A 115,343-nucleotide genomic window follows, 5' to 3' on the forward strand; every position below is an offset into this window, starting at 1 on the left:
ACGTTCCACAATGCGCTGGACATGGATCTGTACCTGCGGATCGCCCCCGAGTTGTATCTGAAGCGCCTCGTGGTCGGCGGTTTCGAGCGGGTCTACGAGATCAACCGCAACTTCCGCAACGAGGGGTTGTCGACTCGCCACAACCCCGAATTCACCATGATCGAGTTCTATCAGGCCTACGCCGATTACATCGATCTGATGGACATGACCGAAGACCTGCTGCGTCATCTGGCCGAGAAGGTGTGCGGTTCGACGACCATCACCTATCAGGGCACGGAGTTCGACTTCGCACAGCCGTTCGCCCGCCTGACGGTGGTGGATGCGATTCTGGCGCATAACCCGGATCTCACCCGCGACGACGTCACCGATATCGACCGCGCGCGGGCCGTCGCGCAGAAGCTCGGTATCCACGTCAAGGACAGCTACGGCCTCGGCAAGATCCAGATCGAGATTTTCGAGGAAACCGCCGAACACAAGCTGATCCAGCCGACCTTCATCACCGAGTACCCAGCCGAGGTGTCGCCGCTGGCGCGCCGTAACGACGACAACCCGTTCGTGACCGACCGTTTCGAGTTCTTCGTGGGCGGTCGCGAGATCGCCAACGGCTTCTCGGAGCTGAACGACGCCGAAGATCAGGCCGAACGCTTCCGCAAGCAGGTTGAGGAGAAGGATGCGGGCGACGAGGAAGCCATGCACTTCGATGCGGACTATATCCGCGCCCTCGAACACGGCATGCCGCCGACGGCAGGCGAGGGGATCGGCATCGACCGGCTGGTGATGCTACTGACGGATTCGCCGTCCATCCGCGACGTGCTGTTGTTCCCGCACATGCGGCCGGAGTGACGTCCGCCACCTGCTATGCTATCCGTTCGGATGGCGTGGTAAGGGTCTGTTCATGCACAAGCAACTGTCACTGCAGGAAAAGGCCCGACGGTTCTCGGCCTCGAACCGCCGGCGCATCGCTGGCAGCTTCCTCCTGGAAGGTATCGTACTGGAGGGGGACGCGGGGCCGGCCATTGGGCGCGAACCCGATGCCTCCCCCATCATCGCGCACAGAATCCAGACCCTGATCGCCCGCTATGGGCTGCGCTACGGCCTGGGCGACGATCCTTACTGCTATGCCGGGACTCGTGTCCTGAAAAATCGCCTGCATATTGCGGATGCCCAGCTGCTGGGTAAAGTCGAGGGGGAGGTCGCCGCCCTTCGTGCACTGACGCTCACCCCCCAGTTCGAACGCTTCGATGCCGCCCGGTTTCGTCAGATCCACGCGCATCTGTTCCAGGACGTGTATGCCTGGGCGGGCGAGTATCGGACGGTGGATATCCGCAAGGGGGACAATCTGTTCTGTACGGTTGGACGGATCGACGCTGAGTTGAATCGGATTTTTCAGCGGATGAGCAACGAAGCCGGTTTGCCGGGGCGTCCCTTGCCGGATTTTGTTCGCTGTATTGCTGACTATTACTGTGAAATCAACGTCATTCACCCATTCCGGGAGGGGAACGGACGGGCGCAACGCCTGCTGTTCGACGAACTGATCGTGCATGCCGGCTTCGATGTGGATTGGGCCTTGATCGAGGCCGAAGAGTGGATCGCGGCGAATATCGCGGGGCACGCTGGGGACCTTGAGCCCTTGATCGAGTTGTTCCGTCGTGTGGTTTCCGAGCCCCCGCCCTCTGGCGGGGCGGTCTCTGGGAGCGCAGCCTGCGGAACCTAGGGGTAGGGGATCCAGCCCCGCATGCCGGAAGCCCGGACCCGGTCTAGGTGGGGTCCCGATCGATCCCATCGCCCCGTTTCCGCACAAAGGGCTCCGGTCATCCACGGTGCGCCAGGCCCGACATGTCGCCAAGCGTTTGAAAATGGGTCAATCCCGATTCATCAACTCTTGCGTCGTGTCGGTTTTCTTCGCCGTGCGCCCCGTGCTGCGGTAGTCTTACCCTAATTTGTTTGCACCCCCGCAGGATGGTCGGCGGCCGGCCTGCGGGTCGATCATCCGGATCAGTGGGGAGGTTGAGACATGGGCTTGTTTGGCAATAAGGCGGATCCGACGAAATCGGCAGCCTTGAAAGCGGCGATCGGCGCGCTGGTGGATCCGCACAGTGGGGAATCCCTGGCGACCGCGCAGGCGGTCGAGCGGGCGGAAGTCCGCGGCGATCAGGCCGAGGTCGACATCGTGCTCGACTACCCCGCGGCGGGTTGGGAAGACGAACTCGTCGGCCTGGTCCAGCAGGTCGCGCGCACGGTGGAGGGCGTCCGGGACACGAAGGTGACCGTCGCCTTCGTCAGCCCGCTGGGCAGCCAGTTGCAGGGCAAGGCAATGCCCGGCGTGCGCAACATCATCGCCGTCGCCTCGGGCAAGGGGGGTGTCGGCAAGTCCACCACCAGCGTCAATCTCGCCCTGGCGCTGGCGGCCGAAGGCGCGCGCGTCGGGCTGCTCGATGCCGACATCTACGGACCCAGCCAGCCCAAGATGCTGGGGGTGCGTCAGGAACCCGAGATTCAGGACGACCGTTCGATGAAGCCGGTGATGGCGCATGGTCTGCAGACCATGTCCATCGGCTATCTGGTCGAGGACGACACGGCCATGATCTGGCGCGGCCCGATGGTGACTTCGGCCCTGATGCAGCTCCTGAACGACACCCGCTGGGATCAGCTCGATTATCTGATCATCGACATGCCGCCGGGGACCGGCGATATCCAGATCACGCTCGCGCAGAAGGTGCCGGTCGCCGGTAGCGTGATCGTCACGACCCCCCAGGACATCGCTCTGCTGGATGCGCGCAAGGCCATCAGCATGTTCGAGAAGGTCAACGTGCCGGTGCTGGGCATCGTCGAGAACATGGCCCTGCACGTCTGCTCGAACTGCGGCCATATCGAACATATCTTTGGCGCCGGTGGTGGGGCGCGGCTGGCGGCGGACAATCAGGTCGAGCTGCTGGGCAGTCTGCCGCTGGACCTGAACATCCGCACCGACGTCGACGAGGGGCTACCAACCGTGGTGCGCGCCCCGGACTCGCCGATCGCCCGTGCCTATCGCGAAACCGCGCGCCGACTGGCGGCCGCCTTGGGCCGTTCCCAGCGGACGGGCGTCCAGGATCACGGACCGCTGATCACCATCGAGGAATAAGTGCGGATGCTGTCCATTCCGATTCCCGGCGGTCCTCAATTCGCGCTGGCGCATCTCGTTCTGGACTACAACGGCACGCTGGCCGAGGACGGCCTGTTGCTGGCCGGGGCGGCTGAGCGCATCGCGGTCCTGGCCGAACAATTGACCGTGCACGTGGTGACGGCGGATACCTTCGGCAGTGCTGCGCAGCAGCTCGACGGTTTGCCCGTTCAATTGCAGGTTTTGCCGGGCAGCGGACAGGATGTGGCCAAGCGCGCGCTCGTCCAGTCGCTGGGTGCCGCGCAGTGCGTCGCCGTCGGCAATGGGCGTAACGATGCCCTGATGCTCGCCGAGGCAGGCCTGGGCATCGCCGTGATTCAGGCGGAGGGTGCGGCCCGTGCCGCCATCGATTCGGCCGACATCCTGTGTCGTTCCCTGTGCGATGCGCTGGATCTGCTGTTGCGGCCCAAGCGGCTGAGCGCAACCTTGCGCAACGCCTAGTCTTTCCGCGCCCAAGGCGCATCGCTGATCACCGGTTCCCCCGGACGGTTGGCGTTTTCCGGGTATCTGTTCCGGAGTAAGCTATCCGCACAGGAGCGCACAACCAGGGGAGGTGGGCGATGTCACAGGGAGATTTCCAGACGGCCTTGCAGCAGCTGAAGCAGGCGCTGTACAGCCACGAGCAATGGCATCGAGACATTATCCGGTCGATCGTGTGCCGGATGCCCTACGATCTTCGGGATACGCAACCGGACGCCCATCGGCAATGTCGCTTCGGGCAGTGGTACTACAGCGAGACTTCATCGGTGCTGCGCGTTCAGGCCGGATTCGCCGCGATCGAGACGGAGCACAAGCGCATGCACGCGTTTGCGGCGCATATGCTGATCACCCTGGCGCAGACGGATCTCATCAAGCCCGAGGATTACGACAACTTCACCAATTCGGTCGAGCGGCTGCGTCTGGAGATGCAGTCGCTGATCAGTGAGCTGGAATATTCCCTCTACAAGCTTGATCCGCTGACTGGGGCTGAAAACCGTGTCGAGATGCTGCCGGTGCTTCGACAGGAGTTGGCGCTGGTCCAGCGTAACGCACACGCCAGTTCGATCATGATCATGGATCTGGATCACTTCAAGCGCATCAACGACACCCATGGGCATGTGGTGGGGGACAGCGTGCTGGCGACCGCCGTGCGCTACGCCAAGACGATTCTTCGCCCCTACGACCGGATATTCCGTTACGGCGGGGAGGAGTTCCTGGTGCTTCTGCCCCAGACCAGTCTGGATGAAGCGCAAGCCGTGGCCGAACGCATTCGCGAGGCGCTGCATGATCAAGTGCTGGCACATGACCACGAGGTTGCCGTCTCCATCACGACCTCCGCCGGGGTCGGCCTGCTCGAGCCCAATCTGACCGTGGAAGAATCGATCACGCGCGCCGACACCGCTCTGTACGCCGCCAAGCAGGGAGGCCGAAACCAGGTACGGGTGAGCGCGCCGGCATCCCCGTTCACTGCGGGGACCGCTTGAGGCGCCCTCAATCCTGAATGAGCCCCGGGAAAGGGACCAGGAAATCGGATGAGGGAATGGGCTCAGGCAGTAGGCTGGCGTATGGCAACGGGGGTATGGCCCTGGGATATGGTCCAGGGGTATGGGTCTGGTCTATCGACGACACTGCCGCGCCGGCTGCGGTACACTCGACGGGGTTCGTGGTTGAAAGGACGAGGATGACGCATGTTGCGATTAGGCGTGGATCTGGGCGGCACCAAGATCGAGGTGGCGGTTCTTGACGATCAGGGCACGACGCTGTGGCGTCAGCGGTTGCCGACCCCTCAGGGCGATTACATCGGCACCATCGAGGCCATGGCCACCCTGATCGCCCGGGCGGAAGACGATCTCGGCCGGGTGGATTCGATCGGCGTCGGTACGCCGGGTACGGTCTCACCGCGCACGGGCCTGATGAAGAACGCCAACTCAGTCGTGCTGAACGATCGTCCGTTGAAAGGAGATCTGGAGCAGCGCCTCGGGCGGCGCGTCGCCATGGCCAACGATGCCAACTGCCTGGCCCTGTCCGAGGCGCGCGATGGGGCCGCGGCCGGGGCCAAATCCGTGTTCGGCGTCATTCTCGGTACCGGGGTGGGCGGGGGACTCGTGATTGATGGTGTCCTGCATGCCGGCCACAACGCGATCGCCGGTGAGTGGGGGCACAATCCCCTGCCGTGGCCTGAGGCGGGCGAGTTTCCCGGCCCGACCTGCTGGTGCGGCATGAAGGGCTGCATCGAGCGCTGGCTGGCCGGGCCTGGGCTGGCGCGGGATTTTCATGCCGTCACGGGCCGCGACGGGACGGGGCACGACGTGGCCGTCTGGGCCGGCGAAGGCGATCCCGGCGCGGTGGCGGCGCTGGAGCGGTATACTCACCGCCTGGCCCGGGCCCTGGCCCATCTGATCAATATCGTCGATCCGGAGGTCATCGTGCTGGGCGGCGGCATGTCGAACGTCGCCAGCCTCTATACGGACGTGCCGAAGCTCTGGGATCGGTTCGTCTTTTCGGACCCGATCACGACACGGCTGGTCGCCCCGCAGCATGGCGATTCCAGCGGGGTACGCGGCGCGGCGATGCTGCCGCCGGCGGAATGAGTCGGTCGGTGCGGCTTGGGCGGCAGCGCCCAAACAGGTAGCATACCCAACCTTCCGTTCCGGTTTTCCTTTCCTGACGATAGTTCACGCCACACGGCTCGCCGCATATGTTGCCTGCAATACTGATTTTCCTGCTTACCCTGACGCTCGTGATCTGGCAGCCTCGCGGCCTTGGCATCGGTTGGGGGGCGTCGATCGGTGCCATCCTGGCGCTGCTGGTGGGCGTCGTGCAGATTTCGGACATCGGGCTTGTCTGGGGCATCGTGTGGAACGCCACTCTGAGTTTCGTGGCGATGATCATCATCAGTCTGCTGCTCGACGAGGCCGGCTTCTTCGAGTGGGCGGCCCTGCACGTGGCGCGGTGGGGTCGGGGCAGCGGCCGCCGGCTGTTCGTGCTGCTGGTGTTGCTGGGTGCGGCGGTGGCGGCCCTGTTCGCGAACGACGGGGCGGCGCTGATCCTGACGCCGATCGTCATTGGCGTGTTGCTGGCCCTGCGGTTTTCGGCGGCCACGACCCTGGCCTTCGTGATGGCGGCGGGATTCATCGCCGATACGGCCAGCCTGCCGCTGGTGGTATCCAACCTCGTGAACATCGTCTCGGTGGATTATTTCCATATTGAGTTTACCCGGTACGCCTCCGTGATGTGGCCGGTGAACCTCGTGTCCGTTGCCGCATCCCTGGGCGTGCTGCTCCTGTTCTACCGTCGCGACATTCCCCCCGAATATGACGCAGCACTCCTGAAGGATCCCCGCTCGGCGATCGTCGATCACGCCACCTTCCGCATGGGCTGGTGGGTGCTCGGCTGGCTGCTGATCGGCTTCTTCGGCCTGGATCGCTTCGGCGTGCCGATCAGTCTTGTGGCCGGCATCGGTGCCCTCGCGCTGTACGTCATCGCCTTTCGCGGGCATCACATCGACACGCACCGGGTATTGCGTCATGCACCGTGGCAGATCGTGGTGTTCTCCCTGGGGATGTACCTCGTGGTGTTCGGACTGCGCAATGCCGGGCTCACCGATATCGTCGGGCAGTGGTTGGCCGCGTTCGGCCAGCATGGGGTCTGGGGGGCGGCCTTCGGTACCGGTCTGCTGGTCGCCGGGCTGTCGGCGGTGATGAACAACATGCCGACCGTGCTGATCGGCGCTCTGTCCATCGATGCGAGCCATGCCGAAGGGGCGACGCGTCTCGCCATGATCTACGCCAACGTGATCGGCAGCGATCTCGGCCCGAAGCTGACGCCCATCGGCAGTCTGGCGACGCTGTTGTGGTTGCACGTGCTGGCGCGCAAGAACGTGCGCATCGGCTGGGGCTATTACATGCGGGTCGGTGTGGTGCTGACCCTGCCGGTGCTGCTGGCGACCCTGGCCGCGCTGGCCATCCGGCTGTCGTTCTAGGCCGGTGCCTGAATCGGTTCTTGACACGATGATCGCCCTCATCCGTCCTCCGAATCACCTCATCTCATGAGTACCTCGATTCTCTCCGTCTATTCCCTCAACCAGCTGGCCAAGCAGACGTTGGAGGCGCAGTTGAGCGGCGTGCAGGTGGCCGGGGAAATCCGCTCGCTCACCCGCGCGGCATCGGGGCATATGTATTTCACGCTCAAAGACGATCAGGCCGAGGTGCGTTGCGCCCTGTTCCGGGGGCAGGCCCAGCGGATCCGGACGGTGTTCGCGAACGGCGATGCCGTCGTCGTGCTGGGTTCGGTCTCGCTGTATGCCCCGCGCGGGGACTATCAGCTCATCGTGCAGGGCGTGGAATTGGCCGGGGATGGTCGCCTGGCTGCCCTATTCGAGGCATTGAAGAAGAAGCTCCTGACCGAGGGCCTGTTCGATGCGGCCCGCAAGCGCCCGTTACCGATCACGCCCCATCGGATCGCGGTGATTTCCTCCCCGGTGGGGGCTGCGATCCACGACGTGCTGTCGGTACTGGCGCGGCGCTGGCCCCTGGCCGAGGTCACGCTGTATCCCGTGGCGGTGCAGGGCGAAGCGGCGGCGGGCGAACTGACGGCGGCCGTCTCGTCCATTCGGGACGCGATGGCGTGGGACGTGGTGCTGATCGTGCGGGGCGGGGGGTCCATGAGCGATCTCTGGGCCTTCAACGACGAGGCGCTCGCGCGGGCTATTGCCGCCTGCCCCGTGCCCGTGATTTCCGGCGTGGGCCACGAGGTCGATTTCACCATCTGCGATTTCGTGGCCGACGTGCGCGCCGCGACGCCGACGGCCGCAGCCGAGCTGGCAACGCCCCAGACACTGGCGGAATGGGCACAGCGCAGCCATTTGCTGCATCAGCGCCTGAATCAGATCCTGAGCCGTCGACTGAACGAGGCGGGGCAGCACCTCGACCGGCTGACCGGTCGCCTGCGTGCGGCGGCGCAACGCTTTGCGTCCGAGCATCATCGCCGAGTGGCGCTGGAACTGCGCTTGCAGCATGCCCTGCGTCAGGATGGCCAGCGGCGGCATCAGGCGTTGCGCGACCTGGCTGCACGCCTGGCGCGACACAGTCCGGTGCGCTGGCTGCGCGAGAATCGGGGCCGGACGGATCGTACCGTCTGGCGATTGCAACGCGTGTCGGCAACGATGACGGTGGCGCGCGCGCAGCGCCTGCACCTGTTGCAGTACCGATTGCATCAGGCGGGGCGCCGTCCGTGGCAAAGGGCGCATGATCGTTGGCAGCAGACGGGCGACCTGCTCGCGGCCCTGAGTCCGCAGCGGATTCTCGAGCGCGGCTATGTGCTGGTAGAACACGAATCGGCGTTGCTGATGCGCGCGGCGCGGCTGGATGCCCTGATGGCCGAATCCGATCGGACCACCTTGTTGACCCTGCGCTTCGCGGATGGCGCCAAGCGGATTCTCGCCCGCCCCGACGGATCGGAAGAGGCGGGTGAATCCTGAGGGATAGACCGTGGATGAAGCACGCTGGCCGTCGCACCTGAACGGCGGGATCTAATCCGCTTCGTCTTCGCTGGTACGGTGCTGCCGTGCTGCGCGCAGTACTTCTTCATGTTTTCCGCTGACGTAAAGGGCGTAGCTCAATACCTCCGCGACGGCGCGGAACAGCGGTTCGGGAATGCTGTCGCCGAGGTCTAGCTGGCCGAGGGCCTGGGCCAGTGTCGGATCTTCCACCAGGGGAATGTCCTGTTCCCGGGCCCGTTCGACGATTTCACCGGCGACGAGCCCCTGGCCGGTGGCCACGACCTGCGGCAGGTCGTGGCCGTCGTATTTCAGGGCGATGGCCCGGGACGGCTTGGACGCGCCCTTTTTCGGCGGTGTGGGACGGGACGGGCTCATACGCGCCAGCTGTGCCGGGTCGTGTCGTCCGGCCGGGCCGGTTCCGGACTGAGGCGGGCCTGAACCACCGCCGGCGGCGGGCCGGGGTAGACACTCAGTTGCGGGTTCAGATGGGCGCGGCGCAACTGAGCATCGAGGCGATCCAGCGATGCGCTCAGGCGCTGGCGCGCCTCGGTCGCGTCGGCGTAGAGACGAACCGTCAGATCGGCCGATTGCAGGTGCAGGCTGCCGTGCAACGGGCCCAGTTCCGGCAGGTCGATGGCGAAATCCAGCTGCCAGCCACCGCCACTTCCCGTGCCGTCATGTGCGCCGTCGTTTTCCTCGTCCTGATTCACCGCTAACTGCAGACGGCGTGGCTGTTCGGCGACCACCACCGGGAGGTCGACGATCCAGCTCGCTTGCCCCTGAACTTGCTGAAGGGCGGTTCGTAACTGGCTGACGTCCAGGTTGTTCACCCAGTCGTTGAGGGTGTTGAGCACGTGGGCCTGTTGTGCGGGCCCTGGTGGTGTCGGCATCGGCGCCGTTCGGCCTTCGGTCGTTTGCGTGCCGGTCGAGGGCGTGTTCAGGCTGGTCTTGATGGCCTGGGCGGCCAGTTTGAGCTGGGTTTTCAGGTCGCCGGTGGCAACATCGCGGGTGGTTTGGCGATCGCCGAGCGTCGGCAGGCTGTAGGTCGTCACCAGCTTGGCGAGGGTGGTCGCCATCGCTGCCGGGGCGGGTGGGACGTCCAGTCGTGGCAGGGCCATCCGGACGGCGGTCGGCAAAGCGGCCAGCGTGAGGTTGGTGCCCCTGGCAATGTTGCCCGACATCAGCCCGCTTAGTGCGGTGCCGCTTCCTGGCTGCAACAGGGCAGCGGTCGTCGTTGTGCTCGTCTGCATCTGCCCGGATGAGGTCACGCCCGGTGTCTGGGCGGGATTCGTAGTGGCCATGGACGGCGAGAGCTGGCCGGAATAAGTGCCGGCCGGGGTGGGGGATACCGTGCCTGTTGACGTGTTCTGCGCGGTCATTTGGCTGGTTCGCTGGAACAGCATCGTCAGCAGTTGGGTTTGCACGGTCTGCCCGGTGGTCGCCGGACCGGTGCCTCCGGACGTCCCGGGGAGGGGCTGCAGGACCAACGGCGGTCCCAGGGCCCGAACGTTGAGTTGCAGTGCGGTACCTGCCTGCAGGGGCAGGCGGGTCTGAACGGACAATTGGCCACCGGCCAGGGAAAGGAGGGCCTCGCCCTTGGCATTGTCGCTCCTGAGGACGATGGCCGCCAGCACCTGTCCCTGCCTGAGCGGCATGCCGCGCAGTTCGGTGCTGGTGCTGGTGATGAGCTGGCTGTCGACCTTCATGGATGCCGGTTACCTGGGGCAGTGTCAAAGCGGTGGCGCCAAGACGATCACGTATTCATGCGGGTTTATCGGCGCCAAGTCAAGCACCCGGTGGTCGAGCGGGATCGTTCTTCCCCCGTTCCGCTTGCCGACAAAATTTTGACAGCGCGGGGCTTGTCCGGTTAGGGTTCAGCGTGAATGGCCTCGCGGACATCCCGTACGTATTGTCTCTGAGTCCATCGTGATGGGCCCTTTGCGCAGGGTCTTCGGTTCCGGCCTCATGGGCACGTCATCTCAGGAAGCTTGCCGTTATGTCAGATCTTCAGCCTCATGCCGTCATCGCCGCACCGCCCGAAATCGCGTCGGCGCTGCAGGAATGGTTGGCCCTGCTGGGGGTGGCGACCATATCCCGGGCCGATCCGGGTATCGTGCGTCTGTCCGATCAACTGATCGGCGGCTTCTGTTATGGCGATCTGTGCGGTGACAGCCTGCAGGCTGCGCAGGGCTTGCCCTGGGTGGCACTGGATCCGGAGCCGGGACGCTGGCTGGGAGAGGCACGTCCGCCGTTTGCCGGTTTGCCCTGGCCTTGCACGTTGTCGGCGTTGCAGGGCGTCACCGGCCGTTTGCTCAGCCGCTGGCGCAATGCCCAGCTGGTGGCTGCCGGCCGGGGACTGGTCGGGGACAGCCCCGGCATGCGTCGATTGCGGGCCGAGATCGAGCAGGTGGCGCCGAGCGAAGCCACGGTGCTGATTCTGGGCGAGTCGGGCACCGGCAAGGAGGTCGTGGCCCGGATGATCCACCGGTTGTCGAATCGCGCGAGCAAACCGTTCATCCCTGTCAACTGCGGGGCGATTCCGGCGGAACTGCTGGAATCGGAATTGTTCGGGCATGAAAAGGGTGCCTTTACCGGGGCCATCAGTGCACGGGCCGGTCGCTTCGAACTGGCCGAGGGCGGGACGCTGTTCCTGGATGAGATCGGCGACATGCCCCTGCCGATGCAGGTCAAGATTCTGCGGGTGTTGCAGGAACGGACCTTCGAGCGGGTGGGCGGCCGTCAGACCATGACGGCGGATGTCCGGATCATTGCGGCAACCCATCGCGATCTCGAGGCCTATATCGAGGCGGGTACCTTCCGCCAGGATCTGTACTACCGCCTCAATGTCTTCCCGCTGGAAACCCTGCCCCTCCGTGAGCTTCGGGGGGACATCCCGCTGATCGTCGAGGCGCTGACCCGCCGCTTCGCAGCCGATGGCCGGACAGTTGGTCAGCTGACCGAGCGAGCGTTAGCCGCGTTGGCGTCCTTGCCCTGGCCGGGCAACGTCCGCGAGCTGGGTAACGTGGTCGAACGTCTGGGCATTCTCTACCCTGGGCAGACCATCGATCTGGCGCAGTTGCCGCCGAAACTTCGGGATCAGCTGCCGCCGGAGTGGCAGGCGGACATGGCGTCGGCTATCGTCGACCCCCCGATCGAGGATGCTGCGCCGACTGAATCTGTCCGGTCGGTCGAAACCGTTGAGGCGACCCTGGAAGATCCGGATCCCCGCGATATCTTCGCCATGGGGCGGGTCGAAACGGCCCAAGTCGTTGGCGCCCCTCCGGTTTTGCCGACCGATGCCCTGACGCTGGCGTCGTTTCAGATCGAGCTGCCGGACGGCGGTTTCGACCTGAAGGGGCAGCTCGAGGCCATCGAGCAGGCCTGGATCGATGCCGCGCTGAATCAGAGCGACGGCGTCGTGGCCCAGGCGGCGCGCCTGCTGGGCATCCGGCGGACGACCCTTGTCGAGAAATTGCGCAAGTACCAGATGTCCTTCCGTTCCGGCGCTCAGGAAGACGACGCCTAAAACGCCCACCTTGCGGTTTGTTGGCACAAACCGTGCTTATCTACTCCCCACAGTGTTCGTCCCGGTTTCTGGCGACAGAAATCGGACAGGCAAGGAGATTTGAGATGAGCAGTTCGATGTCGGTGGATCAGATTCTTTCCCAGATGCGGGTCATGCGGGCCGAGGCGCAACAGCGTCTTTCGGCGCCGGCACCCGTGGCCCCGCCGGCCGGTGGGGACAGTTTTTCCACGCTCCTGTCCCAGGCGGTAGGGCAGGTCAACGCGTTGCAACAGACTTCGGGTCAGTTGAAGACCCGCTTCGAACTGGGCGATCCGAACGTGGATCTGACGCAGGTCATGCTGGCGGCACAAAAGGCTTCTCTCGGCTTCAATGCCACCTTGCAGGTGCGCAATCGACTGGTTCAGGCCTACCAGGATGTCATGAATATGCCCATCTAGGGCCACCGAGGCATAACCCTTTAGGCATACCCCCACGGATTGAGAGATCGTCATGGCGCAAAATACCCTTACCCCTACCTCGATGAATCCCGATGCCGGCATGGTGCCGGGCGGCGGCACGCCGCGCTGGATCCAGCAGCTGGACGGGTTCACCCAGTCGAACAGTTTCCGGCAGCTCCTGATCCTGGTGGCGCTGGCGGCGACGATCTCCTTCATGGTCGGTTTCTTCCTCTGGGGACAGAAACCCGCACTGGTGCCGCTGTACAGCAATATCAGCCCCAAGGAATCCGCGACGGTGGTCGATGCCCTGCGTGCCGCCAAGAAGACGTACCAGTTGAGCCCCGACGGCACGGTCATGGTCGAACCCAGCCAGTTGCCTTCGATCCGCATGCTGCTGGCCGCTCAGGGCCTGCCGGCAAGCGACTCCGTAGGTCTTGAGATGCTGAACAAGGATCAGTCGCTCGGCACCAGCCAGTTCGTCGAGCAGGCACGCTACCAGCATGCCATCGAGGTGGAACTGGCCCGGTCGATCGAGACCATTCAGGGCGTACAGGCTGCCCGCGTTCATTTGGCGACCCCGAAGCAATCCGTGTTCGTACGCGAACGCCAGCCCTCGACCGCCTCGGTGGTGGTTGAACTGGCGCCGGGGCAGTCGCTTTCCGCGGAGCAAGTCCGGGCGATCGTGCATCTGGTCGCATCCAGCGTTGCGGGCCTGAAGCCGGCAGACGTCAGCGTGATCGATCAGCGTGGGGAGCTCCTGAGTCAAAATTCCGACGATGCCAGTGGCATGGGATTGACGGATAAGCAGTTTGCCTATCGCCAGCGCGTGGAGCGAGCCTATCAGCGACAGATCGAATCGCTGCTGACGCCCATCGTCGGTGCCGATCAGGTGCGGGCCCAGGTATCGGCCGACGTGGATTTCAATCGTCAGGAGGGCACGAGCGAAACCTACGGGCCGAAGCAGGGTGTCGTTCTCAGCGAGCAGACCCAGGATACGGTACGTGCTCTGGGCGATCAGGGTGTCAATGGCGGTGTGCCGGGGTCGCTGAGCAATCAGCCGCCGGGCGGCGGTACCGTCACGCCTCAGGCCAGCGGCGGCCTCCAGCCCCCGGGCAACCTGAACGTGCAGCAGTACCAGCAGATCATCCAGACGCCGGTCAGTACCCAGAAGAACGAGACGCGCAATTTCAATGTCGACAAGGAGATTCGGCACACCCGATACGCCAGCGGTGCGGTTCAGAAGCTCAATGTGGCCGTGCTGATCAACGAAAAAACCGTCACGGAGAAAGACGGTACCGTCAAGCCGGAACCCATGAGCGATGCGGAAATTGCCCGGATCAAGGATCTGGTCGCCCAAGCGGTGGGGCTTGACGAGAAGCGTGGCGATAAATTGACGCTGGCCAGCATCCCGTTCGTCGAACAGAAGATCGAGAAAGTTTCGGTGCCGCTCTGGGAGCAGGCCTGGTTCATGCCGCTGCTCAAGAATCTCGGATTGGGTATCGCGATGCTGCTGATCTTCCTGATGGTCGTCCGCCCCCTGCTGAAGATGCTCGGCGAAAAGCGTCAGCCGCCTGAGGTCGCGGGTGCGCTGGCAGCACCGGAAGAAGGCGAGGAAGGGAGTTACGAAGAGCGTGGCGAGGTATCGGTCGTCGGTGGCGAAGGCGGGCGCCAGCCGGGCGCGTTGGGTGTCGAGGATAGCGACGACCTGGAAGGCGTGCCTCAGTTGGTGGGCGCAGCCAGTTATTCCGATAAACTACGTCAGCTGAAACAAAGCATCAACCAAGATCCCAAGGCCGTGGCCTCGGTGATCAAGCAGTGGACCCATTCGGAGAGTTAATCGTGGCTGAAGCAGCAGTATCTGAACCGACGGGCGCGGATCTCATCGCGAACCTCAAGGGGCCGGAACGCGTCGCCATCCTGATGATGGCGCTCGGCGAGGAGTCGGCAGCGCAATTGTTCACTCAGCTGGACCCGCGCGAGGTTCAGAAAATCGGTCAGGCTATGGCCGTGTTGCCGAACGTGACGCGTTCGCAGATCCAGGCGGTGCTCGATCAGTTCGTCGTCGATCTCGGCGATCAGACCGGTTTGGCCCTCGGAACCAGCGATTACATTCGCAATGTGCTGACGAAAGCGCTGGGCGAGGACAAGGCGGCCGGCCTGCTCGAGCGGATCAGCTCCACCGGCAATCGACGCAACCTGGAATTCCTCAAGTGGATGGATTCCCGCTCCATCGCCGAGATCATCCGCTACGAGCATCCGCAGATCATCGCGATCGTGCTGTCCCATCTGGAAAGCGACCAGGGTGCAGAGATCCTGCAGATGCTGCCGGAAAACATGCGGTCGGACATCATGTTGCGCATCGCCCATCTGGATGGCGTTTCTCCTCAGGCACTGATGGAGCTCGACGACATCATGGAGCGTCAGGCTTCCGGCGCCTCGGGCGGCAAGTCCTCGAAGGTGGGGGGCGTCAAGATTGCCGCCGGCATCATGAACTTCCTCGAAAGCAACGTCGAGGAAACGGTCATGGGCTCCATCAAGAGTGCGGATGCCGATCTGGGCGGTCAGATCGAGGATCTCATGTTCGTATTCAGCAACCTGATCGACGTCGACGATCGCGGGATTCAGACGATTCTGCGCGAAGTGCCGTCGGATCGCCTGCTGCTGGCCATGAAGGGTGCCGATCCGGAACTCAAGGAGAAGTTCTTCAAGAACATGTCGAAGCGTGCGTCCGAAATGATGCGCGACGACCTCGAGTCCCTGGGCCCGACCCGTCTGTCCGATGTCGAGGGGGCTCAGAAGGAAATCCTGCAGGCCGCCCGGAAACTGGCTGAGGAGGGCAAGATAACGCTGGGAGGTGGCGGTGAGCAGTTCGTCTGATCCTGCCGCCACGAAGGAATCCCCGGTCATTCGGCCGCTCGATCCGGGGCCGGGCGTGACTGCTTGGTCGTTGCCCGAGTTGAATCAGGTGATCGAGCCGGTAGCTGCCGACCCCGTGGACGAGGCCTCGGCGCCCGTACCGAGCGAAGCGGATCTCATCGAGGCGCATCGGGCAGCGGCGCAGAACGGGTATGCCGAGGGAAAGGCCCTCGGGCACAAGGCGGGGTATGAGGCTGGCTACGCCGAAGGCATGGCTGCGGCGCGCGATGAAATCGAACGTCTGGAGCGGCGATTGCAGGGCTGGCTGCATACCTTGGCGCAGCCCCTGGCCGACCTGGACAAGGAGGTGAGCGCCCAGTTGGCCCGGCTCTCCATGCAGATCGCCCGGTCTATCCTCTATCGGGAATTGACCCTCGCACCGGAGCAGATCGAGGTCGTTGCCCGTGAGGCACTGACCGCTTTGCCTGCGGCGGTTCGCAAGGTCGTGCTGATCTGTCACCCCGAGGATCTCGCGGCGCTGGAAGCTTCGGTACAGGCCGGTTCGCTGGCGCAGGCGCGCGGCCAGTCGTTCGAGATCCGATCTGATGAATCGATCCTGCCGGGCGGACTGCGGATCGAGTCCGGAGACTCGGAAATCCAGGCTGCGGTGGACGCCCGTCTGGATGCCCGTTGGGCGGCGCTAAGTCTGCGCTTGCTGGGTACCGCGGTTCCCGGACCCGGCGAACCCATTCCCGTCGATCAGGCCGACGATCAGCCGACCCATCATTCGGCGCCGGAAGCGAATGGTCCGTCCGTATCGACGTCCGGAGATACTGCATCATGACCGCCCGCCTCGATCCGGCCGTATTCGATGCGCCCGTGACTCAGGGGTTGCCGCAGGGCCTCGATTGGGCGCGCCAGCTCATGGGGTTGCAGGCACGAGTACAGCGACCGGCATACCAGTCCGAGGGCCGGATCGTCCGGGTGGTCGGCTTGGCCCTCGAAGCCAGCGGATTGACTGCGGCGATCGGCGATCAGTGCCGCATCTATCTCGACGAACGGGATGCCGAGCGACCGGGTGAGACCTCGGGGCGCTACGTCGATGCCGAGGTGGTGGGCTTCACCGAGCGCAATACGTATCTGATGCCCCTGGAAGTCTTGCGGGGCATGGCGCCCGGCTGCCGGGTGGTCAACCAGGGCGGTTCGGTACGGGTGCCTTTGGGGCTCGAATTGCTGGGTCGGGTACTGGATGCGCGGGGGCAACCCCTGGATGGCGGGGCACCTCTGTTGAGCGATACCCCCGTCGACCTGCAGGGCCGCGCCAACAATCCGTTGAAGCGCCGACCGATCCGGGAGCCGCTGGATGTCGGGGTGCGGGCCATCAATGCCCTGTTGACGGTGGGCCGGGGGCAGCGCATGGGGATCTTTGCCGGCAGCGGTGTGGGTAAGAGCGTGCTTTTGGGGATGATGACCCGCTACACCGACGCGGACATCATCGTCGTCGGCCTGATCGGCGAGCGGGGGCGCGAGGTGCGCGAGTTCGTTTCCGAGATCCTGGACGACGAGGCGCGCAGCCGTGCCGTCGTCATCGCCGCGCCGGCGGACGCCTCGCCGCTGATGCGGTTGCACGGTGCCAGTCTGGCGACGGCGATCGCCGAGCATTTTCGCGAGCAGGGGCTGAATGTCCTGCTGCTGATGGATTCGCTGACGCGCTATGCACAGGCGCAACGGGAGATCGGGCTTGCGATCGGCGAGCCACCCGCCACCAAGGGGTATCCGCCGTCGGTGTTCGCCCGGCTGCCGTCGCTCGTCGAACGGGCCGGCAATGGCGAATCCGCAGACGGGAGCATGACGGCCTTCTATACCGTGCTCGTCGAGGGCGACGATCAGAACGATCCCATCGCCGATGCGGCTCGGGCGATTCTGGATGGCCACATCGTGCTGTCGCGGGCCATCGCCGAGCGGGGACGTTATCCCGCCATCGATATCGAGGCGTCGATATCCCGTCTGATGCCGAGTCTCGTGCCGCCCGAGCAGCTGGATCTCATGCAGCGCTTCAAGCAGCTGATGAGCACCTATAATCAAAGCAGGGATCTGCTTGCCGTGGGCGCGTACCGGCGTGGCCATGACGTCCGATTGGATCGGGCAATCGACGCGCAGCCGGATCTCGAGGCCTTCCTGCGCCAGTCGATGTTCGAGCGGGCGGATATGGAAAGCAGCGTGCTGCAACTCGAACAACTGATGAATCACGCCTGACCGCACAGCGATCGGCAAGGAGTGAACGACGATGAATCAGGAGCGCATCAACCGCGTCAAGGGCGTGGAGAAGATCACCGAGCACGGCGCCGCCCTGGCGAAGGAAGCGGTGCTGCGGTGCCAGCGGAATCTGGACGAGCAGCAGGCGCGATTGCAGCAATTGATCCAGTATTTCGAGGAATACGCAGCCGGGATCGGCTTTGCGGCGGGTGGGCGGGCACAGGCGTTCGCATTGCAGAACTATCGGGCCTTCATGGAGCGCATTGAGGAAACCATTGCCCATCAGCGGGCAGTATGCGCCCAACTTGAGGCCGAATTGGCAAACCATCAGCGTGCTGCGGCGGAAGCCAACAGTCAGCATCGTTCCGTGGAAAAGCTGCGCGGCCGCTTCGAGACGGAGCGGGATCGTTTGAACGACAAACTGGAGCAGCGGAACAACGACGCCCATGCGGCGCAGAATCACCGCGGTCCTCTGGGTGGATAGTCTGGGTGGGTAGTCTGGGTGGGTAGTAGGTAGGGGGTATTGAGTCATGGCCGATTTGAATAGTGGTCCGGTAATGAGTTTGACGTCGGGCACCCGGGTGGATCCGGCGCCGGCGGGCGCATCCGGTATCGGAGGCGGCAAATCCGGGGCGGGTTCCCAGGGCTTTGCCCAGATGATGGCGGGTGCCATTCAGGCCCGTGCGGCGGTCCAGTCTGCGTCAGACCAGGAGGGATCGAAAAGCGGTACCGTGAACGCGGCCAAGGATCTGATCAAGAGTCTTCAGGCCCGTATCAGTGAACTGCTGGGGCAATCCGGGCTACCCTCCGATGTGGCCGCCAGCCTGGGGGCGTTGCAAAAACAGTTGGCTTCGCTGACAAAGCAGCTTGGGGTGCCGGTTTCTACAACCGGATTGTCCGGTCAGTCTGCCCTGGATGCCCTGATGGCCCGTCTGCAAAAAATCGACGACCTGTTGAGTCAGGGAACCGTGGGCGATTCTGCCTGGGGAATGCAACTTCAAGCCGCGGCCGCCGGGTTGATGCCGCCACAATCGGCTGTCCATGAGGGACATAAGCAGGTTGTGACGGATAGTGTTGGGGATGGTCGTTCCATCACGGAAGAACACGCCGGTCTTGCTCGGGGGGATCGCAGGGCGGGCTTGCCCACTGCGGCGGGAGCGGATGTCCGGGGGGGCGGGCATACTGCAACAGGGAGCGTGGCTGCCCAGGATGCAACGGACGGATCCGCAAGCTTTTCCGGCGATACGGTTTCGTTCGGGCACGGGCAGAGCAATAAAGCGCAAAACGATAAATCCGTAAATAACTTAATACAGCCCTCGGTAATGTCCTCTGGTGACATGAATAAAAAGACGGATGAAGTGCTTAACCTTGTTCGTACTGCGGATTCTGTCACGACAAATGCTTCAATTTCGAGTGCCAATTATGCGAGCGCCGGCAATATCGGTTCTTCAGTACAAACTAATTCTCCATTGCCCTCCTTGCCTGGCGTGCTGGATTTGAATCAGCCGAAGCTGGCGGACAATATGGGGCAGCAAATTCAGTGGATGTTGGGTAAAAACATGTCCCGGGCAACGCTGGAATTAAACCCGGCGCAATTGGGGCCGCTGAAAATCACGATCGATATGCAGCAGAACCAGACGCATATTCAGGTTCTTGCCGCACACCACCTGACGCGAGATGTGCTGGAGCAGAGCCTGCCCCGCCTCCGAGAATTCCTTCAGGATGCCGGAATCGGCAATGCGCAGGTCACCGTGGGTCAGGATGGCAGCCAGGGCCAGGGGGCGAATCAAGGGCACATGGCGGATACCGGTGGCCGTTCGGCATCCGGCGGTTCTGCGGCCGCAACTCCGTCGGGTGGCGGGCAAGCAAGTCCTTCGTCCACAGTCGATCCGGTGGCGACCACGACGACGAATTGGCGATTGGATACCTTCGCCTGAGTTCGATGGCCTCGGTTCGGGGCATATTTCCGCCGAGTTGGAGCGTTTAATGAATGCCCAAGAGGCGCATTGGGGCATATGCGTTTTATCCTTGTTTTTTCGAAGGAATTTAATGTGCGCCTTAATTAAATGGTTCGCTTCTTTTGGTGTGGATTTGACGCGCGAAAACATCTTGCTAAAATATTACCGTTCTGGATTCATCCAATCAGTAATATCAAGGTGAAAATAATGGGTTCCATCGATTTAAACAGTCTGTCTGCTGATGATCTCAAGCAGCTGATGGCGAATGCCGAGCGGACGCTACGCGAGCGTCATCAGCAGCGCGTTCTGAGTTTGCGTAAGGAAGCCGAGGAATTGGCTGGGTTATTGAACGTATCTGTTGCCGAGCTTTTCGGTTTGGAAAAATCATCCAAGCTCGCCAATAAGAAACTGCCGGCCAAATATGTGAACCCGGCCGATCCGAGTCAGACCTGGTCCGGTCGTGGGAAGCGCCCGCACTGGTTGGCCGATGCACTGGCACGTGGCGAGTCCCTGTCCAGCTTCGAGGTCTGATGGAGGCGCCTTTGGCGCGATGCAGTGAAAAAGCCGGCATTTGCCGGCTTTTTTCGTTCATGGGGTGGGTTCGGCCGTGCGCTGCGGATTCGCAGGCAAGTCAAGCCAGGCCGGCGGGGTTTCCAGTTCACTGCGCAATGCTTCGGCCGCCCGGTCGATGATGCCGTGTTCTCGGTACAGGCGTTGATCTTCAGCCCACAGCTTCACGGCGGCTTCCGGTACACCTTGATGTTTGGCGACACTGATCAGTTGAACCATGCTGTCCCGGTGCCAGTGGGCACGCTTGATACTGCGCTCGTCGGGGAGTTCGGCGAGTGCCATGGTGGCTGCGGCGATCAGCGGCGCTGACTCGGTCTGGCGATCCTGGTCCCGCAGCAGCAGATTGGCGGCGAGTGGGGCGGCGACATCGATGGGTGCCCGGTACTTCAGCGCAATGATGAAGGCGATCAGGGTCAGGTCGCGGTCGCGTGTTGCCTGAGCCTGCTTGTACAGGTATTTGATCAGGGGATCGGGTTTTCCTGTACCCAGGAAAAGTTGGGCGCCGCGATCGACGATTTCGGGCGAAAGCTGGTCCGCGAGCCGCATGAAGGCCAGTTCCCAGAGCGCCAACTGGGTGGTAGAGGGCGTGTCCGACAGGAATTCGGCAAGGTTGTCCCAGGCTTCGTCGGCACCGCCCTGCTCGATGAGCTGTTCCACGAGAAAACGCAGGCCATCGATCAATAGGTCGTCCTGCTGGTCCCGCTGGGCGAGGGCGATGGCCCGCTTGGCCGGTCCGATGGCCTTGAACAGGGATTTGTTCTGTTGATATAGATGAGCCAGATCGAGCCAGGCCTGGCCGATGTGCGCCAGGGGCATGCCTTCGGCAACCAGGGCGTCGGGAGCATGGGTTTTCAGGGCATGCTCCAGGGTGGCGATGGCCGCATCCCGCGATCCCTGGGCTGCCTGAGCCAGAGCCAGCGTATACGAGACGCTGAAGTCGGCGCATTTGGCGAGCATCGCCTCGGCTAATTCAATGGCCTCGGAAATTTTGCCGCTTTCGATCAATTGCACACAGACGGCATCGGTGATTTCGGCAAGCGCCGGGTTGTCGCAGGCATCCATCCAGTGGCGAACCCAGGCCAACTCGTTCTGATCCGCGCGCCCGGTGTGCCACCGCGCCTCGTAGAACCAGTCTGTCACCGCACGGATTTCCGTGCGGCTGGGCGGATTCGGCGCGCGCCCTTCTTGATTCATGCGTTCAAAAAGGGGGAGCAGTTCGGCGGGAAGATCGGAAGGTGGGGTAATCGGGGTCATATCGGGTTCATTGTCGGCAATTTGGCGGTAGTTTATCAGGCTTGCGCTGCTGCAACCCGCCCGCTTTCTGCTAGTATGCGCGCCTGAGTTGGCCAGACTGTCGCGGCGCAGGAATGCGCGGAGGAAAGTCCGGGCTCCGTAGGGCAGGGTGCCAGGTAACGCCTGGGCGGCGTGAGCCGACGGAAAGTGCAACAGAAAACATACCGCCGAACGGTGTCGCAAGACATGCGTGGTAAGGGCGAACCGGTGCGGTAAGAGCGCACCGCATCCGTGGCAACACGCGATGGCATGGAAAACCCCACCCGGAGCAAGGCCAAATAGGGAAACGATCACGCGGCCCGCGTGGTTTCCGGGTAGGCTGCTTGAGGTCATCGGTGACGATGATCCCAGATGAATGACAGTTCTCGACAGAACCCGGCTTATCGGCCAACTCTCCCATTTCCCTCCTGGCTGCAGGTTTCTGCGGCCTGCTCTTGAATCGGGCGTAGCCCCCGCTTCGGCTGCGCCTGTGACGCGATCCTTGCCAAGCGGCAAATGGCTATGAATTTCAATTGGTTGTGCTTGTTGGTGGTTTTTGCTCCATCGGCCTCTGCACGATTGGCGGGCAAGTTCGGTCCCCCAGGCGACTCTTCGCGCGTTTTCTCATTAATAACGCGTAAGCTGCTGTTTTAGTCCAAAAATCACACCGCGTCCCTTTGTTTTTTTTATTCCGTAACCCTATGTGATGTAAAGAAAAATAATCAAAAAGGGGGTTGTTTGTGTCGATGGGTGTCGATATAGTGCACCCGAGTGGGAAAAAGTGGGGATCGGTGGGAAAAAGTGTTTCGGGGTATCACCAACCTGAATCTGGATGGCAAGGGTCGTTTGGCAATGCCGACGCGCCATCGGGCGGCTTTTGCCGAAGATGAGGGACAGATGGTGATTACCATCGATACCGACGAGCGCTGCCTGTTGCTGTATCCCCTGTCCACCTGGCTGACGATCGAGCGGCAGATCGATGCGCTGCCTTCCTTCAATAAGACGGCCAATCGCATCAAGCGGATGCTGATCGGTCATGCCACGGAAGTGACCCTGGATGGCGCGGGGCGCATTCTGGTTCCGGCTGAATTGCGCGGTCATGCGGAACTGGAGAAAGAGGCGGTTCTGGTCGGCCAGGGCAAGAAGCTGGAGCTGTGGGCGCAGCCCAACTGGACCCGCCTGACGGACGCCTTCCTGGGCGAAGACGATGATGAGGCCCTGCCTGCCGCGTTGGAGTCGCTGTCCCTATGAGTACCGACACCGTCCTGACCCATCAGACCGTGCTTCTGGATGAGGCTGTGGATGCGCTTGACCTACACCCGGGTGGCGTCTATCTGGATGCGACCTTCGGTCGGGGTGGGCACAGCGCCCTGATGCTGGCGCGTCTGGATGATTCGGCGCAGCTGTACGCGACGGATCGGGATCTACGCGCGATCGAGACGGGCGAGGCGCTGGCGGCCCGGGATCCGCGATTCCATATTCGACACGCCCCCTTTTCTGCCGCTGCGGATTGGCTTGCTGAGCTCGGGTTGAGCGGCCGCGTGGATGGTGTTCTGTTCGACCTCGGCGTTTCCTCGCCGCAGATCGACGAGGCGGCGCGGGGCTTCAGCTTTCAGCAGAACGGTCCCCTCGACATGCGCATGAACCAGCAGGCGGGCGAAACGGCGGCCGAGTGGTTGGCCCATGCCGAAGAAGCGGAGATCGCGAATGTCCTGTATCGGCTTGGGGATGAAAAATTCTCCCGGCGCATTGCGCGGCGGATCGTGGAAACCCGTGATGCACATCCTTTAACGACCACCTTCGATCTCGTGCGGTGCATCGTCGAGGCAACGCCGCGCCGCGATCCCCACAAGCACCCGGCGACGCGCAGCTTCCAGGCCATCCGTCTCCATATCAACCGCGAACTCGACGAAATCACCACGGCCCTGTCGAAGGTGGTGGATCTGCTTGCCATCGGCGGTCGTCTGGTGGTGATCAGCTTCCATTCGCTTGAGGATCGTATCGTCAAGCAGTTCATCCGCGAGGAAAGCTCGGTGGATCGGGATTTCTTCGGGCAGCCCGTCGGTACGGCGCGCCTGGCGCGCGTGGGTGGCGCCGTGCGGGCCTCCGGGGCCGAGGTGGCGCGCAACCCCCGTGCCCGCAGCGCGATCATGCGAATCGCGGAGCGTGTGGCATGAAATTCCTCGTTGCCTTGCTGGGCTTTGCCGTATTCGCTTCGGCGCTGGTCGTGGTCGATCTGGCCCAGCGTGACCGCGACCTGACCCGGTCGCTCAGCGAGCAGCGGCAGGCCATTCAGAAGCTGAACGTCACCTACGCTGAGTTGCAACTGGAGGAGGGTGCGTTGGCCGCGCAGGGTCGGGTGGATCAGATTGCGCAGACGCGTCTGGACATGCACATGCCACGTCCTGACCAGATCACGATGGTGTTCCGATGAGCCGCGCCGTCACGACGCCCCTGAGGAATCAGAAGAAGGCTGCGCCGACGCCGTCTGCCAAGGATCGGGCGCAGTGGTGGTCCTGGCTGGGTGCGCGCTGGCGGGTCGCCGTGGTTTCCGGGGTTTTCGGCCTGTCGGCACTGATCCTGGTCGGGCGCGCGGTGCAAATCCAGATCAGCGAACAGGGGTTTTATCTGCAGCAGGGGGGCGATCGGCAGCAGCGGGTCCAGGTCATTCCTGCGCATCGCGGCATGATAACGGACCGCAACGGCGATCCGCTGGCGATCAGCGTGCCGGTGGATGCCGTCTGGGTCAACCCAACCGAAATCACCAAGTATTACCAGCAACTGCGAACCGACCCGAATCCGAAATCCAAGAAGGATCCGGATCCCATCAAGACGCTGGCGGCCTTTCTCGAGATCCCACGATCCGTTCTGCAGGCGCAGATCGACAGCAACCGCAGCAAGCAATTCATCTATGTGCGTCGCCAGTTGCGCCCCAGCGTGGCACAGCAGATTCGCGCCGCGAAACTGCCGGGCGTCGGACTGCAGCGCGAATACCAGCGCTTCTACCCGACGGGCGACGTCAGCGCACCGCTGGTCGGTTTCACGAATATCGACGACCACGGGCAGGCGGGTCTGGAGGCCAGCTACAACCAGTATCTGTCCGGGAAGGCCGGACAGCGCCTGATTCTCAAGGATGCCTACGGACATGAGATCGACGATCTGGGTGTCATTTCGCCGGCGCAACCGGGCAACGATCTCGCGCTCTCCATCGATCGTCGCCTGCAATATCTGACCTACAGCGAGCTGGCCAAGGGCGTGGTCGAGACCCAAGCCGAATACGGGTCAGCCGTGCTGATGAATGTGGCGACCGGCGAAGTGCTGGCGATGGCCAGCGTTCCGTCGTTCAATCCGAACAACCGGGCGACCATGACACCGGCCCTGACCCGCAATCGGGCCATTGTCGATCAGTTCGAGCCGGGTTCGTCCATGAAGCCGTTCACGATCCTCGCCGCCTTGGAAAGCGGCCGCTGGCAACCGCAAAGCACCGTGAATACGAGCCCGGGCTGGGTGCGCGTGGGCGGTTTCACCATTCGCGATCACCGGAATTATGGGGTGCTCGACCTGCGTGGCATTCTGGAAAAATCCAGCAACGTCGGGGCCAGTCACATCGCCGAAGATATCGGCAACAAGGCCCTCTGGACCGAGTTTCATGATTTTGGCTTTGGCCAGGATGCCGGCGTGGGTTTTCCGGGTGAAGTGTCCGGGCGAATGGAGAACTGGCGGGACTGGAGCGTCAGCGGAACGGCGGCCCATTCCTATGGTTACGGCTTGAGCGTGACGACGCTGCAGCTCGCCACCGCGTATGCCGCCCTGGCCAATCATGGGCGCTACATTCACCCGACACTGTTGCGGCGAAGCCAGCCGGCACATGCCGTGCAGGTGGCATCGGCGAAAGATGCCGATACGGTGGTGTCGCTCCTGCAGGCTGTCGTCTCACCGGAAGGTACTGCGCCGAAGGCGCGCATCCCGGGGTTTCACATTGCCGGCAAGACCGGTACCTCCCGCATGATCGGGCCGGACGGCAAATACTCCACCGACAAGTACAACACGGTATTTGCCGGGATAGCACCGGCCAGCGACCCGCGTCTGGTGCTCGTGGTGGTGGTGACCGATCCCCAGAAAGGCAGTTACTACGCGGGCGATGTTGCGGCACCGATTTTCCAGCACATCATGGCGGGTGCCCTGCGGATGCTGAATATCCGACCGGACGATCTGCCCAACGAGCCGGCACAACTGACGGCGCAACAGACGACTCGATTGATCCCCATGTCGCTGACCAAGCGGACGGAAGGGGGCTGACATGAGTTTCCTGGTATTGAATCGGCAGACCGTGGCGAGCTTGCTGACCGCTTGGGGCTTCCCGCTGACGGTGTCCGCGGAAATGGCGGCACAGGAAGTTCGTGCATTGACGGACGACAGTCGGGAAGTGGGGCCGGGTGTGGTGTTCGTGGCGCGTGCCGGCGTGCATCATCAGGCGACGGATTACATTCCGATGGCTCTGGAGCGGGGTGCCCCGCTGGTGCTTTGCGAGCAACCGTGGGCAGATGGCCGTTGCGTCCAGGTCCCGAACCTCACCAGTCAGCTCTGGCGTCTCGTGAGCCTGGGTTGCGGCGAGGATCTCTCCTGTCTGCAGATCGTTGGCGTGACCGGCACGAACGGCAAAACCAGCGTGACCCACTTCATCGCCGGCGCGCTCAAGCGGAGTGGCGCCCAGCATACCGCCGAGATCGGGGTGATCGGTACCTTGGGCGCGGGGTTGTGGTCTCCCGGCCTGGACCGTTTGAAGCCGACGGGGAATACGACGCCGGGCCTCTTGGAGATTCTGGCGATCTGCGTCGACTTCGTCCGTACCGGCGTGCGCTATGTGGCCATGGAGGTCTCGTCCCATGCCCTCGATCAGGGGCGCCTGGACGGCGTGCCGATCACGGCCGCCGTGTTCACGAATCTCAGTCGGGATCACCTGGATTATCACGGCGACATGACCCGCTATTTCGCGGCCAAGGCGAAATTGTTCATGCGTCCGGAGCTCAAGGCGGCCATCGTGAATTTCGACAGTTCAGTGGCCGAGGATTTGCTCGAGGCGATGAGTGGCTCGGCGGCATGCTGGGTGTACGGGCTTGGCGATCCGGACTGGCGCGTGGCGGATTGCCAGCAGGTAACCGTACGGCACATGGTGGCCAGCCCTGAAGGTTTGCGACTCACGGTGCAGTCGCCGTTGGGCGAACTGTCCCTGGCCACCGCCCTGATCGGCGCCTTCAATGCCAGCAATCTCCTGGCCGCCCTCACCACCCTGCTTGCGCTCGGCATGCCGCTGGAAATGGCGGTTTCCGGGCTCAATCAGGCCGAGGCGCCCCCGGGGCGGATGGAGCGTTTCGAGCTGCCCGGGGCGGGACACGCGATCGTCGATTACGCCCACACGCCCGATGCCCTGGATCAGGTGCTGCGAGCCGTGCGCGACCACCGGGGCGATCGGGGGCGGACGATTTGCGTGTTCGGCTGTGGCGGGGAGCGGGATCGGGGCAAGCGTGCGTTGATGGGTGCCGTGGCGGATCGCCTGGCGGAGGTCATCGTGCTGACGAACGACAATCCGCGCAGCGAGTCGCCGCAGGCGATCATCGACGACATCATCGCCGGGATCTCGGTCCATGCCAACGTCACCATCGAACCGGACCGGGCCGCGGCTATTCGCCAAGCACTGGATGCGGCCGGACCTGAGGATTGGGTGGTGATTGCCGGCAAGGGGCACGAACGTACGCAGGAAATAGCGGGCACGTTCCTGCCGTTCAGCGATGTCGATACGGTCCGGCAGTGGATCGATGGAGGGGCGACATGATCACGACGTCCCTGACGCAAGTGGCGAATTGGCTGTCCTGTGCGCAGGTCCCCGAGGGCCTTGCGGTGCGCGGCGTCAGCACCGATTCCCGTCAGCTGCAGCCCGGAAACCTCTTCGTGGCGCTGAAGGGCGCGCGTTTCGACGGCCATGACCATCTGGCCCAGGCCCTGGAGCAGGGTGCGGTGGCTGCGGTCGTATCCACCCGTAACGTCAGCATCAATCTGCCGCAGTTAGTCGTGCCCGATACGCTCGAGGCATTGCAGATCCTGGGCACGCGCTGGCGGGAGCAGGTCGATCCGACAGTCATCGGGGTGACGGGCAGCGCGGGGAAGACCACGGTCAAGCAGCTGCTGGCCGCAATATTTTCTCAGGTCGGTCAGACTCGGGCGACCGTCGGGAATCTCAATAACGAGATCGGCGTACCGCTCACCCTGTTGTCGCTGGACGAGCGCGATCAATACGCCGTGATCGAGATGGGCGCGAATCATGTGGGGGAAATCGCCCGTCTGACGGCAATGGCCAAGCCCGATCTGGGTGTCGTGACGATGGCCGGCAGTGCACATGTCGGCGAGTTTGGCTCCGTGGATGCCATCGTTCAGGGCAAGGGCGAGCTGTATGTCGGGCTTGCGCCGGATGCGCAGGCACTGATCAACCTCTGCTCTTATGGCGCGGAATACTGGATGGCGCACAGCACGGCAGCCTGGACCGGTTTTGCGCTGAAGAACTGCCCGCTGGCCGAACGCGCGCGTTGGGTCGGGGATTACGACGAGGCGACGGCGACGCTGACCATTCAGGAAGCGGGGCAGGCGCTCCTCGCTGGGTGTCCGTTGCCGCTGCCCGGTGCCCACAATGCGGTGAACGTGCTGGCGGCCGTATCCGTGGCGCGCGCCCATGGCCTGGGTGCCGACACGATCGCCGCCGGGCTGCGGGCCTTTGCGCCACCGTCGGGTCGGATGACGCTCATCGCCCTCGATGCCCAGGTGATGCTGATCGACGACAGCTACAACGCGAATCCCGAATCGATGCGTGCCGCACTGGATTACCTCGTGGGAAGACCAGGGGCTCATATTGCCGTTCTGGGCGACATGGGCGAACTGGGTGCGCAGAGCGCCGAGCTGCATCAGGCACTGGGCGAGTACGCACGGGGCCTGTCTTTGGATGCGGTTTTTACCCTGGGTACGGACATGTTGGGCATGGTGGCGCACTGCGTCAGAAAACCGGGCGCGATTGCGGCGTGTGCCTGTTCGTCACCGGAAGAGGTGGTCGAGCGGATATTGCCGTATCTCGCACAATTCCGTCAGGCCAATACCCCGTTGACGATCCTGTTCAAGGGGTCCCGCTTTATGAAAATGGAACGGGTGATGCACCTCCTGCAATCCCGAACTCGCACCGAAGGAGCGCTCTGAGATGTTGTTGGCCCTGTTTGACTGGTTGGCCCATTACCACAGTGTGTTCGGCGTCTTTCACTATCTGACGTTCCGGGCGATGCTGGGGGTGCTCACGGCGCTGATGATCGCGTTGTGGATCGGCCCGCCCATGATCCGCTGGTTGCAGTCCATCAAGGCGGGGCAACCCATTCGCGGGGACGGCCCGCAAACCCATCTCACCAAGGCGGGCACGCCGACGATGGGCGGCGCGTTGATTCTTGCCGCCATCGGGGTGGCCATGCTGCTCTGGGGCGATCTGACCAACAAGTACGTGTGGATTGCCCTGCTGACGACCTTCGGCTTCGGTGTGATCGGCGGTTGGGACGACTACCTCAAGTTGAGTCGGCGGAACAGCAAGGGTCTGGCTTCGCGCTACAAGTATTTCTGGCAATCCGTGGTCGCCCTGATCGTGGCGGTGATCCTGTTCACGATCGCCAAGACGCCGCAGGAAACCGGGCTCATCCTCCCGCTGTTCAAGGATGCCCTGATCCCGCTGGGGTTCGGTTTCATCCTGCTGACCTATTTCGTGATCGTCGGCAGTTCCAACGCCGTGAATCTCACGGACGGTCTGGATGGGCTCGCCATCATGCCGACGGTGCTGGTAGCAGGCGGCCTGTCGGTATTCGCCTACGTCACCGGTAACGCGAAATTCGCGCTGTATCTCGGTATTCCCTATGTGCCGGGTGTGGGCGAGTTGGCGGTGTTCTGCTCGGCCATGGTGGGTGCCGGTCTCGGGTTCCTCTGGTTCAACAGCTATCCCGCCCAGGTCTTCATGGGCGATATCGGCGCCCTGGCGTTGGGTGCGGCACTGGGCGTGGTCGCCGTCATGGTCCGTCAGGAAATCGTGCTGTTCATCATGGGCGGGGTGTTCGTGCTGGAAACGGTGTCCGTGATCCTGCAGGTGGCCTCCTTCAAGCTCACCGGCAAGCGGATCTTCCGCATGGCGCCCATCCATCACCATTTCGAGCTGAAAGGCTGGCCGGAACCGAAGGTGATCGTCCGTTTCTGGATCATCACCGTGATTCTGGTCCTGATTGGTCTGGCCACGTTGAAGGTACGGTAACGATGAGCGATACCCTGATCATCGGCATGGGCAAGAGCGGATTATCCGTGGCGCGGCATCTCGCCCGCCACGGTGTGCCGTTCCGCGCCGCCGATTCTCGGGGTGACTTCGATTTGCTCAAGGCTTGGCAGGCAGAATTCCCGTCCTGCACGTGTACGCTTGGGGCCTTGCCGGCCGACCTGGTGACCGGGGCACGGGAAGTCATCGTGAGTCCCGGCGTGCCATTGACAGGGGCCTGGTATGACATGGCGCTGGCACTGGGTGTTCCCGTGCGCGGCGATATCGACCTGGCCCTGCATGCGGCAAAGCGGGAACGGACGCCGACCGTTCTGATCACGGGCTCCAACGGCAAGAGTACCGTGACTGCCCTGGTGGGCGCCTTGATGGACGCGCTGGACATGCAGGTCGGCGTCGGCGGGAATTTCGGAACGCCGGCACTGGATCTGCTGATGCAGTCAAATGACGTGCTGGTGCTGGAGGTTTCGAGCTTCCAGATCGAGTCCGTGGACTTTTCCGATCTGACGCCCACGGCATCGCTTGTCCTGAACATCAGCCAGGATCATCTGGATCGGCATGGCACGATCGAGCGCTATGCAGCCATCAAGGAAAAAATTCTGCATCGGGCCGAGGTCGCCGTCATCAATCGGGATGATCCGCTGGTCGCAGCGATGGCCGGTCGAGTCCGGGGTCGTCTGGTTTCGTTTGGACAGCAGGCGCCGGAACGCCGCGAAGATTTCGGATTGTTGACGACCGACGAGGGCGTCTGGCTGGCACAGGGCCCGCGCAAACTGTTCCCCGTCAACGAGCTGGGCATCCAGGGGCTGCACAATCAGATGAATGCGCTGGCCGCTCTGGCGCTGCTGCAGGGCGCGTTGCCGGAGATTGACCTCGGGGATGCGCGCATTGCAAGCGTTCTTCGCCAGTTCACCGGGCTGCCCCATCGTGCGCAGCTGGTGGGCACCGTGGAGGGCATCCGGTTTGTCGATGACTCCAAAGCCACGAATGTCGGTGCGGCCGTGGCGGCGATCATGGGCATGGATGGGCCGCTGGTGCTGATCGCAGGCGGACAGGGCAAAGGCCAGGCGTTCGATGCGCTGGCGGAAGCCCTCCGGGACAAGTGCATCGGGATTGTCCTGATCGGGGAAGATCAGGACGTGATCGCCAAAGCAGTCCGTTCGGTTTTGGGCGAAACCCTGCCCATGCGCCGGGTTGAGCGTATGGATAGGGCTGTGTTCGAGGCGGCCCGTCTGGCCGTGCCGGGCGCCACCGTTCTTCTGGCGCCTGCCTGCGCCAGTCTGGACATGTTCAAGAGTTACGTGGATCGGGGCGAGCAGTTTGCGGCTGCCGCCGCGACGCTCGCGGTACGGGGTGTCGAAGCGACACCGGGAGTCGCACCATGATGCATCATCTCGAACGCCTGCTGCCCTGGCTTTCCGCGAGTGCCTCGGCCAATCCGGTCAATCCGCGCCACAACGAGGAAGCGATCCGTATCGACCCCATTCTGCTGGTCGCCGTGCTGGCGCTGTTGGCCTGGGGGCTGGTGATGGTGATGTCGGCTTCCGCCGAACTGGGTGAGCGCTTCGGCAATCCCTTCTATTTCGTGATCCGCCAGAGCGTGGCGATCGTGATCGGGGTGGTGCTCGTGATGACCGTGTTCCTGCGCCAGCCGATCGCCCGTTGGGTGGAGTTCAAATCGGTGATCCTGATCGGATCGCTGCTGCTGCTGGTTGTCGTGATGATCCCGGGTATCGGTCATTCGGTGAACGGCGCCAATCGCTGGATTCCCCTGGGGCCGGTGAACATCCAGGCTTCCGAGTTCGCGCGACAGGGATTCATCCTCTGGATGGCGGGTTATATCGCCACCCATACCATCAAGTTGCAGAACCGCATCACGGGCATGTTCGGCCCGGCTCTGGTGATCGGGCTCGCCAGCTTCCTGCTGCTGATGCAGCCGGATTTCGGCACGACCGCCGTACTGGCGACGACCCTGTTCGCCATGGCCTGGCTGGCGCGCGCCCAGTGGCAGATGATGGTCGGTTCGACCGCGATCCTCGGTTTTCTCGGGGTCATCGTGGTGCTGTCGCAGCAATATCGGGTCGAGCGGCTGCTGTCGTTCTCGAATCCCTTCGCCGATCCCTTCGGCCATGGCTATCAGCTGGCCAACGCGCTGATAGCGATCGGAACCGGTGGCGTATTCGGGCGGGGTCTGGGCGAAAGCGTCCAGAAACTCTCCTATCTCCCCGAAGCGCACACGGACTTCATTTTTGCCGTACTGGCGGAAGAACTGGGGCTTGTCGGGGTCATCTGTCTGCTTGCGCTCTATGGCGTGATCGTGTGGCGGGGGTTCGTCATCGCCGGCATGGCATGGCGCGAACATCAAATCGCGGGTGCGGCGCTGGCCTGGGGCATCAGTTTCTGGTTCGGCATGCAGGCCCTGATCAACATGGGCGTGAACATGGGTGTCCTGCCCACCAAGGGTCTGACGCTGCCGCTCATGAGTTACGGGGGGTCGGCGATCATCGTCGCCATCATCTCTTTGGGCCTCCTGATGCGTGTGCATCACGAGGCAGCACTGGTTATGGAAATGCGGGCGTCGGTCGCATCGAGGCGCCGACAGAAAGTCACGATGGAGCAGACACAGGAGGTGTTCTCATGAATCCGGCGGGTGGAAAGGCGGCAACGATCTATGTCATGGCGGGGGGAACCGGGGGGCATGTCATTCCTGCCCTGGCCGTCGCGAAACGTTTGGCCGACCAAGGGTTCGACATCCGCTGGCTGGGCACCCCGGCCGGTATCGAGGCAAAACTGGTGCCGGATGCCGGATTCGCCATCGACTGGCTGGCGATCGGTGGACTGCGTGGGAAGGGGTGGATGACTCGGTTGACCATGCCGTTCCGCTTGCTGCGGGCCGTACTGCATGCGCGTCAGCTGTTTGCGCGCCACAAGCCGGTGCTGGTTGTGGGGATGGGGGGCTACGCGGCCGGGCCGGGCGGGTTGGCAGCGTGGTGGCTCGGCATCCCATTGATCGTGCATGAACAGAACGCCGTGGCGGGACTGACAAACCGGGTTCTGGCGCGGTTGGCCCGGGACACGTTGTCGGCCTATGTCGGCGCCTTTTCGAATCCGCCGAAGCATTTTACGGTGGTTGGCAATCCGGTTCGTCCGGACATCGTCGCTTTGCCGGCACCACGTCAGCGGTTGGCCGACCGAACCGGACCGGTCCGAATTCTGGTGTTGGGCGGAAGCCTGGGCGCCAAGGCATTGAACGAACTCGTTCCGGCGGCACTGGCGCGGATCGGTCAGTCGATTCCCCTGTCGATCCGCCATCAGACCGGACGCCAGCATCTGGACGCAACGCAAGCGAATTACGGCCAGAGCCGTTGGGCGACTCACTGCGACTATCAGGTTTTCGATTTCATCGAAGACATGGCGGAAGCCTATGGCTGGGCGGATTTCGTCATTGCGCGATCCGGTGCCCTGACCGTGGCCGAGATCAGCGCGGCGGGAATCGGGGCCTTGTTCGTGCCGTTTCCCCATGCCGTTGACGACCATCAGACCCGCAATGCCCAAGGGCTCGTACAGGCGGATGCCGCCTATCTCATCCAGCAACGTGATCTGACCGTGGCCGGCATGGTCGACGTGTTGACGCCGGTTCTGGCCGATCGGGATCGGCTCCGGGAGATGGCCGTGGCCGCGCGGAGCAAGAGTTTGCCGAAGGCCACCGAGACCATCGTTCGAATTTGTATTGAAGCACTGGGGCAACCCAGGCTGGAAGGTGCCCAATGATTAATCCGGTGATGATCGATCATCGTCCCGTCGCCGAAATCCGGATGCGTCGCGTCCGGCAACTGCACTTCGTCGGGATCGGCGGGGCGGGGATGAGTGGCATCGCCGAGGTGTTGAAGACGCTCGGATTCACGGTGACGGGGTCCGACGTGGCCGAGTCTGCGGCCGTTGCCCGTCTGCGGGCATTGGGGATCGAAGTTTGGATCGGTCATGAGGCCGGTCATGTGACGGGTGCGGACGTCGTGGTCATTTCGACGGCCGTGAAGGTGGACAACCCGGAATTGCTGGCAGCGCGCGAGTTGCGACTGCCCATCGTCCGTCGCGCAGAAATGCTGGCCGAACTGATGCGTTTCCGCATCGGTCTGGCCGTGGCGGGCACCCATGGCAAGACGACGACGACCTCCCTGCTGGCCGCGATTCTCGCCGAGGCAGGCTGGGATCCGACCTACGTGATTGGCGGCAAGCTTCTGTCCAGCTCGTCGAATGCCCGGCTGGGGCGGGGCGAATATCTCGTGGCCGAGGCGGATGAGTCCGATGCCTCGTTCCTGCATCTCCAGCCGCATGTGGCGATCGTCACGAACATCGATGCGGATCACCTGGAAACCTATCAGGGTGATTTCGAGCGGCTGGTCGATCATTTCGTCGAATTCATGCACAACTTGCCGTTCTACGGACTGGCCGTGATCTGTGCCGACGACCCTGTGGCGGCGCGGATCGTGCCGCGTATTGGCCGGCAGGTGTTGACCTATGGCGTCGAGCAATCGGCCGACGTGCGGGCGACGAAGGTCGAGGAATCGGGGTTCTGCAGCCGGTTCACCGTCGAGGCGCCGGATACGCCGCCGTTTGCCTGCGAACTGGCCATGCCGGGTCGGCACAACGTGCTCAATGCCCTGGCGGCCATTACAGTCGCCCATGATCTGGGTGTGCCGATCCATGCGATCCAGCAGGCCTTGAACGGTTTTCAGGGCGTGGGCCGGCGGCTGGAACGCCGGGGGCAATTGGTCATCCATGGCCATGCCTATCCGCTCATCGATGACTACGGGCATCACCCGCGCGAGATCGAGGCGACGATCCAGGCCGTTCGGTCGGCATGGCCGGATCATCGGCTGCTGGTGATTTTCCAGCCCCATCGCTTCAGCCGGACGCGCGACCTGTTCGAGGATTTCGTTCGGGCGCTGTCCACGGTCGACCAGTTGGTGCTTCTGGACGTCTACCCGGCCGGCGAGTCGCCCATCGCCGGCGCGGACGGTCGTAGCTTGGCCCGCGCCATCCGCAATCGCGGCGTGGTGGATCCCGTGTTCGTCACCGAAGCCGACGAGGTGCCCGGCGTGCTGCCGGACATGCTGCCGTCGACAACCGAATCCGCCGCGCCCACCCTGATCCTGACGCTGGGCGCCGGCAACGTCGGCAGTTTGCCCGCACTCTTGCTGGGCCGGTTTGCGGAGGTATCCGATGCGTGATCCCAAAGCATTTGGTCGGGTCGTGCTGCTGATGGGCGGATGGTCCTCGGAGCGTGCGGTGTCGCTCAAGAGTGGTGCCACCGTCGAAGCGGCATTGAAGCGGGCCGGCGTGGACGTCACCGTCATCGATGTCGGCCCCGATTTTCTGGTTCCCCTGGCCGCGGCGCATGCGGAGCGGCCCTTTGATCGCGCCTTCATCATCCTGCATGGCCGCGGGGGCGAGGACGGCCGTATCCAGGCCGTACTGGAGCTGCTGGGTATTCCCTATACCGGGACTGATGTGACCGGCTCGGCCATCGGCATGGACAAGCTTGCCTGCAAGCGCATCTGGCGCGGCGAAGGGTTGCCGACCCCGCCCTGGGCGCTGGTGGATACCATCGACGAGGCTCGGACTGCCCTGGACGACCTGGGCTTGCCGGTCATGGTGAAGCCTGTGGCGGAAGGGTCGAGCGTGGGCGTGGCGAAGGTGGATCGCGCCGAGGATCTGCCGGCGGCATTCGAAGAGGCTCGCCGGTTCGGTCGCGTGATGATGGAGCGATTCGTGCGCGGTGGGGAGTACACCGTGGCGATCCTCGACGGTCGTCCGTTGCCGGCGATTCTGCTGGCTACGCCCCATGCCTTTTACGACTACAACGCCAAGTACCTCGCCGACGACACCGAATACCGCATTCCCTGCGGACTGGATGCAGCGGATGAAACCCACATGCAGCAGATTGCCCTGCGCGCGTTTGCGCTCATCGGCGGCTCGGGCTGGGGACGCGTGGATTTCATGCGCGATGCCGAGGGCAACTGCTGGCTGATCGAGGTGAATACCGTCCCGGGCATGACGGATCACTCGCTGGTGCCGATGGCGGCGCGTGCAGTGGGAATCGATATCGAAACGCTGTGTCTCGAGATTCTCGCGACCGCGGGACACACCGATGCGAAGCCGGCAAGGGGTGCAGGTGATGCTTTGGGCCAGTCGTGATGAGAACGGCGCGGCGTCCGGTTCAGGCAAGGCCACGTTCGCCTTCGTTGCGCGAGCAATGGGCCGTGCTGTGGGCAGGAATCAAGCGGCTGCTGACCGTGCTGTTCACCTGGGCGATCACGCTGAGTTTGCTCGGGCTGTTTGTCCTGGCCGGCTGGGGCTTCTGGCAGAAACTTCAGGTGCCGGTCACCGAGATCCGGGTGATCGGTGCGGGCGGGGAAGTGAGTGCGGATTGGGTTCGTTCAGAACTGAAGCCGCTGATCGGTCAGGACATCTGGCAGGTCAATTTGCCGGCGGCGCGGGCTCAGCTCTTGCGGAACACCTGGTTGACGGATGCGCGAATCCGCCGGACCTGGCCGAATGCATTGGTGGTCAGCGTGTCGATTCATCATCCGATCGCGCGCTGGCAAAGCGATCAGTTGCTCGACTCGGATGGCAACGTATTTCGTCCGACGGACCGGGTGCCGGATTCGTTGGCTCGGCTGCCGCTGCTGAGCGGCCCGGAAGGACAGCAGTGGGCGCTCTGGGAGCGGTATCTGAGTATCAAACCGGCGTTGCAGTCGGTGGGGCTCGACACCATGGGGTTGGTCGAGGATTCGCGCGGATCGCTGGATGTGATGGTTCAGGACGGTGTCCGGATCCGTCTGGGCGTACAGCAGGTCGAGCAGCGGCTCCAGCGTTTGCTGGACGTGTATGGCAAGACGGTGGCGGGCAAGCTGAATCAGATCGTTGCCATCGACTTGCGGTACAGCAACGGATTTTCGGTGCAGTGGCGGGACGATCCGCAACCGACTGGTAAGTCGGCGGATCGCAAGAAGCAGAAATGATTGAGGGGAATGAGATAAAGCCATGTGTGCAATAGCAGTACGAAAGGGAGAGCGGGACCTGGTGGTCGGCCTCGACGTCGGTACCACCAAGATCGCCGCACTGGTGGGTGAATACGATGCCGATGGACATCTCAGCCTGATCGGTTATGGCCAATCCCCAACTAACAAGGGGCTGCGCCGTGGTTCGGTGGTCGATATCGATTCCACCTCCCGGGCGATCAAGCGGGCCATCGATGCCGCCGGCGCCATGTCCAACTGCGAGATCGGTTCGGTCTGGGTCGGCGTGGCCGGCGACCATGTCATCAGCATGGACTCCAAGGGGATGACGGGCACGGCGGGGCGCGAGATCACCCAGGCCGACATCAATCAGGTCGTGCAATCTGCCAAGGCCGTGAAGATCCCGGACGGCCAGCAGATCCTGTACTGCGAGCCGCAGGAATTCCGCATCGACGGGCAGGACGGTATCCACAAGCCCCAGGGCATGACCGGACACCGGCTCGAAGCCGACGTGCATATCGTGACCACCGCCACGAACAACGTGCAGAACATCATCAAGTGTGTGGAGCGTTGCGGGTTGGCGGTCACCGGCACGGTGCTCGATCCGATCGCAGCCGCGACGGCCGTCCTGAACGAAGACGAAAAGGAACTGGGCGTCGCCCTGATCGACATCGGCGGTGGCACGACGGATATCGCGATCTTTACGCGGGGAGCCCTGCGCTATACCACGGTGTTGCCGATTGCCGGCGAGCAGGTGACCAACGATCTCGCCTACGGATTGACCACGCCGCCCGCGCAGGCCGAGGAAATCAAGCGTAAGTATGCCGATCTGCGCCCCCTTGACGACCGCAGTCACAGCGAGGAGATCGAGGTGCCCGGCGTAAGCGGTCGCCCACCGCGGCGGATTTCCCGCGACATGATGATGCGGATCTGCCGTCCGCGGGTGGAGGAGATCCTGTCCTATATCCAGGAAGCCATCCGTCGTTCGGGCTATCACGAAATGATCAATGCCGGTGTCGTTCTGACCGGTGGGTCGGCGGCGATGCCGGGCCTCGTGGAACTCACCGAGGACTATTTACAGATGCCGACGCGTCTGGGGTTGCCGCAGGGAATCAGCGGCAACCACGAGGCGTTGAAAAATCCGGCCAATGCCACCGGTATTGGTTTGATCCTGCATGGTCGCAAGGCCGAGATGCAGAACGAGTTCGCCACGCCCATGGATGGGCAGGGCGAGCCCATGCTTCAGCAGCTGAAGCGGTGGTTCAAGGACCACTTTTGATTGTTTGACAGAGCCCAACCTCTCATTGTGTAGGAGACGAAATCATGACCTGGAAAATGCTGGAAACCCAAGGCGAAAGCGCCAAAATCAAAGTGATCGGTGTCGGCGGCGGTGGCGGCAATGCCGTGGCCCATATGCTGTCGCGCGAACTCGAAGGTATCGAGTACATCTGTGCGAACACCGATTCGCAAGCCCTGCGCAAGAGTCAGGCACAGGCTCAGCTGCAGATCGGCGGTAACATCACGAAGGGGCTGGGCGCTGGCGCGGATCCTGAACTCGGTCGGCAGGCTGCCCTTGAGGATCGCGAGCAGATCCAGGAAGCCATCAAGGACGCGAACATGCTGTTCATCACAACCGGCATGGGTGGTGGTACCGGTACCGGCGCAGCCCCGGTAATCGCCCAGATCGCCAAGGACATGAACATCCTGACCGTCGCCGTCGTGACCCGTCCGTTCAGCTTCGAAGGAAAGAAGCGGACCAAGACCGCGATGGAAGGCATCGAGGAACTGGAAAAGCACGTGGATTCCCTGATCGTGATTCCGAACGACAAGCTGACCGCCGTGATGGGCAAAGGCGCCTCCCTGCGCGACGCATTCTCGGCAGCCAACGAGGTGCTGTTCACCGCCGTTTCCGGCATTTCCGAACTGATCACCCGTCCCGGTGAGATCAACCTCGACTTCGCCGACGTACGCGCCATCATGACGGAGCGGGGCACGGCGATGATGGGTACCGGTATCGGCCGTGGCGACAATCGTGCCGCTGAAGCGGCCGAGGCGGCGATCCACAGCCCGCTGCTGGACGACATCAGCCTGACCGGGGCCGAGGGGATTCTGGTAAACGTGGCCTCCAATGGCGATCTGTCCATCGGCGAGTTCATGGAGATCGGCGAACTGGTTCAGGCGCTTGCCGGTGACGAAGCCCTGGTCAAGGTGGGTACGGCGATCGACGAAACCCTGGAAGGCGAACTGCGCGTGACCCTGGTGGCCACCGGTCTGGTTCGGCATCCGGTCATGGTCGACGTCGATCAGCGCAAACCGCGCGTCGTGGTGCATAACGAAGCACCGCGTCAGGCGATCCCGGAAGTCGAGGCGACACAGGAACCGCTGCATCGCCAGCCCGTGGTGACGATGCGCGGCAATACCGCCGTGAATCTCGACGTGATCGACATTCCGTCCTTCCTGCGCAAGCAGGCGGACTGATTGGGCAACAGCTCGACTTGACGAGGGCAGTCATGTCCTACGGTCGGCGCGTCTGCCCATCGACCGCGAACCTTGGGCAAGGGTGCGGGTGATGGAAATCCGTCGGAGAATGCCAGGTTTCGTCTCAACGTGGCGACCTTCGGCGTGTCCAGGCGTGTGGGCTGTTTGTCTATCGATGTTGCGTGCCGCTTCGGAGTGATGTGAGGTAGATGGTCGCCCCGGGATGGGTGATCGATGATCTGCGAGTCGCAACGACAAAACCGTGCTGCAAGGTTGGGCTTGCGGCACGGTTTTTTTATTGGCAGAAATCACCTGATCGATGTCTTCGCCCCGGGCATCCAGGTCCGAGCACGGGTAATCCGTTGGTGGTATCCCGCTGTGCGCAGGCCATAAAAAAACCGCCCCGAAGGGCGGTTTCATCAGTTGATTCGGAACCGAATCGAATTAGAACTTGTAGGAATAGCCTACGGTCGCTTCATACTCCTTCATGCGGATTGTCTCGGTGCCGTAAGCAACCGGGGTGCCGGAAGAGGTGTCGTAAAGCGTACCGGTGACGGAAACTTTCGGCGCATACATGACGGCTGCGCTGATTTCCTGGTGCTTGTCGACCGCATAGGTGAAGCCAGCGGTGTAATGGGAAGTCATGACGCCCGGTGCCAGGGTGTTGAACAGCACATCACGTCCTTCGATCGGGTTCTGGCCATGGTTGTAGCCGAAACGGACCTGCAGATCGGGCGTCGCCTGCCATTGTGCACCCAGCTTGACGATGTTGATGCTCTTCCAGCCAAAGCCCGGACCGTTGTCGCTACCCAGCGGTGCCTGATTGGTGCTGGGATTGGAGATGGCCTTCACCTCAGAGTAGTTGATTCGCTCGAAGTCCGTGGTCAGCGTCCAGTCCGGTGCGACGCGGAACGCACCGCCGACGGTCCAGGTGGAAGGGATGTCGAACTTGCCACCCTGAGCAAACAGACCGGAGTACTTGTCGAATTTGCCCATATGGACTTTGGACTGGTAGCTGGCCCCCAGGGATACGACGTCGGTCGCATGCCAGAGCACCCCGATCTTGCCGCCCCAGCCATTGGATTTGGCATATTCGTTGGAAGTGACGTTGGACGGCGAAGAACTCATGCCGGCAAACGCCCCCAGTCCCTTGGCGCGGAACTTCTGGTGCGCGAAGATGAGGCTGGCGCCGACGGAGAGCTTGCCGTCCATGAAGGTATGCGCATAGGTCGGCGTGATGAACAGCTGCTGGAGATCTACGCCGGTCGGGCCGCCTGTATAGCCCGGAGGCGCCAACGGGCTGTAGAAGGTGCCGTAGGGTTGCGTGGAGAACAGGGAGGCGGCCGTACCGCTGTAATCGGTATTCAGACCGCCGTTGCCGTACATGGCAATACCCACGGTGTTGCTGCTGTCCAGCGCATAGGTGAATGCCAGTTCCGGGATGTAGAAATTGTTGCTGCCGCTGTCTGCGGAGATGTGGTTCCCCATGACTGTGGCGTCGTAACCACGCTTCGGGCTGAACCAGGATACGTCAAAATCAAAACGCGTGCCGACGTCGGCGATACCAGCCGGGTTGGTTGCCATGCTCATGGCGCTTTGCGGCAGTGCGACGCCAGCGCCTGCCATGCCCATGCTCTTGACGCCAAAGCCATGCGAGAAATAGCCATTGGTTGCGTGGGCGGCACCCGCAGTGAACAGAGTGGCGGCAACCGATGCAGCCAGAAGTGAGCGCTTGAAAACCATTAATTCAATCTCCTGTGAATTTGCTTTTTTTATATGCAGCTTTGCAACGATATGCATCGAAGCAGACTGCTTATTTGGATCGTTTTAAGTTAATCGGGCTATTGAGCTCGCTAGATTAAAGACGATTCGTGCTGAGGCATTTACAAGCTAACAGAAACGCAACACATACAAATTCAAGAAAATTAAGTCTGGCTGAAAAATATTAATAAATCAGCGTGTTATTTATTAGAAAATTCTTATTTAGTTATATTGTTGATTGTATTTAATTAATGTAACCCAATGTTTTTGTAAAATTTATGTCATGGTGTCCGCGGTTTTGACTAATGGGTTTTGTGGGTGAATTCGGGTGATCCTGGCCGGTTCGGGTGCTTGGTACAAGGAGGTCGCGACTGTTTGGTGTTGCCCTTGTGCAACATTTCTGAGGCGGTCTATTCCGTGAGGGTGCCCTCGAAAACCGTTTGGGCGGGTCCGGTCATGAGGACGGGGGCATCGGTTGCGCCCGCCCAGGCGATCGACAGGGATCCGCCGGGCAGATCCACCTGGCAGGGGCTATCCAGAAGCCCCCTGCGGATGCCGCTGACGACGGCGGCGCACGCGCCGGTGCCGCAGGCGAGGGTTTCTCCGGCGCCGCGTTCGAACACGCGAAGGCGAATCGTATGGCGATCCACGATGCTCATGAATCCGACATTGACGCGCTCGGGAAATCTCGCGTGACGCTCGATCGCCGATCCCAGGAGATCGACGGGCGCCCGGTCGACATCGGTGACATCGATGACGGCGTGGGGGTTGCCCATCGATAGGGCGTCGACGATGACTTCCGTTTGCCCGGCAATCGGTGTTGGCAGGGCGATGCGGTAAGCCGTCGATGCTTCATCGGCAATAAAAGGAATACGTGACGGCTCGGTGATGGGCGCGCCCATGTCGACCGTGACGTTACCGTCGTCCGTGACATGCAGGGTAATGAGGCCGCTTTTCGTGTCGACGGGAATATCGCGTTCGGTGGTCAACCCCTTGTCGAGGACAAAACGGGCAAAACAGCGCGCCCCATTGCCGCATTGGCCCACCTCGCTGCCATCCGCGTTGAAGATGCGATAGGTGAACAGTGCGTTCGGCGTGGTGGGCGGTTCCACGATGAGCAATTGGTCGAAACCGATGCCGAAATGACGATCGGCCCATTGGCGGATGCGCTCTGGCGTCAGGACGGGGGATTGGTGGATGCCGTCAATGACCATGAAGTCGTTGCCGAGGCCGTGCATCTTGGTGAAGTGAAGCGTCATGGGTGCGCCTTAAGTGGTGATCGCGATGAGATGGGCGCGCGGCGAGGGCGCGATGGCTTCCATTCTAGAGGAATATGGGACGGGTGGCGTAGGTGGACGGTCGGGATAAGCGACAGGGCGGCCGGGATCGGTATTGCCGGCGCGGAGATTGTCGCGCGCGTTCACGTAAATCGCTATTTGCAGGTATACTTCTGCGCCAGTTTCTCTAACTTTTGGATACCCTTGTGATTTCTCATCTGCGCAATATCGCCATTATCGCTCACGTCGACCACGGGAAAACCACCCTCGTCGACAAGCTGCTTCAACAATCCGGCACGCTGGACGCGCGTACCGATACCGGCGAGCGGGTGATGGACTCCAACGCCATCGAAAAGGAGCGGGGTATCACCATCCTCGCCAAGAATACGGCCATTCGCTGGAAGAATCCGGCTGGCGAGGAATATCGCATCAACATCGTCGACACCCCCGGCCACGCCGACTTCGGTGGCGAGGTGGAGCGGGTGCTTTCCATGGTCGATTCGGTGCTGCTGCTGGTCGACGCCGTGGATGGCCCGATGCCCCAGACGCGTTTCGTGACGCAAAAGGCGTTCGAGCATGGCCTGAAGCCCATCGTGGTCATCAACAAGATCGACCGTCCGGGCAGCCGGCCTCAGTGGGTCGTCGATCAGGTGTTCGACCTGTTCGACCGTCTCGGCGCCTCCGATGAGCAGCTGGATTTCCCGATCGTCTACGCCTCCGCCCTGAATGGTTACGCGGGCATGGAAGACACCGTGCGCGAAGGCGACATGACCCCGTTGTTCCAGACGATCGTCGACAAGGTGGCCTCACCCGACGTGGACGCGGTCGGTCCGTTCCAGCTTCAGGTCTCCAGCCTGGATTACAACCCGTACATGGGTGTGATCGGTGTGGGTCGCATCAAGCGCGGTCGCGTCAAGACGAACACCAACGTGAAGGTGATCGATCGCGAAGGCGAAGTCCGCTCCGGGCGTATCCTGCAAATCATGGGTTTCCACGGTCTGGATCGGGTCGAAGTGGCCGAAGCCCAGGCCGGCGACATCATCGCGTTCTCGGGGCTGGATCCGCTCTATATCTCCGACACGATCTGCGATCCGGACAACGTCGAAATGCTGCCGCCGCTGACCGTCGACGAACCGACCGTCAGCATGTCCTTCCAGGTGAACACCTCTCCGTTCGCCGGCAAGGAGGGCAAGTTCGTCACCAGTCGCCAGATTCGCGACCGCCTGCACAAGGAACTCATTCACAACGTCGCCCTGCGTGTGGAAGACACGGACGAGGGCGATCGTTTCCGCGTTTCCGGCCGCGGTGAGCTTCACCTGTCCGTCCTGATCGAGAACATGCGTCGCGAAGGATTCGAGATGGGCGTCGGTCGTCCTGAGGTCATCATCCGCGAAGTCGATGGCGTCAAGCAGGAGCCGTACGAGCAACTGGTCGTCGACATTGAGGAAACCCACCAGGGTGGCGTGATGGAAAAGCTCGGTATCCGTCGTGCCGAACTGCGTAACATGGAGCCGGACGGCAAGGGGCGCGTTCGTCTGGAATACATCATTCCGTCCCGTGGCCTGATCGGTTTCCGGACCGAGTTCATGACGGCCACCCAGGGCACCGGTCTGCTGTTCTCCGTGTTCGATCATTACGGCGAATACAAGCCGGGTACGGTCGGCCAGCGCATCAACGGCGTGCTGATCGCCAACGAGACCGGCAAGGCGCTGTCCTACGCGCTGTATAACCTGCAGGATCGCGGCCGCATGATGATCGGTCACGGCGACGAGGTGTACGAAGGCCAGATCGTGGGTATCCATTCCCGCGACAACGACCTGACCGTGAACGTGCTCAAGGGCAAGAAGCTCACCAACATGCGGGCTTCCGGTACCGACGAGGCCCTGACGCTGGTGCCGCCGATCCGCTTCACCCTGGAGCAGGCGCTCGAGTTCATCGACGACGACGAGCTCGTGGAAGTCACGCCCAAGTCCATCCGAATCCGCAAGAAGCATCTGACCGAACTGGATCGCAAGCGCTACGGTCGCGGTGACTGATCCGCGCAAAGCCGACGGCGCGCGACGATGAATGACGGGGACCTCGTGAATGTTTGAAAACCTTTCCCAGCGTCTGGGCGGCCTGTTCGACGGGCTGCGCGGTCAGGGGCGTCTGACCGAGGACAACATCAAGGATGCCTTGCGCGAAGTGCGCATGGCCTTGCTGGAAGCCGACGTCGCCCTGCCCGTGGTGCGGGATTTCATCAATCAGGTGCGTGAACGCGCGGTCGGGACCGAGGTGCTCAAGAGCCTGAAGCCCGGCCAGGTGTTCATCAAGATCGTCAGCGACGAGCTGACGGCCTTGATGGGGGCAGAGAACGCGACGCTCGATCTGTCCGCGCAGCCGCCGGCCGTCGTGCTCATGGCGGGTCTGCAGGGTGCGGGCAAGACGACGACGGTCGGTAAGCTCGGCCGACTGTTGCGTACCCAGTCGAACAAGAAGGTGCTGGTCGTCAGTGCGGACGTCTACCGTCCGGCCGCGATCAAGCAGCTGGAAACCGTGGCGGGGCAGGTCGGCGTCGATTTCTTCCCGTCCGAGGCCGACCAGAAGCCCCTCGACATCGTTCAGAATGCGCTGAAGCAGGCCAAGACCGGCTTCTACGACGTCCTGATCGTCGATACCGCGGGCCGGTTGCATGTCGATGCCGACATGATGGACGAGGTCCGTCAGTTGCATGCCGCGCTGAAGCCCGTGGAAACCCTGTTCGTCGTCGACGCCATGACCGGCCAGGATGCGGCCAACACGGCCAAGGCGTTCAACGACGTGTTGCCGCTGACCGGCGTGGTGCTCACCAAGGCCGACGGCGATGCCCGTGGCGGTGCCGCACTGTCCGTGCGTGCAGTCACCGGACAGCCGATCAAGTTCATCGGTATGGGCGAAAAGCTCGATGCCCTGGAGCCGTTCCATCCGGATCGGATCGCCTCGCGCATTCTCGGCATGGGCGACGTGGTGTCCCTGGTCGAGCAGGCGCAACGTTCCGTCGACACGGACAAGGCCCGTGCTCTGGCCGACAAGGTTCGCACCGGCAAGGGGTTCACCCTCGAGGACATGCGGGACCAGTTCGAGCAGATGATGAACATGGGCGGGATTCATGGGTTGATGGACAAGCTGCCCGGTATGGGGCGCCTGTCCGCCGATGCCAAGGCGAACATCGATGACCGCGACGTGCGGCGGATGATTGCCATCATCAATTCGATGACGCCCAAGGAACGCCAGCAGCCGGACCTGATCAAGGGGTCGCGCAAGCGGCGCATCGCCCTGGGTTCGGGCATGCAGGTCCATGATGTGAACCGGTTGCTCAAGCAGCACCGGGACATGAGCGACATGATGAAGAAGTTCTCGGGCGGCGGCATGAAGAAGATGATGCGCGCGATGAAAGGGCGCGTGCCGGGCCTGCCGTTCTGACTGTTTGCCTGCCCGTCGTTTGGCGGGCAGTGCTTGGCTCGTTTTGGGAGGGTGTTGGGCTAGCTGCCAAGCTCAGGTATACTCCCCCGCCTGTTTTTTCGCGAGAGTGGCGGAATTGGTAGACGCACTGGATTTAGGTTCCAGCGCCTTTGGCGTAAGAGTTCGAGTCTCTTCTCTCGCACCAGAATCGTGGTCCGGCGATCCGGCCGGCCGCAGCGGGCACGCCCGCTGTTTCATTTTTTGTCTTCGATAGAATTGAGGTTGAGTGTCCATGCAGGTTGAATTGCAGTCGTCAGAAGGTCTGGTGCGTCGTTTGGCGATCGAAGTGCCTGCGAACGAGATCGATGTTGAAGTCGAGCGCCGTATCAAGGATATGTCCCGCCGTGTCCGCATGGACGGCTTCCGTCCGGGCAAGGCGCCGATGGCCGTCGTCCGTCAGCGCTACCTGGGTCAGGTTCGCGACGAGGTGGTCGGCGAGGTGATGGGTCGGAGCTATCAGGCCGCCATTGTGGAGCAGAAGCTGCGCCCGGCCGGTAACCCCAGCATCGAGTCCGTTGCGGGCGAACCGGGACAGAACCTGTCGTTCGTCGCTGCGGTCGAAGTGTATCCCGAGTTCGAAATCGGCGATCTGAGCGCATTGGCGGTTGAGGTCATCGAGGCCGACGTGACCGATGCCGACGTGGCGGACATGCTTGAAACCCTGCGCGAACAGAATGCCGGCTGGCAGACCGTCGAACGCGCCGCGAAGACGGGCGACCGCGTCACCGTGAACTTCACGGGCCGTATCGACGGTGAAGTCTTCGAAGGTGGCAGCGGTACCGGCATGCAGGTCGTGCTGGGCGAGGGCCGGATGCTGGCCGATTTCGAGAAAGGTCTGGCCGACATCGCGGCCGGTGAGCCGGAGCGTGTTTTCGCGGTCGCGTTCCCGGACGAGTACCCGGTCGAGAATCTCAAGGGCAAGACGGCGGAATTCACCGTCGAGGCCACCGAGGTCGAAGAGAAGACGCTGCCCGCGCTGGATGACGAGTTCGCCAAGCGTTTCGGTTCGGACTCCCTGGATGCGCTCAAGACCGACGTGCGCAAGAACATGGAGCGCGAGCTCAAGCAGGCCAAGAAGCGCATGATCAAGGATGCGGTCCTGACGGCCGTTGCCGACAGCCTGACTTTCGATATTCCCAAGGCGCTGGTCGAGGAAGAAGCCGTGGCGATGCGTGATGGTTTCGTCCGTCAGCAGATGCCGGATGCCGATCCCAGCAAGCTCGATGCCGGTCTGTTCAAGGATCAGGCGGAGAAGCGCGTCAAGATGGGTCTGATCATCATGGAGATCGTCCGTGCCGCCGACCTGCAGGTCGACGAGGCTCAACTCGAGGAGTTCATCGCCGATATCGCTTCGGCCTATGACGAGCCGGAAGAAGTCGTGGCTGCCTACAAGGGCGATCGGGAAATGATGGGCAATGCCCGTACGGTCGTGCTCGAGCAGCAAACCGTTGATTATGTTCTGGGCAAGGCCAAGGTGACCCCGAAGCCGATGACCTTCAAGGCGGTCATGAACCCGCAGGGCTGATGCCCCGACGCGTGTCATTTCAAGTCTGCGGATCAGTAACGCCCGAAGGATCGTGATGGGTCCTTTGGGCGAAATTTATTGGCAAACAGCCCGAGACCGGTAATTATTTGGTTCTCGAAGTTTGCAATCCGGAAATCGGCCGCCGGTCTGTTGGCCGATTTCTCCCAGTCAGATCGTTAAGGTGAAATTCATGTTCTTTGGTTCCCAGTCCGGTTCGGGCGCATCGTTTCCGCCCGAAGCCTCCCTCGTCCCCATGGTGGTCGAGCAAACCTCGCGCGGCGAACGCGCCTACGATATCTATTCGCGACTTCTGAAGGAGCGGGTGATCTTTATCGTCGGTCCGATCGAGGACCACATGGCCAATCTGATCGTGGCGCAGTTGCTGTTCCTCGAGTCGGAAAACCCGGACAAGGACATTCATCTGTACATCAACTCGCCCGGCGGGTCGGTGACGGCCGGTCTTGCCATCTACGACACCATGCGTTTCCTCAAGCCGGACGTCAGTACGATGTGCATCGGTCAGGCGGCGAGCATGGGCGCGTTCCTCCTCTCGGCCGGGACCAAGGGCAAGCGGTATGCGTTGCCGAACTCCCGCGTGATGATTCACCAGCCTTCCGGCGGCGCCCAGGGGCAGGCGACGGACATCGAGATCCAGGCGCGGGAAATCCTGTACCTGCGCGAGCGTCTCAACATCATGCTGGCGGAACATACCGGCCAGAGTCTGGAAAAAATCAATCGGGACGTCGAGCGCGACTTCTTCATGAACGCGGCCGATGCCTGCAGTTACGGTTTGATCGATTCGGTGCTGGAAAAGCGCAGCTGAGTCGAAGTTGATGATTCGGGCGCGTGCGGACGCGATGCCCGAACGAACGGGAGGGTAAACCACCATGGCAAGAAGTACGAAATCCGATCAGGACATGGCCTGCTCATTCTGCGGTAAGCCGCAGGCCGAGGTGCGCAAGCTGATCGCCGGCCCGTCGGTCTACATCTGCGACGAATGCGTCGAACTGTGCAACGACATTCTGCGTGAGGAAGTGACGTCGGCGCAGTCCGAGTCTCCGGCCCGTCTGCCGACGCCCAAGGAGCTGGTTGCCGCACTGGACGAGTACGTCATCGGTCAGGAACAGGCCAAGCGGGCACTGGCCGTGGCAGTCTACAACCACTACAAGCGGCTGAATCTGTATGGCGAAACCCGTGGTCGGAAAACCGATCCGGATGCCGAGCAGGTCGAGCTGTCCAAGTCCAACATTCTGCTGATCGGGCCGACCGGTTCGGGCAAGACGCTGCTGGCGCAGACGCTGGCGCGCGTGCTGGACGTGCCCTTCGCCATCGCGGACGCCACGACCCTGACCGAGGCGGGCTATGTGGGTGAGGACGTCGAGAACATCCTGCAGAAACTGCTGCAGCGGTGTGACTACGACGTCGAAAAGGCCCAGCACGGAATCGTCTACATCGACGAGATCGACAAGATCACCCGCAAGTCCGAGAATCCCTCCATCACCCGCGACGTATCCGGCGAAGGCGTGCAGCAGGCGCTGCTGAAGATGATCGAGGGGACGCAGGCCTCGGTGCCGCCGCAGGGCGGACGCAAGCATCCCCAGCAGGAGTTCGTGCAGATCGATACGACCAATATCCTGTTCATCTGCGGTGGTGCCTTCGATGGTCTCGACAACATCATCCGGCAGCGGATCGAGAAGGGCGGCATCGGTTTCTCCGCCGAGGTGAAATCGAAGAACGACAAGCAGGCGGCCGACGCGCTGCGCGCGCAGATCGAGTCCGAGGATCTGACACGCTATGGTCTGATCCCCGAATTCATCGGGCGTCTGCCGGTTATCGCCACCCTGAACGAACTGGACGAATCCGCCCTGATGCAGATCCTGCTCGAGCCCAAGAACGCACTGGCCAAGCAGTACGTCCGGCTGTTCGAAATGGAAGGCGTTGATCTGGAATTGCGCGAGGACGCCCTGCGCGAGGTTGCACGTCAGGCGATCAAGCGCAAGACCGGTGCCCGCGGGTTGCGGACCATCGTGGAGCGGGTGCTGATGGACACCATGTATGAAGTGCCCTCCGTGCAGAACCTGTCCAAGGTCGTGGTGGATGCGGCCGTCATCCGGGGCGAGAGCAAGCCCTACTGGGTGTACGAGCAGCAGGATGCGGCCCTGCCGAAGGCAGCCTCCGACCAGTAATCCGTTTTTGCGCCGTCCCGAAGGCCCTGACCGGCGTGCCCGGTCGGGGTCTTCCCGTTTTCGGGAACTGGCTGAACGGGCGTCAGGCCGTTGTTTGGGGCGCTGTCCCGTCGATAAATTCAATGAGTGTCTTGAAAACAGGTACGCATGCCACCAACTATTGGCTATGCTTTAACAAAAGCTTAACCAATCGCCGGTTCGCCAGGCTTCAGAATGGGTAGCAACATGCCACAGAACGACACAATCTCCGAAATCATTTCAGGTTCACCCCGTAACGTGCCGGTTCTGCCGCTACGCGATGTGGTGGTGTATCCCCACATGGTCATTCCCCTGTTCGTCGGTCGTGAAAAGTCCGTGCTGGCCTTGGAAGAGGCGATCAAGGACAACAAGCAGCTGCTGCTGGTCGCACAGAAAGATGCCGAAAAGGATGATCCGGGCCGTTCGGATCTGCATGCCGTCGGTACGCTGGCCTCGATCCTGCAGCTGCACAAGCTCCCGGACGGCACGATCAAGGTGCTGGTGGAGGGTATCGAGCGCGTACGCTGCGCTCAGGTGCACGAGGTCGACAACTACCTCATGGCGGAAGTCCACTCCATCGAACAGGCCGTGGCCTCCGACCGGGAACTCGAGGTGGAGGCGCGTGCGTTGCTCAACCAGTTCGACGGTTATGTGAAACTCAACAAGAAGACACCGCCCGAGGTCCTGACTTCGTTGGCGGGGATCGATGACGTATCGCGTCTGGCCGACACGATTGCCGCCCATATGGCGCTTAGTCTCGATGAAAAGCAGAAGATTCTGGAGACCATCGACCTGCACGCCCGGATCGAGCACCTGATGGTGCTGATCGAGTCCGAAATCGACACCCTTCAGGTCGAGAAGCGGATTCGTGGCCGCGTGAAGCAGCAGATGGAGAAAAGCCAGCGCGAGTACTACCTCAACGAGCAGATGAAGGCGATCCAGAAAGAGTTGGGCGAGCTTGAGGAGGGGGGGAGCGACATCGATGAGCTGGAGCGCAAGATCCTGACGGCTGGCATGCCCAAGGAGGCGCTCGATAAGGCCAAGTCCGAACTGAACAAGCTCAAGATGATGTCGCCGATGTCCGCGGAAGCATCGGTCGTGCGCAACTATCTCGACTGGATCGTTGCCGTTCCCTGGAAGAAGCGTAGCAAGATCAAGCATGACCTCGGCGCGGCCGAGGAGGTGCTGGATGCCGATCATTTCGGCCTGGAGAAGGTCAAGGAGCGGATCCTCGAGTATCTCGCCGTGCAACAGCGCGTGCGCAAGATGCAGGGGCCCATCCTTTGTCTCGTCGGGCCGCCGGGCGTCGGCAAGACGTCGCTGGGCCAGTCCATCGCCAAGGCGACCAACCGCAAGTTCGGTCGAATCGCCCTGGGTGGGGTCCGTGACGACGCCGAGATTCGCGGCCATCGTCGGACGTACGTCGGTGCAATGCCCGGCCGGATCGTCCAGACGCTGACCAAGATCGGCAGCCGCAATCCGTTGATCCTGCTCGACGAAATCGACAAGATGGCCTCGGATTTCCGCGGCGATCCGGCCGCGGCTTTGCTGGAGGTCCTGGATCCCGAGCAGAACAAGGCGTTTGCCGATCACTACATGGACATGGACATCGATCTTTCCGAGATCCTGTTCGTGTGCACCGCGAACAGCCTGAACATTCCGGGCCCCTTGCTGGATCGGATGGAGGTCATTCGCATCGCCGGTTATACCGAAGACGAGAAGACCGAGATCGCCGAACGGTACCTCCTGCCCAAGCAGCTGGAAAAGAACGGCTTGAAGGACGACGAGCTGAGCGTGGACAGTACGGCGGTTCGGGATGTCATCCGCTACTACACCCGGGAAGCGGGTGTGCGGAATCTGGAACGCGAACTGGCCAAGGTATCCCGTAAGGTGGTGCGTCAGCTGGTGACGAACGAACAGGCGGCGCCGATTCACGTCAATGGCGAGAATCTGGATCAGTATCTCGGCGTGCGTCGCTTCGATTTCGGCAAGGTCGAACACCCGGACCAGATCGGTCAGGTGACGGGGCTCGCCTGGACCGAGGTGGGTGGCGATCTGTTGACCATCGAAGCCGCCACCATGCCGGGCAAGGGCAACCTGAAATACACGGGCCAGCTCGGCGAGGTGATGCAGGAGTCGATCCAGGCGGCCATGACCGTGGTGCGCGCCCGCGCCGTTTCCCTGGGGATCGATCCGGAATTCAGTCAGAAGGTCGACATCCACGTGCACGTGCCCGAAGGCGCGACCCCGAAAGATGGGCCTTCCGCAGGCGGCGCCATGTGCACGGCGATCGTCTCGGCGCTGACGGGTATCCCTGTCAAGGCCACCGTCGCCATGACGGGCGAAATCACCCTGCGCGGGGAAGTACTGCCGATCGGCGGGCTCAAGGAGAAACTCCTGGCCGCCCAGCGGGGCGGTATCGAGCTGGTGCTGATTCCGGAAGGAAATCGCAAGGATCTCACGGAAATTCCCGACAAGATCAAGGACAGTCTTGATATTCGACCGGTTCGCTGGATCGACGAGGTGTTGGATCTTGCCCTGATCACGCCGCCCACCCCGAAGTCGGTGGCGCCGCTGGAAGCGCCCGTCCGGGAAGACGTCAAGCGCCCCGACGATACGAGCAACGCGACGGCACACTGATCCGTGCGTTCGGATTGCCGCTCAATCCCCCCATCGCCCCGCGCTTCGTCAGTGGACGCAATCGGCATGGGCACGGGGATTGGCGTCCCTCGCGCGCTTCATTTCACCCAAACCTGGATCACCGCTCGTCACAAATCGTCTGCGTTGTTGACAGCACGCGCATGCGGCTTGTATAACTGGCAGCGGAATCCATGTTCTGCCACTGGAATCGGTCGATTTGACGGGCTATCCCGACGGATCTGCGTACCGCCGATTTCATGCTAACCCCCCTGTCCTAAACCTAGTGAAAAGGATTGCAACGATATGAATAAATCAGAATTGATTGACGCAATGGCTGCCAAGAGCGGAATGAAGAAAAATGATACGGCTGCCGCGCTGGATGCGTTTATCGAGGCAGTAGGCGAAGCGCTCAAGCAGGGGGATCAAGTCACCCTGGTGGGCTTCGGTACATTTTTGGTACGCGAGCGTGAGGCACGTACCGGTCGCAACCCGCGTACCGGCGCGACGATCGAGATCGAAGCCTCCCGTCTGCCTTCATTCAAGGCTGGCAAGGGCCTGAAAGACGCGGTCAATTAATCTGTCTTGAACCGACGGTGTTTTTGCGGGGCGCAATGAGCCCCGCCGCCGGACCGAGTTCGGTAACCGTTGGACTTTCGACTAAGAAATCGAGTACATAGGCAGGGACGACAACGTCCCTGTTTTGTTGTGTGGGCCGGTGAATCGGGCGTTGTCCGATTGGTGATAGCGGGATCGTGCTCTGACCGCCTCCCGTGAGGGATAGGCGATCGCGTGCGAACACCGGCCACGGATGCACCCGACGGGTGTCCGCGCGGGTAAATGAGTGCCCGGAGCGGTCCGTGTGCTGCATACTTGGCGACCCGAGTCGCCGCTACTTCAAGGTGTGTTTTATATGTTGATGGATTTGCGGGAACGCATTCAGGGTTGGATTGCGTATCTCATCATTGGCTTGATCAGCGTGCCGTTCGTTCTCTGGGGGGTCGGCGAGTACTTCAGTGGCGGCAAGAACAAGCCGGTTGCGGAGGTGGAGGGCATGCCCATTACCGAGCAGGCCTTCGAGCAGGCAGTCAGTGCGCAACGTCAGCAGCTGATCCAGAAACTGGGCGGCAAGGTTTCGGCCGAAATGCTGCAGAGCCTCAACATCAAGCAGGAAGTGCTCGATCAGATGATCAACGAGCGGGTACTGAGCCTGTTCGTGCACCGTGCGGGCTTCAAGGCCCCGGACAGCGTCGTGGCGGATCTGATCCGTTCCGAGCCCGCGTTCAAGACGAATGGCGCCTTCGACGTGAAAAAATACGAGGCGTTCGTCGCCGGCCAGGGCTCGACCGTGCCGGCGTTCGAGGCACGTCTGAAGCAGGATATCGTCATGCGTACCCTGGAAACGGCGTTGCGCGAAAGTGCGTTCACGGTCCAGCCGGATCTGGATCTGCTGGTGCGCCTGCGTGATCAGCGTCGCGAGGCGGGGTACATTACCCTGGCGCGCAGCCGGGCGGTATCGGCCGTATCGGCACCGACGGACGACGCGATCAAGGCCTATTACACCGCGCATCAGAAGAAGTTCGTTCGGCCCGAACGCGTGAAGTTGCACTACATCGAGCTGTCTCCCAAGACCCTGGCACCCCTCGTGAAGGTGACCGATGCGGAAATCCAGCAGGCCTACGAACACTACAAGCGCAAGCAGACTGCCGATGTGACGCGGACGGTGCGACACATCCTCATCGCCGTGCCGAAGGATGCGGATGCCGCCACGGTCGAGGCCGCGAAGAAGAAACTGCTGGCGGCCCGTGCGGCCATTCTGGCGGGCAAGACGACCTTCGCGGCCGAGGCCAAGAAGATTTCCGACGACCCCGGTTCCAAGGCACAGGGCGGCAACCTGGGTGAGGTCGCTCCGGGCCAGATGGTCAAGCCGTTCGAGACGGCGATGGATGCCCTGAAGGTGGGCGAAATCAGCGAGCCGGTGCGTACCCAGTACGGTTGGCACCTGATCGAGGTGACCGGTGAAGCGAAACCGGACATCAAGCCGCTGGATGACGTGCGTGCGCAGCTGGTTGCCGAAGTTCAGGCGCGGCATGTCGAGAAGATCTATTACGACGAGAGCGAGAAGCTGTCCGACGTGAGTTACGAGCATCCGGACAGTCTGATCCCGGCGGCCGAGGCCCTGGGCCTCACGGTGCAGACGTCCGACTGGATTACGCGGAATTCCGGCACCGGTATCGGCGACAACGAAAAGGTTCGGCATGCCGCGTTTTCCAAGGATGTGCTCACGGACAAGCTCAACAGCAACCTGATCGAACTGGGGACGGACCACGCCGTGGTCGTCCGGGTGGATACGCACGAACCCGCGGCCCAACTGACCCTGGATGAGGTTCGTCAGCAAATCACTGAGCGCCTGCAGGCTGAAGCGGTCGACAAGCATCTGGCTCAGGAAGCCGAGCAGGTCCGAAAGGCTCTGAGCCAGGGAACCGATCCCCAACAGGCCGCCACGAATGCCGGCGGTGTCTGGCATGCCGCGACCTGGTTGAAGCGCCAGGAAACACATGCGGACGTGCCGCAGGAAATCGTCCAGGCCGTCTTTGCGACACCGCCGTCGCCAGATGGCCATCCGGCCAGCAGCGCCGTCCATCTGAACGATGGCGACGAGGCCGTGGTGGTGGTCACGCAGATCAAGTCCGGCGAGCCCGGCACGATCAGCGCCGAGGACAAGCAGCAGCTCGCGGCCCAGATCGCTCAGGCCGAGGGACAGGCTTCTCTGTCCGCGCTACTGGCCACCCTGCGTCAGGAAGCCAAGATCAAGATTAACGATTCGGTTGAGAAATCCATCACGCCCTGATCGACCGAAGCATGGCGCCTGCGCGCGCCAGGGGCTTAGCCCGTATCGCGGCGGCTCGGGATGCTCCGGAGCCGTGTCCATCCATCGGTCAACGCCGTCGATACCCGGCGGAAATGCTGACCGATCCGAGCATGATTGAGGAGCAGGATCATGGCACTTCATTGGCAAATCCTGATCGCCATCGGGGCGGCGTTCGTCTTTGGCAGCCTGTTCGGCGCCGGTGTTGCCGGTGTTCCGCTGCTGAGCATCTACGAGTTCGTGGGCGGGATGTTTCTCGATGCGTTGAAGATGCTCATCGTGCCGCTGATCGTTTCGTCGATCATCAGCGGTGCCGCCAACCTCGGTCAGGGCCGGGGCGTGGTCGCCATTGCCCGGCGTACGATCACCTATTTCCTCGCGTCGACCACGCTGGCCATCGTGACCGCCCTGGTGGTAATGAACGTGATCCACCCGGGCGTATCGGGCACGCAGCCGCTGGGCGAGGTCGTTCATCTGCCCAGTCTGGGCGGGGATGTCGCCGACAAGTTCTCCAGCCACCAGTTCAGCGATTTCGTGCAAGTGCTGCGCGACATGGTGCCGCCCAATATCGTCAATGCGGCGGCACACACCCAGATGCTCGGTCTGATCGTGTTCTCCCTGCTGTTCGGCTTCGCCCTGACCCGGGTGCCGGAGCCGAGTCGTCAGGTGGTTCACGATTTCTGGAACGGCGTGCAGGAAGTGATGATCCAGATCACCCACTGGCTCATGAAGCTCGCGCCCATCGGCGTGTTCGCCCTGGTGGCGGCCGTGGTCGCCAAGAGCGGCCTGGCGCTGCTGCTGCCGATGCTGGGGTTCTTCCTCACCGTGGTGCTGGGGCTCGCGATCCACGCCTTCGTGACACTACCGCTGATCCTCTGGCTGACCACGCGCCTGAACCCCGTCCGCTTCGTGCGCGCGGTGTGGCCGGCCATGCTGATGGCCTTTTCGACCAGCTCGTCCGCCGGGACCCTGCCGGTCACCATGGACGTGGTGGAAAACCGGGCGGGCGTCTCCAAGGAAATCGCCTCGTTCGTCCTGCCCCTCGGCGCGACCATCAACATGAACGGCACCGCCCTGTACGAGTGTGCGGCGGCGCTGTTCATCGCCCAGGCCTATGGCGTCGATCTGTCGATCTGGATGCAGCTGATGATCGTGGTGCTGGCTCTGATGACCTCCATCGGCGTGGCTGCCGTGCCGTCGGCGAGTCTGGTCGCGATCGCGTTGATCCTGGGTGTGCTCGGCCTGCCGCTGGAGGCGATGGGGCTCCTGCTCGTCGTGGATCGGGTGCTCGACATGCTGCGCACTTCGGTGAACGTGTACTCGGATTCCGTGGGGGCGGTGATCGTGGCGCATCGGCGCGGCGATCGGGGTCTGTTGACCTGATTCCGGTCTGCCCGGGCGGAGGTGGATCGGGTATGCTTCGATTCATCCTCCCCGCAGGTTGCCCTGATGAGTCGAGCCCGAATAACCGAAACGGATCGGGCCTGGATGATTGGGCCGCGAAAAATGGGGCTGATGTGAATTGATGCCGGATACGACAAGGCCCGGGACGGATATCGTCCCGGGCCTTGTCCTTTCTGAAGCGTCGTTGGCGGAGCCGGGCGTAACGATCCCGGTTCCGTCAGGCTGCGATCACTTCGGGCAGTCGCCCATGCCGGTGATGAAGTAGCCGGAATCGACGTAGATGTTCTCGCCGGTGATGCCGGAGGCGAGATCCGAGCACAGGAAGGCGGCGGTGTTGCCGACCTGCTCGATGGTCACGTTGCGCTTCAGCGGGGCGTTGGTGGCCACGTAGTCGAGGAAGCTCTTGAAGTCCGCGATGCCGGAGGCGGCCAGGGTCTTGATCGGGCCGGCGGAGATCGAGTTCACCCGGATGCCGCGGTCGCCGAGCGTCGATGCCGCGAGATAGCGCACGTTGGCTTCCAGTGCCGCCTTGGCGACGCCCATGACGTTGTAGTTCGGCATGGCGCGTTCGGCGCCGAGGTAGGACAGGGTGACGATGGCGCCGTTGTCGCGCATGGTGTCGCGGCCGGCCTTGGCCAGCGCGGCCAGGGAGTAGGCGGAAACGTCATGGGCGACGCGGAAGGCCTCGCGGGACATGCCGTCCAGGTAGTCGCCTTCCAGGGCTTCGCGCGGCGCGAAGGCCACGGCGTGCACGAGAATGTCGAAGCCTTCCGGCCAGTGTTCGGCCAGTGCCGGGAACAGGGCGTCGATCTGGGCGTCGTCGGTCACGTCCAGCGGCAGGTAGATGTTGGAACCCAGCTCCGCCGTGGCTTTCTCGACTTTCTCCTTGAACCGGTCGCTCAGGTAGGTGAAGGCCAGTTCGGCGCCTTCACGGTGCATCGCTTCGGCGATGCCCGAGGCAATGGATCGGTTGTTGGCGATGCCGATGATGAGGGCGCGTTTGCCGCTGAGAAATCCCATACTATGCTCCTGGTTCATGTTTGAATGCGCGCTGCGGGCACGGTCGTGTGCGCCGCCCGGGCACCGTGTCGCAGACGACGGCCCCGCTGATCCGCATATTGTAGGGATGAAATGCAAAACGAGCACCCCAGAAGACGATTTTTACGGCAAATACTGGCTTCCGGCGCGGGATTGGGGGCGGGCAGCGCACTGATCTCCCCCGGGGTGAAAGCGGCCGGTTTTGCCGAGGCGCTGGGGTATTCCCCCAAATATCCCGCCGACTTTCCCGCATTCCATTACGTGAACCCCGACGCACCCAAAGGCGGCCATCTGGCCCTTTCGGTGTTCGGCAGCTTCGATTCACTGAATCCCTTCGTCCTGAAGGGGCTGGCGGCCGATGGACTGAACCAGCTCTGTTTCGAGACGCTGACCGCCCGTGCCTGGGACGAGCCGTTTTCCGCCTACGGCCTGCTGGCGGACCGGGCGGATCTGGCCGAGGATGGCCGTTCGATCACCTTCCGGATCAACGACGCCGCCCGGTTTCACGACGGCAGCCCGGTGACGGCGCGGGACGTCGCGTTCAGCTTCGATCTGCTCGTCGGGCCCCAGGGCCACCCCCGTTACCGGGCCTACTGGGCGGACATCCTGAAGGCGGAGCTGCCCGACGAGCGGCATGTCCGGTTCGTGTTCCGCCGCGTGAACCCCGAACTACATCTCATCATCGGCGAGTTGCCGGTATTTTCCGAACGCTGGGTCGGCAATCGGGATTTCGCGACCCTGTCCCGCGAGCCGTTCCTGACCAGCGGACCCTACCGGGTCGACCAGATCGATTACGGCAACACGATCAGCTACCGGCGCAACCCGGACTACTGGGCGCGCGATCTGGACGTGCGGCGGGGGCAGTTCAATTTCGACCGGGTGGTGTTCAAGTACTACAAGGACGAAACCGTGTCGCTCGAAGCCTTCAAGGCCGGCGAGTTCGACGTGTTCTACGAGACCAATTCCAAGCGTTGGGCGCGCGACTACACCGGCGCGGCCTTCGACGACGGGCGCATCGTGCGCCGCGAGATTCCCCATCACAACAACGCGGGTATGCAGGGCTTCGGCATGAATACCCGGCGGCCGCTCTTCCAGGATCGGCGCGTGCGACGGGCACTGGATCTGGCACTGGATTTCGGCTGGTCCAACACCCACCTGTTCTACGGGCAATACACCCGCTGCGACAGCTATTTCAGCAACAGCGAACTGGCCTGCCGCGGTATTCCGACCGGGGCGGAACTGGCCCTGCTGGCGCCGTTCCGCGATCGCCTGCCGTCGGAACTGTTCACCCAACCCTATCAGGTGCCGGTCGCGAACAACCCCGCCGAGCAGCGGGCGAATCTGCTGGCGGCGCGCGATCTGTTGCATGCGGCGGGCTGGACGGTGCGCGACGGCCAGTTGCGCAATGAGCAGGGCGACGTGTTCCGCTTCGAGATCATGCTGGCCATGCGCGGTTTTGAACGGATCGTCGCGCCTTATGTCTATAACCTCAAGCGGCTCGGCATCCAGGTGAGCTACCGCACCATCGACGTCGCGCTGTACCAGCGGCGCCTCGATCATTTCGATTTCGACATGACGGTGGTGGCCTACGGCGAATCCATGTCGCCGGGCAACGAGCTGCGGGATCGATTCAGCAGTGCGGCGGCCCATACCGACGGATCGAGCAACTACATGGGCATCGACAGCCCCGTGGTGGATGCCCTGATCGATCGGGTGATCTATGCGCCGGACCGGGCGGGCCTGGTGACCGCCTGTCGCGCGCTGGATCGCGTGCTGCTCTGGGGGGAATATCTCGTGCCAAACTGGTACATTGGTGCCCATCGGATGGCGTGGTGGAATCGCTTCGGTTTCCACCAGCCGCTGCCCTTGTATTTCGATGCCTTGACCTGGGTGATTCAGACATGGTGGCAAACGCATGAACAACCGCAGAAACAGACTTGATCGCTGGCTTGCCGCCGGTGCCCTTATCGCGGCGCTCGTGACGCTGGGCGGGTGTGCCTCGGTCCCGCAGTACGCGACGCAAACCACCTATCGCCCGCCCGCGACGGCGGCCGGCCAGGCCTGCATCGCCACCTGCCACACCAAGCTGCAGCAGTGTCAGACGCAGTGTGCCGCCGAGCGCGAGGCCTGCATCAGCAACATCGAGCCGATCGCCAAGCAGGCCTTCGAGGACGATCTGAAACGCTACGAGGCCGCCCGCAAGCAGTACGAATCCGACCGCCAGATCTACGAACTGAATCAGGCGTTCCGTTCGGGGTGGAGTTACCCCGTGTTCGTGCCGCGCTACGGCTGGGTGATGGGCCCGGGTTGGTACGGACCCGGCTGGTTCGGCCCGAACGACGATCCGCCGACGCCGCCCCCCGCGCCGAGCCTCAAGGCCGAACGCGACCGCCTGATCAAGGAGCGTTGCGACAGCAAGCCCTGTCCCTGCCAGAACAACTTCGAGCAGTGCTACATCGGTTGTGGCGGTCAGGTGGAGAAATCCGTAGTGTGCATTGCGAACTGCGGCGACAAGGATCCGCGCCCCCAAATGTCGCCCATGTCGTCACCGGTTGGCAACGGCAATGCCAGCCAGACCCTGACGCCGCTGCCGGCCACCAAGCCCGCAGCGCCCTGATCCAGACCGTCGCGAGTCCGCCGATCCGATGTATCGCCCCGAATCGTTCAAGGAAACCGACCCGGATCGCATCGCCGATCTGATCGCCGACTATCCGTTCGGGGTATTGATCACCGCGCAGGACGGCCTGCCGATCGCCAGCCACCTGCCGTTCCTCTTCGAGCCCGTGCCCGGCAGCCCCGGTCGCCTGCGGGGCCACATGGCCCGGGCGAATCCCCAGTGGGCGCAACTGGCGGCGGGCGCACCGACGCTGGTGGTGTTCCAGGGGCCGCATGCCTACATCTCGCCGGCCTGGTACGAATCCCCCGGCGTGCCGACCTGGAACTATGCCGCCGTGCACGTGCGCGGCACCGCCCGGATCATCGAGGACGACCGCGAACTGGCCGGCCTTGTGGAGCGGCAGATCGTGGTACACGAGGCCGCCCGCACCGAACCCGGACAGGCGGGCTGGCAACTGGGTGGGCAACAGGACATGCCCGAAGAGCGGCTGGCCCAGCTGCGCGCGATGATCGTGGGCTTCGACATTCAGATCACCGAAATCGAGGCCACCTTCAAGTTCAACCAGAACCGCAGCGCAGCGGATCGTCGGGGCGTGATCGCCGAACTCGGCGCCTCGGCGGATTCGCAGGATCGGGCCGTGGCCCGGATCATGGCGGGCGAACTCGCCTCGGGCGAGGGCGAATGACGGGGTACATCCTCAAGCGCCTGCTGCTGATGATCCCGACCCTGTTCGGGATTCTGGCGATCTCCTTTGCGGTGATCCAGTTCGTGCCCGGCGGGCCGGTCGAGCAGCTTGTCGCCCAGCTCAAGGGCGGCGGCGCCGGCGGGGCAGGGGGCGAATCGGGCGGCGCCCTGAGCGGCGGTCTCTATCGCGGCGACCATGGCCTCGAAGGCGCGCAACTGGCCCAGATCAAGGCCTTCTATGGTTTCGACAAGCCGGCCTGGCAGCGTTTCGGCGAGATGGTCGGCAACTACCTCACGTTCAATCTGGGGCAGTCCTACTTCTATCAGCGTTCGGTCACCGATCTGATCCTGGAAAAGCTGCCCGTGTCGATCAGCATTGGCCTGTGGACGTTCTTCCTCACCTATCTCGTGTCGATCCCCCTGGGCATCGCCAAGGCGGTGCGCGACGGTAGCGTCTTCGATTCCGTGACCAGCACGATCATCCTGGTGGGCTATGCCATTCCGGGCTTCGTGTTGGGACTGGTGCTGATCGTGCTGTTCGGCGGCGGCAGCTTCCTGCAGTGGTTCCCCCTGCGCGGCCTCACCTCCGACAACTTCGCGCACCTCTCCTGGTTCGGCAAGATCACCGACTACCTCTGGCATCTGGTGTTGCCGGTCACGGCGATGGTGGTGGGCAACTTCGCCGTGATGACCATGCTCACCAAAAACAGCTTCCTCGAGGAAATCCGCAAGCAGTACGTGCTCACGGCGCGCGCGAAAGGACTCTCCGAACGGCATATCCTGTACCGGCACGTGTTCCGCAACGCGCTGATCCCGATCGTCACCGGCTTTCCCTCCGCGTTTCTCGGCGCGTTCTTCACCGGCAGCCTGTTGATCGAGACCATCTTCTCGCTCGACGGGCTGGGCCTGCTCTCCTACAACGCGGTGATCCAGCGCGACTACCCCGTGGTGCTGGGCACGCTCTACGTGTTCACCCTCATCGGCCTGATCGGCAAGCTGCTCTCCGATCTGGCCTATGTCTGGGTCGATCCGCGCATCAGCTTCCGGGCCGTGAATTCATGATCGTTGCCGAGCCCACGGAAGCGATCCTTGCCGACCCGATCCCGGCGCGCTCGGTGCAGACGCCCGGCCGCCGTGCCTGGGCGCGCTTCAAGGGGCATTGGCGCGGGTACGTCAGCCTGTGGATCTTCGCGGTGCTGTTCGTGCTCAGCCTCGGGGCGGAGCTGATCGCCAACAACCGTCCCCTGCTCATCGAGTATCAGGGGCAGTTCTACTTTCCGCTCTGGCGCGCCTATCCGGAAACCACCTTCGGCGGGGACTTCAAGACCAATGCCGACTACACCGACCCCTACGTGATCGGTAAGATCCGCGAACACGGCTGGCTGTGGCGCGCCCCCATCCCGTTCTCCTACGACACCATCGACTACTACAACCCCGCGCCGAACCCGGCCCCGCCCAACGCGCGGCACTGGCTCGGTACGGACGACCGGGGGCGTGATGTGGCCGCACGGCTGATCTACGGCTTCCGCATCTCCGTGCTGTTCGCCTTCGCGCTCACGGCCATCGGCATGGTCGTCGGCATGCTGGCGGGCGCCGTGCAGGGCTATCTGGGGGGCAAGGTCGATCTGGCCATGCAGCGCTTCATCGAGGTCTGGGGCTCCCTGCCGGAGCTGTACCTGCTGATCATCTTCTCGTCGATCTTCGCGCCATCCATCGGCCTGCTGCTGATCCTGCTGTCCCTGTTCGGCTGGATCGGCCTGTCGGACTACGTGCGAGCGGAATTCCTCAAGGGCCGCAACCTCGAATACGTGCGCGCCGCCCGGTCGCTCGGGGTTTCCGGCCCGCGCATCATGTTCCGCCACCTCATGCCCAATGCCCTGACCCCGGTCATCACCTTCCTGCCTTTCCGAGTCTCCGGCGCCATCCTCGCCCTCACGAGCCTGGACTTCCTCGGCCTCGGCGTACCCCCCAGCACCCCGTCGCTCGGCGAACTGCTCTCCCAGGGCAAGAACAATGTGGATGCCTGGTGGCTGTCCCTCACCACCTTCGGCGTACTGGTGGGGACATTGATGCTGCTGATCTTTATTGGAGAAGCGGTACGGGCGGCTTTTGATACACGGCAGAAGTAAGTAACAGGGAATCGGACGTTACAAATATTATTTTTCTTAGCTGTTCCGATGTCAGATTTGTTTGCCATATTCTTGGCTGTTTTTTTGGCAGTGTTTTTTTACTTCATTTAACCAGGACTCATACCAATACCATGTTTTTGCGATTTGAGTACCAAGTCCATGTGCAGGGTTTTTGGCATCCATGCTTTTCCAGAGGATCGTATGGCTGTGTTGGTTGAACTTTAAGAAACCATCGCTCTGCATTAATTCAACTATTTTGCTTGGTAGAAATTTTGGTTTTTCTTTTTCCTTGATTAGTACGTACTCTTTGTTAAGAAGCTCTGCTTCAGGGGAGTTGGCGGGAAGGAATTCGATAACCTTGTCGGCTTGGCCTTTATTGTTTGCTGATTTTGGAACATAAAGGACGCGATATGAGTATCGGAGGTCATTGTACTCATCTGTTGCTAAATTTGAGTCATAGGCGTTAATGTATGCTGAAATATTGTTAGGTAAGTCTGAAAACTCTTTTAGTTGGTGTGCGTGTTCCTCTTTAATTGAAGAAAACTGCAATGAAAAGGATAGGTGCTTGTCAATGCCGAAATCCTTTCCAAATAGTTTTTTATGCTGTCATTGTAGTTTAAGCAGCAGGCTTGGAATCGCGCACTTAGATGGTCGTCTATCTTTGTGGTCATCTGATGCTCTATTTCATGACGTAATCCAATTAAAAATTTTAAATTTATTTTGACTATGTCGTCGATAGGGCAAATGTCGTGAGTTAAACATTTTTCTAGCTCCCAGTATTTGAACGCGCCCATTTTTGTTTTGTGAAATTTTTTTCTTAATCGTTTTATTTCGTGGTATCGATAATCTATGTTCTTTGACCGATAATAGGCATGAAGCAGGTATGTCCAGGCAATATTTGACAATACGATAAAGCTTTCTGATTTAAATTGGACGTTTGGGTTGTTAAATATTTGAACTGCGGTAAGCATAGACTCTCTAGACTTGGTTAGAAGTTCTATTTTTACTGATCCTATTTTTCTAATTCTCTTTGGCATTAGTATAGCCCTCTGCATTTTCCTCTAGAATAAGAGAGGCTCTAAGGGTCGTATGAGCTTCACTTTGATATAAATCCGATCCTGCTTAGACTTTTTGTTTTTCTTGATCATTGCATCATTTTTTCGTTGAATCAATATGTTGAGATGTATATTTTTGGGGTTTGTGCTAAAGCAATCTGCGTCGCTATAAGCTTTGACACTCCCTGGTCTCCATTGTTTGTGTTAGCTTGCAAATACCGATAGACCCCTGCCTTTAAGTAGGGGCATAAATACAATCCCACAAGGAAGTCACCATGTCCTTATTTTTTGCACTGAGCGTTCGGTGGCGTTTTGCCCGTGGCGTGATACTTGCCGCGCTGGTTCTTGCCCTGCCCACCTTGCAGGGCTGTAACTCTGGCTCCGAGTCGGCGGTTTCCGATGCCTGTATGACCTACTGGGTCTCGCCGACGGGCAGTGACGACACGGGCGATGGCAGTGCGGCGCATCCGTTTGCCTCCATCCAGAAGGCGCAGGCGACCATCCGCGATGGTGGGTTGCGGGGGCAGTGCAAGATCGCGGTGAATATTGCGGGTGGGGTGTATCACCTCAAGGCGCCGCTGGTGTTTGGCCCGGGCGACTCCGGTGCCAAGGGCGCGGAGATCGTCTATCAGGCCGCGCCGAACAGTACCCAGCCGGTGGTGTTGTCGGGCGGGCTGGATATCCATGATTTCCAGTGCAGCGGCGGTCGCTGCGTGGCGCAGGTGCCGGATCTGCCGGCCGGGATTCTGCCGCGCCAGTTCTATGTGGACGACCATCGGGCCATTCGGGCTCGCTCGAACACGAGTTCGGCCATCAACCCGGACTATGGCTGGGTGGCGGCGGGGTACAAGCCGGTGCACAGCGTACCGACGCTCACCCATCCGGAACTGGTCGAGGCCGTGAGCACGACGCAGTGGAAGATGATGCGTTGCCCGGTCGCCCGCGACGACGGGGGCACGCTGGTGATGGCCCAGCCCTGTTGGGACAACGGCAAGACCTTTCCCGCACCCTGGAATTTCTACCAGCTCAGCTGGCTGGAGAACGCGCCGGAGTTCCTGACCGATCCGAATATGTGGTACCTGGACCCGTATACGAAGACGCTCACCTATCTGATGGCGTCCGGCACGCCACCGCAAACGGCCACGTTGCCGGTGCTGGAGTCACTGTTGCAGATCAAAGGGGCTTCGGCCGCGCCGGTCGCCTATCTGCAGTTCCGGAACCTCGAGTTTGCTTATGCGACCTGGTTGCAGCCGAATTCCGGCGATGGATACATGTCGGACCAGAGCGGCAACCGGCTGATCGGCAGCGGTTATCAGAAGAATCTGATTGGCCACCAGCCGGTGACCTATGCCACGCCGGGCAATGTTTCCTTGCGCTACGCGCAGCATATCGACTTTATCGGCAATACCTTCAAGCATCTGGGTGGCGTGGCGCTGTCGCTCGATACGGGCAGCCAGAACAATACGATCCGGGGCAACCGGTTCACCGATATTTCCTCGTCCGCCGTGCAGATCGGCGGGGTTTCCGCGCAGGATGCGCGCCCGGATGCGGCGGCGGCCAACAGCGGCAACGTGGTGGAGAACAATACGATCGCCTATACGGGTGTGGATTACTGGGATACGGCGGGCATCTATGTCGGGTTCGCCAAGGACACCGTGATCGCCCATAACGCGATCAGCCACGTCCCGTGGAGCGGGCTGGCCATCGGTTGGGGCTGGGGCTTGTTCGACCAGAGCGGCTACCCCGGTCTGCCCCATGCCACGCCGGGCATGTGGGGTGCCCACGCTACTCCGACGATCATGAGCAACAACCGGATCGTCGCCAATCGGTTTAGCCATTTTCTCGAAAAACTGTGGGACGGCGGGGCGATCTACACCAATGGTGCGCAGGGCACGAGCATGGGCAACGGGTTGCTGATCCAGGGCAACGTCGCCGAGTCCAAGCGCCCCGGCGCCGGCGGCAATATCTTCTATACCGACGGCGGTTCGCAGTTCATCACCCTGACGCAGAACGTGACGCTGAACGACCCGACGGGCACGGTGGATTTCGGGGCTTGCGGCTATCCCACCTCGTTCGAGGGGCCGCTGCTGACGGAGGATCTGTGCCTGCTGAACTGGGTGCCCTACGGCGCGGACATGGGCGGTTGCCTGCCCGTGGGCGACCTGAAGTTCAGCAACAACTACTTCAGCGACCCGACCACCTTCTACGCGATCTGCCATAACCGCTACGATCCGCCGAAGCCGGTCAACGTGTCGATCGCGAATATCGGGATCACCTCCGCCGCCGACGTGCCGAGCTACATTCTCGACAACGCGGGGCCGCAGTAGCCGCTCGGTTGGCTGCCTAGAACTGCATCATCCGATCGGCGAGATTGTTCATGATCCAGATGGTGCCGCCTGCCATGATCGCGAGCAGCAGGACGGAGAACAGGATCAGGTGCAGGTCTTCGCGCTTCTGGCTCGATAGATCGATGTGCAGGAAGAAGCGGAAGTGGACGACGACCTGGACGAGGCCGAGGAGACCGATGGTCCAGTACAGCACTGTCGGCGGGGCGCCATGGAAAGCCACCAGACCAAAGGGGATGGCGGTGAGCAGCAGGGCGAGGCCCAAGCCCCATTGATAGATCCGCAGATCGTAGCGATATTGAGCGACGTTTCGTTTCATGACAGCCCTGCCAGATAGACGATGGAGAAGATCCCGACCCAGACGATGTCGAGAAAGTGCCAGAACAGGCCGAGCCGGAGCAGGCGCGTTTTGACCCTTGGCGTCAGCCCGAAAACGCGCATCTGAACCAGCATCACGATCAGCCAGACCGAGGCGGTCGCGACGTGCAGCCCGTGCAGGGGCACGAGACCGAAAAAGGCGGAAAGAAAGCCGCTGCGCCAGGGGCCGGCGCCCTGGTCGAGCATGCTGGCGAAATCGTGCAGTTCCAGACCGAGAAAGACCAGACCGAGCAGCAGGGTCACGACCAACCACCGCACGACGGGCCGGCGCCGGTCGCCATGCTTGAGATTCAGCGAGGCCATGCCGAAGGTGAAGCTGCTGACCAGCAGCGCCAGGGTTTCGATCGAGATGCTCTTGAGATCGAACAGGTCCTTGGGCCCCGGCCCGCCCGCCGTATGGCCCACCATCGTGGCGTAGGTGGCGAACATCAGGCCGAACAGAATCAAGTCGCTCATCAGGAACACCCAGAAGCCGAATACGACGCCTTCCGCCTGGGTGTGCGCCTCGCCGTGCGCTTCGCCGAGGTTGATCCCCGGATGCTTCAGTGCCTCGGTATTGATGCTGCCTGCGCTCATGTGGATGCCTCCGCGATGGTGGTGTCCGCCAGTCCCCGGTTCTCCGGTGCGGTTTCGTGGCGACGGTCGATCGGCGTGGCTTCCCGAGCGCGCGCGAGCCAGGCTTCATGCTGCCGGCGTACCTCGTCGGCGGGGATGATCCGTTCGGTGCGCGTGTCGAAGCTCTTGACGATGACCGCGACGGGAATGGCGACGGCACTCAGCAGGGCCAGCCACCACATGTGCCACACCAAGCCGAATCCCAGGAAGCCGCCGGCCAGGCAGAGGACCATGCCCATGGCGCTGTTGGTCGGCATGGGGATGTCCTCGTAGCGCGGCGGGGCCTGATAGGCCGTGTGGTGCCCCTTGGCCACCATGAACGGATCGCGGTCCGTCACGGTGGGAATGGCCGAGAAGTTCCACTCGGGGCTGGGTGCGGCCACGGCCCATTCGAGGCTGCGCCCGTCCCAGGGGTCGCCCACCGGCACCGCATTGGCCTTGCGATCGCGGATGCTGACGACGAGCTGGATCACGAGGGCGGTCAGGGCGGCGGTGAGCACGAGGGCGCCCACTTCCGCGACCAGCATCCAGGGCGTGTAGGCTGGATCGAAATAGGACACGGTGCGCCGCGTCATGCCCAGCAGGCCGAGGACGTACAGTGGAAAGAAGGCCAGAACGAAGCCGCCGATCCAGAGGAAGGCCGCGATCCGGCCCCAGCGCTCGTCCAGTCGGAAGCCGATGGCCTTCGGAAACCAGAAGTGGTAGCCGGCCAGCATGCCGAACAGCAGGCCGGGGATCAGCATGTTGTGGAAATGGGCGACCAGAAACAGCGAGTTGTGTACCTGGAAGTCGATGGAGGGGTTGGCCAGCAGCACGCCGGACAGCCCGCCGACGACGAACAGGACCGAAAAACCCAGGGCATAGATCAGCGGGACGGTCAGACGGACGCGGCCCCGATACATGGTCAGGAGCCAGTCGTAGATCTTCACGCCGGTGGGGATGCCGATGACCATGGTCATCAACCCGAAGACGGCGTTGATGTTCGCGCTCTGGCCCATGGTGAAGAAATGGTGCAACCACACGGTGAAGGACAGGACGGCGATCGCCATGGTGGCGTACACGAGTGAGGTGTAGCCATAGAGCCGCTTGCCGGAGAAGGTGGCGAATACCTCGGAATATACCCCGAAGGCAGGCAGGATCAGGATGTATACCTCGGGGTGACCGAACAGCCAGAACAGGTTGGCGTAGTTCATCATGTTGCCGCCAAGGTCGTTGGTGAAGAAATGGAAATCCAGGTAGCGATCCAGGGCGAGCATCAGCGTTACCGCCGTGAGCGGCGGCATGGCGAAGATCATCAGGATTGCGGTACACAGGGCCGTCCAGGTGAACAGCGGCATGCGGAACAGGGTCATCCCCGGTGCCCGTTTCTTGTAGATGGTCACGGCGAAGTTGATGCCGGTCATCGTGGTGCCGATCGAGGACAGCGTGATGGCCCAGATCCAGTAGTCGACGCCCGGGCCCGGACTGAACGCGGCCTCGGTATAGGGCGGGTAGGCGGTCCAGCCGCCGGTTTCGAACTTGCCGAGCACGAGTGAGATCATCACCAGCCCGGCGCCGGCCGCCGTGAGGCCCAGGCTGATGGAGTTCATCATGGGGAACGAGACGTCGCGCGCGCCGATCTGCTGGGGCATGACGAAGTTGATCAGGCCGGTCAGGAACGGCATCGCCATGAAGAAGATCATGATCGTGCCGTGGGTGCTGAACAGCTGGGCGAAATGATCGGCGGAGAGAAACCCGCCGTTCAGTCCGTCGGCCTGCTGGGTGCGCATCAGCACCGCTTCGATGAGCGCCCGGGCCAGCATCACGAAGGCCAGCACGATGTACATGATGCCGATTTTCTTGTGGTCGACGCTGGTCAGCCAGTCGAACCAGAGCACCCCCCATTTTCGGTACTTCGTGATCAGGAACACCGTGACCAACGCCCCGATGACCACGACGGAGGCGGCGCCCGTGGCGATGATGCCGTTGATGATGTGGTTTTCGGTCGGGTGCTGGATCATGTCCCAGAAGGGCAGGGAGTGCAGGCCCAGTCGGCCGAAAACAAGGTGCCATAAATCGCTTGCCGTCATGCTGTGAACCTCAGGTGCCTAAACCGGTTTTGCCCTGGGGGCTTGGGGATTCCTGTCCGCCATGGGCCTGGGTGCCGGGCTGCTGGGCGGGCGACAGCGCATGGCCGGACAGGTAACGCGCGATGATGCCCCGGAAGAAGTTCGGCGGGACGCTGGAGAAATAGAGGATGTTCGCGGGCATTTTCGGTGTGCCCAGGGCTGCGAAGGATTCCGCCCGGGTGGACTGCTTGTCCAGCGTGCCGTAGCGCTGCGCGTTCAGGGCGACGCCTCGCGACTTGACCTGAGAAACCCAGTTCGCGAACCCATCCGGCTTCAGGCCCAGGGCAAGGAATTGCTGGTGTTCGAACCCCATGCCGTTGAACTGGGTGTTCAGGCCACGGAACTGTCCCGGTTTGTCGGCCAGCAGGTGAAGTTTGGTCCGCATGCCGGGCATGGCGTAGATCTGGCTGCCAAGGGCCGGAATCCAGAACGACTGCATGACGGTGTCGGTGGTGAGGTGCAGGGCGACGGGACGACCCACCGGCAGGGCCATTTCGCCAACGGTGGCAATGCCTTCGTCGGGGTAGATGAACAGCCATTTCCAGTTCAGGCCCACCACGTCGATGCGCAGGGGTTTTTGCGTCCCCGCGATCGGGCGGTAGGGATCGAGCTGATGGGTGCTGGTCCAGAGATAGATGCCGAGAATCACCACGATGATCGCCGGGATGCCCCAGATCAGGATTTCCAGTACCCAGGAAAATTCCCATTTGGGGCGGTATTCGGCCTTTTTCGCGCCGTAGCGATAGCGCCAGGCGAGATAGGGCGTGAGGATGATGGCGGGGAGTACCACGATCAGGGTGATCAGGGTCACCCAGATGAAGTGATCCTTCTGCGCGGCGGCCACCGGGCCGGCCGGGTCGAGAAAACTCGTCATCGGATAGGCCCAGGCCTCGGCGGACAGGGCGGAGATGGCCAGCAATGCGAGTATCGAGATCACCCCAAGGCCGATGCGATGCAGGATGGGCGCTGCGGGACGCCGTGGCGGGTGCGTATCGGGTTTCATGGGGCTTCCCCGGTGGCGTTCGTGATGGCTGTTTCGACGCGGCTTCAGCGGCATGACGATCCCTCCCTACCCGAAATGCGCGCGGGGTACGTAGTTGATGGCCAACATGAGGCTGACGAGACTGATCGCCAGCACCGAGAAGGTGAACTGGCGCCGCGCCCAGGTGCGCAACCCGGTTTCGTCTTCGGGATCGAACCCCTGCGCGGCGAGCAGCAGCCAGTACGCGCCGATGGCCCCGATGACCAGGAGATAGCCTGCCCCGGTGTACCCCGTGAAGGTCATCGACGCGGCGACGGCGGTGAAGGCAGCCACGTAGGCAAAGATCTGCCGACGGGCGGCCGACGCCCCCAGGCGCAGGGGGGCGAGGGGAATGCCGGCAGTCCGGAAATCCGTCGAACGGTGCATGGCGATGGCGTACGAGTGGGGTACCTGCCAGAGACAGAACATCAGAAACAGCAGCACCGCCCCTGCGTCGATCTGACCATGCACGGCGGTATAGCCGGCGAGGGCCGGCGTCGCGCCCGCCAGACTGCCGACCAGCGTGCCATGAACGGACTGCCGCTTGGTGCGCAGACTGTAGGGGCCGACGTACACGATCAGGCCCGCCAGCACGACGAGGAAGGTGAGGGTGTTGGTCTGGGCGAGGAGCAGGCCGAGCCCCGTCGTACCGAGGACCAGGGCGTACAGGAACGCCGACCCCGGGGCGATCTCGCCCCGCGCCATGGCTCGCTGGCGCGTCCGAACCATGAGTCGGTCGATGTCGCGGTCGATGACGTTGTTGAGTACGCATCCCGAGGCGACGACCAGCCCGATACCGAGCAGGGTCAGCATGAGGTAGGCCGGATCGATTTCGCCCCGGGCAGCCAGAAGGAATCCGCCGAGGGCGGCGATCCCGTTGCCCAGGATGATGCCGGGTTTGGTCAGGCCCAGATAGCGCCGCAGACGCTGTAACGATGGCCGGTGAACAATGGGTCGAAGGGGGTGCGCGTGATCCATAGCATGCCGCCTGTCGGTTTTTGGGTGTACTGCTTCGAATGATCGCGTCGGCCAATCGCTGTGGCGGCCGATGAGTCCCTGCATCGGGACCAAAACGAGCCCGGGCCGGCGTTATCAGGCCAGTTATCAGGCCGATATGTTGGCCAAGATGCAAAATTCAGGAACAGTTAACCAATTAGTCGGGCGAACGATGCTTGTCAAATCCATTCTCGGGCCAGGGGAAAATCGGTCGAAGGTTTTTTCCGGCGCTGTTGCTGGCCTTGCGCCGGGCGATTCATGGCCCCGAGTCTGTTCGGGGCGGCGGGTCACTCCTCGTCCAGCAATTGACCGGCAATGGCCCAGTCCTCGTCGGGTTGGGCGTCGAAATTGATGTAGACGTACTCCTTCGGTTTGTTGGCGACGCGTTCCAGGGTGTTCGTGACTTCCTGGGCGATCTGCCTTTTCTGTTCGCGGGTCAGGTTGCCGGCAAGCTTGATGGTGACGACGGGCATAATGGGACTCCTCGCTGATGGGGTGATGGCGGGTCGGGCAGTTTTCCACCGGGGTTCGGGGTAACGCCGACAGGACCGAGCAGCGGGCATTATCCCTCCGTCTTCGCTCTTCAGGTATCTGAGCAATCGACCGCGCAATCGACTGCGCAATCGGTCGCGTCGCGATATGCTGGTGGCGGGCTGGCGGAAGGGGGTTGGCGGCCGTTGGTACCCTGCGAAGGAACGCCTTGATCTGAAGGAGAGCAGACGATGACGATAACGCTCACGCTGGTGGGGTTGATTCTGGGCATGGCCTGGGCCGGAGTCTGGGGTGCCACGACCGGCGCACTGATCGGCTTTTTGCTGGGGCAGGTGAGTCGCCTGAATCGGCAGGTGCGGGCGCTGATCGCGGATCAGACCCTGCTGCGCAAGGATCTGCGCCAGTTGTTGCAGCAGACGCCGCCGGCCGCCGCCGTATCCCGGTCCACAGCACCCGAGGCGCCGGGTATGGTCCCCGCATCTTCTTCGGCTCGTTCACCCGAACCAGGGCCGGAATCTACCCCAGAGCCGGTGCCTGAACCGATGCCGGTGGTCGGTTCGCTGCCTGAGGGATCCTCCCTGTCTGCGATGACGCCCGAACCGACGCTAGCCACGGCCCGTGCTGCCGTACCCTCCGTCGAGAGCGCGTCCGGTATTTCCCCAACCGTGTCTGCTCAGAAGATTCCGTTTCCGCAGGAGGCTGCCGGTTCCGGATCGGAATCTGGTCCGGTCTGGGGCGCGCCCTCATCCGTCGACCGGGATACGGCGCCCGATGGCCTGTCCCAGGCTCTGTCTGCAGTATATCGCTTTCTGACCGAAGGCAATGTGGTCGCCAAGATCGGCGTGATTGTGCTGTTTTTCGGTCTGGCCTTTTTGCTGAAGTATGCCGCCGATCAGAACCTGTTCCCGATCGGTCTTCGTCTGACGCTGGTGGGGATCGGCGGGCTGGTGCTCCTCGGCATTGGCTGGCGACTGCGCGAAGGGCCTAGCGGTTATGCGCTGGTGCTTCAGGGGGGTGGGATCGGCATTCTGTATCTGGTGTTGTTCGCCGCCTTCCGGCTCTATGGGCTGCTGCCCGCCACGGTCGCTCTGCCATTGATGATGGGTGTGGTGATTCTGGCCGCCGCGCTGGCGGTGGTGCAGGATGCGCGCAGCCTGGCGGTGCTGGGCGTCGTGGGCGGTTTTCTCGCACCGATCCTCACGGGTAGCAACAGCGGTCGCCATGTGGAACTGTTCACATTCTACCTGCTGCTGGACGTGGGCATCGTGCTGGTGGCCTGGTTCAAGGCCTGGCGGGAACTGAATCTGCTCGGGTTCGTGTTCACCTTCGTGATCGGCACGGTGTGGGGGGTGCTGAAATATCGCCCCGAGCTGTTCGCCTCGACGGAACCCTTCCTGATCGGCTTTTTCGTGATTTTCCTGGTCACGGCGATCCTGTTCGCACGGCGCCAGTGGGCGGCGCACGAGGATTACGTGCAGACGAGCCTCGTCTTCGGCCCGCCGCTCGTGGGCTTCGGCCTGCAGGTGGCCCTGGTGCAGCATTTCGCATACGGGGTGGCGTGGAGCGCCTTTGTGCTGGGGGCGGGGTATCTGCTGCTCGTCACCGGCCTGCGTCGCCGTTTTGGGGATGATTACCGGCTGCTGACCGATGCGTTTCTGGCCTTGGGTATTGGCTTCGTCTCGCTGGCCGTGCCGTTTGCGTTCGATGGGCAGTGGACGAGCACGACCTGGGCGCTGGAAGGCGCGGCGATGCTGTGGATCGGCCTGCGTCAGGGCAAGACCCTGCCGGTGGTGTTCGGTTTGCTGTTGCAGTTCGGGGCCGGGGTGGCCTTCGGCGACGATCCCCCCGGCCGGAACCCGGCACTGCCGTTGCTGGATGCGATGTTCCTGAGCGGTGCCCTGATTGCGCTGGCGGGGCTGTTCAGCGCCTATCTGCTGCGGACATATCGGGGCAGTCTGGCGCTGTTTGCCTGGGGCCTTTGCTGGTGGTTCGGGGTGGGCTTCTACGAACTGGCGGAAAGCCGGCTCGATTTCGTGCAGCCGTTCGTGCCCTGGCTGGTATTCGCCTCCCTGTCGTTGCTGGTGGCCGATGGCCTGCGGCTGCGCATTCGCGACTGGGCCGTGCTGGACTTCATTCCCGCTGCACAGATGGGCTTCATGCTGTTGCTGGGGATCGAGGTGCTGCTGGCCGGTCCTTATCCCTTCTACGACGGAGGGTGGCTGGCCTGGCCTCTGGCATTCGGCGTGGCGTACGGCCTGCTGGGTTGGCACGAGCGGCGCGACGAACCCGTTGCCCTGGTCGAGGGCGTGCATGGCGTCGGGCTCGGGCTCTTCACGGCGCTGCTCGCCGCCCAGCTGGTCTGGTCGCTCTATCTCCTGCTGTTCGGCCTGAATCTCGATCTGAGCCTGAGCGCTCATGGGCGACTGACGGAGATTGCCGCCCCCGGCGCCTGGGAGGCTCTGGGCTGGGGGTTGGTTCCGGCCCTGGTGCTGGTCTGGGTGGATCGCGCAGGGCATTGGCCTTTCGGCGATCGCTTCGGTCACGCCGCCACCTACCGGGGCTGGGTCGGGCTGATCCTTGCTGCCTATCTGCTGCTATGGCTCGTCGGCACGCATGGCCTGCGCCTGTTCGATAGTGCCCTGGGGCAGGGCTGGTCAGCCCCGGGGCATTGGGGCTATCTGCCGCTGCTCAACGGCGTGGATCTCGTGACGGCCGTCGTGTTCTGGGCCGTGTTCCAACATCGCCGGTTGGGCGACGATGGGCTGCCCGAAGGAATCGTCCGCCGGGATCGCGTTCAGCAGGGGATGCTTTGGGTGATGGGCGGTGTGGCCTTCCTCTGGCTCAATGCGGTGCTGGCGCGCAGCCTGAACGCCTTCGCGGCGCTGCCGCTGAGCCCCAACACCTTCGCCCATTCCGCCCTGGCGCAGACGACCTACTCGATTGCCTGGGCCGTGCTCGGGCTGGTGCTGATCCTGCTGGCGAGCCGGTGGGGGCGCCGTCCTCTGTGGCTGGTGGCCGCCGCGCTGCTGGGCGTCGTGGTGCTCAAGCTGTTCCTGGTGGATCTATCGGGCAGCGATACCCTTGCGCGGATCGTGTCGTTCGTCGGCGTTGGCGTGCTGCTCCTGCTGGCGGGGTATGTGGCGCCGATTCCGGCCCGGCAAATGCCGGAGGATGCGATGCCCGAATCGGCAGCGGCGGGGTCGGGTTTACCTGCACACGATCCAGCAGCCGCCCATGGGAATGTCCAGAAGGATAGTCAAGAGGGTGCCCTCGGCGATCAAGGTGATCGGGGTGGTGCCTCCTGATGGCGCGTTGTGTGGTGGGTGCTAACCCGCGCAGCAGGACAGCATCGATACGTCCTTCGAGAAGGTCTGGGCGGCGAGCTTGATGCCTTCGACCATCGTGAGGTAGGGAAAGAGCTGGTCGGCCAGTTCCTGCACCGTCATGCGGGCGCGGATCGCCAGCGCGGCGGTCTGAATCAGTTCGCCCGCTTCTCCGGCTACGGCCTGAACCCCCAGCAACCGCCCGGTTTTGGCATCCGCGACGAGTTTGATGAATCCCTGGGTTTCGAAGTTGGCCAGTGCACGGGGCACGTTGTCGAGGGTGAGCGTTCGGCTTTCGGTTTCGATGCCCTGTACTTGCGCCTGGGCTTCGGTCAGGCCGACTGTGGCGATCTGCGGGTCGCTGAAGACGACGGCGGGCATGGTGGTGAGGTCGAGCGTCGCTTCGCCGCCGGTCATATTGATGGCCGCCCGGGTGCCGCCTGCCGCTGCCACATAGACGAACTGGGGCTTATCGGTGCAATCGCCCGCCGCAAAGATGTGGGCGACGTTCGTGCGCATCCCGGCATCAATGGTAATTCGGCCCTGGCGATCATGGTGGATGCCTGCGGCATTCAGGTTCAGGCGGTCCGTGTTGGCGGTGCGACCGGTGGCGATCAAGACCTGCTCGGCTTCGATCGCGCCTTGATTGGTTTGCAGGGTGAAGACGCCCTGATCGTAGGCGACGGATTGAGTTTGGGTTTGTTCCCGCACGTCGATGCCTTCGCTACGGAAGGCTTCGGTCAGGGATTCGCCGATGGCCGGGTCGTCGTGGCTGAATAGGGTGTCGCGCGCCAGGATGCTGACCTGACTGCCCAGTCGGGCGAAGGCCTGCGCCAGTTCCACCGCGACGACGGAGGAGCCGATGACGATGAGACGGGCTGGGATTGTGTCGCTGGCGAGCGCTTCGGTGGATGTCCAATAGGGTGTGGCCGCCAGCCCATCGATGGCCGGTACGGACGCCCGCGCGCCGGTGGCGATCAGGCAGCGGTCGAAGGTCACCGTTTCGCGGCCCCCTTCGGCCAGATCCACGACCAGACTGTGCGCATCCTGGAAGCGGGCTTCGCCCTTAACCACCCGGATGGCCGGGGTTTTTTCCAGGATGTTTTCGTATTTGGCGTGACGGAGTTCGTCGACCCGCGCTTGTTGTTGGGCATGGAGGGTGCGCTGATTCACCGCCGTTGCGGTGGCGGTGATCCCGTTGTCGAAGGGGCTGTGGCGGCGCATGTGGGCTACGTGCGCCGCGCGAATCAGGATTTTGGAGGGGACGCAGCCGATATTCACGCAGGTGCCGCCGATGGTGCCGCGTTCCATCAGCGTGACCCGTGCGCCGCGTTCCACGGCTTTGAGTGCGGCGGCCATTGCCCCACCGCCACTGCCGATCACGGCGATATGCACGCCGCTAGCCGGTGGGGTATCCGGTGCGTCCGTGGCGGATGGCGCATCCAGGGTCGCGCGATAGCCTAAGTCGTTGATGGCGGCGATCAGGCGTTCGGTATCCTGTTCGTTCTTGGCCGTGACTTTAGCCAGACCGGCAGGATACGACACATCGGCCGTTTCGACGCCCGGCATCTGGATCAGGGTGTCGTGGATATGGGTGGCGCAGGAGGGGCAGGTCATGCCGTCGATTTTGAGGGTAATCATGGGGGCGTCCTCTGGAGCGGGAGAAGGTCGGCTTTGGCGCCGCCTTTCCTTTTTGGATAAGGGGGCCGTGGTCGGTGCGTGACTGATTCCTCACGGATATCATTCGCCCGTTCCCCGGACTGATCGGATCAACCGTTCCGGCAACGTTTATTTCTGGACTTCGGACGGATAGCCCGCATCGGTGGTTGCCTTGATCAGGGCAGCGACGTTCGTTTGGGCGTCATCGTAGGTGACGGTTGCTTCACGAAAATCGAAGTCGACCTTGACCTTGCTGACGCCCTTGACCGCCGTCAACGCCTTCTTGACGGTGATCGGGCAGACGGGGCAGTACATGCCCGGCACGGATAGCGTGACAGTCTGGGTGGCTGCCCAGGTCGGTAAGGAAACGAACGTCAGCAGAAGAACAGCGAGGATTTTTTTCATGATGGACTCCAGATGTGGGGATCAATAAAACAGCGGCGCGATATACGGGAAGGTCAGCGCAATGAGGACGAGTAGGGCGACGATCCAGAACAGCAGCTTATAGCTGGTGCGAACCGTGGGGATGGCGCAGACTTCGCCGGGCTTGCAGGCCGTGACGGGGCGATAGACGCGCCGCCAGGCAAAGAACAGGGCGACGAGCGCGATGCCGATGAAGATCGGCCGGTAGGGTTCCAATACCGTCAGGTTGCCGATCCAAGCGCCGGAAAATCCGAGTGCCAGCAGAATCAGCGGACCCAGGCAACAGGTGGAGGCGAGAATCGCGGCGACACCGCCGGCCAGTAGGGCACCACGCCCTTGTTTCGATGGATTCATGACTTTTCTCCTTTCGACAAATTTAGCGAAATACTCTGCAACAGGCTAACCTTACTGCTGTACTCAGGTACGGAGTCAAATGCGATGACCAAAACTGATGTCTCGATCACGATCGGTGTGCTGGCCAAGAGGGCCGGCGTGAATGTCGAAACCATCCGCTTCTATCAGCGTAAGGGGCTGCTGGCCGAGCCGGACAAGCCCTATGGCAGCATCCGCCGGTACGCGGATACCGATGTGGCGCGCGTGCAGTTCGTGAAGTCTGCGCAGCGCCTGGGGTTCAGTCTGGACGAGGTGGCCGATCTGCTGCGGCTCGACCAGTGTGCCGATTGCGAGCAGGCCCGGCATCTCGCCGAATACAAACTGGGGATGGTTCGGGAAAAACTGGCCGATCTGACCCGGATGGAAACCGCGTTGGTGCAATTGGTGACGGCTTGTCAGACCGCCGGTAACGCCGAGGTCTCCTGCCCGTTGATCGCTTCCTTGAAGCGTTGAGTTTCCGGCGTGAATCATGTTCTTACGATTCTGCGCGCGCGACCGGAGGATACGGCAGAGATTGCGCGGATCCATGTCGCTGCCTGGCAGACCGCTTACAGGGATATCGTTCCGTCCGAATTTCTTGCCAAACAGTCTGTCGAGAAGCGACGCCATTATTGGCTGTCGGTCGTCGCGGGGGAATTACCGGCACTTCTTGTGGCCAAGCATTCCGAGCAGGTGGTTGGTTGGATTGCATGTGCTGCGTTCAGGGGGGCGGACTCCATGGCCCGCGACGCGGAGGTCTGGGCGAGTTTTTCGGGGCTTCGTGTTGTCTCTGCTTGTCGGTTCGCCGTTGGTTCGGAAGTATCCCGCCCATGGATCGCTTCCTTGAAGCGCCGCGGCGATTAACGTCCGTCGCGGTGGGCGCCGTCGCTTGCGGCGTCCATTGAATCGAGTCGTTGCTCCCGCTGGTCGATGAGCCAGAAAACCAGTCCTAGGGCCAGGATGCCGGCGGCAAGCGCGACGATCGTCATGGGGTCGAGATCCGCATAATCGAGAATGATGAACTTGCGGGTCACGGCCAGCATGGCGATCAGGATGACGATTTTCGTCTGAATGATATGTTCGCGTCGTTCGATCACCTTGATGATCGAATGCTGAAACTCCATGGCGATCAGCAGGGTCATGATGCTGCCGAAGAGCGTTTGGAAGTTGCGATGGCTCAAAACCTCCGCATGTTGAACGAACAGGTATTGGTAAACCTCTTTCATCAACTCCCACAGGGCCATCATGATGATGAGCGCAATGACGAGTCCGAGCACGGTCGCTACCACCTGCTCGAATCGTTCCGGCAGATTCATCACCGACCAGTATCGCCGGATATCGGTTTGCCTGGGGTGGCTGCGACGAGAGATCATGCTCATGGTGTTTGTGCCTCCTGTTCTGATACGGATACCCCAAAGTAGCGAAGCGGTATTCGGTCGCAGAGGTAGGGTTGGTCACCGTGAAATCAAGGGGCATGTCGTCAGACATGATCGTGCTAGCTTCAGAGATCCAGAGCGCCGATGGCGCCCACGTTCTGTGTCGGCTCGGGATCGATCGGAGGTTTATTCAGCAGTTTGAGCGTTCGGTTGGCTTTCGGCCAAGGCCTGCTTGATTGCCTGGATCCGTGCCCGCCGGAGCGCTTCGCCAAGTTGCACGCCCGTGAGACCCCGTTCGAGAAACGGTGCCGGGGAAATGCCGCGGGCGATGTCGGCGGCAGCGCGTACCCGATCCGCCTGGGGATAGTCGCAGGTTTCCGAGCCCAGCCGGCCGCGGGCGTCGGCATGGCAGGCGGTCAGCACGTCGGCCATGCGCTCGGGGCGGCGCAGGCCGTCGAGGCTTTCGATGAGGTCGAGGAGGGTGGCGGGGCGCATTTCCATCGCGGCATGCACCCGGCCGTGCTGTGCCGTGGTGAGCACGGCCAGTTCCTTCACGGCCCGGGGCACCTTCAGGCGCGCGCAGAGGGCGCGGGTCGGTGCCACGCCGCGCTGTTCGTGCCCGATGTGGCGCGGCCATTCCTCGGGCGGGGTGAGCGCCTTGCCCAGATCGTGGCAGAGCACGGCAAACCGGACGGCCACGTCCTGACCCACGTCATTGTTCAGGCCCACGGCGGCCGTGAGGGCCAGCAGGGTGTGGATGCCCGAGTCGATTTCCGGGTGGTAGTGGGCCGGTTGCGGCACGCCGAACAGGGCATCGACTTCGGGGAACAGGACCTTCAGCGCGCCGACCGTGCGCAGGATCTCGAAGTAGCGGGCCGGGTTCGGGCTGGCGAGTGCCTTGCGGGTTTCCTGCCAGACCCGTTCGGCGGTCAGGTCGTCGAGTTCGCCCGAGGCGGTCATCGCCGTCATGAGGTCTCGGGTTTCCCCGGCGAGTTCGAAGCCCTCGGCGGCCAACTGGGCGGCGAACCGGGCGACGCGCAGAACCCGCAGCGGGTCTTCGGCGAAGGCGGGGCTGACGTGGCGGAGGATGCGGGCATCGAGGTCCGCCTTGAAGCCGAAGGGATCGACGAGGGTGCCGTCCTGTTTCTGGGCAAGTGCGTTGATGGTGAGGTCGCGCCGCTGGAGGTCGTCTTCCAGCGTCACGTCCGGTGCAGCATGGAACACGAAGCCCTGATGACCGCGCCCCTGCTTGCGTTCGGTGCGGGCGAGGGCATATTCCTCGCCGGTTTCGGGGTGCAGAAAGACGGGAAAATCCTGGCCGACCGGGCGGAAGCCGCGGCGGCGCATGTCCTCGGGGCTGCTACCGACCACGACCCAGTCCCGGTCCGAGGCCGGCCGACCCAGCAGGCGGTCGCGCACGGCACCGCCCACGACGTAGCAGTTCAGATCCTGTTCGATGGCGGGACTCATTGCAGCGTGGTCGGGGGGCTCACGAGCGCGGCCAGTTGCGTCTGTAATTGATGCAGCAGGCGGTGGAACGTAGCACTGTTCCGGCCTTGGGCCTGCTCGCTGTCATGCAGCTCGCGGTGAATCATATCCAGTTCGCTGCCCAGCAGGCCCTGTTCGACGATGAACTGATGGATGGGGCAGTGGTTGACTGCGCCCAGACTCGGAATTTGGCTGATGGACGCCTGTGGGTTGTTCAGTTGCCACTGCGTGGCGATCGCGCCCAGTGCCGTATGCGGGAAGGTTTGTTCGTCAAGGGCGTTCTGTGCCCGGTACAGCGTCAGGAAGTCCTCGGCGTACAAGGGGTGGGCGATGGCGTATCCCTGCGCCAGGTCGGCTCCCAGAATTCGTGCGACTTCGATCAGATCGGGCGTTTCGAGCCCCTCGGCGACGACGTTCAGATCCAGCGCATGCGTCATGTGGATCAGGGCGCCGATGAATTTGATGATCCGGACGGGATCGCTGTAGGCGGAGCGGATCAGGGCCTGGTCGATCTTGACCGTATCGAACGGCAGGTTGTTCAGGCGGATCAGGTTGCTGTAGCCGGCGCCGAGATCGTCCATGGCGAGTTGCACGCCCATGTCCGAGAGCGTGCGCATCTGACGCTGCGATTGGTTCACGTCGATCATTTCGTGGTGTTCGAGCATTTCCAGGGTCAGTCGCGAAGCCGGGATGCCGTGACGAAGCAGGGCGTCGTGGACCCAGTTCGGGCAGTCGTTGTCGGCCAGCGCTTCGAGGGGCAGGTTGAGTGCGAGTCCCAGCGCCGATCCCGGCAGTTCCCGATCCCATTGGACGAGTTGTCGCAAGCCCTGCTCGAGACCCATTCGGAAGAGCTGGATGATCTGCTGTTCGTTGAGTCGCGGGATGAAGGCGCCGGGCATGATGATGCGGCCGTCTTCGAGACGCAGGCGGGCAAGCGCTTCCACTTTCTCGATTCGTCCGGATGCCAGCCCGATGATTGGTTGATAGACGAGTTTGAGTCCCATGCCATAGAAGGCCTGACGCCAGAGATCGAGTTCCTCGATCGAGGTGTTGACGATCTGCGTTTGTTTGAACTGCTGCCAGGTCTGGCTGACGATGAAGCCCAGCTGCTGGCAGAACGACTGGCGGAACGGGGTTTCGAACATGTTCGGATAGTCGCCGTACAATGTCAGGGTTGCCAGCGGACGTCGTTGTTCATCCGTGATGGGAATCCCGACGGAGCTGCGGATACCGACGTTGAGGGCCGCCGTTCGCCAGGGTTCGGCTTCCGGGGCGGTGGAGAAACTGGCGATGCTCTGGATCTGTGCCTGGCGGAATGCCCGGGCGGTCGAACCGGCCATTTCGGGTTCTCCGGGCGCAATCCGCGGCATGCGCAATCCGCCGTACGCTGCCTGCATGGCTTCGCTGAAGGCTTCCACCCCTTCGCTGAAGTTGATGATGAATACCCCATCGGCATCGGGGGCGCCAATCCAGGAGGCCTGCACGCCGGGGCATTCGCGCAGCTTGCTGAGCAGTCGCTCGTTGAATTCCTGCCATGACAGAGGCTGGCGGCCCATCGCGTCGATATCCAGCAGAATCTGTTGGTAGCGGTTGTTGATCGCGTGTTCGGACTCCAGTTCCTCGGAGAGTTCGATGCTCAGTCGTTCGGTCAGCACCAGTTCGAGTCGCGAGTGATCCTGGGGGGTGAGGCGGTGCTGCGCGATCAGCGTGTCGAACTGGTGCAGGTAGATGGTCATGGCCCGGACCAGACTGCTGGCCGTGAGTCCGATCAGGGCATGGATTTCACCCACGTGCTTGGCGGTGCTGCGATGCATGGCCTCGGTGAGCTCCGGGTCGAGGAGTTGTTGCAGGTGGACCGACTGCCGCGCCTTGAGGTGCGTAAATTCCGCCTCGCTAAGCTGGAGAATGATCTTCCGGGCGTCCGGGTCGGCTTGAAGCTCCGCATAGAAACGGTTGACGAAGTCCTCGACCAGACCGCCCAGTTGCGGGACGAAACGTTGCAGCAGGTTGGCCGCCGCCATCCCATAGGGCGGGGTGTGCAGATCCTGGACAGGTTGTTCCAGGTCGTCCGTCGTATTGTCGTTCCAGATGCACCAATTGTGCTTGCGGCCGCGCTTCTTGTTCTTGCATAGATAGAGGGCTGCGTCCGCATTGCGAATGAGTTGTTCGGGCTCGCAGTCGTCCTGCGGGAACAGAGCCACACCCATGCTCGCGCGGACACGTGCCGGCCCCTCGGGCAGTTCGACCGGTTCGGTCAATGCGTGGTTGATCCTTTCCAGGGTCTTCTTGAGGTGTTTCTTCTGCTCGATGCTTTCGATGAGGAGCAGAAATTCGTCGCCGCCCAACCGGGCCGCCATGTCGGTCTCCCGGAGCGTGGATTTGATCCGTTGCGCCAGTGCCTGAAGGAGCGCATCGCCGGTCGCGTGACCGAAACGATCGTTGATGGGCTTGAAATCATCCAGATCGAGCATGACCAGGGCCATGTTCCGCTGGTTGCGCCTGGCTCGAGCCATCGCCTTGGGCAGGGCCTCGTCGATGCCGCGCCGGTTGGTCAACCCTGTCAGGGCATCGTGGTGGGCCAGAAACGCGGCCTGCTCACGCTCGTTGACGAGGCGCGCACGCAGGTCCAGCTGATCGAAGGCATTGGACAGCAGTTCGCCCAGTCGGCCGAGCATTTCGGTGAGCAGTCGGTCCAGCGGGCCTTCGTGTTGTGCCAGTACGATCAGAACGGCCCAGGGCTGACTGGCACGGGTGATGGGTACGAAGATCAGTGTGGTGGAAAATCCGGGGAAGATCACGTCCTGCCAGGGGGCGATCAGTGTCAGGTCCGTTCCTGGCTCGATCACGGTCGTCTGGCTGCTCTGAACCTGGTTCAGATGGGCGGCCCAGACCGATCGGGCGTCTTCACCGAGATCGGATAGCAGTGTCATCCCGTCGCCGCCGGCAGCGAGAATATCGCAGGATGCGGGTTCGTCCGGTCGGGTACGGGCAACCCAGGCGCCCAGAAAGAGGCCGGTGGCGAGGAGTTGGGTACAGACGACGTCCAGCAGTTCCTGCTCGTCGTTGGTCGACATCAGGGTGCCGATCTGCCCCAGCAGGGATTGCATCAGTGCCTGCTGTCGTTCCAGTTGTTCCTGGAGGCGTTGAAGCGCGGCCGACTCCTGCGGGGCGTCAACTCGTTCGGACTCAACGAGCGGGTTGAGCGGATCACTGATGGTCACGATGCGTTAGGTATCCAGTCGAAAGTCGGCCGAAAATCGGCATTGCGGCGGACGGATGGGCGAATCCGAAGTCCCCTCGTATGGTGAATCGCATCGTGCCGATCGGGCGGCGGCGACAATATCTGCCGTGCCGGGACGCGATGACCCTATGAACTTGATTAGGTTAAACAAGGCGCTCAGGCTTGTCTATGCCGTTTGAACCGTTGTGCCCGCCTTGCTGCGACAGACACGAAAGCAGGTGGTCGGGCTGTATCGGGCGGTCTTCATTGGCCGGCGGGATGGGTGACTGTACGCCAAACGGGTTTTCGCTCAGAATGATTGCCCTATGACCCTACAAACCTCCCCTTTTTCTCCGCCTTTGCCAGCAATCTCCGAAGAAACCACGGACGAGCGCACCGAACTGCTGATCGGTTCGACGGGACTGGCCCGATTGCGGGCCGCCCGCGTCCTCGTGGCCGGTTTGGGCGGCGTAGGCGGCGCCTGTGCAGAGTCGCTGGTGCGTGCCGGAGTCGGCACGGTTTACCTGCTGGATCACGACCGTTTCGGCCGTTCAAACCTGAACCGGCAGATGCTCTCCACCGAAACCGTGCTCGGACAGGCCAAGGCCGAGGTCGCAGCCGCCCGTTTTGCCTCGATTCGCGACGACATCACGACGATTCCCCTGCCGATGTTCCTGCAGGAATCTGCCGTCACTGAGTTCCTGACGGCGCACCCGGTCGACGCCATCGCCGACTGCATCGATTCGATCGGGGTGAAGGCCGTGTTGCTGGCCGAGGCGCGTGCGCGAGGCATCATGACCATGACGGCGCTGGGCGCGGGCAATCGGATCGATGCGCGGGCGGTTCGCGTCGGGGTGCTGGCCGAGGTGCAGGGTTGCGGTCTGGCGCGGGTCCTGCGGACCCGCCTGCGGCGGCTGCAGTCGCCGCTGGACGTGCCGGTGGTTTATTCGACCGAACTGCCGAAGAAGCCCGCCAAGCACGTGCCCACGACCAACGGGGTCAGACCCCGTGCCGTCAACGGGACGATCAGCTACATGCCCAATATCTTCGGCCACATCGTCGCCGGCGAAATCATCCGTCACCTGCTCGCTGACGAGGCGCCATAAAAAAACCGACCGGGGGGAGCGGTCGGTTCTGGGGATGGGGGCGTCGGCCCGATGGCCGACTTGCGGGATTACTGATCGTCGTCGATATCCAATTCGTCGTCGCCGATTTCCTCAATCCGCTCCAGATCCAGGAACCCTTCGATTTCATCGGCGAAGGCCATGGCGGTGTCGGCCCAGATCATGGGGCGCACTTCCGTGGTGATCTCGCCTTCCTCGTCGCTTTGTACCAGAGCGAAGCAGGTGAGGGGTTCGTACCCCGTGCCCTCTTCTTCGTCCGCAATCAGGGCATACCAGTCATCCGCAGGCATGATGCTCAGAATTTTCGTGGCCATGGGGTGCTCTCCATTGGTGGGGATTGACGATCGATAAAACATATCATGGCAGTAGGATATGACGCTTTCATGGCGCGTCCGGCGTACTGCCTCGCCAGAATACCTTCTTGCCGTTCACCCAGGTGGACTGGACTTCATGCCGGAAATCCCAGCCGAAGAACGGGGTATCCCGACCGGCTGAGCGCATGGTCGTGTCGTCCAGCGTCCAGAAGGAATCCGGATCGACCAGGGCAAGATCGGCCCGAGCGCCGATCTCGATGCGCCCGGAGTCGTGCAACCCGAACAGGTCCGCCGGTCGTCGCGTGAGTGCGTCGAGGGCGCGGTCCAGGGTGATCACGCCATCGTCGGCGAGCTTGAGCATCAGCGGCAGGAGGGTGTCCAGGCCCGAAATGCCCGGTTCGGTCTCGGGGAAGGGCGCCAGCTTGCCATCGGACTCGTGCGGTTGATGATCGGAGATCACGCAGTCGATGATGCCCGCGGCCAGACCCTCGCGCAGGGCGTCCCGGTCCCGCAGGCTGCGCAGGGGCGGCAGCACGTGCGTACTGCCGCAGAGGGCGTCGGTGTCCATCTCGGACAACCACAGCTGATGCGCACTCACTGAGGCGGTGATGGGCAGCCCGTCGGCCTTCGCCTGCTCGACCAACCGCAGGGCGGCGCGGGAGGAAATGTTGTTGACGTGGATGCGCGCGCCGGTTTCCGGCAGCACGGCCAGCATCTGGGCCAGCGGGGCCGTTTCGGCGGAAACGGGGATGCCGGGCAGGCCCAAGCGCGTGGCGATGACCCCTTCGTGGGCGCAGCCGCGTTTGCCGAGCGACGGATCCAGTGGCTGGACGATCACCTGGATGTCGAAGGTGGCCGCGTATTCGAGCGCCCGGCGCAGCAGGCGCAGATCCTTCACGGGGTAGTGGGCGTTGGTGATGCCGACGCAGCCGCCTTCGGTCAGTTCGGCCATTTCGGCCAGCAACTCGCCCTTCAAGCCTTGCGTCATGGCGCCGATGGCGACGACCCGGGCGCGTCCGGCCAGTTGAGCACGCCGCTTGATGAAGCGCGCGACGGCGATCGTGTCGAGCACCGGATCGGTATCCGGCGGCATGCAGAGGGTCGTGATCCCACCGGATACGGCCGCCAGGGTCTCGGTGGCGATGGTGGCCTTGTGCTCCAGGCCGGGTTCGCGCAGGCGGGCCCAGCCGTCGATGACGCCGGGGATCAGCCATTGGCCGTCGGCGGAAATCGTCCGGACGTCCTGCGCCGGGAAGTGCTCGGGTTTCGCGCCGATGCCGACGATCTTCCCGTTGGCGAGATAGACGTCGGCGACCTGGTCCTGACCGCTGGCCGGATCGAGCACGCGGGCGCCGCGGATCAGCCAGGTGTCGCAGTCGAACCCGGGGCGGCAGCCTTCGGGGTGACGCACGGGGTCGAGATCGATGCCGAGGTTGGGCGGATTTTGAATCATGAATCTGTACTCGCGCTCATGCACAGGGCCATCACGGCCATGCGCACGCCAATGCCGTTGGAAACCTGCTCAAGAATGACCGATTGCGGTCCGTCGGCCACCCGGGACTCGATCTCCACGCCTCGGTTGGCGGGGCCGGGGTGCATGACGATGGCATCGGGTTTCGCCCAGCGGAGTTTTTCCTCGGTAAGGCCGTACAGGCGATAGAACTCCTGTTCGGTGGGCAGCAGGCCCGATTCCATCCGTTCCCGTTGCAGGCGCAGCATGATGATGACGTCCACGTCCTTCAGGCCGCTCTTCATGTCGTGGAACACGCGGACGCCCAGCGGTTCGATGTCGTTCGGGATCAAGGTGCGCGGACCGATGACCCGCAGTTCGCCGACGTTCAGCGAATTGAAGGCGTGGATCTGCGAACGGGCGACGCGGGAATGCTTGATGTCGCCGACGATCGCGATGCGCAGCGGGGCGAAATCCCCCTTGATGCGACGGATGGTGAAGGCGTCGAGCAGGGCCTGGGTGGGGTGGGCATGCCAGCCGTCCCCGGCGTTCAGGACCGACACATGCGGCGCAACGTGGCGGGCGATGAAGTGCGCGGCGCCGGATTGGTCGTGTCGCACCACGAACATGTCGGCCTGCATGGCCTCGATGTTGCGCAGGGTGTCCAGCAGACTCTCGCCCTTGGTCGTGGCCGAGGTCGACAGGTTGATGTTCAGCACGTCCGCCGACAGTCGCTTGGCCGCCAGTTCGAAGGTGGTGCGGGTGCGGGTGGACGATTCGAAAAACAGGTTGACCACGGTGCGCCCGCGCAGCAGCGGCACCTTCTTGATCTCGCGGTCAGTGACCGACATGAAGCCTTCCGCCGTGTCGAGAATGCGCGTGATCCAGGTCGGACCGAGGCCCTCGATCGTCAGCAGGTGCTTGAGATGCCCCTGACTGTCGAACTGAATCGCCCAGGGGTCCTTGGCCAGCTTGGGGATGATCGGTCGGACGAAGTTCACGGCCATCAGCGGGGTTCCTCTCGGGTCACGATGCGGGCGCTCAGGGGGGCCGGGCCATCGACATGGATCTGTTGCAAGGGGCTGAGCGCCAGCCGCTGGCCGACGGTCTGCGCGGCGATGGGCAACTCGCGACCGTCCCGTTCGTAGACGACGGCCAACCAGATGCGTGCCGGTCGGCCGTAATCGAAGAGTTCGTTCAGCGCGGCGCGGATCGTCCGTCCGGTATAGAGCACGTCGTCCACCAGGATGACATCCCGGCCGTCGATGTCGACCGGCAGCTGCGACGGCGCCACCTGCGGATGCAGGCCGATGGTGTCGAAGTCGTCCCGATAGAAGGTGATGTTGAGCTTGCCCAGCGGGTCGGGCAGGCCGAGGCGCTGGCGCAGCGCTTCGGCTACCCACACGCCGCCGCTGTGGATGCCGACCATCAGGGGATCGGTCAGGATGCCCTGATCGATGGCCTGCTGCAGGTCGTGGTGGATCTGGTCCATCAGACCGTCGATCGGACTGAGGGTGGGCGTATCCGGCGTTGATGGCATCATGGTCGGTACATCGTCGTGTTAGGGCTGCGGGGGAGAATCGGCAGCGGTGCCCGGATTCTGGCTGAAAAACGTGTCAAGAATAATCGCCGCGGCCTGGGAGTCAATCAGACCCGGATTTTTTTTTACGGCCTGTTTGCCGTGTCGCGCGGTCAGCGCCAGTTCGGCCTGCTCGGAGCTCAGGCGTTCGTCCACGTAATGCACCGGCAGGTTGAATCGACCCGAAAGCCGTCGACCGAAACGACGGATGAATTCGGCTACGGGGTAGGTCTGGCCGTCATCCGTCAGGGGCCAGCCCAGAACGAATCCCACCGGCCGCCATTCGGTCACGAGGTCGGCGATGGCCTGCCATTCGATCTGGTGGGCGTTCTGATGGGCAATGGTGGTCAATGGCCGCGATGAGCCGATCAGCTGCTCGCCGACGGCGATGCCCATCCGCCACGCCCCGTAGTCGAACGCGATCCAGGTGCCGGGTGTGCCCGTCATCACGCCGCGCGAGCTCAGGCGTGTCCGGCCTCGCCCGACACGAGATTCATGTCGATGCCCAGCGTACGTGCGGCTGCCGTCCAGCGCTCATCGACCGGTTGATCGAAAATCAGTTCGGGCGTGGCATCCACCGTCAGCCAGGTGTTCTCGGCGATTTCCGTTTCGATCTGACCGGCCGACCAGCCGGAGTAGCCGAGGGCGATGACGGCACGTGCCGGACCAGCGCCATCGGCCAGTGCCTGAAGAATGTCCTTGGAGGTGGTCAGCCCGATCTCGTCGGTGACTTCCAGCGTGGATTCCCAGCCGCCGTGCGGGGTATGCAGGACGAATCCGCGTTCCATGGCCACGGGGCCGCCCATGAATACCGGCCGGTTGCGAATGGCGGGGTTGGTGCAGGTGATCTTCATGTGGTCGAGGATGTCCCCGAGGGTCACGTCCAGAGGGCGATTGATGGTGATACCCATCGCGCCTTCGTCGTTGTGTTCGCAGATGTAGGTTACGCCATGGCTGAAATTGGGGTCCAGCACATTGGGCATGGCGACCAGCAGATGATTTTTCAGATCCAGATCATCCTCGTAGATGATGGCAGTGTCGGCATCGTTGGTGTGCGCACGGGGAGTGGCGGGCGCTTTGGGCTCCCGGTCGTCGTCGTGCTCGGATTCGGCTGAATGCGGGTATTTGATCATGCGTTCGTATGGCCTTCATAGGGCCTTCGTCAGGCCTTAGGGCCGGGCAAGGGGTGCCCGGCATTCGTATTGAGTCTTTCTAGGCTCTAGTTTAATCGTTCTGGGCAGGCTCTGCCCAGTTAAGACCGACGATGCCAATACCGACGATGCCAGTCCAATGGGGGCGGGTTTCGGTGAATGTGCCGGTCAGCTGCGACCCCGGGGCGGTTTCCGACCCGGATTTCCGATGGGCTTTGATCCGGACTTGGTGGGGGATTTCGTTGCAGGCTTGCGACGGGACAGGGTGCTCCGGCTGGTCGTGCCCCCGATATTGGGTTCGGCGTTCGTGGCGCCGCGTGCGGGGGGCTTGGCTTTCAGAGCGGCGGCAAACGGCTTTTTGACGTCGCCGGCCGTCGTCTCGGTGCGGACCTTTGGCGCGGGCGCCTGACTCCGGGCCCGATAGGGTTTGAGGGCGCGGCGCTGTGCATCCACATCCAGCACCTTGCGACGGGTTTCCGGACGCAGACCGACCAGGCGGACGAGTTGGTCTTCGATATCGGGCGGCAGATCCTGGGCCCGGCCGGGTTTCAGCCGGGGTGGCAGGGCGATGCCGGCATAGCTGATGCGAATGAGGCGGGAAACCGTCCCCTCCACGGCGTCGATCATGCGGCGGATTTCGCGGTTGCGCCCTTCGCGCAGGGTCACGTGATACCACTTGTTGGCACCGGTGCCGCCGGCCTCGACCAGCTGATCGAAGTGGGCCGGGCCGTCTTCGAGCATGACTTCCGTGGTGAGTTGACGGATCTGTTCCTCGCTCAGTCCGCCCAGGACCCGGACGGCGTAGGTGCGCTCGATCTGGTGGCTGGGGTGCATCAGCCGGTTCGCGAGTTCGCCGTCGTTGGTGACCAGCAGCAGGCCGGAGGTGTTGAAATCCAGGCGGCCGACGGTGATCCAGCGCCCCTGGCGGATGGGCGGCAGCGAACCGAACACGGTCGGACGACCCTCGGGGTCCGAGGTAGACGTGATTTCGCCTTCGGGCTTGTGGTAGATCAGGACGCGCCGCACCAGGCCTTCCTCGGGGACCGTGATTTTCTGTCCGCGCAGGTCGATGACGTCGCCCGGCCCGGCCACGCTGCCGAGTTGCGCCGTTTCGCCGTTGAGCTTGACCTCGCCGGCGCTGATCCAGCCTTCGATGGTGCGACGGGAACCATAGCCAAGGGTGGCCAGAATTTTTTGTAGGCGTTCTTTACTCACGCGGGGGATACTCTCGGTACTGAATGAAGGGCGCAACAACGCACTTTCCGGATCAGAATGATAAGCTCCCAGTCAATCATCACCAAGGGATACCGATCGACGTACCATGACTTCGGCTTTGCTCCCATCCCGCCAGGGCGCCGCGCCGCCGCAGGCCACATGGTCCATGGAGACGGAATCCGCGGTCCTGACCCTGTCCGGGGCCTGGACGGTGCACAATCTGCAGCATGTGCCCGCGCTGAAGATGCCCGAGGCCCGGACTATTCGCCTGCAGAGCGCGTTTTCCGGGTTCGACAGTTCGGCCGCCATGGTCATCGCCCGCTGGTTGCATCAGTGGCGGGCTGCGGGCATTGCCGTGGACGTCAGCAGCTTGCCGGAACAGGAGCGCACGCTTCTGGGGTTGCTGGATGCGCGTCTGGTCGATGAACCGCCGGAACGGACGCGGCGGGCGTCGTGGCTGGTGCGGGTTGGGCAGGGCGCCATGGGGCAGGTGGACGAGGCAACGAGCTTCCTCCGGTTTCTCGGCGAACTGTTCTGGCGCGGTGTTCCGTTACTGCTGATGTTCTGGCGGATCCGCTGGTCGGCGGTGCTGACCGAGATCGATGCCGCCGGCGTGCGTGCCCTGGGGATCGTGGGGCTGCTTTCCTTCATGATCGGCATGGTCATGGCCTACCAGGGCGGGGCGACGCTTTCCAATTACGGCGCCAACATTCTTCTCGTCAACCTGGTGGGTATTCTCACCTTGCGGGAAATGGGGCCGTTGCTGGCCGCGATTATCGTGGCGGGCCGTACCGGTTCGTCCTATACCGCCCAGCTCGGCACGATGCGGATCACCGAGGAAATCGATGCCCTGCGTGCGTTGGGCGTGCCGCCTTTCGAGATCCTGGTGTTCCCGAAGGTCGTCGCGCTGATTCTGACCTTGCCATTGTTGTCGATCTTCGCCGATTTGATGGGATTGCTGGGCGGCGCCGTGGTGGCCAATTACGGGTATGGTGTCTCCTTCGCCGTGTATTTCGAGCGCATCCCGGTAGTGATCGGCGTATCGACGTTGTGGTTGGGGCTGATCAAGGCGCCGGTGTTCGCGATCGTGATCGCCCTGATCGGCTGCATGCAGGGTCTGCGGGTCCGGGGCAGTGCGGCGGAGGTGGGGCGAGCCACGACCGTGAGCGTCGTTCAGGCGATTTTCATGGTCATCGTGATCGATGCCGGATTCTCCGTGTTGTATAACTTGCTGGGTTACTGATCGATGGGTGCGGATACGGATCTCGTGATCGACGCGCGGGGGCTGGTGAACCAGTTCGGTACGCATCGCGTGCACGACGATCTGGATTTTCAGTTGCAGCGCGGTCGGGTGATGGCGCTTGTCGGCGGGTCCGGGGCCGGCAAGACGGTCCTGTTGCAGACGCTGATCATGTTGCGCGAGGCGACTTCGGGTCAGTTGCGTCTGTTCGGCGTGGACACCGCAACCGCAGATCAGGCGACGCGGCAGTCCCTGCGCGAGCGCATCGGCGTGCTGTTCCAGGGCGGTGCCCTGTTCACGTCGCTCACCGTGCTGGAGAATGTGCTGATGCCGATCCGTGAGCACGGGCGCTTCGATAAGGGCTGGCTGACGGAACTGGGCATGAGCAAGATCCTGTTGGCGGGGTTGCCGGCCGACAGTGCCGACAAGTATCCGATGGAATTGTCGGGCGGGATGGTGAAGCGGGCGGCGCTGGCGCGGGCGCTGGCGCTGGATCCGGAGCTGTTGGTGCTCGACGAGCCGACATCCGGGCTCGATCCGATCGGTGCGGCGGCGTTCGACGATCTGATCCGGACCCTCAGCGAATCGCTGGGGCTGACCGTGCTTCAGGTGACGCACGATCTGGACTCGATCTGGCGCGGGGTCGACGAAGTCGCGTTTCTGGCGCGGAAGAAGGTGCTGGCGGTGGGGACGGCCGTCGAACTGGCGGCGCGTGACGAACCGGAGCTGGTGGCGTATTTTCGGGGAACCCGGTCGGAGGCGTACTGGGCCGCCGCGACGCGCAAGACTCGGGATGACGGCAGCATGGCTGAGCCGCATCGCAACGGAACACAGGCTTAGGGCTTCGTTATGGAATCAAAGATCAATTACACCGCTGTGGGCCTGTTCGTGGTGCTGCTTGGACTGAGTCTGGCGGCAACGGCGTACTGGCTGGTGACCGGGGGCAAGCAGCAGCAGTTCATCCCCTACGTGATTTATGCGACCGACAGCGTGACCGGCCTGTCCGTGAACAGTCACGTGCTCTATCGCGGGGTGGATGTGGGCGAGGTCAAGAGTATCCGGATCGACCAGAAAAACCCGGATCGCATCCGAATTCTGGTCTATCTGGATGCGAACGTGCCGATTCGCACCGATACGGTCGCCCAGTTGCGTCCCCAGGGCGTCACCGGACTCAGCATCCTCAACCTGACGGGCGGAAAGGCCGCCACCCCCCTGACGCGGCGTAATGAGGATGGCGATCTCGTCATTCCCTACGAACCGTCCATCTTTTCCCAGTTGGAGGGCGGTCTGAGCGAGAGCATGGTGAAGGTTTCGCGGATGACCGATCGGCTGGATCAGCTATTGAGCGAGAAAAACGTTCAGACGCTGACCGACACGTTGAACGATGTGCACCAGCTGACCTCGACCCTGGCGGCCCGACGTGTCGATATTGCCGATGCCATCGTCGCCGGAAGGAAGACCCTGCAGAACACGGCTGACGTGACGCAATCGACCGCGGCCCTGATGAAGCAGGCACAGGCAGTTCTGAACAAGTTCTCTCGGGCCATCGATGCCCTGGAAGCGACCCTGGACACCACCAATGCGGCGGTCGGTCAGGTGGCCAAGGCCAGCGAGAGCACGGTCCAACTCACGCATTCCGGCACGAAAACGCTCGACGAACTGCGACAGCAAACCTTGCCCGAGTTGGGCAGTTTGCTGGAACGGCTTCAGAACGCCAGCGCCTCGATCGCGCAGCTGGTCCGACAGATCAATGCCAATCCGAGCCAGATTCTCTACGGCGTACCGCCGGTGCCACCGGGCCCAGGTGAGGGCCCGAGGAATGACTTGGGGACCGCGCGGACCGACGTTCGTGGCACGGCTACGACTGGGACGGCACCATGAGCGCCGGGCACGTCGCTCCGGACTTTCGAAAGGACAGTGACATGAACGCTACCTACTCTTGCTTACGTATTGGCGGACGACTCGCCGCATTGGCGATATTTGCGACAACCCTTGCCGCGTGTAGTCTGCCGATCAAGCCGCAACACGCCCAGGACACGTATCGCATCAATCCGCCCGCCGCCTTGTCCACGCCCGCCATCGTATCGGCGCAGGGCAAGGCTCGGGCATTCCTCGTTCGGTTCGGGTCCATCGAGGCTGACAGTGGCTTCGAGTCGGCAGCCATGATGTACAGCCCCGAGGCGCAGCAGTTGCGTCCCTACCGGGACAATCGCTGGTTGGCGCCTCCAGCGGAAATGCTGACGGACGCGGTGACGCAGACCCTGATTCGGCAGCCCTGGATACTGGGCGTGGTGCCCAATTCTGCGGGTGCGCCCGTCGCCTTGAATCTGCGTTGTCATCTGAACCGCCTGGAGCACGATGTGTCGGGCGACAGTGGCCGGGTGCGCCTGGCGCTCGATTGCCTCTGGCTCGATCCGAAAACCCGTTCGGTGCGGGCGCACTGGTATTTCGACGAGTCGCAGGCTGTACCGCACAATGATGCGACCCAGTTTGCGCAGGCCAGTCAGTCCCTGGTCGACAAGGCGATCGGGGCGATTGTTCGCCAGACGCGCAATTTGCTGGCGACACCTGAAGCCCCGGTTGAGAAGGATGCGGACGACTCGTAAGTCCTGTCGCGGCGTATTCGATACGTTGTCTATTCCCGAGTCGAGAATCGAGGCGGGCAAACATGAAAAAGGCGCTGTGTTCCAGCGCCTTTTTCGGCCATTGAGGGGTATCCCAGCGTTACTGCAGATCCAGATCGGCCAGATTGAGTTTCGAGGCGCCGGGAACCCGGCCGGCTCCGGCGAAATGCCGACGCCAATAGGCATCGTTCAGCTTGGCGTACTGGACATGTTCGCCCTTGCGCGGCGCATGGATGAATCGGTCATTCCCAATATAGATGCCGACGTGGTCGATCTTTCGGCTGCGGATCTTGAAGAACAGGAGATCCCCGGGTTTGAGCTGGGATTTACCGACTCTTGCGGTGAAGGCGTACTGATCCCGAGCTGTGCGTGGAAGATTGATATCGGCCTGCTGATAGACGTAACTGGTAAGACCGCTGCAGTCGAATCCTTTCCCGACCGAGGCACCCCCCCACTGGTAGGCCGTGCCCAGTTGCGACATGGCCTGAATGATCGCTTCCGTGGCGGCGGTTCGGTCGCCATTGTTGCCTGCGAGGGACTTGAGCGGTGTTTCGGGGAGTTTGGCGTTGAGATGGGTGGGTGCGGTGCGGGTGTTTTCGGCCTGGGTGGTGTTGTCCGTGTTGAAGTCCAGCCAGCTGTTGCCGGCATTGTTCGCTTCGGGCGCCGTGCCGGTCGGCACGCTGGCGCAACCGCCCAGCGTGAGGGCGCCGGTAATGAGCGCACCCGCCACGAACACACGCACCGGGCGCGCTTCAGGCATCGTTCCGGTGCCGGATTTCGAACACACTGCGTCGATGCGGTGTGCGGGCGAAATCCATGGGCAGAGTTTTTCGCGATAAGTCATTGATTTGGTATTCATCCGTCAAACTTGGCGACAATTTAAAGCCTTTCAGGTTATTTGAAAAGATTAATGTGCCTTCTGGCGCTAACAGATGCATGCATTGTTGCACGAGTGTCACATGATCCCGCTGGATATCCAGGGTGTCCGCCATGGATTTCGAATTCGAGAAGGTCGGTGGGTCGCAGAAGATCACATCGTACCGATCCGGGCGATAGGGCCCTTGCTGGCGCTGATTCAGCCAGTCCAGCACGTCGGCGCGCAGCAGTTGGTGCGCATTGCCGGTCGGAATGTCGTTGAGGGCGAAATTGTCTTCCGCCCAGTCGAGGTAGGTGTTCGACAGGTCGATGGACAGGGTCTGCGCGGCGCCCTGGTGGGCGGCTCGGACCGACGCCGTTGCGGTATAGCAGAACAGGTTGAGCAGGCGTTTCCCTCGGGCGAGTTCGGCGACCCGGTCGCGTACCTGACGGTGATCGAGGAACAGACCGGTGTCGAGATAGTCGGTCAGGTTGATCCGCAACCGCGTGCCGCCCTCGATCACGACCCGCTCCAGTCGTTCCTGGGTGATTTTCTGATACTGATCCTGCCCCGTCTGTCGGCGGCGCTGGCGGACCACGGCGTGGTTGGGGGCGAGTTCCAGCGTTTCCATGGCCTGATGGACGGCAACGGCCAAACGGCCACGCGCCAATTGGGGATCGACGGAGTGCGGCGCCCGGTACTCCTGGATATCCGCCCAGGTCTCGCCCTGCTCGTCCCGGTAGAGATCGATGGCCAGATTGAAGTCCGGCAGATCGGCGTCGTATACCCGGAAGCAGCAGAGCCCTTCTCGTTCGGCCTGGCGTTTTACGTGGCGGAAGTTCTTCTGCAGTCGATTGGCGAAGGGCGTCGGGTCGACCAGTTCACGGGCCTGCTCGGCCGCGTTCGCCAGCTTGTTTGCCAGGCCGATCGGCCCGGGTGCCTCCCGTCGACTCTTGGTGTCGAACGTGCCCCGGATCAGTTCGATCGCAATGCCGCCATGATCGAAGGGAAAGGCCCGCTCGTAGCGCAGCGGCCAGCGCTGCCCCATGCCTTCGGGCAACAGGACCGCCCAGTGCCAGCCGTTGAAGCAGCGCTGCCAGGCATCGATCAGCGGGCCCCAGTCCGGGGTCTCGGTGGATGTGTAGGCATCGAGTCGGTGCCCGTAGGGCAGATTGCTGATCAGCAACCCGGTGTCGTGCCCTTCAAGTGGCGTGGGGCAGGGCTGCGCCCAGGCATCGGCCACCTGGAAATCGATGAGATGATCCACCTCGGCCAGTCGGGCGTTTTCCCGGGCCGTGGCAATCTGTTCGCCATCGATGTCCCGACCGATCAACAAAGGCGCGTCGGCGGGTTCAATGAGCGGGGCGGATTGGTCGAGCACGGCTTGCCGGGCGGCGGTATCGTGGCCGAGCCAGCCCGGCGAACCCAGTCGGCGCGCCCGCATGGCAGGCGGCAGTCCGGTCAGGCGGAGGGCCGCTTCGATCAGGAGCGTGCCGGAACCGCACATGGGGTCGAACAGCGCGGCACCGTTCTGCGCCAGCTGCGGCCACCGTGCCCGCCAGAGGATGCCTGCGGCCAGGTTTTCGCGCAGGGGCGCCAATCCGCCCAGTTGACGGTACCCGCGACGATGCAGGGAGCCCTCGGACAGTTCGATCGAGATGTTCGTGTGCCCTTGTGCCGTGATGTGGCAGTGCAGCCGCAGGTCCGGCTGTTCCGTGTCGATGCTGGGTCGACGGCTGTCCCGCTCGCGAAAATGATCGACGATCGCGTCCTTCAGGCGGGTGGCGATGAACCCGGTATGACGCAGCTGCTCCGTCCCGCCGGTGGCGGAAATGGCGAAATAGGTGTCGGCGGTCATGTGCCGGTGCCAGGGAATCTGGCGGCCGAGGGCATATAGCTCGTCGGCGGTCGCTGCCTGTCCGCTGGCCAGCGCGTAGTACACATGACCGGCGATGAGGCTGTCGCAGACGATGCGGTAGGTTTGCGCGGGGGTCGCGTCCAGTTGCACACCGAAGGGCCGATCGGAGATCCGGGCGTCTACGAGACTGCGGATTTCCTCGGCCAATGGCGCCTGCAGGTCGGCGGCCGTCACGACGGTGATTGGCCAGGTCGGCGTTGGCAGCGATGCGTCGGTTGCGTTTTCGCGATCGTTCGCGGCGGGGTCTGCGGGATTCATTTCGGGCTTGTCTCTATCTTCAATCGCGTGACTGTACCGGAATTGCGGCGGTTTGTTCACAACTGCATGGTTGGTCCGTGACGTTGCTGCCTGCAAATGTCGCGGCGGAGATTGCTCGGGCCTGTTCACACTAAATCCAAATCAGCGCTGGAGCCCCAACACGGGCCAGGCAAGGCACGAGGAGCGCGGTTTGGTTTTTCCATATGAACCACGAGCAACGCCGCATGGCCCGTGTTAGGGCCCAGCCCCAAGGGACGGGACCGTTTTTCCCCGGAACTGCGTTGCATTTCGCTTGTGTGCACAAAGCACACCGCGCTCAATGCGCCTTGTTCCGCGGAAAAACGGCCTACGTCGCTGGTTTGGATTTAGTGTGAACAGGCCCTAGACTGCATACAGCCCAGTTTGCCCGCTTGTACCGAGGATGTTGAAGTCATGCCCCTGGCGCACCCCGCCCCATCATCGGATTCACCGCTGCTTTCCATTCAGCACCTCACGGCGCGTTTCGATGCGGCATCGCCCGTGCTTTCCGAGATTTCCCTGGACATCCAGCCAGGCCAGCGGGTGGCGCTTGTGGGGGAATCCGGTTCGGGCAAGACGATCACCGCCCTGTCGATACTGCGTCTGCTGGATGCCGTCCAGTACGATTCGGGCAGTATCCGGTTCGGCGATCTCGACCTGCTGACGGCCCCCGAATCCACTTTGCGTACCGTGCGGGGGCGGTCGATCGGCATGATTTTCCAGGAACCGATGACGGCGCTCAATCCGTTGAAGACGATCGGTGCGCAGATCGCCGAGGTGATCGTCGAGCATGAAGGCGGGAGCAAGACGGATATTCAGGAGCGTGTCATCGAACTTCTCCGGCAGGTGCAGTTGCCGGATCCGGAATGGCGGGCTCGGTCGTTTCCCCATCAATTGTCGGGCGGGCAGCGGCAGCGGGCGATGATTGCCATGGCGCTGGCCTGTCGTCCGCGTCTGCTGATTGCCGATGAACCGACCACGGCGTTGGACGTCACTTTGCAGGCACAGATCATGGAATTGCTGACCGCCCTGCAGGCGCAGTTCGGCATGGCGCTGCTCCTGATTACCCACGATCTGAATCTGGTGCGGCGGCATGCCGACTGGGTCGCGGTGATGCAACATGGTCGGATCGTGGAGCAGGGGGATGTTGCTGGGTTATTCCGTGCGCCGGAACACCCTTATACCCGCACGCTGCTGGCCGCCGTGCCGAAGCCAGAACCCTTGCCCCCGGTCGATCCGAGCGCGCCCCCTGTTCTTGCCGCCGAGCGCCTGTCCGTTCGGTTCGCCCAAGGGGGCGGGGCGCCGCGTCGCTGGTGGCAAAGGGCACCGGATTTTCGGGCGCTGGACGGGGTGTCGCTGAACTTGGCACCCGGGGAAACCCTCGGCGTGATCGGCGAGTCCGGTTCCGGGAAAAGCACCTTGGCTTTGGCCCTGCTGCATCTGATTCCCGCCGAGGGACGGATCGATGTGGTCGGGCAGTCGGTTCAGGGTTATTCAGAGCGCCGATTCCGTTCCCTCCGGCGTCATATCCAGATTGTGTTTCAGGACCCGTTCGGCGCCTTGTCCCCCCGCATGACGGTCGGCGAGATCATCGGCGAGGGACTCAGCGTGCATGAACCGCAGCTGGATGCCACTGCCCGCCGGGCGCGGATCCGTGCCGCGATGGCGGATGTGGGGCTGGACGAATCCGGCATGCACCGGTATCCCCACGAGTTTTCCGGGGGACAGCGCCAGCGGATCGCTATTGCGCGCGCCCTGATCCTGCGCCCCAAAATCCTGATTCTTGATGAGCCGACCAGCGCACTGGATGCCACCGTGCAAAAGCAGACGCTGGATCTGTTGCGTCAGTTGCAGCGCGATCATGGCCTGAGTTATCTGTTCATTACCCACGATCTGCGGGTGGTGCGGGCGATGGCACACCGCGTGATGGTGCTGTACCGGGGGCAAGTGGTCGAAACGGGGAACACCGGCGACGTGTTCTCGGCCCCACAGCATCCCTATACGCAGACGCTGGTCGCCACCGTGTGATTGACCCATGACGAAAGTGCTTTCGCCAAGCGCGGTGGCAGTATTCGTCCCATGAAAAAACGCCGGACATGCCGGCGTTCATTGCTACCAGGGGCGGGAAAGTCCCGTCCGGATTTACGGCGCGAAACGCTGCAGAACCAGAGAGGCGTTGGTACCGCCAAAGCCGAAGCTGTTGGATAGCACCGTATTGAAACGGTGGTTTTCCAGCGTCTTTGTCAGGATGTTGACCCCTTCGGCCTTGGGGTCGAGTTCCGCGATGTTGGCCGAGGCCGCGATGAAGTCGTTCTGCAGCATGAGGATCGAATAGATGGCCTCATGCACGCCCGCCGCCCCCAGGGCATGGCCGGAGAGCGACTTCGTCGACGTGATGTACGGCATGTTCTCCGGGAAGATCTTCGCGAGGGATTCCAGTTCACGCATGTCACCGGCCGGCGTACTGGTGCCATGGGTGTTCACGTAATCGACGGGCCCCTTCACGGTGGCCAGTGCCTGCTGCATGCAGCGCAGAGCACCTTCACCCGAAGGCTGGACCATGTCGTAGCCATCGGAAGTCGCACCATAACCGACCACCTCGGCCAGGATGTTCGCCCCACGGGCCAGCGCATGCTCCAGTTCCTCCAGCACCACGACGCCGCCGCCGCCGGTGATGACGAAGCCGTCACGGGTCGCGTCGAAGGGGCGGGAGGCCGTCTCGGGGGTATCGTTGTACTTGGAGGACAGCGCGCCCATCGCATCGAACATCGCGGTTTGGGACCAGTGCAGCTCCTCGCCGCCGCCGGCGAACACGATATCCTGCTTGCCGAACTGGATCTGCTCCACACCGGAGCCGATGCAGTGCGCCGAGGTCGCGCAGGCGGAGCTGATGGAGAAATTGATGCCCTTGATGCCGAACGGCGTGGCGAGACAGGCCGAGGTGGTGGACCCCATGGTCCGGGTCACCATATAGGGACCGACGCGCTTGACGCCCTTCTCACGGACGATGTCCGCAGTCTCCACAATGTTGGCGCAGGACGAGCCGCCGGAGCCGACGATCAGACCGGCGCGCGGTTGGGAAACCTGTTCCGCGGTCAGACCGGCCTGTTCGATGGCTTCGCGCATCGCGATGTAGGTGAAGGCGGCCGCATCGCCCATGAACCGATAGAGCTTGCGGTCGATGTGTTCTTCCGGCTTGATCTTCAGGGTGCCGGCGATATGGGAGCGGAAACCGCGCTCGACCTGTTCCGGGTTGGTTTCGATGCCTGAACGGCCGGTCTTCAGTGCGGTGAGCACTTCGTTGGCATTGTTGCCGATGCTGGAAACAATGCCCATGCCTGTAATGACAACACGGCGCATGGATGTTTACTCCGACATTGACTGTGTATGAGTGAAAAGGCCGACGCGCAGATCCTTCGCTTCGTAGATGATCTTGCCGTCGACAGACATATGGGCATCGGCGATGCCCATGGTCAGCTTGCGCATGATGACGCGCTTAATATCGATCTGATAGATGATCTTTTCGTTACTGGGCAACACCTGACCCGAAAATTTTACATCGCCGACGCCCAGGGCGCGGCCGTGGCCCTTACCGCCGCTCCAACCGAGATAGAAACCAACGAGCTGCCACATGGCGTCCAGTCCCAGGCAGCCCGGCATGACCGGGTCGCCTTCGAAATGGCAGCCGAAGAACCACAGGTCGGGCTTGACGGTCAGTTCCGCGATCATCTCGCCCTTGCCGAATTTTCCGCCCTCGGTGGCGATGCGGTTGATGCGATCGAACATCAGCATCGGCGGTAGCGGTAACTGGGCATTGCCTTCGCCAAACATCTCACCTTTGGCGCAACGGATCAAATCATCGAATTCAAAACTGGACTGTGTCATGTGTACCCGGGAATGATTAAACACAAAGCCGCCATGTTAACCGAAAATCGGTGTTTTTTGCCGGTTTGTTCCAAAATGAGGCGCTCAAAGACCCGTTTGCCATGAGTTAAGGCGTGGGAAATCGCATCGGTCTTTGCGGCCCGTGCCTCGGGCGGAATTGGTGCGTCTTGGAGCCGCAAAGGGGCACGCAAGAGCCGTGGTGAGGCGGTCAGCCTGCCGCAACCACACGACGGGCGCCGCCTTGCCACTGTCTAGAGGCCGCCGGCCGGCTGAAGCGGTTGGCCGGCACCCAATCCCGAGCCGCTACTGCCCGGCGGCGTGAGTGCGTAGGGGTCGCTTGCGGCGCCATTCTTGTGGGGGGCATCCGCATCGTTCGCTGAGGGCTCTGTCGTTTCCGCCGCCGGCTCCGCCCCGGGGCGAAGTGCCTCCGGAAGATCCTGCGGGGGTGTCTGATCCAGCGGATCGCCGCTTTGCTCGATCTTCGCCACGCGGCCGTTGGCGTCGTAAATCACGACCAGGATATGCTTGAAGGCCTTGTTCTTCCCGCGCTTGTCGTAGAAGACGTAGGTTTCCCGCTGGTTGTGGTGAAAGATGTCCTTCAGGGCCGGCGTGCCGAGGATCTGATTGACCTCGCTCTTGTCCATGCCCACCTTGAGTTGTTCGACCTGCTTGGTCTCGAGGATGTTCCCCTGGGCGATGTCCGGCTGGTAGACCTTGATGAAGCTCGGGATGTACACGGACGAACAGCCGGTCAGCGCGAACATCAGAAGGGTCAGGGCAGACAGGGTGCGGTAGGGAAAGGGATGCATGGCGTTATTCTGGTGTGGGAAAAGGGGTGCGCCAATCATACGCAACTGCGCGCGGTTTGTTCCAGTGGTAACGAATAAATTGCCGTCGGACGGCTGAAAATCTCTGGAATAATGAGAATCAGGTACAATCCGGTTCCAGTTGCCGCCGTGGCGCCCCAAGCGCGCGGAGTGTCCTGTCGGACGACAGGGGTGCCGAAGTCCATCGGGTTCTTGGCAGGGCGGCTGCCCGATGAAGTCGCGCATGGCTTATCGGGGAATCATGCGATAGAGGGACGAGATCTTGGAACAGAACGAACTTAAGAAAGCCGGGCTCAAGGTCACCTTGCCGCGTGTCAAGATCCTGGAGATCATCGAGAGCAATCCGGACTGGCACATGAGTGCCGAGGACGTCTACAAGGAGCTGCTGAACCGGGGCGACGACGTCGGACTGGCCACGGTGTACCGGGTTCTGACGCAGTTCGAGGCGGCCGACATTCTCAAACGACATCAGTTCGAGGGGGGGAAGTCGGTTTTCGAGCTGATTTCCAAGGGCGATCACGACCATCTCGTCTGCATCAAGACCGGTCTGGTCGAGGAGTTTCACGACCCCGTCATCCAGGAACGCGTAGCGGCCATCGCCGAACAGCATGGTTTCGATCTGACGGATTATTCGCTGGTCATCTATGGCATCAGCGACCAGGCCAAGAACAAGAAGAAATAAACCTCGCCCGTTGATTTGGGCCGAATCCGGCCCGTTGGCATCCCTAATCTATGCCTGCCCTTGCGCGATCATCTCGCGTGCTGCCTCACGCGTTTGCTCCGTCACCGCCACGCCCGCCATCATCCGGGCGATTTCCTCGATGCGCGTGGCGTCGTTCAGGGGGGTGATTTCGGTGACGGTCCCGCTTTCGTGGTGATGCTTGTGCACCTGGATCTGGTGCTGGCCCTGTGCGGCCACCTGGGGCAGGTGCGTGACGCAGAAGACCTGGCGGGTCTGTCCCAGTGCGCGCAGATGACGGCCGACGATTTCGGCGATCGCACCACCAATCCCCGTATCGACCTCGTCGAAAATGAAGGTTTCGACCGGATCGAACGCCGCCGTGAGGGTCTTGATCGCCAGACTGACCCGGGCCAGTTCGCCGCCCGAGGCAATCTGGTCCAGCGGCTGCTTCGGCTGCCCCCGGTTGGCGCTGATCAGGAACGTGATCTCGTCATGACCGTGCTCGGGTCGCTGATCCTGCGCTGAATCGTTGGGGGCGACCCGGATCTCGATGTCGCCATGAGGCATGCCGAGCTGCCGAATCGACTCGGTCACCGAGCATTCGAGCTTGCGTGCGGCCGCCTGCCTTTGTTCCGCCACCTGTCCGGCCAGTCGGTCGTAGGTTTCTTCCAGCTGGGCAATCTCTGTGTCGATCGAGGCGCTGGCGGCATCGACCTGTTCCAGATCGGCAGCTTCCGCGCGAAGCGCCGCCATGTGGTCGTCCAGCTGCTCCGGTGGAATCCGGTGCTTGCGCGCCAGCTGATGGAGCGCGTCCAGCCGTTGTTGCACGCGATCGAGTTCGGCCGGGTCGTTGTCGTTTTCGTTCAGGGCGTCCCGCAGGCTCTCTGCCGTCTCGTTGACCTGGATGCGCGCGACCTCCAGGGCATCGACCAGCGGTGACAGCCGCTCGTCGAGTCCGGTCAGGCGGCTCAGGGCGTGCGTTGCCTGACCGAGCTGGTCGTGGACGTTCTCGTCGGCGTCGAACAGCCGATCGAGCTGGGCGGCAAGGACGCTGCGCCACTCGTCCTGTCGGGAGAGCCGTGTCAGTTGTTGGTGGAGCCGGTTGAATTCGTCCGGTTCCGGCGCCAGCATGTCGATTTCCTCGAGCTGAAAAGCAAGCAGCTGTCGTCGATCCGCCCGAGTTCGGGCTTCCCGAAGGGCTTCATCCCGCAAGGTCTTCAGTCGCCGCAGCTCCCGGGCCGTCTGCCCGAGCGTTCGCACCGTATCCTCCAGCCCGCCGAAGCTGTCGAGCAGTGCGCGCTGATAGCGTTTTTCCAGCAGTTTCTGGTTGTGATGCTGGCCATGCACGTCGATGAGCAGTGCGCTCAATGCCTTCAGGGTGGCCGCGGTCGAGGGACGCCCGTTGATCCAGATCTTGCCGCGGCCTTCCCGGTTGAGCGTGCGGCGAATGATCAACTCGTCTTCCAGCAGGTCCTGTTCCTGCAGAAACGTTGCGACCGGACCGGGCGTGGCGTAATCGAAGACCGCGATGACCTCCGCTTCCTCTTCCCCGGCGCGAATCAGCTGGGTGTTCGCGCGATCCCCCTGGATCAGGCCGATGGCATCGATCAGGATGGATTTCCCGGCGCCGGTTTCGCCGGTCAGGGTGGTCATGCCCGGGGCGAAATCGAGACTGAGTCGGTCGATCAGTGCGATATGTCGAATCGTGAGCGCGGTCAGCATGGTGCTAGCGGCCTGTGGCGCTGGGAGTACGGACGGGATTAACCACTTTGTTCGCCCCAGCAGAGTTTGGTGCGCAGCAGGGTGTAGTAGTCATGGCCGCAAGGGTGGATCAGCCGAATGTCGTGATGGTGACGCCGAATCACCAGGGCGTCGCCGACCTCGAGCGGCTGGTTGATCTGGCCGTCGAAGCTCACCGAGCCACCGCCGCGGGACTGGGCTTTGGGGACGATCTCGATCACGTGACTGTCGCTGATCACGATGGGGCGGTAGCTCAGGGTGTGCGGGCAGATGGACACGATGCCGATGGCCGGCAGATCGGGGGCGATCAGCGGGCCGCCCGCGGACAGGGCATAGGCCGTGGACCCGGTGGGGGTGCAGATGACCACCCCGTCGGAACGTTGGTGATTGAGCAGTCGCCCATCGATACGCATTTCGAACTCGACCATGCGGGCGGGGTCGCGCATCTTGAAGGTGACGTCGTTGAGGGCGATGGCATTCATGACCCGCGTATCGCCGCGCATGAGCGTGCCTTCGAGAAGAAAGCGTCGATCCTCGACGAATCGTCCCCGGAGAATCGCGCTCAGGTACAGCTTCAGATCGCTGGGCCGGATGTCGACGAGGAACCCCAGGCGTCCCAGGTTGACGCCCATGATTGGGATGTCCCATTGACTCAGGCTGCGGGCCGCATTCAACAAGGTGCCGTCGCCGCCCAGCACGATGATCAGGTCGCGATCGGGCTGGTTGCGTTCGAATCGTGCCGGCTGCATGCGGCTGATGGGGCTGTCGCAGGATTGCTCCAGTGCCCAGTCGATGCCCATCTCGTCCAGCAGGCTGGTCAGCTTCTTGAAGGCCGTCCGGATGGCCAGGTCGGCCGCCGGTTTGGTGATGATGCCGATCCGCTTGAAGTAGGGCGCAGCATCCCCGGGTGTCCCCGCCCTGTCGCGGCAGTCGTCGATGTCTGCGGCGGGGTCCGTGGTCGGTCCGGTTCGTGTCTGGCGAAGATCTGCCACAAGTAAAACCTTGGAGTTGCCTGTTGTGTGATCGGAAACAATGTCGGGCAGTCGGGACTGCCGGCAACCATTCCGTTGTCCTCGGGCGCGCCTGCCCATGCCACCTAATATATCAGAAGTGTTTTTCCCTGCAGGCCTGTCTGCGCGCCTTCTGCGGCAGAAGCGGCGAAAACGGGCAAAAAAATGGAATTTGTCGGGGTTTTCGGTCTTGAAATTGGTTCGGGGAGCCCCAATCAACAGGGCGTGGCCTAACTTGGACCTTTCATTTTTCGATTCATCACGCACAGAGGACCGTACCATGACGGAACAATCAATACCCCCGGCTGACGAGGCGACGCCCCAGGACAAGGGTCAGAACATGGGTCAGGAAAATGCCCAGGAAGCAGCGGGTGCCGCCGCTCAGCCTGATGCGGCGATTGATTTGACGGAAAAGCTGGCCGAGCGGGAGCAGGAAGTCCTGCGGCTGCATGCCGAGATGGAAAACCTGCGCAAGCGCGCCGAACGGGACATCGAAAACGCCCGCAAATTCGCGCTGGAGCGGTTTGTCGATGGCCTGTTGCCCGTGGTCGATTCCCTGGAAATGGGGATTCAGGCCGCCGAGCAGCCGAATACCCCCCTCGACAAGATCCGCGAGGGTAACCAGATGACCCTGAACGTGTTCCTGCAGACCCTGGAGAAGTTCGGCGTGCAGCCGGTTCATCCGGTCGGCGAACGCTTCAATCCCGAGCATCACCAGGCCATTTCGGTCCAGCCGCACGAGGGGCCGGCCGATCATGTGATCAGCGTGATGCAGAAGGGGTATCTCCTGAAGGATCGTCTGGTCCGCCCGGCATTGGTCGTGGTCTCGAAGCCCCAGGAATGACGACCGGGCTCTTGAAATCGGCCGCAGCGCCCGCACATAGGTAGCTGTGGTGCCTGGGGCAGGTCGCCCGGGACGCGCATTCAGAACTGTCATACGAACTACATTCAATTCACGAATTTTTGAGGTAAGCATCATGGGTAAAATCATCGGGATCGACCTGGGTACCACCAACTCCTGCGTGGCCATCATGGAAGGCAAGTCTGCCAAGGTCATCGAGAACGCCGAAGGCGCGCGCACCACGCCGTCGATCGTGGCCTACGCCAACGAGGGCGAGATCCTGGTCGGCCAGCCGGCCAAGCGCCAATCGGTCACCAATCCGAAGAACACGCTGTACGCGGTCAAGCGTCTGATCGGCCGTCGTTTCCAGGAAGAGGCGGTCCAGAAAGACATCGAGCTGATGCCCTACCAGATCGTCAAGGCCGATAACGGCGATGCCTGGGTCGAAGTCAACGGCAAGAAGATGGCTCCGCCGGAAATTTCTGCCCGTGTGCTCATGAAGATCAAGAAGGACGTCGAGGCTTATCTGGGCGAGGAGGTCACCGAGGCCGTCATCACCGTACCGGCCTACTTCAACGACAGTCAGCGCCAGGCAACCAAAGATGCCGGCCGCATCGCCGGTCTGGACGTCAAGCGGATCATCAACGAACCGACCGCGGCGGCCCTGGCCTATGGCATCGACAAGAAGGACAACGCGGATCGCAAGATCGCGGTCTACGACCTCGGTGGCGGTACCTTCGACGTATCCATCATCGAAGTGGCGAACATCGACGGCGAGAAGCAGTTCGAAGTGCTGTCCACGAACGGCGACACCTTCCTGGGCGGTGAAGATTTCGACAATCGCCTGATCGACTTCCTGGTCGACGAATTCAAGCGCGAGCAGGGCGTGAATCTAGCGAACGATCCGCTGGCCATGCAGCGTCTGAAGGAAGCGGCGGAAAAGGCGAAGATCGAACTCTCGTCCACCGAGCAGACCGACGTGAACCTGCCGTACATCACGGCAGACGCCAGCGGTCCGAAGCACATGAACGTCCGTCTGACCCGCGCCAAGCTCGAGTCGCTCGTCGACGACCTGATCACCCGCACCATCGAGCCGTGCCGCGTCGCACTGAAGGATGCCGGGGTTTCCGTCGGCGACATCGACGAAGTGATCCTGGTCGGCGGTCAGACCCGCATGCCCAAGGTGCGCGAGGCGGTGAAGGCCTTCTTCAACAAGGAGCCGCGCAAGGACGTCAACCCCGATGAAGCCGTGGCGGTGGGTGCCGCGATTCAGGGCGGCGTGCTGTCCGGCAGTGTGAGCGATGTCCTGTTGTTGGACGTTACCCCGCTGTCGCTGGGTATCGAAACCATGGGCGGCGTGATGACCAAGCTGATCGAGAAGAACACCACGATCCCGACCAAGGCCAGCCAGGTGTTTTCGACCGCTGACGACAACCAGACCGCCGTGACCGTGCACGTCCTGCAGGGTGAGCGCGAGATCGCCTCGGGCAACAAGTCGCTGGGCCGTTTCGACCTGACCGACATCCCCCCGGCACCGCGCGGCATGCCGCAGATCGAAGTGACCTTCGACATCGATGCCAACGGGATCCTGAACGTGTCCGCCAAGGACAAGGGTACCGGCAAGGAGCAGAAGATCGTCATCAAGGCCAACTCCGGTCTGAGCGATGAAGAAGTCCAACGGATGGTGGACGATGCCGCAGCGCATGCCGAGGAAGACAAGAAGCTGCGGGCGCTGGTGGACGTGCGCAACCAGGGCGATGGCCTGATCCATACCGTCGAGAAGACGCTCAAGGAAGCGGGCGAGGCGATGTCGGATGCCGACAAGCAGCCGGCGACCGATGCGATCGCCGCGCTGCGCGAAGCCATGAAGGGCGACGATCAGGCGGAAATCCAGGCGAAGATCGAGGCGTTGAGTCAGGTTTCCGCCGAGCTGATGCAGAAGTCCGCTGCCGGTGCGCAGCCTCAGGGCGAGCCGGGTGCGGGCACATCGGGCGCCGCGCAGAAGGACGACGACGTCGTCGATGCCGAGTTCGAGGAAGTGAAGGACGACAAGAAGTAATTCGTCCTCGGTGATTGCCGCCCCGGGATGGGGCGGTTTTTTCGTGCAGGGACGACCCAATTCATGCAGCACGAGCGCGACAGGGGCACAGGCCCCTGTACGCTTGTCGCGAACGAACTTTTGAGCGAGCTATGGCAAAGCGTTGTTATTACGAAGTGCTCGAGGTAGAGCGCACCGCAACGGCGGACGAGCTGAAGAAGTCCTATCGTCGACTGGCGATGCGCTTTCACCCCGACCGGAACCCGGACGATCCTGCCGCCGAGGAACGCTTCAAGGAAGCCAAGGAGGCCTTCGAGGTTCTGTCCGATGCCCAGAAACGCGCGGCTTACGACCAGTTCGGTCATGCCGGTGTCAATCCGGGCGCGGGTGCCGGTGCCGGCGGATTTGGCGGCGGTGCCGGCTTTGCCGATATCTTCGGCGAGGTGTTCGGCGACATCTTCGGGGGCGGCGGTGGCCGTTCGCGCGCCTATCGGGGCGCGGACCTGCAGTACAACCTGAAGATCACGCTCGAAGAGGCCGTGCGCGGCACGACCGTCGAGATCCAGATTCCCACGAGCAAGCCCTGCGAAACCTGCGATGGCACCGGCGCCAAGCCGGGCACGGGACGCAAGACCTGCGGTACCTGTCACGGGGCCGGAGCGGTCCGCGTGCAGCAGGGATTCTTCTCGATCCAACAGACTTGCCCGACCTGTCAGGGTGCGGGCGAGATCATCGAGGATCCCTGCGGTACCTGTCGGGGTTCGGGTCGGGTGGAAACCCAGAAAACCCTGTCGATCAAGATTCCTGCCGGTGTCGATTCCGGGGATCGGATCCGCCACAGCGGCGAGGGGGCCCCTGGGGAGCAGGGCGGCCCGGCCGGCGATCTCTATGTACTGATCGATGTCAAACCGCACCCGATCTTCAAGCGAAACGACGCCGATCTGTTGTGTGAAATGCCGATCAGCTTCGTAGTGGCCGCGCTCGGTGGCGAAATCGAGGTGCCCACGCTGGATGGTCGCGTGACACTGAAGATTCCGGCGGAAACGCAGACCGGCAAGGTGTTCCGTCTGCGGGGCAAGGGTGTCCAGCCCGTGCGGGGCGGCGCACCCGGTGATCTGCTGGTGACCGTGCATGTCGAAACGCCGGTCAAGCTCACCGCGGAACAGCGGGAGTTGCTCATGGCCTTCGAGCGTTCGTTGAGCGGGGAACAGGGTGGGGACGTCGCGGCACAGCATCGGCCGCGCGAGCATTCCTGGCTGGATTCGGTCAAGCGCTTCTTCGACGATCTGCGTGGCGACTGATCCCGCGTGAACCCCGGGAAACCGCTGTTTCCCCCGGGGCTAAAACCGGCTTCTGATTTGACATTCGGGGTGAAGATTCATATATTCCGCATCCCGCGATCAAAGATAAAAGAAAACCGGGCCCCACTTGGGGCTTTTTTATTTTGCATCTTATTTTAGAGAGACCGAGCCGCCGTGCAGAAAATTCCCGAGTCCATTGAAGCGCTGTTGCAGCCCGTCGTCGAGGCGTCGGGCTGCGAGTGGGTGGGCGGCGAGTTTCGCGGCGGTCCGGACGGTTTGCTGCGGGTGTATATCGACACCGAGGCCGGCGTCACCCTGGACGATTGTTCGCGGGTCAGCGACGCGCTGAGCGGCGTGCTGGATGTCGAGGACCCCTTTCCGGGCTTCTACCGTCTGGAAGTGTCTTCGCCCGGTGTCGAGCGACCCATGTTCCGCGCCAGCGACTTCGCCCAGTTCGTCGGTCAGAAGGTCCGGGTGCGTCTGCACCGTCCGTTGGCGCAGCGCCGCCGATTCGATGGCATCGTCACCGGTGTGGACGGCGAGCAGATCAGCGTGACGGTCGAGGGCGAACCCTTCACCTTCCCGTACGCCGAGGTGGAGCGGGCCAATCTGGTATTCGAATTTGGTGAACAGAAACGCGACCGTAAAGGCACGGCGCCCAAAGGAAAAACCCAATCATCATGAGCAAAGAGATACTTTTCGTCGCTGATGCGGTCTCCAACGAGAAAGGGGTGGATCGCGCCGTCATTTTCGAGGCGATCGAAGCCGCACTGGCCCAGGCCGCACGCAAGCGTCATGGCGGCGATATCGATGCGCGTGTCGAAATCGACCGCGAGACCGGGGATTATCGGACGTTCCGTCGCTGGGAAGTCGTGGCGGGCGAGTCCTCCGAGTTTCCCGAGCGCGAGATGATTCTGGAAGCGGCACAGTTGGACGATCCGACGATCCAGGTCGGCGACTTCGTCGAGGAAGAGATCGAGTCGGTCGAATTCGGCCGCATCGCCGCCCAGGCTGCCAAGCAGGTCATCGTGCAGAAGGTGCGCGAGGCCGAGCGTCGGCAGGTGGTGGATGCCTATATCGATCGCAAGGGTAGCCTGATCATGGGACTCATCAAGCGGATCGATCGCGGTAACGTCATTCTGGATCTCGGCGGCAACGTCGAGGCGCTGATTCCTCGCGACGAGATGATCGGTCGCGAAGCCGTTCGCCCGGGTGATCGTCTGCGCGGCTATCTGGCCGACGTGCGCCACGAGCCGCGCGGTCCGCAGCTGTTCGTCAGCCGCACGGCGCCGGAGTTCCTGATCGAACTGTTCAAGCTGGAAGTGCCGGAGATCGACCAGGGTCTGATCGAGATCAAGGGCGCGGCGCGCGATCCGGGTCTGCGTGCGAAGATCGCCGTGCAGTCCCGCGATCCGCGCATCGATCCGGTGGGCACCTGCGTGGGCATGCGGGGCTCCCGTGTCCAGTCCGTCACCAACGAGCTGAACGGCGAGCGCGTCGACATCATCATCTGGGATCCGAGTCCGGCTCAGTTCGTGATCAATGCCATGTCACCGGCCGAGGTCGTGTCGATCGTCGTGGACGAGGACCGGCACAGCATGGACGTCGCCGTGACCGAGGAAAAGCTTTCCCAGGCCATCGGTCGGGGCGGTCAGAACGTGCGTCTGGCGAGCCAACTTACCGGCTGGCACCTGAACGTGATGGGCGAGGAGGAAGCGGTTGCCCAGATCGAGCGCGAAACCCGCCGCGCGGTCGAATCGTTCATGCGCGATCTCGATGTCGACGAGGACGTGGCCTCCGTGCTGGTCGAGGCCGGTTTCTCCTCGCTGGAAGAGATCGCCTACGTGCCGACCGCCGAACTCCTGGAAGTGGAGGGCTTCGACGAGGATATCGTTGAGGAACTGCGCAACCGGGCCCGCGACGCGCTGCTGACCCAGGCGATTTCCAGCGATGTTGACGAGGCCGCGGATGCTGAGCCGTTGAACATGGCCGAATTGGCAGGCATGACGCCGGAACTGCTGACTGCTTTGCAGGCAGCCGGCGTCGCGTCCGCCGATGATCTGGCCGAGCTGTCGATCGATGAGTTGACCGAGTTTGACGGCGTGGACGAGGCGTTGGCCCGCAGCCTGATCATGGCGGCGCGCGCCCCCTGGTTCAACTGATTGCCGTATCCGCCGCACCTGCATGCCCCGCGCGGGCGGCGGGTCGGTCGGTATCGGCCCCATAATCAACGCTGGCCGTCGCGGGCGGCAGCGATTTGCGCCTTACCGGACGCGTGTGCGATCCGGTAATCGAAATTTACGTAGTGAGACGACCACAGGAGACCCCATGTCCGAGGTCACGGTTAAAGATTTAGCAAAAATTGTTGGTGCCACGCCCGAACGCCTGCTGGTACAGCTTGCGGAAGCGGGCGTTGCGGCCAGTTCGGCCGATTCACTGATCAGTGACAGCGACAAGATGAAGTTGCTGGCGCACTTGCGTCAGGGGACGGCTGCCACTGCCGGCGCGCCACGGCCCAACCGGATTACCCTGCAGCGCAAGAAGCAGGAAGAAATCAAGGTGGGTGGCGGTGCGGCGCGTGGCAAGACGGTGGCGGTCGAATACCGCACCCGGAAGACCTATGTGGCGCGCGATATGGCGGATGCTTCCCAGCAACCGGTCAGCGAGTCACCCGCCGTTGCCCCCGCCGCCGAGCCGGCGACAGCGCCTGAAGTGGCCCCGGCCAAAACCGCGCCGGTTTCCGCGCCCGAGCCGGCCCCGACGCCAGTCGTTGCGTCTGCAGACGCGGTGGCCGCAGAGCCGGTGGTCGAGACACCTGCGCCGGAAGTGACGCCTTCGCCGGAGAAGCCCGAAGCTGCGCCAGCGCCTGCCGCGTTCGATACGGTGCTCGAGGAGGCGCCCGAGGCCGAGCGGTCGGCCGAGACGCAATCCCCGGAAGTCGACGAAGTGACGGGACGACCGAAGTCCCGCCTGCGGATCATCGCCATGCCTTCCGAGGCGCCGGGCATCGATATCACCAAATCCGACAATCTGTCCGGTCGTGGGAACTCGTCCTCGGATGAGCCCGAGCGCAAGAAGGGCGCCAAGCATGGCGGCAAGGGTCGCCATGAGCGGGAGAGCCAGGGTGGCCGTGCGGAACTGCATCTGGGTGCCGGTGCGCACGAGCGCCGCGCCAAGCGGGCGAAGAAGGCTACCGGTCGCGGCGGCGCGACTGCGGCGAAGCAGACGAATTTCGAACGCCCCACGGCGCCGGTGGTCCGTGATGTCACGGTGCCGGAGACGATCTCCGTTGCCGACCTGGCCCAGAAGATGTCCGTCAAGGGCGTCGATGTCGTGAAGACCCTGTTCAGCATGGGCGTGATGGCGACCATCAACCAGATGATCGATCAGGATACGGCCATTCTCGTGATCGAGGAGATGGGGCACAACGCGATTCCGCAGTCCGAGTCCTCGCTCGAGGAGGAGCTGATGGATGCGGTCGAGCAGGGCGTTGCCCTGCCGCGTCCGCCAGTCGTCACCGTCATGGGTCACGTCGACCACGGCAAGACTTCCCTGCTGGATTACATCCGCCGCGCCAAGGTCACAGCGGGCGAAGCCGGCGGCATCACGCAGCACGTGGGCGCCTATCACGTCGAAACGAGCCGCGGCGTCATCAGCTTCCTCGATACGCCGGGCCATGAAGCCTTTACCGCCATGCGTGCCCGGGGGGCGAGCGTAACCGACCTCGTGATTCTCGTAGTTGCCGCCGACGACGGGGTGATGCCGCAGACCAAGGAAGCGATCCACCATGCGCGTGCGGCCGACGTGCCGATCGTCGTGGCCATCAACAAGATCGACAAGCCGAATACCGACCTGGAGCGCGTTCGCAGCGAACTATCCCAGGAAGGCGTCATTTCGGAGGATTGGGGCGGCGACACGCAGTTCGTTCCCGTGTCGGCGAAGACCGGCCAGGGGATCGACGAACTGCTGGATGCGGTGCTGATTCAGGCCGAGGTCCTGGAACTCAAGGCACCGGTCGAAGGCCATGCCAAGGGTACCGTGGTCGAATCCTCTCTGGAGAAGGGCCGTGGCCCCGTGGCCACCGTCCTGGTGCGCAGCGGCACCCTGAACAAGGGGGATGTCGTGCTGGTCGGTCAGGAATATGGCCGGGTGCGTGCCATGCTGGACGAAAACGGCCAGCCGATCGAATCGGCCGGTCCGTCCATCCCGGTGGTTATTCTCGGTCTCTCGGGCACGCCGCAGGCGGGCGACGATCTCGTCGTGCTCGAGGACGAGCGCAAGGCGCGTGAAATTGCGCTCTTCCGGGCGGGCAAGTACCGCGACAGTCGTCTGGCGAGTCAGCAGTCCTCGAAGCTGGAAAATCTGTTCGAGCAGATGAAGGAGGGCGAGGTCGCCACGCTGAACGTCCTGGTCAAGTCCGACGTGCAGGGCTCGGCCGAAGCCATCCGCGACAGCCTGAACAAGCTGTCTACCGACGAGGTGAAGGTCAACGTCCTGATGAGCGGCGTCGGCGGGATCACCGAGTCGGATGTCAACCTGGCGCTCACCTCGAACGCCATCATGATCGGCTTCAACGTCCGTGCCGAAGCCTCGGCGCGCAAGCTGGCCGCGGCACAGAACGTCGAGATCCGCTACTACAGCATCATCTACGAGATGATCGACGACGTGAAGCAGGCTATGGCCGGTCTGCTCGGCACTGAAACCCAGGAGAAGATCGTGGGTCTGGTCGAAGTTCGGGACGTCTTCCGTTCGCCGAAGTTCGGTGCGATTGCCGGCTGTATGGTGACCGAGGGCCTGATCCGCCGCGGCAATCCGATTCGGGTTCTTCGCGACAACATCGTGATCTACGAAGGCGAACTCGAATCCCTGCGCCGGTTCAAGGACGACGTCCAGGAAGTCCGTTCCGGATTCGACTGCGGTATCGGGGTCAAGAACTACAACGACGTGCGCGTCGGCGACATCATCGAAGTCTTCGAGCGGGTCGAGGTGCAGCGGACAATGGACTGACCGGCATCACCTGCGTCGTCCGGAGGGCGTGACGCGCGCTCCGGGCAACCGGTGAGCCGCGTCCATTCATTCAATCAGGGTATGGACCGATATGCCTCAAGGTTTTGGTCGTCATCAACGAGTGGCGGAACAGATTCGCCGTGAAATCGCCGATCTGCTGCGCGAAGAGATCCGTCAGGCGGGCATCAGCCTGCTGACCGTCACCGATTGTGAAGTGACACGGGATCTGAGCTTCGCGCGGATTTATTACAGCGTCTTGAATGCCGAGGAACGCGATCGCGCGCAGGCCTGGCTGGATAGCGCCGCCGGTCATCTACGCAGTGAGCTGGCGCACCGGATGCGCTTGCGCAGCGTGCCGCGGCTGAGCTTCCATTTCGACCCGTCCATCGAGCATGGCATGCAGATGGATGCACT

Annotated in this window: 98 protein-coding genes, 1 tRNA gene and 1 other RNA gene (2 of these 100 cut by a window edge); 66 read left to right on the plus strand and 34 right to left on the minus strand. The window is 62.6% G+C overall.

The genetic code is table 11. The features are described from left to right. The 8 genes from lysS to xseA all read left to right on the plus strand — a co-directional run. Positions 1-843, plus strand: partial view of a lysine--tRNA ligase gene (lysS, locus tag A9404_RS11500; RefSeq protein ID WP_066101752.1) — the 3' portion only. The gene continues 669 nt to the left of window position 1, outside the view; only the last 843 of its 1,512 coding nucleotides appear in the window; its start codon lies off the left edge, out of view; it ends in the stop codon at positions 841-843. A gap of 52 nt (positions 844-895) precedes the next feature. Next, positions 896-1,714, plus strand: coding sequence for a putative adenosine monophosphate-protein transferase Fic (locus tag A9404_RS11505; RefSeq protein ID WP_082922937.1), 819 nt, complete (start codon positions 896-898; stop codon positions 1,712-1,714). Between the two features lie 300 nt (positions 1,715-2,014). After that, on the plus strand, positions 2,015-3,124 hold the full coding sequence (apbC, locus tag A9404_RS11510) for an iron-sulfur cluster carrier protein ApbC (RefSeq protein WP_066101755.1): 1,110 nt from the start codon (positions 2,015-2,017) through the stop codon (positions 3,122-3,124). A 6-nt stretch (positions 3,125-3,130) separates the two neighbouring features. After that, the gene (locus A9404_RS11515; RefSeq protein ID WP_066101758.1) at positions 3,131-3,604 is read left to right on the plus strand and encodes an HAD family hydrolase; all 474 of its coding nucleotides are present in this window, start codon (positions 3,131-3,133) and stop codon (positions 3,602-3,604) included. 119 nt (positions 3,605-3,723) lie between these two features. Next, the gene (locus A9404_RS13225) at positions 3,724-4,626 is read left to right on the plus strand and encodes a diguanylate cyclase (protein ID WP_082922938.1); all 903 of its coding nucleotides are present in this window, start codon (positions 3,724-3,726) and stop codon (positions 4,624-4,626) included. A 204-nt stretch (positions 4,627-4,830) separates the two neighbouring features. Then, positions 4,831-5,733 (plus strand): ROK family protein, encoded by a 903-nt coding sequence (locus A9404_RS11525; protein ID WP_066101761.1) that lies wholly within the window; start codon positions 4,831-4,833, stop codon positions 5,731-5,733. 107 nt (positions 5,734-5,840) lie between these two features. Beyond that, positions 5,841-7,124, plus strand: coding sequence for an arsenic transporter (locus tag A9404_RS11530; protein ID WP_066101764.1), 1,284 nt, complete (start codon positions 5,841-5,843; stop codon positions 7,122-7,124). Positions 7,125-7,190: 66 nt separating this feature from the next. Further along, on the plus strand, positions 7,191-8,621 hold the full coding sequence (gene xseA / locus A9404_RS11535; protein WP_066101768.1) for an exodeoxyribonuclease VII large subunit: 1,431 nt from the start codon (positions 7,191-7,193) through the stop codon (positions 8,619-8,621). Positions 8,622-8,672: 51 nt separating this feature from the next. Here xseA and A9404_RS11540 read toward each other — a convergent pair whose 3' ends face one another. Both A9404_RS11540 and A9404_RS11545 read right to left on the minus strand, forming a co-directional pair. Beyond that, positions 8,673-9,017, minus strand: coding sequence for an EscU/YscU/HrcU family type III secretion system export apparatus switch protein (locus tag A9404_RS11540; protein ID WP_066101770.1), 345 nt, complete (start codon positions 9,015-9,017; stop codon positions 8,673-8,675). Next, on the minus strand, positions 9,014-10,348 hold the full coding sequence (locus A9404_RS11545; protein WP_066101772.1) for a flagellar hook-length control protein FliK: 1,335 nt from the start codon (positions 10,346-10,348) through the stop codon (positions 9,014-9,016). The genes A9404_RS11540 and A9404_RS11545 overlap by 4 nt, the downstream gene beginning before the upstream one ends. 290 nt (positions 10,349-10,638) lie before the next feature. On the opposite strand from A9404_RS11545, the gene A9404_RS13645 reads away from it, so the two are divergent. The 9 genes from A9404_RS13645 (at position 10,639) to A9404_RS11590 (ending at position 20,206) form a co-directional block, all read left to right on the plus strand. Then, positions 10,639-12,168, plus strand: coding sequence for a sigma-54 interaction domain-containing protein (locus tag A9404_RS13645; protein ID WP_066101776.1), 1,530 nt, complete (start codon positions 10,639-10,641; stop codon positions 12,166-12,168). 104 nt (positions 12,169-12,272) lie between these two features. Beyond that, complete coding sequence (gene fliE, locus A9404_RS11555; RefSeq protein ID WP_066101779.1) at positions 12,273-12,605, plus strand: flagellar hook-basal body complex protein FliE; 333 nt, start codon at positions 12,273-12,275, stop codon at positions 12,603-12,605. Between the two features lie 52 nt (positions 12,606-12,657). Continuing rightward, positions 12,658-14,442 carry a flagellar basal-body MS-ring/collar protein FliF gene (gene fliF / locus A9404_RS11560; RefSeq protein ID WP_082922939.1) on the plus strand — a complete coding sequence of 595 codons (1,785 nt, stop codon included), beginning with the start codon at positions 12,658-12,660 and terminating at the stop codon, positions 14,440-14,442. Next, positions 14,442-15,482 (plus strand): flagellar motor switch protein FliG, encoded by a 1,041-nt coding sequence (fliG, locus tag A9404_RS11565; protein ID WP_066103317.1) that lies wholly within the window; start codon positions 14,442-14,444, stop codon positions 15,480-15,482. The genes fliF and fliG overlap by 1 nt, the downstream gene beginning before the upstream one ends. Then, positions 15,466-16,305, plus strand: coding sequence for a FliH/SctL family protein (locus A9404_RS11570; protein ID WP_156521320.1), 840 nt, complete (start codon positions 15,466-15,468; stop codon positions 16,303-16,305). The genes fliG and A9404_RS11570 overlap by 17 nt, the downstream gene beginning before the upstream one ends. Further along, a complete protein-coding gene (fliI, locus tag A9404_RS11575; RefSeq protein WP_066101785.1) occupies positions 16,302-17,717 on the plus strand; it encodes a flagellar protein export ATPase FliI in 1,416 nt (471 codons plus the stop codon). The genes A9404_RS11570 and fliI overlap by 4 nt, the downstream gene beginning before the upstream one ends. A gap of 31 nt (positions 17,718-17,748) precedes the next feature. Further along, positions 17,749-18,201: a flagellar export protein FliJ gene (gene fliJ, locus A9404_RS11580; RefSeq protein WP_066101787.1), complete on the plus strand. Its 453-nt coding sequence runs from the start codon at positions 17,749-17,751 to the stop codon at positions 18,199-18,201. 172 nt (positions 18,202-18,373) lie between these two features. Next, on the plus strand, positions 18,374-19,654 hold the full coding sequence (locus tag A9404_RS11585) for a flagellar hook-length control protein FliK (RefSeq protein WP_197490344.1): 1,281 nt from the start codon (positions 18,374-18,376) through the stop codon (positions 19,652-19,654). A gap of 228 nt (positions 19,655-19,882) precedes the next feature. Next, positions 19,883-20,206 (plus strand): H-NS histone family protein, encoded by a 324-nt coding sequence (locus A9404_RS11590; protein ID WP_066101793.1) that lies wholly within the window; start codon positions 19,883-19,885, stop codon positions 20,204-20,206. Positions 20,207-20,263: 57 nt separating this feature from the next. On the opposite strand, the gene A9404_RS11595 is transcribed toward A9404_RS11590, so the two are convergent. Then, positions 20,264-21,499: a tetratricopeptide repeat protein gene (locus tag A9404_RS11595; protein ID WP_066101796.1), complete on the minus strand. Its 1,236-nt coding sequence runs from the start codon at positions 21,497-21,499 to the stop codon at positions 20,264-20,266. 84 nt (positions 21,500-21,583) lie between these two features. Here A9404_RS11595 and rnpB point away from each other — a divergent pair. The 16 genes from rnpB to ftsZ all read left to right on the plus strand — a co-directional run bounded on the left by rnpB (position 21,584) and on the right by ftsZ (position 39,355). After that, positions 21,584-21,937, plus strand: an RNA gene (rnpB, locus tag A9404_RS11600) — RNase P RNA component class A. A gap of 381 nt (positions 21,938-22,318) precedes the next feature. After that, entirely contained in the window at positions 22,319-22,768 is a 450-nt protein-coding gene (mraZ, locus tag A9404_RS11605) for a division/cell wall cluster transcriptional repressor MraZ (protein WP_066101799.1), read from the plus strand. Next, positions 22,765-23,694, plus strand: coding sequence for a 16S rRNA (cytosine(1402)-N(4))-methyltransferase RsmH (gene rsmH / locus A9404_RS11610; RefSeq protein WP_066101802.1), 930 nt, complete (start codon positions 22,765-22,767; stop codon positions 23,692-23,694). The genes mraZ and rsmH overlap by 4 nt, the downstream gene beginning before the upstream one ends. Then, positions 23,691-23,951 carry a cell division protein FtsL gene (ftsL, locus tag A9404_RS11615; protein ID WP_066101805.1) on the plus strand — a complete coding sequence of 87 codons (261 nt, stop codon included), beginning with the start codon at positions 23,691-23,693 and terminating at the stop codon, positions 23,949-23,951. Before rsmH ends, ftsL begins: the two co-directional genes overlap by 4 nt. Continuing rightward, entirely contained in the window at positions 23,948-25,816 is a 1,869-nt protein-coding gene (locus A9404_RS11620) for a peptidoglycan D,D-transpeptidase FtsI family protein (RefSeq protein WP_082922942.1), read from the plus strand. The genes ftsL and A9404_RS11620 overlap by 4 nt, the downstream gene beginning before the upstream one ends. A 1-nt stretch (position 25,817) precedes the next feature. Continuing rightward, a complete protein-coding gene (locus tag A9404_RS11625; protein ID WP_066101808.1) occupies positions 25,818-27,350 on the plus strand; it encodes a UDP-N-acetylmuramoyl-L-alanyl-D-glutamate--2,6-diaminopimelate ligase in 1,533 nt (510 codons plus the stop codon). Next, complete coding sequence (locus A9404_RS11630; RefSeq protein ID WP_066101811.1) at positions 27,347-28,756, plus strand: UDP-N-acetylmuramoyl-tripeptide--D-alanyl-D-alanine ligase; 1,410 nt, start codon at positions 27,347-27,349, stop codon at positions 28,754-28,756. Before A9404_RS11625 ends, A9404_RS11630 begins: the two co-directional genes overlap by 4 nt. Before the next feature lies 1 nt (position 28,757). Beyond that, the gene (gene mraY / locus A9404_RS11635) at positions 28,758-29,840 is read left to right on the plus strand and encodes a phospho-N-acetylmuramoyl-pentapeptide-transferase (RefSeq protein WP_066101813.1); all 1,083 of its coding nucleotides are present in this window, start codon (positions 28,758-28,760) and stop codon (positions 29,838-29,840) included. Between the two features lie 2 nt (positions 29,841-29,842). After that, entirely contained in the window at positions 29,843-31,240 is a 1,398-nt protein-coding gene (murD, locus tag A9404_RS11640) for a UDP-N-acetylmuramoyl-L-alanine--D-glutamate ligase (protein ID WP_066101817.1), read from the plus strand. After that, positions 31,237-32,496, plus strand: a complete 1,260-nt coding sequence (gene ftsW / locus A9404_RS11645) for a putative lipid II flippase FtsW (RefSeq protein ID WP_082922943.1) — start codon at positions 31,237-31,239, stop codon at positions 32,494-32,496. The genes murD and ftsW overlap by 4 nt, the downstream gene beginning before the upstream one ends. Beyond that, a complete protein-coding gene (gene murG, locus A9404_RS11650; protein WP_066101820.1) occupies positions 32,493-33,626 on the plus strand; it encodes an undecaprenyldiphospho-muramoylpentapeptide beta-N-acetylglucosaminyltransferase in 1,134 nt (377 codons plus the stop codon). Before ftsW ends, murG begins: the two co-directional genes overlap by 4 nt. Continuing rightward, positions 33,623-35,086 (plus strand): UDP-N-acetylmuramate--L-alanine ligase, encoded by a 1,464-nt coding sequence (murC, locus tag A9404_RS11655; RefSeq protein ID WP_066101823.1) that lies wholly within the window; start codon positions 33,623-33,625, stop codon positions 35,084-35,086. Before murG ends, murC begins: the two co-directional genes overlap by 4 nt. Continuing rightward, positions 35,079-36,053 (plus strand): D-alanine--D-alanine ligase, encoded by a 975-nt coding sequence (locus A9404_RS11660; protein ID WP_066101826.1) that lies wholly within the window; start codon positions 35,079-35,081, stop codon positions 36,051-36,053. Before murC ends, A9404_RS11660 begins: the two co-directional genes overlap by 8 nt. Positions 36,054-36,118: 65 nt before the next feature. Continuing rightward, a complete protein-coding gene (locus A9404_RS11665; protein WP_066101828.1) occupies positions 36,119-36,880 on the plus strand; it encodes a cell division protein FtsQ/DivIB in 762 nt (253 codons plus the stop codon). A gap of 31 nt (positions 36,881-36,911) precedes the next feature. Next, the gene (gene ftsA / locus A9404_RS11670) at positions 36,912-38,156 is read left to right on the plus strand and encodes a cell division protein FtsA (RefSeq protein ID WP_156521378.1); all 1,245 of its coding nucleotides are present in this window, start codon (positions 36,912-36,914) and stop codon (positions 38,154-38,156) included. A 44-nt stretch (positions 38,157-38,200) separates the two neighbouring features. Next, positions 38,201-39,355, plus strand: coding sequence for a cell division protein FtsZ (gene ftsZ / locus A9404_RS11675; RefSeq protein WP_066101834.1), 1,155 nt, complete (start codon positions 38,201-38,203; stop codon positions 39,353-39,355). A gap of 444 nt (positions 39,356-39,799) precedes the next feature. Here the strand turns inward: ftsZ and A9404_RS11680 are convergent, their stop codons facing one another. Then, positions 39,800-41,098 (minus strand): OmpP1/FadL family transporter, encoded by a 1,299-nt coding sequence (locus tag A9404_RS11680; RefSeq protein ID WP_231880913.1) that lies wholly within the window; start codon positions 41,096-41,098, stop codon positions 39,800-39,802. A gap of 428 nt (positions 41,099-41,526) precedes the next feature. Then, complete coding sequence (gene dapF, locus A9404_RS11685; protein ID WP_066101836.1) at positions 41,527-42,375, minus strand: diaminopimelate epimerase; 849 nt, start codon at positions 42,373-42,375, stop codon at positions 41,527-41,529. Between the two features lie 224 nt (positions 42,376-42,599). Here dapF and typA point away from each other — a divergent pair, with 224 nt between their 5' ends. The 10 genes from typA (at position 42,600) to A9404_RS11735 (ending at position 56,491) form a co-directional block, all read left to right on the plus strand. Continuing rightward, positions 42,600-44,429 carry a translational GTPase TypA gene (gene typA / locus A9404_RS11690; RefSeq protein ID WP_066101839.1) on the plus strand — a complete coding sequence of 610 codons (1,830 nt, stop codon included), beginning with the start codon at positions 42,600-42,602 and terminating at the stop codon, positions 44,427-44,429. 49 nt (positions 44,430-44,478) lie between these two features. Continuing rightward, positions 44,479-45,834, plus strand: coding sequence for a signal recognition particle protein (gene ffh / locus A9404_RS11695; RefSeq protein ID WP_066101842.1), 1,356 nt, complete (start codon positions 44,479-44,481; stop codon positions 45,832-45,834). A 100-nt stretch (positions 45,835-45,934) separates the two neighbouring features. Then, a tRNA-Leu gene (locus tag A9404_RS11700) sits at positions 45,935-46,018 on the plus strand. An 87-nt stretch (positions 46,019-46,105) separates the two neighbouring features. Continuing rightward, positions 46,106-47,398 carry a trigger factor gene (gene tig, locus A9404_RS11705; protein ID WP_066101845.1) on the plus strand — a complete coding sequence of 431 codons (1,293 nt, stop codon included), beginning with the start codon at positions 46,106-46,108 and terminating at the stop codon, positions 47,396-47,398. Positions 47,399-47,588: 190 nt separating this feature from the next. Next, positions 47,589-48,221 (plus strand): ATP-dependent Clp endopeptidase proteolytic subunit ClpP, encoded by a 633-nt coding sequence (clpP, locus tag A9404_RS11710; RefSeq protein WP_066101848.1) that lies wholly within the window; start codon positions 47,589-47,591, stop codon positions 48,219-48,221. A gap of 64 nt (positions 48,222-48,285) precedes the next feature. Further along, on the plus strand, positions 48,286-49,584 hold the full coding sequence (gene clpX, locus A9404_RS11715) for an ATP-dependent Clp protease ATP-binding subunit ClpX (RefSeq protein ID WP_066101851.1): 1,299 nt from the start codon (positions 48,286-48,288) through the stop codon (positions 49,582-49,584). A gap of 225 nt (positions 49,585-49,809) precedes the next feature. Then, positions 49,810-52,242: an endopeptidase La gene (gene lon / locus A9404_RS11720; protein WP_066103330.1), complete on the plus strand. Its 2,433-nt coding sequence runs from the start codon at positions 49,810-49,812 to the stop codon at positions 52,240-52,242. Between the two features lie 303 nt (positions 52,243-52,545). Next, positions 52,546-52,818: an HU family DNA-binding protein gene (locus A9404_RS11725; RefSeq protein WP_066101854.1), complete on the plus strand. Its 273-nt coding sequence runs from the start codon at positions 52,546-52,548 to the stop codon at positions 52,816-52,818. Between the two features lie 334 nt (positions 52,819-53,152). After that, positions 53,153-55,090 (plus strand): SurA N-terminal domain-containing protein, encoded by a 1,938-nt coding sequence (locus A9404_RS11730; protein ID WP_066101858.1) that lies wholly within the window; start codon positions 53,153-53,155, stop codon positions 55,088-55,090. Positions 55,091-55,240: 150 nt separating this feature from the next. Next, positions 55,241-56,491, plus strand: a complete 1,251-nt coding sequence (locus A9404_RS11735) for a dicarboxylate/amino acid:cation symporter (protein WP_066101861.1) — start codon at positions 55,241-55,243, stop codon at positions 56,489-56,491. A gap of 249 nt (positions 56,492-56,740) precedes the next feature. Here the strand turns inward: A9404_RS11735 and A9404_RS11740 are convergent, their stop codons facing one another. Then, the gene (locus A9404_RS11740; RefSeq protein WP_066101864.1) at positions 56,741-57,532 is read right to left on the minus strand and encodes an enoyl-ACP reductase FabI; all 792 of its coding nucleotides are present in this window, start codon (positions 57,530-57,532) and stop codon (positions 56,741-56,743) included. A gap of 111 nt (positions 57,533-57,643) precedes the next feature. Between A9404_RS11740 and A9404_RS11745 the strand changes: the two genes are divergently transcribed. From A9404_RS11745 to A9404_RS11765, 5 genes are read left to right on the plus strand one after another with little or no spacing between them, the layout of a single operon-like run. Beyond that, positions 57,644-59,491 (plus strand): extracellular solute-binding protein, encoded by a 1,848-nt coding sequence (locus A9404_RS11745; protein WP_066101868.1) that lies wholly within the window; start codon positions 57,644-57,646, stop codon positions 59,489-59,491. Next, positions 59,466-60,167: a hypothetical protein gene (locus tag A9404_RS11750; RefSeq protein ID WP_066101871.1), complete on the plus strand. Its 702-nt coding sequence runs from the start codon at positions 59,466-59,468 to the stop codon at positions 60,165-60,167. Before A9404_RS11745 ends, A9404_RS11750 begins: the two co-directional genes overlap by 26 nt. Positions 60,168-60,195: 28 nt before the next feature. Continuing rightward, entirely contained in the window at positions 60,196-60,852 is a 657-nt protein-coding gene (locus A9404_RS11755) for an FMN-binding negative transcriptional regulator (RefSeq protein WP_066101874.1), read from the plus strand. Beyond that, the gene (locus tag A9404_RS11760) at positions 60,849-61,913 is read left to right on the plus strand and encodes a microcin C ABC transporter permease YejB (protein ID WP_066101877.1); all 1,065 of its coding nucleotides are present in this window, start codon (positions 60,849-60,851) and stop codon (positions 61,911-61,913) included. The genes A9404_RS11755 and A9404_RS11760 overlap by 4 nt, the downstream gene beginning before the upstream one ends. Then, a complete protein-coding gene (locus A9404_RS11765) occupies positions 61,910-62,980 on the plus strand; it encodes an ABC transporter permease (RefSeq protein WP_082922945.1) in 1,071 nt (356 codons plus the stop codon). Before A9404_RS11760 ends, A9404_RS11765 begins: the two co-directional genes overlap by 4 nt. Positions 62,981-63,031: 51 nt before the next feature. On the opposite strand, the gene A9404_RS13555 is transcribed toward A9404_RS11765, so the two are convergent. Beyond that, a complete protein-coding gene (locus A9404_RS13555) occupies positions 63,032-63,529 on the minus strand; it encodes a hypothetical protein (protein ID WP_197490345.1) in 498 nt (165 codons plus the stop codon). Next, positions 63,487-64,035 (minus strand): DUF3644 domain-containing protein, encoded by a 549-nt coding sequence (locus A9404_RS13725; protein ID WP_407645307.1) that lies wholly within the window; start codon positions 64,033-64,035, stop codon positions 63,487-63,489. The genes A9404_RS13555 and A9404_RS13725 overlap by 43 nt, the downstream gene beginning before the upstream one ends. A gap of 275 nt (positions 64,036-64,310) precedes the next feature. On the opposite strand from A9404_RS13725, the gene A9404_RS11770 reads away from it, so the two are divergent. Beyond that, positions 64,311-66,362 carry a right-handed parallel beta-helix repeat-containing protein gene (locus A9404_RS11770; RefSeq protein ID WP_066101880.1) on the plus strand — a complete coding sequence of 684 codons (2,052 nt, stop codon included), beginning with the start codon at positions 64,311-64,313 and terminating at the stop codon, positions 66,360-66,362. Positions 66,363-66,378: 16 nt separating this feature from the next. On the opposite strand, the gene A9404_RS11775 is transcribed toward A9404_RS11770, so the two are convergent. The 6 genes from A9404_RS11775 to A9404_RS11800 all read right to left on the minus strand — a co-directional run bounded on the left by A9404_RS11775 (position 66,379) and on the right by A9404_RS11800 (position 71,971). Beyond that, the gene (locus A9404_RS11775; protein WP_066101883.1) at positions 66,379-66,699 is read right to left on the minus strand and encodes a cytochrome o ubiquinol oxidase subunit IV; all 321 of its coding nucleotides are present in this window, start codon (positions 66,697-66,699) and stop codon (positions 66,379-66,381) included. After that, complete coding sequence (locus A9404_RS11780) at positions 66,696-67,334, minus strand: cytochrome c oxidase subunit 3 (protein ID WP_066101886.1); 639 nt, start codon at positions 67,332-67,334, stop codon at positions 66,696-66,698. The genes A9404_RS11775 and A9404_RS11780 overlap by 4 nt, the downstream gene beginning before the upstream one ends. Beyond that, positions 67,331-69,442: a cbb3-type cytochrome c oxidase subunit I gene (locus A9404_RS11785; protein WP_066101889.1), complete on the minus strand. Its 2,112-nt coding sequence runs from the start codon at positions 69,440-69,442 to the stop codon at positions 67,331-67,333. The genes A9404_RS11780 and A9404_RS11785 overlap by 4 nt, the downstream gene beginning before the upstream one ends. Before the next feature lie 10 nt (positions 69,443-69,452). Next, on the minus strand, positions 69,453-70,484 hold the full coding sequence (gene cyoA / locus A9404_RS11790; protein WP_197490347.1) for a ubiquinol oxidase subunit II: 1,032 nt from the start codon (positions 70,482-70,484) through the stop codon (positions 69,453-69,455). 66 nt (positions 70,485-70,550) lie between these two features. After that, a complete protein-coding gene (gene cyoE / locus A9404_RS11795; RefSeq protein WP_066101892.1) occupies positions 70,551-71,480 on the minus strand; it encodes a heme o synthase in 930 nt (309 codons plus the stop codon). A gap of 305 nt (positions 71,481-71,785) precedes the next feature. After that, positions 71,786-71,971: a tautomerase family protein gene (locus A9404_RS11800; RefSeq protein WP_066101895.1), complete on the minus strand. Its 186-nt coding sequence runs from the start codon at positions 71,969-71,971 to the stop codon at positions 71,786-71,788. A 249-nt stretch (positions 71,972-72,220) separates the two neighbouring features. Between A9404_RS11800 and A9404_RS11805 the strand changes: the two genes are divergently transcribed. Further along, positions 72,221-75,295 (plus strand): DUF2339 domain-containing protein, encoded by a 3,075-nt coding sequence (locus tag A9404_RS11805; protein WP_066101898.1) that lies wholly within the window; start codon positions 72,221-72,223, stop codon positions 75,293-75,295. 21 nt (positions 75,296-75,316) lie between these two features. Here the strand turns inward: A9404_RS11805 and merA are convergent, their stop codons facing one another. The 3 genes from merA to merT form a co-directional block, all read right to left on the minus strand. Continuing rightward, complete coding sequence (gene merA, locus A9404_RS11810) at positions 75,317-76,954, minus strand: mercury(II) reductase (RefSeq protein WP_066101900.1); 1,638 nt, start codon at positions 76,952-76,954, stop codon at positions 75,317-75,319. Positions 76,955-77,101: 147 nt separating this feature from the next. After that, positions 77,102-77,377 carry a mercury resistance system periplasmic binding protein MerP gene (merP, locus tag A9404_RS11815; protein WP_066101902.1) on the minus strand — a complete coding sequence of 92 codons (276 nt, stop codon included), beginning with the start codon at positions 77,375-77,377 and terminating at the stop codon, positions 77,102-77,104. 21 nt (positions 77,378-77,398) lie between these two features. Next, entirely contained in the window at positions 77,399-77,749 is a 351-nt protein-coding gene (gene merT, locus A9404_RS11820) for a mercuric ion transporter MerT (protein WP_066101905.1), read from the minus strand. A gap of 84 nt (positions 77,750-77,833) precedes the next feature. Between merT and merR the strand changes: the two genes are divergently transcribed. Both merR and A9404_RS11830 read left to right on the plus strand, forming a co-directional pair. Continuing rightward, complete coding sequence (merR, locus tag A9404_RS11825) at positions 77,834-78,241, plus strand: Hg(II)-responsive transcriptional regulator (protein WP_066101907.1); 408 nt, start codon at positions 77,834-77,836, stop codon at positions 78,239-78,241. A gap of 9 nt (positions 78,242-78,250) precedes the next feature. Continuing rightward, positions 78,251-78,631, plus strand: a complete 381-nt coding sequence (locus A9404_RS11830; protein WP_066101910.1) for a GNAT family N-acetyltransferase — start codon at positions 78,251-78,253, stop codon at positions 78,629-78,631. Here A9404_RS11830 and A9404_RS11835 read toward each other — a convergent pair. The 3 genes from A9404_RS11835 to A9404_RS11845 all read right to left on the minus strand — a co-directional run bounded on the left by A9404_RS11835 (position 78,628) and on the right by A9404_RS11845 (position 83,852). Continuing rightward, the gene (locus A9404_RS11835) at positions 78,628-79,146 is read right to left on the minus strand and encodes a phosphate-starvation-inducible PsiE family protein (RefSeq protein ID WP_082922946.1); all 519 of its coding nucleotides are present in this window, start codon (positions 79,144-79,146) and stop codon (positions 78,628-78,630) included. The two genes, A9404_RS11830 and A9404_RS11835, sit on opposite strands and share 4 nt — an antisense overlap. 183 nt (positions 79,147-79,329) lie before the next feature. Further along, positions 79,330-80,589 (minus strand): multifunctional CCA addition/repair protein, encoded by a 1,260-nt coding sequence (locus tag A9404_RS11840; protein WP_156521380.1) that lies wholly within the window; start codon positions 80,587-80,589, stop codon positions 79,330-79,332. Between the two features lie 20 nt (positions 80,590-80,609). Further along, on the minus strand, positions 80,610-83,852 hold the full coding sequence (locus A9404_RS11845; RefSeq protein WP_066101914.1) for an EAL domain-containing protein: 3,243 nt from the start codon (positions 83,850-83,852) through the stop codon (positions 80,610-80,612). Positions 83,853-84,177: 325 nt separating this feature from the next. Here A9404_RS11845 and A9404_RS11850 point away from each other — a divergent pair, with 325 nt between their 5' ends. Further along, positions 84,178-84,957 (plus strand): tRNA threonylcarbamoyladenosine dehydratase, encoded by a 780-nt coding sequence (locus A9404_RS11850; protein WP_082922947.1) that lies wholly within the window; start codon positions 84,178-84,180, stop codon positions 84,955-84,957. 68 nt (positions 84,958-85,025) lie between these two features. Here the strand turns inward: A9404_RS11850 and A9404_RS11855 are convergent, their stop codons facing one another. The 7 genes from A9404_RS11855 to A9404_RS11885 all read right to left on the minus strand — a co-directional run bounded on the left by A9404_RS11855 (position 85,026) and on the right by A9404_RS11885 (position 90,684). Next, positions 85,026-85,289 (minus strand): hypothetical protein, encoded by a 264-nt coding sequence (locus A9404_RS11855; protein WP_066101917.1) that lies wholly within the window; start codon positions 85,287-85,289, stop codon positions 85,026-85,028. 67 nt (positions 85,290-85,356) lie between these two features. Then, on the minus strand, positions 85,357-86,742 hold the full coding sequence (locus A9404_RS11860; protein ID WP_082922948.1) for a dihydroorotase: 1,386 nt from the start codon (positions 86,740-86,742) through the stop codon (positions 85,357-85,359). Next, positions 86,739-87,746 carry an aspartate carbamoyltransferase catalytic subunit gene (locus A9404_RS11865; RefSeq protein ID WP_066101919.1) on the minus strand — a complete coding sequence of 336 codons (1,008 nt, stop codon included), beginning with the start codon at positions 87,744-87,746 and terminating at the stop codon, positions 86,739-86,741. Before A9404_RS11865 ends, A9404_RS11860 begins: the two co-directional genes overlap by 4 nt. Then, positions 87,746-88,282, minus strand: a complete 537-nt coding sequence (gene pyrR, locus A9404_RS11870) for a bifunctional pyr operon transcriptional regulator/uracil phosphoribosyltransferase PyrR (protein WP_066101922.1) — start codon at positions 88,280-88,282, stop codon at positions 87,746-87,748. The genes A9404_RS11865 and pyrR overlap by 1 nt, the downstream gene beginning before the upstream one ends. An 18-nt stretch (positions 88,283-88,300) precedes the next feature. Continuing rightward, positions 88,301-88,765: a Holliday junction resolvase RuvX gene (ruvX, locus tag A9404_RS11875; RefSeq protein ID WP_066101925.1), complete on the minus strand. Its 465-nt coding sequence runs from the start codon at positions 88,763-88,765 to the stop codon at positions 88,301-88,303. Positions 88,766-88,779: 14 nt separating this feature from the next. Continuing rightward, positions 88,780-89,451: a YqgE/AlgH family protein gene (locus tag A9404_RS11880; RefSeq protein ID WP_082922949.1), complete on the minus strand. Its 672-nt coding sequence runs from the start codon at positions 89,449-89,451 to the stop codon at positions 88,780-88,782. A 186-nt stretch (positions 89,452-89,637) separates the two neighbouring features. Continuing rightward, entirely contained in the window at positions 89,638-90,684 is a 1,047-nt protein-coding gene (locus A9404_RS11885; protein ID WP_082923045.1) for a pseudouridine synthase, read from the minus strand. A 106-nt stretch (positions 90,685-90,790) separates the two neighbouring features. On the opposite strand from A9404_RS11885, the gene A9404_RS11890 reads away from it, so the two are divergent. From A9404_RS11890 to A9404_RS11905, 4 genes are read left to right on the plus strand one after another with little or no spacing between them, the layout of a single operon-like run. Next, positions 90,791-91,927, plus strand: coding sequence for an ABC transporter permease (locus A9404_RS11890; protein WP_082922950.1), 1,137 nt, complete (start codon positions 90,791-90,793; stop codon positions 91,925-91,927). A 3-nt stretch (positions 91,928-91,930) separates the two neighbouring features. Beyond that, positions 91,931-92,764, plus strand: a complete 834-nt coding sequence (locus A9404_RS11895; RefSeq protein ID WP_066101931.1) for an ABC transporter ATP-binding protein — start codon at positions 91,931-91,933, stop codon at positions 92,762-92,764. A gap of 9 nt (positions 92,765-92,773) precedes the next feature. Beyond that, positions 92,774-93,805: an MlaD family protein gene (locus tag A9404_RS11900; protein ID WP_066101934.1), complete on the plus strand. Its 1,032-nt coding sequence runs from the start codon at positions 92,774-92,776 to the stop codon at positions 93,803-93,805. A 41-nt stretch (positions 93,806-93,846) separates the two neighbouring features. Continuing rightward, positions 93,847-94,530 carry an ABC-type transport auxiliary lipoprotein family protein gene (locus A9404_RS11905; RefSeq protein ID WP_066101939.1) on the plus strand — a complete coding sequence of 228 codons (684 nt, stop codon included), beginning with the start codon at positions 93,847-93,849 and terminating at the stop codon, positions 94,528-94,530. Positions 94,531-94,648: 118 nt separating this feature from the next. On the opposite strand, the gene A9404_RS13565 is transcribed toward A9404_RS11905, so the two are convergent. After that, positions 94,649-95,308: a C40 family peptidase gene (locus A9404_RS13565; protein ID WP_197490348.1), complete on the minus strand. Its 660-nt coding sequence runs from the start codon at positions 95,306-95,308 to the stop codon at positions 94,649-94,651. Beyond that, complete coding sequence (gene rlmKL, locus A9404_RS11915) at positions 95,301-97,580, minus strand: bifunctional 23S rRNA (guanine(2069)-N(7))-methyltransferase RlmK/23S rRNA (guanine(2445)-N(2))-methyltransferase RlmL (RefSeq protein WP_082922952.1); 2,280 nt, start codon at positions 97,578-97,580, stop codon at positions 95,301-95,303. Before rlmKL ends, A9404_RS13565 begins: the two co-directional genes overlap by 8 nt. 432 nt (positions 97,581-98,012) lie before the next feature. Between rlmKL and A9404_RS11920 the strand changes: the two genes are divergently transcribed. Further along, the gene (locus A9404_RS11920; protein ID WP_066101943.1) at positions 98,013-99,626 is read left to right on the plus strand and encodes an ABC transporter ATP-binding protein; all 1,614 of its coding nucleotides are present in this window, start codon (positions 98,013-98,015) and stop codon (positions 99,624-99,626) included. A gap of 114 nt (positions 99,627-99,740) precedes the next feature. Here A9404_RS11920 and fabB read toward each other — a convergent pair whose 3' ends face one another. From fabB to A9404_RS11935, 3 genes are all read right to left on the minus strand, one after another. Further along, on the minus strand, positions 99,741-100,958 hold the full coding sequence (gene fabB, locus A9404_RS11925) for a beta-ketoacyl-ACP synthase I (RefSeq protein ID WP_066101946.1): 1,218 nt from the start codon (positions 100,956-100,958) through the stop codon (positions 99,741-99,743). Positions 100,959-100,964: 6 nt separating this feature from the next. After that, the gene (gene fabA, locus A9404_RS11930) at positions 100,965-101,483 is read right to left on the minus strand and encodes a 3-hydroxyacyl-[acyl-carrier-protein] dehydratase FabA (RefSeq protein ID WP_066101948.1); all 519 of its coding nucleotides are present in this window, start codon (positions 101,481-101,483) and stop codon (positions 100,965-100,967) included. Positions 101,484-101,734: 251 nt separating this feature from the next. Continuing rightward, complete coding sequence (locus tag A9404_RS11935) at positions 101,735-102,292, minus strand: outer membrane protein assembly factor BamE (protein ID WP_066101951.1); 558 nt, start codon at positions 102,290-102,292, stop codon at positions 101,735-101,737. Positions 102,293-102,572: 280 nt separating this feature from the next. On the opposite strand from A9404_RS11935, the gene fur reads away from it, so the two are divergent. After that, positions 102,573-102,992 (plus strand): ferric iron uptake transcriptional regulator, encoded by a 420-nt coding sequence (gene fur, locus A9404_RS11940; RefSeq protein WP_197490349.1) that lies wholly within the window; start codon positions 102,573-102,575, stop codon positions 102,990-102,992. Between the two features lie 48 nt (positions 102,993-103,040). Here the strand turns inward: fur and recN are convergent, their stop codons facing one another. Both recN and A9404_RS11950 read right to left on the minus strand, forming a co-directional pair. Continuing rightward, positions 103,041-104,714 carry a DNA repair protein RecN gene (gene recN, locus A9404_RS11945; RefSeq protein WP_066101957.1) on the minus strand — a complete coding sequence of 558 codons (1,674 nt, stop codon included), beginning with the start codon at positions 104,712-104,714 and terminating at the stop codon, positions 103,041-103,043. A gap of 38 nt (positions 104,715-104,752) precedes the next feature. Beyond that, the gene (locus A9404_RS11950; protein WP_197490350.1) at positions 104,753-105,724 is read right to left on the minus strand and encodes an NAD(+)/NADH kinase; all 972 of its coding nucleotides are present in this window, start codon (positions 105,722-105,724) and stop codon (positions 104,753-104,755) included. 298 nt (positions 105,725-106,022) lie between these two features. Between A9404_RS11950 and grpE the strand changes: the two genes are divergently transcribed. The 7 genes from grpE to rbfA all read left to right on the plus strand — a co-directional run. Next, entirely contained in the window at positions 106,023-106,586 is a 564-nt protein-coding gene (gene grpE / locus A9404_RS11955; RefSeq protein WP_066101959.1) for a nucleotide exchange factor GrpE, read from the plus strand. A gap of 133 nt (positions 106,587-106,719) precedes the next feature. Next, positions 106,720-108,642: a molecular chaperone DnaK gene (dnaK, locus tag A9404_RS11960; RefSeq protein ID WP_066101962.1), complete on the plus strand. Its 1,923-nt coding sequence runs from the start codon at positions 106,720-106,722 to the stop codon at positions 108,640-108,642. Between the two features lie 131 nt (positions 108,643-108,773). Beyond that, positions 108,774-109,922, plus strand: coding sequence for a molecular chaperone DnaJ (gene dnaJ / locus A9404_RS11965; protein WP_066101965.1), 1,149 nt, complete (start codon positions 108,774-108,776; stop codon positions 109,920-109,922). Positions 109,923-110,096: 174 nt separating this feature from the next. Next, complete coding sequence (rimP, locus tag A9404_RS11970; RefSeq protein WP_066101968.1) at positions 110,097-110,606, plus strand: ribosome maturation factor RimP; 510 nt, start codon at positions 110,097-110,099, stop codon at positions 110,604-110,606. Next, positions 110,603-112,084 (plus strand): transcription termination factor NusA, encoded by a 1,482-nt coding sequence (gene nusA / locus A9404_RS11975; RefSeq protein WP_066101971.1) that lies wholly within the window; start codon positions 110,603-110,605, stop codon positions 112,082-112,084. The genes rimP and nusA overlap by 4 nt, the downstream gene beginning before the upstream one ends. A gap of 166 nt (positions 112,085-112,250) precedes the next feature. Then, the gene (gene infB, locus A9404_RS11980) at positions 112,251-114,929 is read left to right on the plus strand and encodes a translation initiation factor IF-2 (protein ID WP_066101974.1); all 2,679 of its coding nucleotides are present in this window, start codon (positions 112,251-112,253) and stop codon (positions 114,927-114,929) included. A gap of 91 nt (positions 114,930-115,020) precedes the next feature. Next, positions 115,021-115,343 carry the 5' portion of a 30S ribosome-binding factor RbfA gene (gene rbfA, locus A9404_RS11985; RefSeq protein ID WP_066101976.1) on the plus strand. It continues 103 nt past the right edge of the window, so the window shows 323 of its 426 coding nt (coding positions 1-323); it begins with the start codon at positions 115,021-115,023; its stop codon lies beyond the right edge, outside the window.

Origin of the sequence: Halothiobacillus diazotrophicus (assembly GCF_001663815.1) — a bacterium.
Classification (GTDB): domain Bacteria; phylum Pseudomonadota; class Gammaproteobacteria; order Halothiobacillales; family Halothiobacillaceae; genus Halothiobacillus; species Halothiobacillus diazotrophicus.

Bases quoted from the DNA above. Each gene is read 5' to 3' on its own strand.
- A9404_RS13645 (WP_066101776.1), top strand. From the start codon at position 10,639: ATGTCAGATCTTCAGCCTCATGCCGTCATCGCCGCACCGCCCGAAATC.
- merT (WP_066101905.1), bottom strand. From the start codon at position 77,749: ATGAATCCATCGAAACAAGGGCGTGGTGCCCTACTGGCCGGCGGTGTC.
- murC (WP_066101823.1), top strand. From the start codon at position 33,623: ATGATTAATCCGGTGATGATCGATCATCGTCCCGTCGCCGAAATCCGG.
- apbC (WP_066101755.1), top strand. From the start codon at position 2,015: ATGGGCTTGTTTGGCAATAAGGCGGATCCGACGAAATCGGCAGCCTTG.
- infB (WP_066101974.1), top strand. From the start codon at position 112,251: ATGTCCGAGGTCACGGTTAAAGATTTAGCAAAAATTGTTGGTGCCACG.
- A9404_RS11525 (WP_066101761.1), top strand. From the start codon at position 4,831: ATGTTGCGATTAGGCGTGGATCTGGGCGGCACCAAGATCGAGGTGGCG.
- A9404_RS11775 (WP_066101883.1), bottom strand. From the start codon at position 66,699: ATGAAACGAAACGTCGCTCAATATCGCTACGATCTGCGGATCTATCAA.
- clpP (WP_066101848.1), top strand. From the start codon at position 47,589: ATGTTCTTTGGTTCCCAGTCCGGTTCGGGCGCATCGTTTCCGCCCGAA.
- A9404_RS11595 (WP_066101796.1), bottom strand. From the start codon at position 21,499: ATGACCCCGATTACCCCACCTTCCGATCTTCCCGCCGAACTGCTCCCC.
- A9404_RS11750 (WP_066101871.1), top strand. From the start codon at position 59,466: ATGAACAACCGCAGAAACAGACTTGATCGCTGGCTTGCCGCCGGTGCC.
- cyoA (WP_197490347.1), bottom strand. From the start codon at position 70,484: ATGAAACCCGATACGCACCCGCCACGGCGTCCCGCAGCGCCCATCCTG.
- A9404_RS11935 (WP_066101951.1), bottom strand. From the start codon at position 102,292: ATGCATCCCTTTCCCTACCGCACCCTGTCTGCCCTGACCCTTCTGATG.
- A9404_RS11725 (WP_066101854.1), top strand. From the start codon at position 52,546: ATGAATAAATCAGAATTGATTGACGCAATGGCTGCCAAGAGCGGAATG.
- fabA (WP_066101948.1), bottom strand. From the start codon at position 101,483: ATGACACAGTCCAGTTTTGAATTCGATGATTTGATCCGTTGCGCCAAA.
- rlmKL (WP_082922952.1), bottom strand. From the start codon at position 97,580: ATGAATCCCGCAGACCCCGCCGCGAACGATCGCGAAAACGCAACCGAC.
- A9404_RS11505 (WP_082922937.1), top strand. From the start codon at position 896: ATGCACAAGCAACTGTCACTGCAGGAAAAGGCCCGACGGTTCTCGGCC.
- A9404_RS11900 (WP_066101934.1), top strand. From the start codon at position 92,774: ATGGAATCAAAGATCAATTACACCGCTGTGGGCCTGTTCGTGGTGCTG.
- A9404_RS11880 (WP_082922949.1), bottom strand. From the start codon at position 89,451: ATGATCAAATACCCGCATTCAGCCGAATCCGAGCACGACGACGACCGG.
- A9404_RS11745 (WP_066101868.1), top strand. From the start codon at position 57,644: ATGCAAAACGAGCACCCCAGAAGACGATTTTTACGGCAAATACTGGCT.
- A9404_RS11585 (WP_197490344.1), top strand. From the start codon at position 18,374: ATGATGGCGGGTGCCATTCAGGCCCGTGCGGCGGTCCAGTCTGCGTCA.
- murG (WP_066101820.1), top strand. From the start codon at position 32,493: ATGAATCCGGCGGGTGGAAAGGCGGCAACGATCTATGTCATGGCGGGG.
- merA (WP_066101900.1), bottom strand. From the start codon at position 76,954: ATGATTACCCTCAAAATCGACGGCATGACCTGCCCCTCCTGCGCCACC.
- A9404_RS13565 (WP_197490348.1), bottom strand. From the start codon at position 95,308: ATGCCTGAAGCGCGCCCGGTGCGTGTGTTCGTGGCGGGTGCGCTCATT.
- A9404_RS11760 (WP_066101877.1), top strand. From the start codon at position 60,849: ATGACGGGGTACATCCTCAAGCGCCTGCTGCTGATGATCCCGACCCTG.
- A9404_RS11530 (WP_066101764.1), top strand. From the start codon at position 5,841: ATGTTGCCTGCAATACTGATTTTCCTGCTTACCCTGACGCTCGTGATC.
- fliE (WP_066101779.1), top strand. From the start codon at position 12,273: ATGAGCAGTTCGATGTCGGTGGATCAGATTCTTTCCCAGATGCGGGTC.
- murD (WP_066101817.1), top strand. From the start codon at position 29,843: ATGAGCGATACCCTGATCATCGGCATGGGCAAGAGCGGATTATCCGTG.
- grpE (WP_066101959.1), top strand. From the start codon at position 106,023: ATGACGGAACAATCAATACCCCCGGCTGACGAGGCGACGCCCCAGGAC.
- dapF (WP_066101836.1), bottom strand. From the start codon at position 42,375: ATGACGCTTCACTTCACCAAGATGCACGGCCTCGGCAACGACTTCATG.
- ftsL (WP_066101805.1), top strand. From the start codon at position 23,691: ATGAAATTCCTCGTTGCCTTGCTGGGCTTTGCCGTATTCGCTTCGGCG.
- ftsW (WP_082922943.1), top strand. From the start codon at position 31,237: ATGATGCATCATCTCGAACGCCTGCTGCCCTGGCTTTCCGCGAGTGCC.
- A9404_RS11905 (WP_066101939.1), top strand. From the start codon at position 93,847: ATGAACGCTACCTACTCTTGCTTACGTATTGGCGGACGACTCGCCGCA.
- A9404_RS11620 (WP_082922942.1), top strand. From the start codon at position 23,948: ATGAGCCGCGCCGTCACGACGCCCCTGAGGAATCAGAAGAAGGCTGCG.
- A9404_RS11515 (WP_066101758.1), top strand. From the start codon at position 3,131: ATGCTGTCCATTCCGATTCCCGGCGGTCCTCAATTCGCGCTGGCGCAT.
- rsmH (WP_066101802.1), top strand. From the start codon at position 22,765: ATGAGTACCGACACCGTCCTGACCCATCAGACCGTGCTTCTGGATGAG.
- cyoE (WP_066101892.1), bottom strand. From the start codon at position 71,480: ATGGATCACGCGCACCCCCTTCGACCCATTGTTCACCGGCCATCGTTA.
- A9404_RS11680 (WP_231880913.1), bottom strand. From the start codon at position 41,098: ATGGTTTTCAAGCGCTCACTTCTGGCTGCATCGGTTGCCGCCACTCTG.
- xseA (WP_066101768.1), top strand. From the start codon at position 7,191: ATGAGTACCTCGATTCTCTCCGTCTATTCCCTCAACCAGCTGGCCAAG.
- A9404_RS13725 (WP_407645307.1), bottom strand. From the start codon at position 64,035: ATGCAGAGGGCTATACTAATGCCAAAGAGAATTAGAAAAATAGGATCA.
- nusA (WP_066101971.1), top strand. From the start codon at position 110,603: ATGAGCAAAGAGATACTTTTCGTCGCTGATGCGGTCTCCAACGAGAAA.
- ruvX (WP_066101925.1), bottom strand. From the start codon at position 88,765: ATGACGGGCACACCCGGCACCTGGATCGCGTTCGACTACGGGGCGTGG.
- dnaJ (WP_066101965.1), top strand. From the start codon at position 108,774: ATGGCAAAGCGTTGTTATTACGAAGTGCTCGAGGTAGAGCGCACCGCA.
- A9404_RS11770 (WP_066101880.1), top strand. From the start codon at position 64,311: ATGTCCTTATTTTTTGCACTGAGCGTTCGGTGGCGTTTTGCCCGTGGC.
- A9404_RS11860 (WP_082922948.1), bottom strand. From the start codon at position 86,742: ATGATTCAAAATCCGCCCAACCTCGGCATCGATCTCGACCCCGTGCGT.
- A9404_RS11625 (WP_066101808.1), top strand. From the start codon at position 25,818: ATGAGTTTCCTGGTATTGAATCGGCAGACCGTGGCGAGCTTGCTGACC.
- merP (WP_066101902.1), bottom strand. From the start codon at position 77,377: ATGAAAAAAATCCTCGCTGTTCTTCTGCTGACGTTCGTTTCCTTACCG.
- mraY (WP_066101813.1), top strand. From the start codon at position 28,758: ATGTTGTTGGCCCTGTTTGACTGGTTGGCCCATTACCACAGTGTGTTC.
- A9404_RS11835 (WP_082922946.1), bottom strand. From the start codon at position 79,146: ATGAGCATGATCTCTCGTCGCAGCCACCCCAGGCAAACCGATATCCGG.
- A9404_RS13225 (WP_082922938.1), top strand. From the start codon at position 3,724: ATGTCACAGGGAGATTTCCAGACGGCCTTGCAGCAGCTGAAGCAGGCG.
- A9404_RS11805 (WP_066101898.1), top strand. From the start codon at position 72,221: ATGACGATAACGCTCACGCTGGTGGGGTTGATTCTGGGCATGGCCTGG.
- A9404_RS11590 (WP_066101793.1), top strand. From the start codon at position 19,883: ATGGGTTCCATCGATTTAAACAGTCTGTCTGCTGATGATCTCAAGCAG.
- fabB (WP_066101946.1), bottom strand. From the start codon at position 100,958: ATGCGCCGTGTTGTCATTACAGGCATGGGCATTGTTTCCAGCATCGGC.
- ffh (WP_066101842.1), top strand. From the start codon at position 44,479: ATGTTTGAAAACCTTTCCCAGCGTCTGGGCGGCCTGTTCGACGGGCTG.
- dnaK (WP_066101962.1), top strand. From the start codon at position 106,720: ATGGGTAAAATCATCGGGATCGACCTGGGTACCACCAACTCCTGCGTG.
- ftsZ (WP_066101834.1), top strand. From the start codon at position 38,201: ATGACCTGGAAAATGCTGGAAACCCAAGGCGAAAGCGCCAAAATCAAA.
- A9404_RS11800 (WP_066101895.1), bottom strand. From the start codon at position 71,971: ATGCCCGTCGTCACCATCAAGCTTGCCGGCAACCTGACCCGCGAACAG.
- fliI (WP_066101785.1), top strand. From the start codon at position 16,302: ATGACCGCCCGCCTCGATCCGGCCGTATTCGATGCGCCCGTGACTCAG.
- A9404_RS11755 (WP_066101874.1), top strand. From the start codon at position 60,196: ATGTATCGCCCCGAATCGTTCAAGGAAACCGACCCGGATCGCATCGCC.
- pyrR (WP_066101922.1), bottom strand. From the start codon at position 88,282: ATGATGCCATCAACGCCGGATACGCCCACCCTCAGTCCGATCGACGGT.
- A9404_RS11855 (WP_066101917.1), bottom strand. From the start codon at position 85,289: ATGGCCACGAAAATTCTGAGCATCATGCCTGCGGATGACTGGTATGCC.
- A9404_RS11865 (WP_066101919.1), bottom strand. From the start codon at position 87,746: ATGGCCGTGAACTTCGTCCGACCGATCATCCCCAAGCTGGCCAAGGAC.
- fliJ (WP_066101787.1), top strand. From the start codon at position 17,749: ATGAATCAGGAGCGCATCAACCGCGTCAAGGGCGTGGAGAAGATCACC.
- A9404_RS11850 (WP_082922947.1), top strand. From the start codon at position 84,178: ATGACCCTACAAACCTCCCCTTTTTCTCCGCCTTTGCCAGCAATCTCC.
- A9404_RS11765 (WP_082922945.1), top strand. From the start codon at position 61,910: ATGATCGTTGCCGAGCCCACGGAAGCGATCCTTGCCGACCCGATCCCG.
- tig (WP_066101845.1), top strand. From the start codon at position 46,106: ATGCAGGTTGAATTGCAGTCGTCAGAAGGTCTGGTGCGTCGTTTGGCG.
- A9404_RS11780 (WP_066101886.1), bottom strand. From the start codon at position 67,334: ATGAGCGCAGGCAGCATCAATACCGAGGCACTGAAGCATCCGGGGATC.
- A9404_RS11895 (WP_066101931.1), top strand. From the start codon at position 91,931: ATGGGTGCGGATACGGATCTCGTGATCGACGCGCGGGGGCTGGTGAAC.
- A9404_RS11785 (WP_066101889.1), bottom strand. From the start codon at position 69,442: ATGACGGCAAGCGATTTATGGCACCTTGTTTTCGGCCGACTGGGCCTG.
- A9404_RS11920 (WP_066101943.1), top strand. From the start codon at position 98,013: ATGCCCCTGGCGCACCCCGCCCCATCATCGGATTCACCGCTGCTTTCC.
- A9404_RS11740 (WP_066101864.1), bottom strand. From the start codon at position 57,532: ATGGGATTTCTCAGCGGCAAACGCGCCCTCATCATCGGCATCGCCAAC.
- merR (WP_066101907.1), top strand. From the start codon at position 77,834: ATGACCAAAACTGATGTCTCGATCACGATCGGTGTGCTGGCCAAGAGG.
- clpX (WP_066101851.1), top strand. From the start codon at position 48,286: ATGGCAAGAAGTACGAAATCCGATCAGGACATGGCCTGCTCATTCTGC.
- A9404_RS11540 (WP_066101770.1), bottom strand. From the start codon at position 9,017: ATGAGCCCGTCCCGTCCCACACCGCCGAAAAAGGGCGCGTCCAAGCCG.
- A9404_RS11730 (WP_066101858.1), top strand. From the start codon at position 53,153: ATGTTGATGGATTTGCGGGAACGCATTCAGGGTTGGATTGCGTATCTC.
- A9404_RS11890 (WP_082922950.1), top strand. From the start codon at position 90,791: ATGACTTCGGCTTTGCTCCCATCCCGCCAGGGCGCCGCGCCGCCGCAG.
- lon (WP_066103330.1), top strand. From the start codon at position 49,810: ATGCCACAGAACGACACAATCTCCGAAATCATTTCAGGTTCACCCCGT.
- recN (WP_066101957.1), bottom strand. From the start codon at position 104,714: ATGCTGACCGCGCTCACGATTCGACATATCGCACTGATCGACCGACTC.
- A9404_RS11545 (WP_066101772.1), bottom strand. From the start codon at position 10,348: ATGAAGGTCGACAGCCAGCTCATCACCAGCACCAGCACCGAACTGCGC.
- A9404_RS11660 (WP_066101826.1), top strand. From the start codon at position 35,079: ATGCGTGATCCCAAAGCATTTGGTCGGGTCGTGCTGCTGATGGGCGGA.
- fliF (WP_082922939.1), top strand. From the start codon at position 12,658: ATGGCGCAAAATACCCTTACCCCTACCTCGATGAATCCCGATGCCGGC.
- A9404_RS11630 (WP_066101811.1), top strand. From the start codon at position 27,347: ATGATCACGACGTCCCTGACGCAAGTGGCGAATTGGCTGTCCTGTGCG.
- A9404_RS11735 (WP_066101861.1), top strand. From the start codon at position 55,241: ATGGCACTTCATTGGCAAATCCTGATCGCCATCGGGGCGGCGTTCGTC.